At 70.5% G+C, this 113843-nt stretch carries 101 protein-coding genes, 2 tRNA genes and 2 pseudogenes (2 of these 105 only partly in view); 55 read left to right on the top strand and 50 right to left on the bottom strand.

Translation table 11 applies throughout. From position 1 onward, the window contains the following. Nucleotides 1-664, bottom strand: partial view of a glycosyl hydrolase gene (locus ACTOQ3_RS02040; protein ID WP_440081656.1) — the 5' end (the start) only. Its footprint begins 2165 nt before the window's first position; 664 of the gene's 2829 nt are visible here — the first part of the coding sequence; the start codon lies at nt 662-664; the stop codon falls past the left edge of the window. A 665-nt stretch (nt 665-1329) separates the two neighbouring features. Between ACTOQ3_RS02040 and ACTOQ3_RS02045 the strand changes: the two genes are divergently transcribed. The 4 genes from ACTOQ3_RS02045 to ACTOQ3_RS02060 all read left to right on the top strand — a co-directional run bounded on the left by ACTOQ3_RS02045 (nt 1330) and on the right by ACTOQ3_RS02060 (nt 4611). Continuing rightward, nucleotides 1330-1692, top strand: a complete 363-nt coding sequence (locus ACTOQ3_RS02045) for a hypothetical protein (protein ID WP_440081657.1) — start codon at nt 1330-1332, stop codon at nt 1690-1692. Nucleotides 1693-1978: 286 nt separating this feature from the next. Beyond that, the gene (locus ACTOQ3_RS02050; protein WP_440081658.1) at nt 1979-3103 is read left to right on the top strand and encodes an FAD-dependent oxidoreductase; all 1125 of its coding nucleotides are present in this window, start codon (nt 1979-1981) and stop codon (nt 3101-3103) included. Between the two features lie 100 nt (nt 3104-3203). Next, nucleotides 3204-3770: a dienelactone hydrolase family protein gene (locus ACTOQ3_RS02055; RefSeq protein WP_440081659.1), complete on the top strand. Its 567-nt coding sequence runs from the start codon at nt 3204-3206 to the stop codon at nt 3768-3770. 199 nt (nt 3771-3969) lie between these two features. Further along, the gene (locus ACTOQ3_RS02060) at nt 3970-4611 is read left to right on the top strand and encodes a tetratricopeptide repeat protein (protein ID WP_440081660.1); all 642 of its coding nucleotides are present in this window, start codon (nt 3970-3972) and stop codon (nt 4609-4611) included. Nucleotides 4612-4715: 104 nt separating this feature from the next. Here ACTOQ3_RS02060 and ACTOQ3_RS02065 read toward each other — a convergent pair whose 3' ends face one another. Continuing rightward, the gene (locus tag ACTOQ3_RS02065; protein WP_440081661.1) at nt 4716-5564 is read right to left on the bottom strand and encodes an alpha/beta fold hydrolase; all 849 of its coding nucleotides are present in this window, start codon (nt 5562-5564) and stop codon (nt 4716-4718) included. Nucleotides 5565-5935: 371 nt separating this feature from the next. After that, on the bottom strand, nt 5936-8836 hold the full coding sequence (locus ACTOQ3_RS02070; protein WP_440081662.1) for a BTAD domain-containing putative transcriptional regulator: 2901 nt from the start codon (nt 8834-8836) through the stop codon (nt 5936-5938). Nucleotides 8837-9399: 563 nt separating this feature from the next. Between ACTOQ3_RS02070 and ACTOQ3_RS02075 the strand changes: the two genes are divergently transcribed. The 3 genes from ACTOQ3_RS02075 to ACTOQ3_RS02085 all read left to right on the top strand — a co-directional run bounded on the left by ACTOQ3_RS02075 (nt 9400) and on the right by ACTOQ3_RS02085 (nt 15218). Further along, nucleotides 9400-13071, top strand: coding sequence for a choice-of-anchor D domain-containing protein (locus tag ACTOQ3_RS02075; protein ID WP_440081663.1), 3672 nt, complete (start codon nt 9400-9402; stop codon nt 13069-13071). A gap of 183 nt (nt 13072-13254) precedes the next feature. After that, on the top strand, nt 13255-14082 hold the full coding sequence (locus ACTOQ3_RS02080; protein WP_440081664.1) for a hypothetical protein: 828 nt from the start codon (nt 13255-13257) through the stop codon (nt 14080-14082). A gap of 656 nt (nt 14083-14738) precedes the next feature. Then, nucleotides 14739-15218, top strand: a complete 480-nt coding sequence (locus ACTOQ3_RS02085; protein WP_440081665.1) for a transposase — start codon at nt 14739-14741, stop codon at nt 15216-15218. Here the strand turns inward: ACTOQ3_RS02085 and ACTOQ3_RS02090 are convergent. Next, on the bottom strand, nt 15116-15739 hold the full coding sequence (locus ACTOQ3_RS02090) for an O-methyltransferase (protein WP_440081667.1): 624 nt from the start codon (nt 15737-15739) through the stop codon (nt 15116-15118). The two genes, ACTOQ3_RS02085 and ACTOQ3_RS02090, sit on opposite strands and share 103 nt — an antisense overlap. A gap of 241 nt (nt 15740-15980) precedes the next feature. On the opposite strand from ACTOQ3_RS02090, the pseudogene ACTOQ3_RS02095 reads away from it, so the two are divergent. Continuing rightward, a pseudogene (locus ACTOQ3_RS02095) lies at nt 15981-17390 on the top strand (nSTAND1 domain-containing NTPase); the annotation flags it as partial. 125 nt (nt 17391-17515) lie between these two features. Then, nucleotides 17516-17809 (top strand): WD40 repeat domain-containing protein, encoded by a 294-nt coding sequence (locus ACTOQ3_RS02100; RefSeq protein WP_440081668.1) that lies wholly within the window; start codon nt 17516-17518, stop codon nt 17807-17809. A 94-nt stretch (nt 17810-17903) separates the two neighbouring features. On the opposite strand, the gene ACTOQ3_RS02105 is transcribed toward ACTOQ3_RS02100, so the two are convergent. Then, nucleotides 17904-17980, bottom strand: a tRNA-Lys gene (locus tag ACTOQ3_RS02105). A 256-nt stretch (nt 17981-18236) separates the two neighbouring features. On the opposite strand from ACTOQ3_RS02105, the gene ACTOQ3_RS02110 reads away from it, so the two are divergent. Further along, a complete protein-coding gene (locus tag ACTOQ3_RS02110; protein WP_362841268.1) occupies nt 18237-18608 on the top strand; it encodes a PRC-barrel domain containing protein in 372 nt (123 codons plus the stop codon). 135 nt (nt 18609-18743) lie between these two features. Here the strand turns inward: ACTOQ3_RS02110 and ACTOQ3_RS02115 are convergent, their stop codons facing one another. Beyond that, on the bottom strand, nt 18744-19343 hold the full coding sequence (locus tag ACTOQ3_RS02115; RefSeq protein ID WP_440081669.1) for a nucleotidyltransferase family protein: 600 nt from the start codon (nt 19341-19343) through the stop codon (nt 18744-18746). Nucleotides 19344-19404: 61 nt separating this feature from the next. On the opposite strand from ACTOQ3_RS02115, the gene ACTOQ3_RS02120 reads away from it, so the two are divergent. Together ACTOQ3_RS02120 and ACTOQ3_RS02125 are read left to right on the top strand one after the other, a co-directional pair. Further along, nucleotides 19405-19920 carry a DUF6328 family protein gene (locus ACTOQ3_RS02120; RefSeq protein WP_440081671.1) on the top strand — a complete coding sequence of 172 codons (516 nt, stop codon included), beginning with the start codon at nt 19405-19407 and terminating at the stop codon, nt 19918-19920. 25 nt (nt 19921-19945) lie between these two features. Beyond that, the gene (locus ACTOQ3_RS02125; RefSeq protein WP_362697514.1) at nt 19946-20095 is read left to right on the top strand and encodes a GPGG-motif small membrane protein; all 150 of its coding nucleotides are present in this window, start codon (nt 19946-19948) and stop codon (nt 20093-20095) included. A gap of 430 nt (nt 20096-20525) precedes the next feature. Here ACTOQ3_RS02125 and ACTOQ3_RS02130 read toward each other — a convergent pair whose 3' ends face one another. Next, nucleotides 20526-21239, bottom strand: a complete 714-nt coding sequence (locus ACTOQ3_RS02130) for a metallophosphoesterase family protein (RefSeq protein WP_440081672.1) — start codon at nt 21237-21239, stop codon at nt 20526-20528. Next, nucleotides 21236-21481 carry a BON domain-containing protein gene (locus tag ACTOQ3_RS02135; protein WP_440081673.1) on the bottom strand — a complete coding sequence of 82 codons (246 nt, stop codon included), beginning with the start codon at nt 21479-21481 and terminating at the stop codon, nt 21236-21238. Before ACTOQ3_RS02135 ends, ACTOQ3_RS02130 begins: the two co-directional genes overlap by 4 nt. Before the next feature lie 145 nt (nt 21482-21626). On the opposite strand from ACTOQ3_RS02135, the gene ACTOQ3_RS02140 reads away from it, so the two are divergent. After that, complete coding sequence (locus ACTOQ3_RS02140) at nt 21627-22847, top strand: glycosyltransferase (RefSeq protein ID WP_440081674.1); 1221 nt, start codon at nt 21627-21629, stop codon at nt 22845-22847. Nucleotides 22848-22946: 99 nt separating this feature from the next. On the opposite strand, the gene ACTOQ3_RS02145 is transcribed toward ACTOQ3_RS02140, so the two are convergent. The 9 genes from ACTOQ3_RS02145 to ACTOQ3_RS02185 form a co-directional block, all read right to left on the bottom strand. Next, nucleotides 22947-23198: a DUF4235 domain-containing protein gene (locus ACTOQ3_RS02145; protein ID WP_329084950.1), complete on the bottom strand. Its 252-nt coding sequence runs from the start codon at nt 23196-23198 to the stop codon at nt 22947-22949. Between the two features lie 128 nt (nt 23199-23326). Continuing rightward, the gene (locus tag ACTOQ3_RS02150; protein ID WP_362697502.1) at nt 23327-23596 is read right to left on the bottom strand and encodes a DUF6458 family protein; all 270 of its coding nucleotides are present in this window, start codon (nt 23594-23596) and stop codon (nt 23327-23329) included. Between the two features lie 245 nt (nt 23597-23841). Further along, a complete protein-coding gene (locus tag ACTOQ3_RS02155) occupies nt 23842-24678 on the bottom strand; it encodes a MetQ/NlpA family ABC transporter substrate-binding protein (protein ID WP_440081675.1) in 837 nt (278 codons plus the stop codon). Between the two features lie 71 nt (nt 24679-24749). Further along, the gene (locus tag ACTOQ3_RS02160; protein WP_440081676.1) at nt 24750-25565 is read right to left on the bottom strand and encodes a DUF305 domain-containing protein; all 816 of its coding nucleotides are present in this window, start codon (nt 25563-25565) and stop codon (nt 24750-24752) included. An 89-nt stretch (nt 25566-25654) separates the two neighbouring features. Then, nucleotides 25655-26524, bottom strand: coding sequence for a lytic polysaccharide monooxygenase auxiliary activity family 9 protein (locus ACTOQ3_RS02165; protein WP_440081677.1), 870 nt, complete (start codon nt 26522-26524; stop codon nt 25655-25657). A 120-nt stretch (nt 26525-26644) separates the two neighbouring features. After that, nucleotides 26645-27556, bottom strand: coding sequence for an NADP-dependent oxidoreductase (locus tag ACTOQ3_RS02170; RefSeq protein ID WP_440081678.1), 912 nt, complete (start codon nt 27554-27556; stop codon nt 26645-26647). 224 nt (nt 27557-27780) lie between these two features. Continuing rightward, a complete protein-coding gene (locus ACTOQ3_RS02175) occupies nt 27781-28407 on the bottom strand; it encodes a dihydrofolate reductase family protein (protein ID WP_440081679.1) in 627 nt (208 codons plus the stop codon). After that, nucleotides 28404-28880, bottom strand: a complete 477-nt coding sequence (locus ACTOQ3_RS02180) for an SRPBCC domain-containing protein (protein WP_440081680.1) — start codon at nt 28878-28880, stop codon at nt 28404-28406. The genes ACTOQ3_RS02175 and ACTOQ3_RS02180 overlap by 4 nt, the downstream gene beginning before the upstream one ends. Further along, on the bottom strand, nt 28877-29215 hold the full coding sequence (locus tag ACTOQ3_RS02185; RefSeq protein WP_344746984.1) for an ArsR/SmtB family transcription factor: 339 nt from the start codon (nt 29213-29215) through the stop codon (nt 28877-28879). Before ACTOQ3_RS02185 ends, ACTOQ3_RS02180 begins: the two co-directional genes overlap by 4 nt. A gap of 284 nt (nt 29216-29499) precedes the next feature. On the opposite strand from ACTOQ3_RS02185, the gene ACTOQ3_RS02190 reads away from it, so the two are divergent. After that, nucleotides 29500-29769 (top strand): CYTH domain-containing protein, encoded by a 270-nt coding sequence (locus tag ACTOQ3_RS02190; protein ID WP_440081681.1) that lies wholly within the window; start codon nt 29500-29502, stop codon nt 29767-29769. Further along, nucleotides 29770-30078, top strand: a complete 309-nt coding sequence (locus tag ACTOQ3_RS02195) for a CYTH domain-containing protein (RefSeq protein WP_440081683.1) — start codon at nt 29770-29772, stop codon at nt 30076-30078. A gap of 97 nt (nt 30079-30175) precedes the next feature. On the opposite strand, the gene ACTOQ3_RS02200 is transcribed toward ACTOQ3_RS02195, so the two are convergent. Next, nucleotides 30176-30796, bottom strand: coding sequence for a hypothetical protein (locus tag ACTOQ3_RS02200; protein WP_440081684.1), 621 nt, complete (start codon nt 30794-30796; stop codon nt 30176-30178). Nucleotides 30797-31027: 231 nt separating this feature from the next. On the opposite strand from ACTOQ3_RS02200, the gene ACTOQ3_RS02205 reads away from it, so the two are divergent. Further along, nucleotides 31028-31564: a histidine phosphatase family protein gene (locus ACTOQ3_RS02205; protein WP_440081685.1), complete on the top strand. Its 537-nt coding sequence runs from the start codon at nt 31028-31030 to the stop codon at nt 31562-31564. 129 nt (nt 31565-31693) lie between these two features. Here ACTOQ3_RS02205 and ACTOQ3_RS02210 read toward each other — a convergent pair whose 3' ends face one another. From ACTOQ3_RS02210 to ACTOQ3_RS02225, 4 genes are all read right to left on the bottom strand, one after another. Further along, nucleotides 31694-34771, bottom strand: coding sequence for a M14 family zinc carboxypeptidase (locus ACTOQ3_RS02210; RefSeq protein ID WP_440081686.1), 3078 nt, complete (start codon nt 34769-34771; stop codon nt 31694-31696). A 496-nt stretch (nt 34772-35267) separates the two neighbouring features. Further along, a complete protein-coding gene (locus ACTOQ3_RS02215) occupies nt 35268-36461 on the bottom strand; it encodes a ThuA domain-containing protein (RefSeq protein ID WP_440081687.1) in 1194 nt (397 codons plus the stop codon). Beyond that, complete coding sequence (locus ACTOQ3_RS02220) at nt 36454-39210, bottom strand: PQQ-dependent sugar dehydrogenase (protein WP_440081688.1); 2757 nt, start codon at nt 39208-39210, stop codon at nt 36454-36456. The genes ACTOQ3_RS02215 and ACTOQ3_RS02220 overlap by 8 nt, the downstream gene beginning before the upstream one ends. 675 nt (nt 39211-39885) lie before the next feature. Then, nucleotides 39886-41007, bottom strand: coding sequence for a helix-turn-helix domain-containing protein (locus tag ACTOQ3_RS02225; RefSeq protein ID WP_440081689.1), 1122 nt, complete (start codon nt 41005-41007; stop codon nt 39886-39888). Between the two features lie 166 nt (nt 41008-41173). Between ACTOQ3_RS02225 and ACTOQ3_RS02230 the strand changes: the two genes are divergently transcribed. The 3 genes from ACTOQ3_RS02230 (at nt 41174) to ACTOQ3_RS02240 (ending at nt 44178) form a co-directional block, all read left to right on the top strand. Beyond that, a complete protein-coding gene (locus ACTOQ3_RS02230; protein ID WP_440081690.1) occupies nt 41174-42298 on the top strand; it encodes a hypothetical protein in 1125 nt (374 codons plus the stop codon). 158 nt (nt 42299-42456) lie between these two features. Next, on the top strand, nt 42457-43407 hold the full coding sequence (locus tag ACTOQ3_RS02235; RefSeq protein ID WP_440081691.1) for a hypothetical protein: 951 nt from the start codon (nt 42457-42459) through the stop codon (nt 43405-43407). Between the two features lie 222 nt (nt 43408-43629). Continuing rightward, nucleotides 43630-44178, top strand: a complete 549-nt coding sequence (locus tag ACTOQ3_RS02240) for a DUF4240 domain-containing protein (protein ID WP_440081692.1) — start codon at nt 43630-43632, stop codon at nt 44176-44178. A 97-nt stretch (nt 44179-44275) separates the two neighbouring features. On the opposite strand, the gene ACTOQ3_RS02245 is transcribed toward ACTOQ3_RS02240, so the two are convergent. Then, a complete protein-coding gene (locus tag ACTOQ3_RS02245; RefSeq protein ID WP_440081693.1) occupies nt 44276-44413 on the bottom strand; it encodes a hypothetical protein in 138 nt (45 codons plus the stop codon). A gap of 251 nt (nt 44414-44664) precedes the next feature. Between ACTOQ3_RS02245 and ACTOQ3_RS02250 the strand changes: the two genes are divergently transcribed. Next, on the top strand, nt 44665-46083 hold the full coding sequence (locus ACTOQ3_RS02250; protein WP_440081695.1) for a toll/interleukin-1 receptor domain-containing protein: 1419 nt from the start codon (nt 44665-44667) through the stop codon (nt 46081-46083). Further along, nucleotides 46083-47876 carry an SPFH domain-containing protein gene (locus tag ACTOQ3_RS02255; RefSeq protein ID WP_440081696.1) on the top strand — a complete coding sequence of 598 codons (1794 nt, stop codon included), beginning with the start codon at nt 46083-46085 and terminating at the stop codon, nt 47874-47876. The genes ACTOQ3_RS02250 and ACTOQ3_RS02255 overlap by 1 nt, the downstream gene beginning before the upstream one ends. A gap of 152 nt (nt 47877-48028) precedes the next feature. On the opposite strand, the gene ACTOQ3_RS02260 is transcribed toward ACTOQ3_RS02255, so the two are convergent. The 4 genes from ACTOQ3_RS02260 to ACTOQ3_RS02275 all read right to left on the bottom strand — a co-directional run bounded on the left by ACTOQ3_RS02260 (nt 48029) and on the right by ACTOQ3_RS02275 (nt 50335). Next, nucleotides 48029-48102: transfer RNA gene (locus ACTOQ3_RS02260), tRNA-Lys, on the bottom strand. A gap of 411 nt (nt 48103-48513) precedes the next feature. Continuing rightward, nucleotides 48514-48909, bottom strand: a complete 396-nt coding sequence (locus ACTOQ3_RS02265; protein ID WP_440081698.1) for an OsmC family protein — start codon at nt 48907-48909, stop codon at nt 48514-48516. Nucleotides 48910-48996: 87 nt separating this feature from the next. Then, a complete protein-coding gene (locus ACTOQ3_RS02270; RefSeq protein ID WP_440072370.1) occupies nt 48997-49281 on the bottom strand; it encodes a hypothetical protein in 285 nt (94 codons plus the stop codon). A 61-nt stretch (nt 49282-49342) separates the two neighbouring features. Beyond that, nucleotides 49343-50335: an NADP-dependent oxidoreductase gene (locus ACTOQ3_RS02275; protein ID WP_440081763.1), complete on the bottom strand. Its 993-nt coding sequence runs from the start codon at nt 50333-50335 to the stop codon at nt 49343-49345. A gap of 629 nt (nt 50336-50964) precedes the next feature. Between ACTOQ3_RS02275 and ACTOQ3_RS02280 the strand changes: the two genes are divergently transcribed. Both ACTOQ3_RS02280 and ACTOQ3_RS02285 read left to right on the top strand, forming a co-directional pair. After that, nucleotides 50965-51345 carry a phage holin family protein gene (locus ACTOQ3_RS02280; protein WP_440072369.1) on the top strand — a complete coding sequence of 127 codons (381 nt, stop codon included), beginning with the start codon at nt 50965-50967 and terminating at the stop codon, nt 51343-51345. 4 nt (nt 51346-51349) lie between these two features. After that, nucleotides 51350-52798, top strand: a complete 1449-nt coding sequence (locus ACTOQ3_RS02285; protein WP_440081700.1) for an aromatic amino acid lyase — start codon at nt 51350-51352, stop codon at nt 52796-52798. A 10-nt stretch (nt 52799-52808) separates the two neighbouring features. Here ACTOQ3_RS02285 and ACTOQ3_RS02290 read toward each other — a convergent pair whose 3' ends face one another. Beyond that, nucleotides 52809-53798, bottom strand: coding sequence for a LacI family DNA-binding transcriptional regulator (locus ACTOQ3_RS02290; protein WP_440081701.1), 990 nt, complete (start codon nt 53796-53798; stop codon nt 52809-52811). A gap of 213 nt (nt 53799-54011) precedes the next feature. Here ACTOQ3_RS02290 and ACTOQ3_RS02295 point away from each other — a divergent pair, with 213 nt between their 5' ends. From ACTOQ3_RS02295 to ACTOQ3_RS02325, 7 genes are all read left to right on the top strand, one after another. Then, entirely contained in the window at nt 54012-54968 is a 957-nt protein-coding gene (locus ACTOQ3_RS02295; protein WP_440081702.1) for an amidohydrolase, read from the top strand. A gap of 166 nt (nt 54969-55134) precedes the next feature. Next, a complete protein-coding gene (locus tag ACTOQ3_RS02300; protein WP_440081703.1) occupies nt 55135-55662 on the top strand; it encodes a cysteine dioxygenase in 528 nt (175 codons plus the stop codon). Nucleotides 55663-55763: 101 nt separating this feature from the next. Then, the gene (locus ACTOQ3_RS02305) at nt 55764-56804 is read left to right on the top strand and encodes an ABC transporter substrate-binding protein (protein WP_440081704.1); all 1041 of its coding nucleotides are present in this window, start codon (nt 55764-55766) and stop codon (nt 56802-56804) included. Between the two features lies 1 nt (nt 56805). Beyond that, the gene (locus tag ACTOQ3_RS02310; protein ID WP_440081705.1) at nt 56806-57672 is read left to right on the top strand and encodes an ABC transporter ATP-binding protein; all 867 of its coding nucleotides are present in this window, start codon (nt 56806-56808) and stop codon (nt 57670-57672) included. Further along, nucleotides 57669-58418 (top strand): ABC transporter permease, encoded by a 750-nt coding sequence (locus ACTOQ3_RS02315; protein ID WP_440081706.1) that lies wholly within the window; start codon nt 57669-57671, stop codon nt 58416-58418. The genes ACTOQ3_RS02310 and ACTOQ3_RS02315 overlap by 4 nt, the downstream gene beginning before the upstream one ends. A 57-nt stretch (nt 58419-58475) precedes the next feature. Continuing rightward, a complete protein-coding gene (locus tag ACTOQ3_RS02320; RefSeq protein ID WP_440081707.1) occupies nt 58476-58793 on the top strand; it encodes a hypothetical protein in 318 nt (105 codons plus the stop codon). After that, nucleotides 58786-60456: an FAD-dependent monooxygenase gene (locus ACTOQ3_RS02325; RefSeq protein WP_440081708.1), complete on the top strand. Its 1671-nt coding sequence runs from the start codon at nt 58786-58788 to the stop codon at nt 60454-60456. The genes ACTOQ3_RS02320 and ACTOQ3_RS02325 overlap by 8 nt, the downstream gene beginning before the upstream one ends. 83 nt (nt 60457-60539) lie before the next feature. Here ACTOQ3_RS02325 and ACTOQ3_RS02330 read toward each other — a convergent pair whose 3' ends face one another. The 4 genes from ACTOQ3_RS02330 to ACTOQ3_RS02345 form a co-directional block, all read right to left on the bottom strand. Further along, nucleotides 60540-61637 carry a glycerophosphodiester phosphodiesterase gene (locus ACTOQ3_RS02330; RefSeq protein WP_440081709.1) on the bottom strand — a complete coding sequence of 366 codons (1098 nt, stop codon included), beginning with the start codon at nt 61635-61637 and terminating at the stop codon, nt 60540-60542. A 269-nt stretch (nt 61638-61906) separates the two neighbouring features. Next, a complete protein-coding gene (alsS, locus tag ACTOQ3_RS02335) occupies nt 61907-63604 on the bottom strand; it encodes an acetolactate synthase AlsS (RefSeq protein ID WP_440081710.1) in 1698 nt (565 codons plus the stop codon). Nucleotides 63605-63851: 247 nt separating this feature from the next. Continuing rightward, nucleotides 63852-65069: a CynX/NimT family MFS transporter gene (locus tag ACTOQ3_RS02340; protein WP_440081711.1), complete on the bottom strand. Its 1218-nt coding sequence runs from the start codon at nt 65067-65069 to the stop codon at nt 63852-63854. An 88-nt stretch (nt 65070-65157) separates the two neighbouring features. Next, the gene (locus tag ACTOQ3_RS02345) at nt 65158-66618 is read right to left on the bottom strand and encodes a benzaldehyde dehydrogenase (RefSeq protein WP_440081712.1); all 1461 of its coding nucleotides are present in this window, start codon (nt 66616-66618) and stop codon (nt 65158-65160) included. Nucleotides 66619-66980: 362 nt separating this feature from the next. Here ACTOQ3_RS02345 and ACTOQ3_RS02350 point away from each other — a divergent pair, with 362 nt between their 5' ends. From ACTOQ3_RS02350 to ACTOQ3_RS02365, 4 genes are read left to right on the top strand one after another with little or no spacing between them, the layout of a single operon-like run. After that, nucleotides 66981-68162: a thiolase family protein gene (locus ACTOQ3_RS02350; protein ID WP_440081713.1), complete on the top strand. Its 1182-nt coding sequence runs from the start codon at nt 66981-66983 to the stop codon at nt 68160-68162. A 38-nt stretch (nt 68163-68200) separates the two neighbouring features. Beyond that, nucleotides 68201-69559, top strand: a complete 1359-nt coding sequence (pcaB, locus tag ACTOQ3_RS02355) for a 3-carboxy-cis,cis-muconate cycloisomerase (protein WP_440081714.1) — start codon at nt 68201-68203, stop codon at nt 69557-69559. 55 nt (nt 69560-69614) lie between these two features. After that, nucleotides 69615-70085 carry a 4-carboxymuconolactone decarboxylase gene (pcaC, locus tag ACTOQ3_RS02360; RefSeq protein WP_440081715.1) on the top strand — a complete coding sequence of 157 codons (471 nt, stop codon included), beginning with the start codon at nt 69615-69617 and terminating at the stop codon, nt 70083-70085. Next, complete coding sequence (locus ACTOQ3_RS02365; protein WP_440081716.1) at nt 70069-70875, top strand: IclR family transcriptional regulator; 807 nt, start codon at nt 70069-70071, stop codon at nt 70873-70875. Before pcaC ends, ACTOQ3_RS02365 begins: the two co-directional genes overlap by 17 nt. A gap of 324 nt (nt 70876-71199) precedes the next feature. Here ACTOQ3_RS02365 and ACTOQ3_RS02370 read toward each other — a convergent pair whose 3' ends face one another. Further along, complete coding sequence (locus ACTOQ3_RS02370) at nt 71200-71613, bottom strand: hypothetical protein (protein ID WP_440081718.1); 414 nt, start codon at nt 71611-71613, stop codon at nt 71200-71202. 117 nt (nt 71614-71730) lie between these two features. Here ACTOQ3_RS02370 and ACTOQ3_RS02375 point away from each other — a divergent pair, with 117 nt between their 5' ends. Next, complete coding sequence (locus tag ACTOQ3_RS02375) at nt 71731-72534, top strand: helix-turn-helix domain-containing protein (RefSeq protein ID WP_440081720.1); 804 nt, start codon at nt 71731-71733, stop codon at nt 72532-72534. Between the two features lie 5 nt (nt 72535-72539). Here the strand turns inward: ACTOQ3_RS02375 and ACTOQ3_RS02380 are convergent, their stop codons facing one another. Then, nucleotides 72540-72674: a hypothetical protein gene (locus ACTOQ3_RS02380; protein ID WP_440081721.1), complete on the bottom strand. Its 135-nt coding sequence runs from the start codon at nt 72672-72674 to the stop codon at nt 72540-72542. 167 nt (nt 72675-72841) lie between these two features. On the opposite strand from ACTOQ3_RS02380, the gene ACTOQ3_RS02385 reads away from it, so the two are divergent. The 5 genes from ACTOQ3_RS02385 (at nt 72842) to ACTOQ3_RS02405 (ending at nt 76704) form a co-directional block, all read left to right on the top strand. Continuing rightward, the gene (locus ACTOQ3_RS02385; RefSeq protein ID WP_440081722.1) at nt 72842-73483 is read left to right on the top strand and encodes an MBL fold metallo-hydrolase; all 642 of its coding nucleotides are present in this window, start codon (nt 72842-72844) and stop codon (nt 73481-73483) included. A gap of 151 nt (nt 73484-73634) precedes the next feature. Then, on the top strand, nt 73635-74183 hold the full coding sequence (locus tag ACTOQ3_RS02390) for an EXLDI protein (protein WP_362693387.1): 549 nt from the start codon (nt 73635-73637) through the stop codon (nt 74181-74183). Nucleotides 74184-74330: 147 nt separating this feature from the next. Beyond that, nucleotides 74331-75308, top strand: a complete 978-nt coding sequence (locus ACTOQ3_RS02395; protein WP_440081723.1) for an ATP-binding cassette domain-containing protein — start codon at nt 74331-74333, stop codon at nt 75306-75308. After that, complete coding sequence (locus ACTOQ3_RS02400; RefSeq protein ID WP_440081724.1) at nt 75305-76108, top strand: ABC transporter permease; 804 nt, start codon at nt 75305-75307, stop codon at nt 76106-76108. Before ACTOQ3_RS02395 ends, ACTOQ3_RS02400 begins: the two co-directional genes overlap by 4 nt. Before the next feature lie 35 nt (nt 76109-76143). Beyond that, nucleotides 76144-76704 (top strand): DUF1707 SHOCT-like domain-containing protein, encoded by a 561-nt coding sequence (locus tag ACTOQ3_RS02405; RefSeq protein WP_440081726.1) that lies wholly within the window; start codon nt 76144-76146, stop codon nt 76702-76704. A gap of 81 nt (nt 76705-76785) precedes the next feature. On the opposite strand, the gene ACTOQ3_RS02410 is transcribed toward ACTOQ3_RS02405, so the two are convergent. Then, on the bottom strand, nt 76786-77997 hold the full coding sequence (locus ACTOQ3_RS02410) for an MFS transporter (RefSeq protein ID WP_440081727.1): 1212 nt from the start codon (nt 77995-77997) through the stop codon (nt 76786-76788). A gap of 66 nt (nt 77998-78063) precedes the next feature. Between ACTOQ3_RS02410 and ACTOQ3_RS02415 the strand changes: the two genes are divergently transcribed. Beyond that, entirely contained in the window at nt 78064-79050 is a 987-nt protein-coding gene (locus tag ACTOQ3_RS02415; protein ID WP_440081728.1) for an ArsR family transcriptional regulator, read from the top strand. A 50-nt stretch (nt 79051-79100) separates the two neighbouring features. On the opposite strand, the gene ACTOQ3_RS02420 is transcribed toward ACTOQ3_RS02415, so the two are convergent. The 4 genes from ACTOQ3_RS02420 to ACTOQ3_RS02435 all read right to left on the bottom strand — a co-directional run bounded on the left by ACTOQ3_RS02420 (nt 79101) and on the right by ACTOQ3_RS02435 (nt 84758). After that, entirely contained in the window at nt 79101-79829 is a 729-nt protein-coding gene (locus tag ACTOQ3_RS02420; RefSeq protein WP_440081729.1) for a hypothetical protein, read from the bottom strand. A gap of 159 nt (nt 79830-79988) precedes the next feature. Beyond that, nucleotides 79989-80771 carry an SDR family NAD(P)-dependent oxidoreductase gene (locus tag ACTOQ3_RS02425; protein WP_440081730.1) on the bottom strand — a complete coding sequence of 261 codons (783 nt, stop codon included), beginning with the start codon at nt 80769-80771 and terminating at the stop codon, nt 79989-79991. A gap of 117 nt (nt 80772-80888) precedes the next feature. Further along, nucleotides 80889-81665, bottom strand: a complete 777-nt coding sequence (locus ACTOQ3_RS02430) for an AMP-binding protein (RefSeq protein WP_440081731.1) — start codon at nt 81663-81665, stop codon at nt 80889-80891. Nucleotides 81666-82280: 615 nt separating this feature from the next. Continuing rightward, entirely contained in the window at nt 82281-84758 is a 2478-nt protein-coding gene (locus tag ACTOQ3_RS02435) for a tetratricopeptide repeat protein (protein ID WP_440081732.1), read from the bottom strand. 166 nt (nt 84759-84924) lie between these two features. Here ACTOQ3_RS02435 and ACTOQ3_RS02440 point away from each other — a divergent pair, with 166 nt between their 5' ends. Continuing rightward, nucleotides 84925-86802 carry an ABC transporter ATP-binding protein gene (locus ACTOQ3_RS02440; RefSeq protein WP_440081733.1) on the top strand — a complete coding sequence of 626 codons (1878 nt, stop codon included), beginning with the start codon at nt 84925-84927 and terminating at the stop codon, nt 86800-86802. A gap of 46 nt (nt 86803-86848) precedes the next feature. Here ACTOQ3_RS02440 and ACTOQ3_RS02445 read toward each other — a convergent pair whose 3' ends face one another. Together ACTOQ3_RS02445 and ACTOQ3_RS02450 are read right to left on the bottom strand one after the other, a co-directional pair. Then, nucleotides 86849-88315, bottom strand: a complete 1467-nt coding sequence (locus tag ACTOQ3_RS02445) for a peptidoglycan D,D-transpeptidase FtsI family protein (protein WP_440081734.1) — start codon at nt 88313-88315, stop codon at nt 86849-86851. A gap of 141 nt (nt 88316-88456) precedes the next feature. Further along, the gene (locus ACTOQ3_RS02450; protein ID WP_440081735.1) at nt 88457-88831 is read right to left on the bottom strand and encodes a MerR family transcriptional regulator; all 375 of its coding nucleotides are present in this window, start codon (nt 88829-88831) and stop codon (nt 88457-88459) included. A gap of 89 nt (nt 88832-88920) precedes the next feature. Here ACTOQ3_RS02450 and ACTOQ3_RS02455 point away from each other — a divergent pair, with 89 nt between their 5' ends. After that, entirely contained in the window at nt 88921-89859 is a 939-nt protein-coding gene (locus ACTOQ3_RS02455) for an aldo/keto reductase (protein WP_440081736.1), read from the top strand. A gap of 112 nt (nt 89860-89971) precedes the next feature. Here the strand turns inward: ACTOQ3_RS02455 and ACTOQ3_RS02460 are convergent, their stop codons facing one another. Then, a complete protein-coding gene (locus ACTOQ3_RS02460) occupies nt 89972-90628 on the bottom strand; it encodes a TetR family transcriptional regulator (protein ID WP_440081737.1) in 657 nt (218 codons plus the stop codon). A 71-nt stretch (nt 90629-90699) separates the two neighbouring features. On the opposite strand from ACTOQ3_RS02460, the gene ACTOQ3_RS02465 reads away from it, so the two are divergent. The 3 genes from ACTOQ3_RS02465 to erm all read left to right on the top strand — a co-directional run bounded on the left by ACTOQ3_RS02465 (nt 90700) and on the right by erm (nt 94099). Continuing rightward, nucleotides 90700-92025 (top strand): GH1 family beta-glucosidase, encoded by a 1326-nt coding sequence (locus tag ACTOQ3_RS02465; protein ID WP_440081738.1) that lies wholly within the window; start codon nt 90700-90702, stop codon nt 92023-92025. Between the two features lie 196 nt (nt 92026-92221). Then, a complete protein-coding gene (locus ACTOQ3_RS02470) occupies nt 92222-92902 on the top strand; it encodes a GAP family protein (RefSeq protein ID WP_440081740.1) in 681 nt (226 codons plus the stop codon). Nucleotides 92903-93268: 366 nt separating this feature from the next. Beyond that, a complete protein-coding gene (gene erm / locus ACTOQ3_RS02475; protein WP_440081741.1) occupies nt 93269-94099 on the top strand; it encodes an ErmE/ErmH/ErmO/ErmR family 23S rRNA (adenine(2058)-N(6))-methyltransferase in 831 nt (276 codons plus the stop codon). Nucleotides 94100-94241: 142 nt separating this feature from the next. On the opposite strand, the gene ACTOQ3_RS02480 is transcribed toward erm, so the two are convergent. Both ACTOQ3_RS02480 and ACTOQ3_RS02485 read right to left on the bottom strand, forming a co-directional pair. Continuing rightward, nucleotides 94242-94730, bottom strand: a complete 489-nt coding sequence (locus ACTOQ3_RS02480; RefSeq protein ID WP_440081742.1) for a hypothetical protein — start codon at nt 94728-94730, stop codon at nt 94242-94244. A 148-nt stretch (nt 94731-94878) separates the two neighbouring features. Beyond that, the gene (locus ACTOQ3_RS02485) at nt 94879-95484 is read right to left on the bottom strand and encodes an NADPH-dependent FMN reductase (RefSeq protein ID WP_440081743.1); all 606 of its coding nucleotides are present in this window, start codon (nt 95482-95484) and stop codon (nt 94879-94881) included. Between the two features lie 152 nt (nt 95485-95636). On the opposite strand from ACTOQ3_RS02485, the gene ACTOQ3_RS02490 reads away from it, so the two are divergent. The 4 genes and pseudogenes from ACTOQ3_RS02490 to ACTOQ3_RS02505 all read left to right on the top strand — a co-directional run bounded on the left by ACTOQ3_RS02490 (nt 95637) and on the right by ACTOQ3_RS02505 (nt 98214). Next, nucleotides 95637-96491, top strand: coding sequence for a helix-turn-helix domain-containing protein (locus ACTOQ3_RS02490; protein ID WP_440081744.1), 855 nt, complete (start codon nt 95637-95639; stop codon nt 96489-96491). Between the two features lie 333 nt (nt 96492-96824). Continuing rightward, nucleotides 96825-97499, top strand: a complete 675-nt coding sequence (locus ACTOQ3_RS02495; protein ID WP_440081746.1) for a hypothetical protein — start codon at nt 96825-96827, stop codon at nt 97497-97499. A gap of 156 nt (nt 97500-97655) precedes the next feature. After that, nucleotides 97656-97802: pseudogene (locus tag ACTOQ3_RS02500) on the top strand (sigma factor-like helix-turn-helix DNA-binding protein); the annotation flags it as partial. Between the two features lie 13 nt (nt 97803-97815). Beyond that, complete coding sequence (locus ACTOQ3_RS02505) at nt 97816-98214, top strand: SDR family oxidoreductase (RefSeq protein WP_440081747.1); 399 nt, start codon at nt 97816-97818, stop codon at nt 98212-98214. A 9-nt stretch (nt 98215-98223) separates the two neighbouring features. Here ACTOQ3_RS02505 and ACTOQ3_RS02510 read toward each other — a convergent pair whose 3' ends face one another. Further along, nucleotides 98224-99063 carry a GNAT family N-acetyltransferase gene (locus tag ACTOQ3_RS02510; RefSeq protein WP_440081748.1) on the bottom strand — a complete coding sequence of 280 codons (840 nt, stop codon included), beginning with the start codon at nt 99061-99063 and terminating at the stop codon, nt 98224-98226. Between the two features lie 177 nt (nt 99064-99240). Next, the gene (locus ACTOQ3_RS02515; protein ID WP_440081749.1) at nt 99241-100194 is read right to left on the bottom strand and encodes an RNA polymerase sigma factor; all 954 of its coding nucleotides are present in this window, start codon (nt 100192-100194) and stop codon (nt 99241-99243) included. A gap of 170 nt (nt 100195-100364) precedes the next feature. On the opposite strand from ACTOQ3_RS02515, the gene ACTOQ3_RS02520 reads away from it, so the two are divergent. Together ACTOQ3_RS02520 and ACTOQ3_RS02525 are read left to right on the top strand one after the other, a co-directional pair. After that, nucleotides 100365-102605 (top strand): glycoside hydrolase domain-containing protein, encoded by a 2241-nt coding sequence (locus ACTOQ3_RS02520; protein WP_440081764.1) that lies wholly within the window; start codon nt 100365-100367, stop codon nt 102603-102605. Next, nucleotides 102602-103876 carry a glycosyltransferase gene (locus tag ACTOQ3_RS02525; RefSeq protein WP_440081750.1) on the top strand — a complete coding sequence of 425 codons (1275 nt, stop codon included), beginning with the start codon at nt 102602-102604 and terminating at the stop codon, nt 103874-103876. The genes ACTOQ3_RS02520 and ACTOQ3_RS02525 overlap by 4 nt, the downstream gene beginning before the upstream one ends. Before the next feature lie 154 nt (nt 103877-104030). On the opposite strand, the gene ACTOQ3_RS02530 is transcribed toward ACTOQ3_RS02525, so the two are convergent. Both ACTOQ3_RS02530 and ACTOQ3_RS02535 read right to left on the bottom strand, forming a co-directional pair. Next, a complete protein-coding gene (locus tag ACTOQ3_RS02530; protein WP_440081751.1) occupies nt 104031-104711 on the bottom strand; it encodes a hypothetical protein in 681 nt (226 codons plus the stop codon). 302 nt (nt 104712-105013) lie between these two features. Then, nucleotides 105014-105583 (bottom strand): DinB family protein, encoded by a 570-nt coding sequence (locus tag ACTOQ3_RS02535; RefSeq protein WP_440081752.1) that lies wholly within the window; start codon nt 105581-105583, stop codon nt 105014-105016. A 90-nt stretch (nt 105584-105673) separates the two neighbouring features. On the opposite strand from ACTOQ3_RS02535, the gene ACTOQ3_RS02540 reads away from it, so the two are divergent. Together ACTOQ3_RS02540 and ACTOQ3_RS02545 are read left to right on the top strand one after the other, a co-directional pair. Then, nucleotides 105674-107329: a hypothetical protein gene (locus ACTOQ3_RS02540; RefSeq protein ID WP_440081753.1), complete on the top strand. Its 1656-nt coding sequence runs from the start codon at nt 105674-105676 to the stop codon at nt 107327-107329. A gap of 428 nt (nt 107330-107757) precedes the next feature. Then, on the top strand, nt 107758-108186 hold the full coding sequence (locus ACTOQ3_RS02545; protein ID WP_440081754.1) for a hypothetical protein: 429 nt from the start codon (nt 107758-107760) through the stop codon (nt 108184-108186). A 1199-nt stretch (nt 108187-109385) separates the two neighbouring features. Here the strand turns inward: ACTOQ3_RS02545 and ACTOQ3_RS02550 are convergent. Next, complete coding sequence (locus tag ACTOQ3_RS02550) at nt 109386-111083, bottom strand: hypothetical protein (RefSeq protein WP_440081755.1); 1698 nt, start codon at nt 111081-111083, stop codon at nt 109386-109388. A 415-nt stretch (nt 111084-111498) separates the two neighbouring features. Continuing rightward, the gene (locus tag ACTOQ3_RS02555; protein WP_440081756.1) at nt 111499-112770 is read right to left on the bottom strand and encodes a DUF4041 domain-containing protein; all 1272 of its coding nucleotides are present in this window, start codon (nt 112768-112770) and stop codon (nt 111499-111501) included. A gap of 523 nt (nt 112771-113293) precedes the next feature. Between ACTOQ3_RS02555 and ACTOQ3_RS02560 the strand changes: the two genes are divergently transcribed. After that, nucleotides 113294-113843 carry the 5' portion of a serine/threonine protein kinase gene (locus ACTOQ3_RS02560; RefSeq protein WP_440081757.1) on the top strand. 1268 nt of this gene lie beyond the right edge of the window, so the window shows 550 of its 1818 coding nt (coding positions 1-550); the start codon lies at nt 113294-113296; the stop codon falls past the right edge of the window.

Consider the following 113843-nt stretch of genomic DNA (forward strand, 5'->3'; position numbering starts at 1 on the left):
CGGAGCTGATCGTCGTGCCGCTCACCGACCAGGTCGCGCCGGTCGGCGCGTAGGCGACGTAGTCACGGCCGCCGGCGGTGAAGCCGATGGTGGCGCCGCTGTTGGACCACACCGTGGGGGTGCCCGCGGTGGTGATCTGCGCGTCGCCTCCGGTGACCTGGAAGTACGCGAACGGCAGGCCGTGCCCGATGGTGGCCTTCATGGTCCGGCCCGCGCCGCTCCAGTACGGGGTGACGGTCCAGTCGCTCCAGCCGTCGACCTTGACGTCCGGCGAGCTCAGGCCCGCGACGCCGACGCGGATGTTCTCGACGTACGGGTAGTGGTACTCGCCGACGCCGGTCGCGGTGCCGCTGATGGCGGGGGTGGTGTTGTAGGAGAAGCCGAGACCGTTGCCGAAGGTGTCGTACGAGATCGGGTGCGCGTGGAGCGGCTCACCGTACGCGCAGTCGGTCTTCTTGTAGAGGATCGACGACCACCAGTCGTTGGTGGGCACGGCCCCGGCGGGGGCGTTGGCCGTCACCCACTGGCGGGGGTTGGTGGAGATGGAACCGCAGCCGGCCGGCAGCGAGCGTCCGGCCGGGAGGGTGTCGGCGTAGCTGCCGGCGCCGACCGTGGCGGCCTCGGCCGAGCGGGCGGCGCCGAGGCCGAGCAGTCCGGCCACCATCGCGACGACCACACCGGCGGCGAGGCGGCGACGGCGAGTCCTGAGGCGGGCCGCCGACCGGGCGAGTCGTCCTTCACGGGGGGGCGCACTGTCCGGACCCGTGGTCCGGATCGAGGGATCCATTGGGGGGTGCCTCCGGGGAGAGGAATCGGGCTCTGAAGCTGACCGATACGAGAGAGCGCTCTCTCACCGAAAAGTAACGGGCTGCGTCACGGCAGTCAATGTTTCACGTTGGTAACGAATAGGTAAAGTACAGACGTGCAGGCGAGAGGGCGTAAGCGCAGAAAATAGGGCGTTCCACCGGACGGCGATGCCCCCTCGGGCTCATACGCACCGCACCGCCCCCCTGGCCAACGATCAAGAAATGGACCTACCCTGATCTGAGAGCGCTCTCTCCGTTGATCGGCGTCAATCGCCGATCGACCACTTGGCGGTGCCCGCTCCCCCGCTCCCCGGCGCCCTCGGGGAGGGTCGCGAGCCGGCGGCCACAGAAGGCGCGGATCCTGCGCGCGAGCCCCCGCACCCGCACCCCTCCGGGCCGCACATGCCCGATCGCCGAGACGGGCGCAACTGGCGGGGCGGTGACAAAATCAAGGCTGGACACTCAGCGTGACAGTCAATTTACTTTGCGTGACCATCCAGGCACCCCTGCCCCAGGAGAGAACATGCGAAGCAGGAAGCTCACGACCGCCGCGCTGGGCGTCGCCGCCGTCGGTGTCGCGGGTCTGACCGCGATGACCGTCGCCGCTCCGGCCACGGCCTCCGTGCCCGCCGCCCCCGCCGACTTCACCGGTTACCAGCTCGTCAAGCTGCCGAACGCCAACGTGCCCAACTTCCAGCGCCGCGTGGTCCGCTGCCCCGCCGGGAAGAAGGCCGTCGGCGGCGGCGCCGAGGCGCAGGGCAACCAGGCCGTGCTGGTGGGCTCCTTCCCCACCGACGACGGCGGCGGCTGGATCGGGCTCGGCCGTCAGCCCGGCTACAACGACGTCGGCATCAGCGTCTACGCGATCTGCGCCAACGTCAGCTGATCGTCACCCCCGACGACACCGTCCCCCGGCCATCACTCCGGTGATCACCGTCCCCGTGGTCACCACCCGCTCGTCCGCGTTCCCGATCATCATCCCGGTGATCACCGTCCCCCGTGATCACCACCGCCTGGTCAACGTCCCCTGATCGGCGTCCCCCGAGAAAGCACCGGCTCCGGCCGGGCCCGGAAGGGTCCGGCCGGAGCCGTTTCGCGCGTTCACCTAGGATCGCCCCCGTGGAGAACCCGCCGTCGAGCACGACGACGCCGCTCGAAGGGAGAGGCCGCCGATGAACACCCCTGACCGGATCGAGACGGAGGTCGCGGTGATCGGCGCGGGGCTGACGGGCTCGGCCACGGCATGGGAGCTCGCCCGCCGCGGGCACGCCGTCACCCTCATCGAGGCGTACGACGTCGGTCACCGGCGCGGCAGCTCGCACGGCACCTCACGGATCTACCGCCGGGCCTACGCCGACCCGGAGTACGTGCGTCTCACCGGCCTGGCCGGGGAGCGCTGGCGCGAGCTGGAGAACGACACCGGGACGGCGCTGCTCCGCGTCACCGGCGGCGTCGACCTCGGCGCGGGGCGCGACCCCGAGGGGATCGCCCGCCTGCTGGCGGAGGCGGGCGTGCCGCACGAGCTGCTCTCTCCCGGCGCCGCGGCCGAGCGCTGGCCGTTCATGCGCTTCGAAGGGCCGGTGCTGCACCATCCCGAGGCCGGTACGGCCGACGCCGACGCGGCGGTGGCCGCCGCGGTGAACCGGGCGGCCGAACTGGGCGCCCAGGTGCTCACCGGCGTACGGTTCACCGACGCGGAGCCCCTGCCCTGCGGGCGCGTCCGGCTGCGCACCGAGGGCCCGGAGGTGACCGCCGCCACCGTCGTCGTCGCCGCGGGCCCCTGGCTGCCGGAACTCGCCGGACGGCTCGGCGTGCCGGTGGGATTGCCCCCGCTGCGGGTGACCCAGCAGCAGGTCTTCCACTTCCGCTCGCGCGACCCGGACGCCCGCTGGCCCGTCTTCGTCCACACGGACGGCCCGCAGATCTACGGGCTCCCCTCGGGCGGCGACGGCGGCTCCCGGCCCGCGGTCAAGGTCGCCCAGCACGACGCGGGCAGACCCGTCACCGCCACCGCCAGGGACGGCGTCGTCGACCCGGCCTCCCGTGCCGTGGTGACCGCCCACGTCCGGAGATGGCTGCCCGGCCTCGACCCCGCCCCGGTGTCCGAGGCGAGCTGCCTCTACACCATCACCCCCGACGAGGACTTCGTCCTCGACCGCGTCGGCCCCGTCGTCATCGCCTCCCCCTGCTCGGGCCACGGCGCCAAGTTCGCCCCCCTGATCGGCCAGATGACCGCCGACCTGGCCCTCGGCCACACCGAGCCCCACCCCCGCTTCGCTTTGCGCCGCTTCACCTGAAGAGCCGACCCGCGTCCCGCCGCCGTGACCGGGGGCCTTCGCCGGGTCGGGTGGCCTCGCCCGTTGGCGAGGACCGGTGTCCGTAGGAGAGGATGGCGATGTGGTGCACATCGCTCTGTTCCATTCCGTGTACGGCCTGCGGTCCGTCGAACGTGCCGCCGCCGATCGCTTTCGCGCCGCCGGGCACGAGGTCGTCACGCCTGACCTGTACGCAGGTGAGACCGCCACGACGATCGATCAGGGATTCGCCCTGATGAACCGGATCGGCTGGAAGGCCATGGTGGGACGAGCGCGCGATGCTGTCGGAAGGCTGCCCGCCGACACGGTCCTCTCCGGCATCTCGATGGGCGCCGGGGTCGTAGGGGCCCTACTGGCCGACCGGCGCGACACCGCAGGCGTGCTGCTCCTGCACGGAATAACGGAGATCCCCGCATCGGCGTGGGGCAGCCCACCGATGCAGCTGCACGTCGCCGACCCGGACACGTTCGCACCTCCTGCGGCCGTCGCCGCATGGGAGAAGGCCGCGACCGACGCGGGGGCCGCGGTGCAGGTCTTCACCTATCCGGGCGCCGGACACTTCTACACGGACGCGGATCTTTGCGATCATGACGAGGGTGCCGCCGACCTCACGTGGCAACGAAGCCTGAGCTTCCTCCGCCACCTCTGAGCCGCTCGATTCGGGGCACGTCGGTGCCGGGCGCGTGCCCGCGCCCGAACCGGTGAACGTTTCCGCGACCATTCCCACGACGGGCTCCCACAACCCGTCGGCCAAACTCTCACGGCAGCCGGAAGGCTGGTGTCACACCTCGTTCGCCGCGTACGGTGTTCGACGCGGCGGGCGGATCCGGGTGAACGGGGTTGAGCGGATGAGTGCCGAAGAAAAGCTCGAACGGGCCAGACTGCTCTACGAACGCGCGGTCTTCGACGGTGAGGCCGGGGTGCTGGAGGTGGCTGACCGGGAGCTGGACGCGGTCGAGGCCGGTCTGGCGCTGGCCCGTGGCCGGATCATGCACGCGCGCTTCTTCGAGGACGGAGAGGAGGACCCGCGCGAGCTGGCGCTGTTCGAGCGAGCGACGGAGCTCTACCGGGCGCTCGGCGACCTGCGTGGCGAGAGCGAGTCGCTGCTCTGGACCGGCCTCCTCCACCAGGTCGTCCGCGGGGACGACGACACCGCGGTCCCGTTTCTCGAACGGTCGCACGAGCTCGCGGTGCGGGCCGGTGACAAGCTGCTGACGTCGTACGCGCTCCGGCACCTGGGTACCGCGGAGCACGCCGCCGGACGGCTGGAGACGGCGCGGGAACGGCTGGAGGAGTCGGTGCGGCTCCGCCGGGAGCTCGGCTTCCTGCCGGGGGTCGCCGCGAACCTGGTGGGGCTGATCTACATCGCCGCCGCGGAGGGCCGCCGTGACGACGCGCTCGCGCTGGCCGAGGAGGCGAGCGCCCTCGCCGAGGCCGCCGGTGCGAGGAACATCGCGCGCCAGATCGAGGAGGCCCGTACGCGGGTGTAGGCGATCTCACCCCTGTCGAACCTCCGGAAGAACCGGGAGGCCGGCGCGGTCACGGCTGTCTCCTGGGCCGGGTCGCCAGGAGACTGCCGTCGGGCCGCGCTACCTCAGGAGCCGGAAAGCACCTCGTCGAGCTTGGCGGCGAAGGCCTCGTCCTGGGTGCCGAAGGCCCCGTGGTCGCCGGGGAACATCACGTGCCGCCCCTCGATCTGCTCGGCGACGACGAAGGAGGCCCGGTAGGGCGGCTGTCCCTCCGACTCCTCGCCGGCCACCATCACCACGCGCGCCGAGGAGGCCCGGAGCGCGTCGACGTCGGGGAGGTAGCTGACGAACGGCGGCACCTCGTAGCCGATGAAGAACTCCGTGTTCTTCTCCATCCGGGCCATCGCCTCCGCCATCTCGGGGGTGGGCTCTCCCTGCTCCCCGCGGGTGGCCGCCTCCTCGTGCTCGTGGCCGGTCCTGTCGAACCCGGTGGCGAAGGCCTTCATGGCGGCTTCGGTCCCCTCCTTGGCGAACGCCTCCTCCACGTCCCGGATGACGCCGCGCCAGCGGTCGCGGTCGGGCAGCAGCTCGAAGAGCGGCGGCTCGTGGGAGACCAGGACGCGCACCTGCTCGGGGTGGCGGGCGGCCAGCTCCAGGCCGATGATCGCCCCAGAGCTGTTGCCGAAGACGTACGCGGGATCGTCGGCGGTGACGCCCGCCTCCACCAGCACGCGGTGCGCGTCGTCGGCGTGCGTCTCGATGCTCTGCGGCTCCGGCGGCCCGTCCAGGGGGCTGCGCGAGTTGCCGCGCCGGTCGTAGGTCACCACCGTGTAGCGGTCGGCGAGCCGCCGGGCCAGGCCCGCGTATCCGGCGGCGTCGTAGACCCCGCCGCAGATCAGCAGCAGGGTCGGCCCCGAGCCGCGGATCTCGTAGTGAAGGGTCGCGCCGGGCACCTTCAGGGTGTTCGTCTTCATGGGCCGCATGGTCGTTCCTCCTCGAAAATCGTCGTCCGTCTCGTTCCGCCGATCGCAGAGAATCGGAGCCACGGATGCGTTCTCGACATCCCTGCCCGCAAGACCTCAGAAAAAGAGTGCCTCCTCCTGTGGCAGGCCACCCCGGGTTGGCGGCACATGGAGAACCGCACCGCCACCGTCCTCCTCGCTTCCCCTCGAGGAGGACACCACGGCCTCGCCGACCTGGCCGTCATGGCGGCCGGAGCGGGGAGGCGCGTCGTAGTAGTGCAGGTCCACACTCCTGATGATGCCAGCCGGCACCGACAGTTCCGGGCCCGAACACGATGTTCCCCGCGTTCCCCGCGTTCCCCGCGGACGCGGACGGTCCGCGCTCAGCCGGTCAGGACGGTCACCTTCGGCTCGGCGTTCCACCACGAGGCCCCGTGCCGGTCCAGCAGGGCCCGTACCTCGTCCGCCTCGGGCATGTTCCGACGTACGAAGATCTCAAGCGCCTCGGTCAGGCAGGCCCCGGCCCTGCCCGGCTGGCCGAGCCGGGAGAACGCCTGGCCGAGCGCGACGAGTGCCTTGCCCTGGATCCATTCGTTGCCCGCCTCCGCCATGAGGGCCAGCGAGTCCTCGGCGCAGTCCACGGCGCTGTCCGGCTGCCCCATGGCGAGGTGGGTCTCGGCCATCCGCAACAGGGTCGCCCCCTCCCGGACGCGCTGTTTGAGCCTCCGGTACGCCTTCCGCGACTTCACGAGCCGGGAGAGCGCCTCCTCCGGGCGCCCGGCGTCCCGCAGCACGACGGCCGACTGGTACATGATGTCGGCATCCGCCCCGCCGCCCAGCTCGCTGATGGTGCGGGTGGCCAGTTCCATGGCCTCCACCGCCTCTTCGGCCCTGCCGACCGACACGAGCGCGAGCGCCAGGTTGCCCAGTCCGGTGGTCTCGCTGCTCCGATCGCCCAGCTTGCGCCAGATCTTGATCGCCTCGGCGTACATCGCGATCGCCTCGTTCTTGGACCCGCGGTTGGCGCCGACCATGGCCAGCAGGTTGATGCTCTGCGCGTACTGCGCCAGATCGCCCTCGGCAAGGCTGAGATCCCGCGCGGCGAGGCCGTCCTCGATCGCCGCGTCGAGGTGCCAGCGGCCCGCCAGGAACTCTCCGCGCATGCACCGCGCGTGTGCCTCGGCGCGGCGATCCCCACGGGCCGCCGCCGCCTCGACGAGGGCTCCCGCCGCCCGCTCGTAGCGCTCGGGGGTCTCGTCGGTCTCCAGTACGTCGGACGCCATGTCGAGCAGCCGTATCGCGTCGAAGAGGACGCTGCCCGGAGTCCGGGCGATCTGGTGCACGCCGCTGATCACCCCTTGCTCCTCGTCCTCCGCCCAGATCACCCCGGCCTCCTCGTCCGAGAAGGACGGTCCGGGGAAAGACGGCCCGGAGAAGGGCGGTTCCGCGCCGACCGGCCGTTCCGGGCCTGACACCGGCATGCCCGGATAGGCCAGCCGGTAGGCCGCCGTCATGCCGGCGAGGTAGTAGCCGAGCAGCCTGGCCAGCGCGGCTCGCCGGACGTCCTCGTCGTCCAGCCGCGACCGGGCGAAGATCTTGAGGAGGTCGTGGTAGCGGTAGCGGCCCGGCGAGGGCGACTCCAGCATGCTCACGTCGACCAGCGCCTCGCACACCTCCTCCGCGTCCGGCTCGTCCAGGTCGAGCACGGCCGCCGCCGAGCCCAGCGAGAAGTCGGCCGCGTCGGGGATGGCCAGCAGCCGGAACGCCGAGGCGTGCGCGGCGTCGAGCTGGTCGTAGCCGAGGGCGAACGTCGCCTCGACGGCCAGGTCGTCCACGCGCAGCTCCGCCAGGCGCCGACGCTCGTCGGCCATCCGGTCGCGCATCCTGGCCACGCTCCAGGCGGGCCGCGCCGCCAGCCGCGAGCCCACGATCCTGATCGCCAGCGGCAGATGCCCGCACGCCCCGATCAGGTCCGCCGCCGCCTCGCGTTCGGTGGCCACGCGCGCCTCCCCCACCACCTTGCCCAGCAGCGCCATCGCCTCGTCGTGGGGCAGCACGCCCAGATCGACCTGGCGTACTCCGGACAGCCCGACCATCTTCGCGCGGCTCGTCACCAGTACCGCGCATTCGGCGGCCCCCGGCAGCAGCGGCCGTACCTGCGCGGCGTTCGCGGCGTTGTCCAGCACGACGAGCATCCGCCGGTCCGCCAGCATGGAGCGGTACAGGGCCGCCCGCTCGCCCAGCTCCTCGGAGTCGGCGGGGACCTCCGCCCCGAGGGAGCGCAGGAACCTGCCGAGCACGGTCTCCGGTGCGAGCGGCTGCGCCCCCGAACCCCTGAGGTTCACGAAGAGCTGGCCGTCGGGGTAGTCCGGCGCGAGCCGGTGCGCCACGTGGACGGCCAGGGTGGTCTTGCCCATGCCGCCCGCGCCCGACACGGCCGAGATCAGCAGCGCCGGGGCGTTCCCCGACCTCAGGGCGTCCACCATCTCGTCGACTTCGGATTCCCTGCCGGTGAAGTCCGCGGTGTCGGCGGGGAGCTGCCGGGGCACCTGCCTGGCGGCCGCGCTCGCCGCCTTCTTCCGGCCGAGGGCGGGGTCGGCCGTGATGATCCTCTGATAGAGCTCCGCCAGCTCGGGCGAGGGGTCGATGCCGAGATCCTCGGCGAGCAGTTTCCGGGTGTCGGTGAAGACGCCTATCGCCTCGGCCTGCCTGCCCGAGCGGTACAGCGCCAGCATCAGCAGGCCGGAGAGCCGTTCCCTGGCCGGGTGTTCCCCGCGGAGCGCGGTCAGTTCGGCGATGACCTCGGTGTGCCTGCCCTCCTCGACCTCCTGGGCGAGCCTGAGCTCCTGTACGGCGAGCCGCCGCTCCCCGAGCCGGACCCGCTGGCCCTCGGCGTAGCCCCCCTCCAGCCCGGCGAGCGGCTCTCCCCGCCAGAGCGCCAGAGCCTCGCCGTACCGTCCCTCGCGGGACAGCTCCTCCATCGTGACCAGGTCGCAGGTCCCGCCGGCGAGGGCGTACCCGCTGCCGATCGAGGTGATCACCTCGGCACCGAGGGCGGAGCGCAGGCGCGAGACGTACGTGCGCAACGTGCTCATGGCGGTGCGGGGACGGTCCTCGCCCCAGATGGCGTCGAGCAGGTGACCGTGGCCCACGGCCCTGCCCTCGGCCAGGAGGAGGACGGCGAGGACAAGCCGCTGCTGAGGCGAGCCGATCTCCACCTCGTCGCCGTCCCGCCAGACGCGCACCGGCCCCAGTATCGAGAACCGCAGTCCGGGATCACTCATTTGACAGCGCTGTCTTTCGCTCGTTCTCGAACAGTCCCACGGAAGCGCCGCCGTTCTCTCGCGCCGGGATGCTGTCCGACGAGATCCAGACCGTTTCGTCCCGTCGTACCGCTCCGCACCAGCTCACCACGAGGAAGCATCGTATGGCAGCACATCGACATTTGCCGAAAAACCGGCGAACCTCGTAATTTTCCACATTCGGGATGTTTCACCAGTGATCGCGGCGGCCGACCACAGGGCACCCACCGCGACGTCGGCGGCCACACCGACCCTCGGATCACTCACACCGGCGGACCGCCCGGACCGGCTGGAGAACCCGAACCGACGCCGGGCACCGCTTCCACCGGCACGCAAGCGGCTTCCAGCAATCCGTAAGCACTTACATGAAACTTTCCGTATAGGAACCAACGCAACATGGTCGTTACGTTTCATGTATTAGCTGAAATCTTGCAGCAATCTGTTCGTCATTTTAAGGTGTGGATACCCCCCGGGCACCACCGGCCGGCGTCTGCGACGTTCCGGCCGCGAAGCGTCCGGCTCTTCGTAAAGTGAAGGGTCAGCCGATGAAGAAGTCCGGCAGGCTAAAGGCCTGGACCATCGCCACGATCGCGGCGTTGACGGCGGGAGGGCTGGCCTCCTTACCGGTCGCCCCCGCCACGGCCGCCGCGAGGGCCGACTCCCCGTTCGACTTTCCCGGGCGCGGCGCCACCGTGCCCTTCTTCGAGATAGAGGCCGAGGACACCGCCCACTCGGGCCAGGTGATCGGCCCCGACCGGATCTACGGCCGCCTCCCCTCGGAGGCCTCCGGCCGCAGGGCGGTGACGCTCGACTCCTCGGGTGAGTACGTGGAGTTCACGCTCACCCGGCCGGCGAACGCGATGTCACTGCGCTACAGCGTGCCGGACAACGCCTCGGGAACCGGTCAGAACACCACCGCGAGCCTGCGGCTCAACGGCACGCACCTGAAGGACCTGACCCTCACCTCCAAGTACGGCTGGTACTACGGCGGCTACCCGTTCAACAACAACCCCGGCGACACCAACCCCCACCACTTCTACGACGAGACGCGGACCATGTTCGGGTCCACGCTCGCCGCGGGGGCAAAGGTCCGCGTCCAGTTCACCGGCGGCATCCCGGTCACCGTGGACCTGGCCGACTTCGAGGTCGTCGGCGCCCCGATCGGGCGCCCGGCCGGCTCGCTGTCGGTCGACGACTTCGGCGCCGTCAAGAACAACACGGGCGTCGACAACACGGCCGCCTTCCAGGCCGCGGTCAACGCCGGCAAGGCCCAGGGCAAGGAGGTCTACATCCCCGAGGGGACCTACAACCTCTACGACCACGTGGTCGTCGACGGGGTCACCCTGCGCGGGGCGGGCCCCTGGTACAGCGTGCTCGGCGGGCGCCATCCCACCCAGCGCAACCGGGCCGTCGGCGTCTACGGCAAGTACGTCCAGGGCGGCGGCTACGGCGGCGAGATCCGTCCCCACGAGGCGGGCGGCCCGAGCCGCAACGTCACGCTCAAGGACTTCGCCATCATCGGCGAGATCATGGAGCGCGAGGACAACGACCAGGTCAACGCCATGGGCGGCGCGATGACCGACTCGGTCGTGGACAACGTGTGGATGCAGCACACCAAGGTCGGTGCCTGGATGGACGGCCCGATGAACAACTTCACCATCAAGAACAGCCGCATCCTCGACCAGACCGCCGACGGCGTGAACTTCCACACCGGGGTCACCAACTCGACGGTGACCAACACGTTCCTGCGCAACACCGGTGACGACGCCCTGGCCATGTGGCCGGAGCGGATCCCGAACGTCGGCAACAAGTTCACGTTCAACACCGTGGGCGTCACGCTGCTGGCCAACAACATCGTCACGTACGGCGGCAGGGACATCCAGATCACCGACAACGTGGTGGCCGACACCGTCAGCAACGGCGGCGGCATCCACATCGCGAACCGCTACCCGGGCGTCAACTCCGGCCAGGGCACCGCGGTCGCCGGAACCCACACCGTCGCCCGCAACACCCTGCTCCGGGCGGGCAACAACGACTTCAACTGGCACTTCGGCGTCGGAGCCCTCTGGTTCAGCGGGCTCAACGAGCCGGTCAACGCCACCATCAACGTCACCGACACCGACATCCTGGACAGCTCGTACGCCGCGATCCACATGATCGAGGGCACCACGAGCACGGTGAACTTCAACAACGTCAACATCGACGGCACCGGCACGTACATGATCCAGGCGCAGTCGGGCGCGAACATGACGTTCAACAACGTCAGTGCCGACCACATCGGCGCGGGTGTCGCCATCCACAACTGCGTCGGCGCGGCCTTCACGCCCGTCTTCGGCACCGGCAACACCGGCTGGAGCCCCAGCAGCACGACCTGCACCGGCACCTGGCCCACGCCGAACTACATCTACCCCGGTGGCGGCGGCAACACCGGCGGCCTGTCCGGCTCCCCGGGCAGCCTCTCCTTCGCCGCGCGCCAGGTCAACACCACCAGCCCGGCGCAGGCCGTCACCATCACGAACGGAGCCACCACCGCGGCCCCGATCGGCTCGGTGACCGTCACCGGCGACTACGCCCAGACCAACAACTGCGGCAGCTCCCTCGCCGCGGGCGCGACGTGCACGGTCGGCGTCACCTTCAGGCCGACCGCGACGGGTACCCGCACCGGCACGCTCACCGTCGCCAGCAGCGCCCAGGGCGGCCCGGTGACCGTGAGCCTCTCCGGCAGCGGCACCAACGGCGTCGCCCTGACCGCCTCCCCGGGCAGCCTGTCCTTCGGGGTGCGCCAGGTCGGCGGCACGAGCCCGGCGCAGGCCGTCACGGTCACCAACACCGGCACCGCCACGGCGACGCTCGGCGCGGTCGCGACCACCGGCGACTACACCCAGACCAGGACCTGCGGCACCACCCTCGCCTCCGGCGCCTCCTGCACCGTCAACGTCACCTTCACCCCCACCGCCTCGGGCACCCGCACGGGCACCCTGACCGTCGCCAGCAACGACCCGAACAGCCCGCTGACGGTCGGCCTGAGCGGCAGCGGCACGAGCTCGACCACCAACCTCGCGCTCGGCGCGACGATGACGGCGAGCAGCTCCAACGGCGGCTTCCCGCCGGGCAACGCCAACGACGACAACACCTCCAGCTACTGGGAGTCGAACAGCAACGCCTTCCCGCAGTGGCTGCAGGCCGATCTCGGCACCGCGCAGAGCGTCGGCTCCGTCACCCTGAAGCTGCCCCCGCCGGCCGCGTGGGCGACCAGGACGCAGACCCTGTCGATCCAGGGCAGCACCAACGGCACCACCTGGACCACCCTGAAGGCCTCGGCCGGACACACCTTCGACCCGAGCACCGGCAACAGCGTCGCGATCCCGCTGACCAGCTCGAGCGTGCGCTACGTCCGGATCAATTTCACCGCCAACACCGGCTGGCCCGCGGCCCAGGTCTCGGAGTTCCAGATCTTCCCGGGTGGCGGCAACCCCACGCCGACCGTGGCGCTGGCGGCCTCCCCGGTCAGCCTGACGTTCGCCGCCAGGACGGTCGGCAGCACCAGCCCGGCGCAGGCCGTCACGGTCACCAACACCGGCACCGGGTCGGCGGCCCTGGGCGCGGTCGCGACCACCGGCGACTACGCCCAGACCAGGACCTGCGGCACCACCCTCGCCGCCGGCGCCTCCTGCACCGTCAACGTCACCTTCACCCCCACCGCGACGGGCACCCGTACGGGCACGCTGAGCGTGGCGAGCAACGACCCGAACGGGCCGCTGACCGTGGCGCTGACCGGGACCGGCGGTTCCGCGCCCGTCACCAACCTGGCGCAGGGCAGGCCGACCACGGAGACCAGCCACGCCCAGGTGTACGGCTCGGGCAACACCGTGGACGGCAACGCGAGCACCTACTGGGAGTCGAACAACAACGCCTTCCCGCAGTCGGTCACGGTCGACCTCGGCTCCACGCAGAGCGTCGGCCGGGTCGTCCTCAAGCTGCCCCCGGCCGCCGACTGGGCCACCCGTACCCAGGCGATCGCCGTCCTGGGCAGCACCGACGGGACGAACTTCACCGGCGTCGTCGGCTCGGCGACGTACACCTTCAACCCCGCCACCGGTAACACGGCCACCATCACCTTCCCGGCCACCAGCAGGCGCCACCTGCGCCTGACCTTCACCGCCAACAGCGGCTGGCCCGCCGGCCAGCTCTCCGAGTTCGAGGTCTACGCCTCGTAGGCTCGCAGCCTCGTGGCCGAACCGGGCACCGGATGGGGCGAAAGCGTCCCATCCGGTGCTTTTCTCGCCCCGGCTTTCATCCCGGCGCCCGCGTAGCTCCGATGGATCGGACCGTTGGTGTCAACCGAACACCCTTATCCCCCGTCTCCCCTTATGCCCCATCTGTCGTAAGCAGGAGGCGACGTGCGCGTCCGTTCGGTTCTCTCAGTCGCCGTCCTGACCGGAAGCCTGGTCCTCCTCTGGCACCCTCTTCCCTCTTCCGCGGGGCAGGGCTCGGTCGTCGCGGCCGACATCGTGGAGTACGAATGCACCACCGACGGCGCGGTGGAGAAGCAGACCATCCAGATCAACGTCGAGATGACGATGCCGGCGAGCGCGACCGCGGGACAGCAGTTCACGATCGGCTGGCGCGGCACCTACTCCGGCACCGGCCTGACGGCGCCCGCCGCGGGACTGCCCGCGGGCACCAAGCTGTACGCGTACGCCTCCATCAGCGATCTTCCCGGGCTGACCTCCGCCACCGGGGTGGGCACCCTCGACACGGTCGGCGCGGGTCAGACCATCCCGCTGCCCACGGCCCAGATCGCGCTCGCCACCACATCGAACAATCCGGGCACCGCGACGGTGAAACCCGCCGCCGTCAACTTCGGGACCCAGCCCAACCAGCCGTTGATCGAGTGCGAGTCGCAGAACAAGGACGCCCTGATGACCTATCCCCTCACTGTCGCCGGGGGCGGTCAGGCGACCGATCCCATCCCGACGGACACGGCCACGGAGCCCGTCGGCCCGCCCTCGACGGATGAGGACACCGAGGCCGCCGAGACCCCGCAGGACGCGAACGGCGAGGTCGACGAGACGCCGGCCGGAGCGGCCGACACCGGAGGCGGTGGCGAGAGCGGCCCCGACGGACGGGTGCTCGTGCTCACCGGCTCCTTGGTCACCCTCGGCGCCGTCTCCGGACTGCTGTGGCGCCGTCGCGGCGCCAGGATGGCCGTGGGCCGGCGTGCCTGACCGCGCTGGAGGATGATCCCGGCTCGGGACCACGGCCGGCCCCGACGCCTCCGCCCGTCCCGGGACCCGCCGACCGCGGTCGGCGCCGGCGGCCCGGACCAGGGACGGAGCCGTGACCTGGAACTTCCTGGAATCTCGGGCGAATCTCAACCGCCTCATGGCGCCCACTTCGTGAGACATCGTCCGTCAAGCGGGACGTGGCCTCACTGGACAACCCGGCGACCGCCATACCTGTCCTCGCGGCGAACGGGGGCGCATCTCATCACCCAGCGGTGTCCGGAGGAAGCCCTCCGGGCACCGAGTCCAAGGAGGCGGCCGGAGCCGGGTGACCCCCCCGATCGACGCACCGGCCAGCACCTCGCGCACTGCTCGATACCGGTACTCACACCAGCGCCTGTTAATCCACGATCGTCACCCGTGCGGAGTTCGATCCGACTACCGTTCCGGGCGCATATGATGCCGCGCAACCGTCAAGCGTGTTCTGAGAACGATCAGTTAAGCACGTCCCGAGACCTCACATCGACACGCAGAAATCAGAAGCAGTTTCCTTTGCTTTATTTCCCCATGCGGTGCCCGCCGAGGCCGAGGCGCCCACCAGGCCGGGGACGAATTCGGCAGGTTCGTTACCGGCTGGAAACAGGAGAACGGCCCGGTCGGTGACAACTCGCGCGAGGGAGGGGTTCCATGCGAAGGCACGGGATATTCCTGGCCGGCCTCGTCTGCGTCCCAGGCGGGTGCTGGCCGACAAGGCCTACTCCTCCCGCGCCGATCGCGCCCATCTGCGCCGGCACGGTGTCCAGGCGGTCATCCCCACCGAGAAGGACCAGCGGGCCAACCGCCTCAAGCAAGGTCGCCGGGGCGGTCGACCGCCAGGATTCGACCGTGAGCGACACAAGGAACGCAACACCGCCGAACGGTGCATCAACAAGTTGAAGGGCAACCGGGCGGTGGCCCTGCGCACCGACAAACGCGAACGGATCTACCGGGGCACCGTCGACGTTGCCTCGATCAGGATCTGGCTGCGTGACCCGGTTCATCGATCCGCCGCGCCGGCCGTCCCGGGAAAACGACGAGTGGCCACGAGCGCGGCCAGATCCGGTGCGAGCCGAAGCTCCGCCGCGTCCAGCCCGGGGTGATCGAGCCAGTGCATCCGCGCCTGGTCGACAGCGCCGTCGAATCGCGGCGGCCACTGCCGGGCCGGAGTCAGGTCGTCGATGACCAGTGTGCCTCCTGGCCTGAGCAGCCTGTACGGATCGGCCGGCTTCTCGCCGCTCTTGCCTTGGCCGCCTCCATCGAGCACGAGCAGGTCATACGGCTCGTCCCGATGGATCTCCCGCCAGTCAGCACAGATCACCGAGACCTGCGGATGATCGAGGAAGATCTGGGCGGCCAGGGCCGCTCGATGCGCGTCCCGTTCGACGCTGACCAGACGGGCCTGCGGCCGGGCGCCCGAGGCCAGCCATGCCAGGCCCACTCCGCACCCGGTTCCGGTCTCCCCGATCACGTCGGCGCCGGCCGCCAGAGCGTACAGCAGTCGCCCCTGCTCAGGACGGCAGGAAGGAGCAAAGCCCGCCTGCCGGGCCGTTTGGAGCGCACATTTGACCAGTGGAGGCAACCCCGCGAGATCGGCATACGCCGCCGTACCGCCGATTGACATCACTCCAGGTTAAGGCGATTGATGTCATGGATCCACAGGACAGTCCCTGACCGAGTTCGACATAACCCTGAACCATGCAGGATCACCCCTGAAGCATTGTCCGCAAATCCGCAATTTTATATGTTTGACGGGTCGTGGAGTGAGGTGTCAGCATGCTGGTCAAGCTTGTCTCACAGCACACGATTTTCTGATAGCGGTTCGTGACGAGATTGACCTTCACTGTCACCGGGGGATGAGAGCGATGGGCCGTCCCGAGCGTGTGCTGGATCCGGAGAACGACCCTCTTCATCGATTCGCAGCCGAGCTCAGGGGACTTAGAGAAAAGGCGGGTAAACCGAGTTACCGTCAGCTTTCCCGGCGCGCGCATTTCTCGGTGACGGCGCTGTCGGAGGCGGCCGGTGGAGTGGTCGTCCCGAGTCTCGCGGTCACGCTCGCGTACGCCGAGGCGTGCGGCGGCGATCGTGACGAGTGGGAGAGCCGATGGCATGCCCTGATGAGCGTGCTCGCTCCGGCCGGTTCCGCCCCCGAAGAGAGCGCGGCCCCCTATCTGGGGCTGGCGCCGTTCGGGCCGGAAAACGCGCCCCTGTTCTTCGGACGCGAACGGCTGGTACGACAGCTACGCGAACGGCTGGCCGGCTCCTCCTTCCTCGCGTTGTTCGGTCCCTCGGGAGCCGGGAAGTCGTCGGTCCTGCGGGCGGGCCTGTTGCCGGCTCTCACGGGGTCCGGGGCGGAGGGGAACGGCGGCGAATGGCTGGTTGTTCCGTTCACTCCCGGCGAGCAGCCGCTGCGGCATCTGTCCATTCGCCTCGCCAACGCGCAGGGCATCGTGGCCGGCCCGGTCCACGAGGCGCTCACCGCCTCGCCCGATGCCATCCGCACGCTGTGCGCGCAGACGTTGAGCGGCGGAGCGGACGAAACCCATCTGGTGATCGTCGTCGACCAGTTCGAGGAGACGTTCACCCTCTGCCGGGACGAGCATGAGCGCCGCGGCTTCGTGGCGGCGCTCCTGGCCGCCGCCCGTGAACCGCGGGTGCGTGTCGTGCTCGGCGTACGCGCCGACTTCTACGGGCACTGCGCCCATTACCCGGCCCTCGTGTCCGCGTTGCAGGACAACCAGGTGCTGATCGGGACGATGGACGACGACGACCTGCGTGCCGTCGTCACCGGCCCCGCCCGGCACGCGGGGGTGAAGGTCGACCCGGAGCTGGTCGATCTGGTCGTGGACGGGGCGAGCGGGCAGGTGGGCGCGCTGTCGCTGGTCTCGCACGCCCTTCTGGAGACCTGGCGCCGCCGTAGGGGCGAGTCGCTCACCGTGGCCGCGTTCCGGGCGACCGGTGACCTGCGCGGCGCGATCTCGCAGACCGCCGAGCGCGTCTACGGCGAGCTCGACCCGGACGAGCAGGACGTGGCCAAAGGCGTGTTCCTGCGGCTGACCATGCCCGGCGACGGAACCGAGGACACCCGCAGACGTGCGCCCCGCGCCGAGCTGGAGGCGAGCCACCACGGACGGCGAACGGCCAAGGTGCTCGACACGTTGATCGCGGCGCGGCTGGTCGTGGCCGAGGAGAACACCGTGACCATCGCACACGAGGCGTTGATCCGGGGCTGGCCCCGATTACGCACCTGGCCGGAGGAGGATCGCGAGCGGCTGCACGCCCACCGGCGGCTGGCCGAGGCCGCCGCCGAGTGGGACCGGCACGACCGGGACGAGGCGTTCCTGTATCGCGGGACGCGCCTTTCGAACGGGCATGAGCATCCGGCAAGGGCGCGCCTTTGGTGTTACGCGGTCACCAGGGCATGGTGTGGTCCGTTGCCTTCAGCCCCGACGGGCGATGGGTGGCGGGAACCGGCCACGACGGGACCGCCCGCATCTGGCGCACCGACGTGGCCGCACCCCCCATCACGGTGGGGGGTTTCGCCACCACCGCCGAGAGCATCGAGTTCTCCCGCGACGGAAAGCTGCTGGCCACCGCGCACGGAGACGGCACCGTGCGCCTGTGGCGCTGCACAGCCTGTGAGCCGATCGACGACCTGCTCACCCGCGTCGACCGGCGACTCGCCGGCGAATGACGTCGCAGCCCGCCGGCGAGCGACCAAGCAAGATCGACCGATGCGTCGAAGTTCTTCGGAAACCAGAAAACCGCAGATCAAAGATCTGCGGTCATGGTGCGCCGCCAGGGACTCGAACCCCGGACCCGCTGATTAAGAGTCAGCTGCTCTAACCAACTGAGCTAGCGGCGCTTGACTTCGACAAGCTTACCGGACCCGTCACCGTGGTCCGTACATGAGTAGATATATGCCGCCAAAGAGCACCGGACGGCGAGATTCACGTCCCGGGTGCGGCGGTCGAAGCTCGCGATGACCTGCGGATTCGAGTGGAAACAAAGGCGAGCGAACAGTGTTCCGCACCTGCTGACTTGGGGAAATGCCGTTTAGGGCTCCTCGCTCGGGTACGTGACCGGAGCCCGGAGTATCAAGTCAAGGGAGATGTTCAACCATGCAACCTGAGCTCTGGAACTATCGAACCGACGTGTACGACCAGGACAGGACGCTCGACGTCGCCGGGTACCACGTCGAAGCCACCGATGGGAAGATCGGCTCCATCGACGAGGCGACGTACGAGGTCGGCGAGAGCTACCTCGTCGTCGACACGGGACCGTGGATCTTCGGCAAGAAGGTCCTCCTGCCGGCGAGCACGGTGACGCAGATCGACCCGCAGGAGAAGAAGGTCTACATCGCGCGCACCAAGCAGGAGATCAAGGACGCCCCCGAGTTCGACGAGGCGAACTTCAAGGAGCCCGCGTACCGCGACCGTGTCGGCGAGTACTACGGCCGCTTCCCCTTCGGCGGGGGCCCCGGAACCTTCTGACCCGGACTTCCGGGCACGGGTCTTGTGATCCGGAACCTGCGGATCCGGGATTCCGAACCCGGCACACCGGACGAGACGACGAGAGGGGCCCCGCCGGACGGCGGGGCCCCTCCGCGTTCGCGGGACGGTCGTGTCTCACGGCCAGGTCGGGTCACCGGAGGAGTCGATGGGGCCGGGGATGACGTCAAGGCGCTGGAGAAGGGTGAGAAAGGTGGAGGCGTAGGGGGAGTCCTGGACGACGGCGGCGACGCGGTCCCAGTCGACCTGCTCGCGCAGGGCGCGGACCTGGGGCAGCAGGGAGCCGTAGTCGCAACTGTGCTCGGAGAGCGGCAGCAGCCAGGAGATGACCAGGTCGGTGGCCTCCAGGACGGGTAGGATCACCGCCGAAGCCTTCATCGGCTCCGCCCGCTTCAACAATTCGGGGGTGACCGGATGGTCGCAGATCGAGAAGATCAGATCCACCAGCCTGCCCTCGTCGAAGGCCTTGACCAGCCAGTCCTCCGGCGGCTGCCTGGACGTCTCGAATCCCAGCTTGCCCAGCGCCTCGAGCGCGAGCGGCACGTCCTCCTGGGGGAGGACGAAGTCGACGTCGTGGAGCGAGGGGGCGGCTCCACGCGCGTAGGCCGCACAGCCTCCGGCAAGAGCGAACCTGACGTCCGCGTCCTTCAACCCGCTGCTCGCTCGCTTCAGCGTTTCCAGGATCGCGTCGGTGACCTCGTGACTGTGGCTTCCCATAGCCATCGCCGTACCCCGTAACTTCCCAGGTAGGCATGCCAAACCTTTCCTTGGGTAAACGATGCGCATGATTCAACCTGAACATGCGCAAAGGGAACATCCCGAACCCGGAGAGACCCGCAAGGAACGCGTCGACCGCGAACTCGGCGAGTTGTTACAGGGCCTGCGCGTCGCGGTCACCGGCGTGCAGGTGCTGTTCGCCTTCCTGTTCAGCCTGCCGTTCGCGGCGGGCTTCAACAAAGTGGACGCCCTGGGGCGCTGGCTGTTCTTCATCGCCCTGCTGAGCGCGGCCGTCGCGTCCGTCTGTTTCATCACCCCCGCCGCCCAGCACCGCCTGCTCTTCAGGACCGGGCTGAAGGAGAAGATGCTGCACCGCGCCAACGCGCTCGGGATCGCGGGGGCCGCCGGGCTCGCGGTCGCGATGACGAGCTCGGTGGCGCTCGTCGCGGAAACGGTCCTCAACGCCTGGCCGGCGGCGGTGTTCGCCGGGGCCGTGGCCCTGCTGAGCGCCTGGCTGTGGTTCATCCAGCCGATAGTTGATCTGTACAGAACCGAGGATGATGAAGATGTTAAGTAGCGAATTGTGAGGGCAGAGGCGGGTTATGGCTACCTTGCTTTGGATCATCGCAGTCGTTCTCGTCATCTCCGGGATCTACGTCATCCTGGCCCGTCGCGATTTCCTCTGGGGAATCGTCCTCATCGTCCTCGGCTTCCTCGTCGGCCCCGGGGGTGTGAGCATCTTCAATGTGTGACGCGAGCCTCGCGCTCGCCGCACACAGACCGGTGCGAGCCCAGTGCTCGCACACCCTCCAGGTGCGGGCCACACGACCCGCACACGATCCCGTACGGCCTGATGTCCGTACGCCACCCGGTGCGGGCCCGAGGCCGGCACACTTCTCGACGTGGGCACCACGCTCGCGAAGAACATTCGTAAGAAGCATGTAAGCGCCCCGAACTCCCACAGAAGCCTCGCGGGCCGGGTGTCCCCCGGCCCGCTTCTTCATGCCCGAGGGCATGAAGAAGACATGGTCAAGGCCGTACGAGTCCGTCCGCTACCTCTCCTCGGGCGGGACTCCCCGTGCCGGACTCCCGCCGTCGGATTCGCCCGCCGAACGGGCGCGCCGGATCCGCGCGTCAGAGCGCGGCAGAGCGCGTCAGTCAGAGCGCGTCAGTCAGAGCGCGTCAGAGGAGATACACGCCGTACGCCCGGCCCAGCACCGGCAGCGCCACGTTGCGCACCCGGATACCGCCCGGCGTGACACCCTTCTCCGTGCCGGCGTGGGCGTGCCCATGGATGATCAGATCGGCGCCCTCGGCGTCGACCGCCTCGGCCAGCAGGTAGCTGCCGAGGAAGGGATAGATCTCCAGCGGCTCCCCGGCGAGGGTGTCCTTGACCGGCGAGTAGTGGGACAGCACGACCCTGCGGTCGGCCTGCAGCTCCTTCAGCGCCACCCGCCAGCGGTCGGCGATCCGCTTGGTGTGCCCGACGAACGCCTTGATCTCCGGCTCGCCGAAGTCGCTGGCGCACTTGCCCGCGTACCCCCCGCCGAAGCCCTTGCCGCCGACCACCCCGAGCCGCACCCCGTCGATGTCGAGCACCGTCGCGTCGTCGTGCAGGACCTCGATCCCGGTGTCGCGCAGCAGGGCGGCGATCTCGGCGGGCCGGTCGGAGTGGTGATCGTGGTTGCCGAGCACGGCCACCACCGGGATCGGCAGGTCGCGGAACTCGTCCGCCACCACCCGCCCCTCCTCCATCGTGCCGTGCCGGGTCAGGTCCCCGGCGAGCAGCAGGACGTCGGCCTTCTCACCGATGTCGTGGAGGTGCTCGCGATAGCTCCCCTTGCGACTCTCGTCCAGGTGTACGTCACCGACCGCCGCGATCCGCACGTCTCTCACAGCCTCTCCTCCCCCACCGGGTCCCGCACGTCCACGATGTCCATCTCGTTGTGGATGGCCAGCCCGGGGGCCGCCTCGCCGGCGACTTCGGCGATCAGCTTGCTGCGGTCGGTGCTGGCGACCTGGCCGCGCAGGTAGAGCTGATCACCCCGGATGTCCACCCGGATGCCGAGTTCCGTGGTTCTCTCGTCCTCGGCGAGCGCGCGTTGCACGCGCGCCGCGACGTACTGGGGAGCCTCCATCGTCGAACTCCTTTCCGTCCAAAACTGCTCGCCTTCCCGTGAATCCCAAGGTCAAACACGTTTAAAGTCCCCGGTCAGGGCAGGGGAGGCCGGTATGCCTAGGACGCAGGCACGCCCGCCCCGTACACCCGGTGGAGCCGTGTCGATGAAGATCGCGATGGTGTCAGAGCATGCCAGTCCCCTCGCAGCCGTCGGCGGAGCCGACGCCGGGGGCCAGAACGTCCACGTCGCCGCCCTGTCCCTCGCGCTCGCCGCGCGCGGGCACGAGGTGACCGTCTACACCCGCAGGGAGTGCCCCTCCCAGCCTGAGGAGACCTCCCTGGCCCCCGGGGTCACCGTGGTCCACGTCCCCGCCGGACCCGCCATGCCCCTGTCCAAGGACGACCTGCTCCCCTGGATCCCCGACTTCGGCCGGTGGCTCGCCAGGCGTTGGAGCGCCGCGCCACCCGACATGGTCCACAGCCACTTCTGGATGAGCGGCCTGGCCGCCCTGGCCGCCGCGAGGGACGCCGCCGTCCCCATCGTGCACACCTTCCACGCCCTCGGTACGGTCAAGCGCCGCCACCAGGGCACGGACGACTCCAGCCCGCGCGAGCGCCTCAAGATCGAGGCGATGGTCGCCTCCCAGGTGGACGCGATCGTCGCGACCTGTGCCGACGAGGTGGCGGAACTGCGCAGGATGCGGATTCCGCGGAGCCGGGCGAGGGTCGTGCCCTGCGGCGTCGACGTGCGCTCCTTCACCCCCGCCGGCCCGAGGAGGGACCTCGGCCCGGGGCCCGTCCTGCTCGCCATCGGCCGTCCCGTCCGCCGCAAGGGCGTGGACACCACGATTCACGCCCTCGCCCGCGTTCCCGGCGCCACCCTGGTCGTCGCCGGCGGCGACCTGGACGACCCGGAGGCGGACAGGCTCTCGCGCGTGGCCGCCCGGTGCGGCGTGGCGGACCGTGTCAGGTTCCTCGGCAGGGTGGACAGGGAGAGCGTCCCCACCCTGATGCGCTCCGCGGACGTCGTGGTCAGCATGCCCTGGTACGAACCGTTCGGCATCGTGCCGCTGGAGGCCATGGCCTGCGGCGTACCGGTGGTGGCGTCCGCGGTGGGCGGGCATCTGGACACCGTCGTCCCCGAGGTCACCGGCCTGCTGGTCCCGCCGCGAGAGCCGCACACGCTGGGCGGGGCGCTGCGCCGGTTGCTCGCCGCGCCGTCCCTGCTGGCGGCCTACGGGGCGGCGGCCGCCGCCCGGGCACGCTCACGCTACGACTGGAACCGGATCGCCGCCCAGACCTCCGCCGTGTACGCGGAGGTGCTCTCCTCCCGTGTCCCGGCGCGGCGGTCGGCCGGCGCCCGCCCGTGTCCCGGAGCCGCCTGACGGTTTCGGACGTGCGAAGGCCCCCGGTCCCGCAGACGGGATCGGGGGCCATCCGGCGCGAGGCCGGCCGCCGGTGGTGACGGCGGCTACCTCACGGGGTCACTTGCCGGTGGCTCTGTGGATGCTCCGGGACGCGGAACGGTCGATCGCGGCCTTGACCACACCGAAGATGGCGCCCTGGATGGCCGACGCCACGAGGATCTCGCCCCAGCCGTACTCGTCCGACGTCGCCTGGGGGGCGTCGTCCTTGCCCGACGCGAGCTTCCAGACCTGCTTGAAGATGACCCCGGCGATCGCGCCACCGAGCATTCCGCTCACGGCGCTCGCACCGCGGGATACGACTCTGCTCACGTCCTGTGCCCTCCGTTCGCGTTCATTGAAACGGCACGCCTACCCGTGGGGACCGCTTTCTAACGGACCCGGATCGGCCGGCGGTACCCGCCGATGTCGCGGCTCCCCCGCCGGAGAGGTCCGCGGGATCACACCGCCGGGGGGTCGTTGTAGTGGCGCTCCTGGTAGGTGCGGCGCTGGGTGACGGGGTCGTCGATCACCGTGGTGGTCGTCGAGTCCGGCACCACCGCCCGGCGGGCGAGGCTGAGCCGGTACACGGCGAACAGGAGCCACGCGAGGCCGCCGATCATCAGGATGACACCGACGATGTTGATGTCGAATCCGGCGATGTCGAATTCGACCGCCCACGTGAGAATGGCGCCGAGCATAATGAGAACGATGCCGCCTGCGATGGTCATGGGATCTCCTCCTTCGAGCCAACCCACCCCATCTATCCCCCACGCGGATCTCAAACGTCACCTCATGGAGGTAGATGCGGACCGCGGCCTCCCGTTCGTCGTCACAGGCCCGCCGGTCCTGGAAAAGCCGTCGGCCGCGCCCCCCGCGAGACTGGCGGGGAGGCGCGGCCGAGGCGTCGCGCGGGAGATGGTGACCGCCCCGGGGCGGATCACCGGAAACGGCACCGGACGGAGCACCGGGCGGGTCACTCGGCGGGCAGGACCGCGCCCTTGTACCTGTCCTCGATGAACTTCTTGACCTCGGGACCGGTGAGGAGCTCGGCGAGCTTCTTCACGCGGGGGTCGTCCACCTTGCCCGGGACGGTGACCAGGCCGTTGGCGTACGGGTTGCCCTCGCCCTTCTCCAGGATCAGGGAGTCGGTCGCGGGCTGCAGCCCGGCCTCCAGGGCGTAGTTGCCGTTCACGATCGCGGCGTCCACGTCCTCCAGGGAGCGGGGCAGCTGGGCCGCCTCGAGGGGCTTGAACTCCAGTCCCTTGGGGTTGCCCGCGACGTCGCGCTCGGTGGCCTTGACGCCCACGCCCTCCTTGAGGGTGATCACGCCGTTGTCGGCCAGGAGCTTGAGCGAGCGGCCGAGGTTGCTCGCGTCGTTGGGCAGTGCCACCTGGGCGCCCTGGGCGAGCTCGGAGACGTTCTTGATCTTCTTGGAGTACAGGCCGAGCGGCTCGATGTGCACCGGGGCGACCCAGCTGAGCTTGATGTCCTTGCCCTTGGAGAACTCCTCCAGGTACGGGATGTGCTGGAAGTAGTTCGCGTCCAGGTTGCCCTCGTCCAGCTGGGTGTTGGGCTGGACGTAGTCGGTGAACTCGACGATCTCCAGGTTCAGCCCGGCCTTGGCGGCGAGGTTGTCCTTGACGTACTTGAGCACCTCGCCGTGGGGCACGGGGTTGACCCCGACCCTGAGCGGGGCGTCGGCCTTCGGCGTGCCGCCGGCGGGCTGGGCCGTGTCGGTGGACGTCCCCCCGCACGCGGCCAGGGTCCCGGCCAGGACCAACCCGGCCACGACCCCAAAGATCTTGCGCATGACTCTCCCCTTAATTCCCCTTATATCAAGTAGGGAATATATCTCACATAAGGGAGTGTAAGGACAAATCCTTACTGGTCGCGCAAGGCCAGCATCTGCGCGATCTGTGCCGTACGCGAGACGTCGACGCGCCTGGCCATCTCGGTGACCTGGGAGTGCAGCCCGGTCGCGACCTCCACTTTGGCCATCTGGGCGGCGTCGTCCTGCTGGGCGATCAGCATGTCGAGGAACCTCCGCTCGAACTCGGCCGGTGGAGCGGCGATCAGCGCCGCCATCTCCTCCTCGCTCACCCCCGGCATCCCGCCGTGGGCGGCGTGCTCGTCGTCCTTCGCGGTCGCGGGCCGCCCCCAGGCGTTCAGCAGCCCGGACATCGAGGCGGACTCGCGTTCCTGGGTCACGCCGATCGCCTCGGCGAGCTCCTTGACCTCGGGGCGGACCGGCCGCTCGCGCACCAGCCGCACCAACCGTACCCCCTGGGTGTTGTGGGGCACCATCATCTGCAGGAACATCACGTCGGGGGCGTTGAAGGCGACTCCCGCGGCGGTCCCCGCCGGCGGGGCGGGCGAGGGGCTGGGCAGTCCCGCGCCCGCGCCGTGCGCCGAGTGGTCGGAACCATGATCGGCGCCTTGGCCCGAAGCCCGGCCGGGATCCTGGCCGGACCCCTGCCCGGAGCCGCCGTGCGCTTCGTGGCCGGAACCCTGGCCGGAGGCGCCGGACGTGCCCTGGGCGGGAACGGGGGGCGGCGGCTGGACGGGGACACCCGGGGTGCCGTGCGCCCCGTGACCGGCGGGGCCTCCGCGGAGTTCCTGGATGCTGCCGGCACCGCAGCCGGAGAGCAGGAGAACTCCCAGGACGACCGCCGGGACCACCGGAACCCCACGCTTCATGACGAACTCCTCGGTTCTCGGGAGGATTCTCGGGAGAGCGACGATCCCGGCCGGGGCGGCGGCGGCCACCCCGGCCGGATCTCACCGGGTCAGACGCGTCGCCACAGGGCCGCGACGTTCGGCGGCTCCCATCCGGTCAGCGCGGTGTGCGCCTGCAGGCACTGGTAGGTCACGCCGCCGTAGGTCACCGTGGCGCCCACCGCGTAGGCGGTGCCCGCCTTCCAGGTGCCGCCCGGCTGGCTCGTCGGGGTGGGCGTCGGGGTCGGGGTGGGGGTCCGCGTGGGAGTCACCGTCGGGGTCGGCGTGGGGTCGGGGCTGGGATTGGTGCCGCCGAAGTTCACGTCGGAACAGGTGTAGAAGGCCTCCGTGCTGCCCACGATGCGCTGCCAGATCGAGAAGATGAGCTGGCGGCCGCTCCGCTGCGGGAGGTTGATCGTCCAGTTGGTGAACTGGGTGGGGTTCTGGTTGTTGAAGGTCCTGATGTGCTCCAGATCCGACCAGCGCAGCGGCTGGGTGGGACTCCAGCTCTGCTTGGTGATGTAGAACTCGAAGTTGCTGTTCGCGTGCGGCGCGGTCGCGTGGTAGGTGACCGTGAGCGGCCCCGGGGAGACCGAGGTGGCGGGCCAGTCGGCCCTGGCGAGGTTGAGCCCGCGGTACTTGTCCCGCCCGGCGCCGCACAGCTGGCCGTCGGGGATGATCTGGCGGTGGTTGCCGCCCGCTTCGAGCCGGGACACCTCGTGCCAGTCGTAGAACGCCTGGGTGCCCCCGGCCGCGACGGCCGCCTTGCACGCTTCCGACTTGGGGGTCTCCGGACCTTCGTTCTTGCAGACGTAGGCCCGGCTGGGCGGGTTCGACATGGACCCGTGGGCCACCGCCGCGGTGGACGGCAGCAGGGCGAACAGGGACCCTACGCCGATCGCGGCGGCGGTACCGGTGGCCAGCTTGTGTCGCAGATGCACGTGGACTCCTCCTGGAGCGAGAAATGGGAGGCGGGACTGTCCAACGAGCCGACGGATAGCACGTTATTAACAAGAAACCTTACTAAGGGTTCTGGTCATAAGACCAGCGATACGGCCATATCAGTCCATGACCAGCACGACCTTGCCCCGCCCGTGCCCGGTGGCGACCTCGCGGTGGGCGTCCGCGGCCCGCTCCAGGGGGTAGGTACGGCGTACCGGGAAGACGAGCCTGCCCTCGGCGTACAGGGCGGCGAGCTCGGCCAGGCGGGACGCCAGCCGCACCCCCCTGGTCACCTGCACCCCCAGCTCCGCTGCCCTGCCGTGCTCGACGAGCGTGACGATGCGCTCACCCTTCACCAGTTGCAGGGAGACCTCCAGCGCCTCGCCGCCCGCGCCGTCCAGGACCATGTCCACCCCGCCGGGGGCGAGGGCGCGCACCCGCTCCAGCAGGCCCTCGCCGTACGTGACGGGGATCGCGCCGAGCTCGCGCAGGTAGTCGTGGTTCTCCTCGCGGGCCGTGCCGATCACCGTGGCCGCCCCCCAGAGCCGGGCGAGCTGGACCGCCGCGGTGCCGACCGCGCCCGCGGCGGCGTGGACCAGGACCGTGTCGCCCTCCCCCACCCCGAGCTGCCGCAGCGCGATGTGGGCGGTCTGGGTCCCGGCGGTGAAACCGCCCGCCACGTCCCAGGGCATGTTCGCGGGCTTGGGCGTGACGTTCTCCGCGGGCACGACCACGTACTCGGCGTAGGCGTTCAGCAGGTTGAAGCCCAGGACCTCGGCACCGGCAGAGACCTCGTCCACCCCCGCGCCCACCTGGTCGACCACCCCGGCGAACTCGTTGCCCGGCACGCGAGGCAGCCCACCGCCGACCCCCTCCGGGGTCCACCCCGACCTGATGGCCAGGTCGAACGGCTGCACGCCCGCGGCCCTGATCCGCACCCGCACCTGCCCCTCACCCGCCTCGGGCGTCGGAAGCTCCGTCGCCCGCAACACCTCGGGCCCGCCGAACTCGAAAAACGCGGCTGCCTTCACAGGATTCCCCTTCGCTCGTGTACGTCGCCGCCCAGCCTGCGACCTCAAGCGCTGTTGAGGTCAACTCACGCGCTCCGGGTCCCGGCTCAAGGACTTCCTCCGTTCCTCGCGTAGAGGTCCAGGCGCCCCCGGTGGATTCCCCACGTCACCACGGAGATCAGTCCGCCCCCACCGCGATTCGGTGTGATCCAAAACGGTGAACGTGTCCGCTCCTGGTCACCGCACTAGACAAAGGCCGTGACGCCCTCGTACTCCGCTACCGGGGCGGCGCCGGCGGTCTCGTACCGGAGCAGCAGCAGGCCGTTCGCCGTCACCTCGTGATGGACGAGCCGAAGGCCGACGGGGCCGCTCGGGTGGTCGAGCAGCCGCCGCCCGGAACCGGTCACGGCCGGGGCGACGACGAGCCGGAGCGTGTCGACGAGGCCCGCCGCCAGCAGGGCGTTGCCGAGTCGCGCGCTCCCGTGGACCTGAAGTTCCCGTCCTGGCCGCGCCTTGAGCTCCCCGACGGTCTGGATCGGGTCGCCGCGGAGCACGGTCGTCGGATGCCAGTTCCCTTCGGTGAGGGTGTTGGTCACCACGTACTTCGGCAGTGAGTTCATCCGCTCGGTGTACGGGTCGTCCGGGTCGGTGATCCGCGGCCAGTCCCGGGCGAACGCCTCGTAGGTTCGCCGCCCGAGCAGCAGACCGTCGGCGAGGTCCAGCCACTCGGAGGTACGCCGGACGAAGAGCTCGTCCAGGTAGGGCACGAGCCAGCCGCCTCGGGTGAAGCCGTCGCTCGTGTCCTCGGCCGGCGAGCCGGGCCCCTGGCTGACCCCGTCGAGGGTGACGAACTCCGTGAGAGTGATCTTCACCGCGCGGCCCGGCTCTCCGCGAGCACGGCGAGTTGCTCGGTGACCGAGCCCACGCCGTCGAGGAAGCCGAGTTCCTCGTGGCGGGCGCGGGCGGCCGGATCGCCGTGCCGGATGGTGATCCGGTAGTCCGTGCCGTCCGGATGGTCGCTCAGCGTGATCTCGGCCGTCATCGGCACCGGCGCGGGATTCGCGGGGCGCCAGGCGCTGTCGATCGCGTTCGTGTACACGATCCGCTCAAGCTCGTCGACGACGAGGAAACTCGCGTCCATGTGCGGGACGAAGTCCACCCCGTCGTCGCTCAGCCGCGTCACGATCGCCCCGCCGGGCCGGACGTCGAGGCGCTCGACGCGGCACACGGTCGGCGCCGGGACCCACCACCTCTCGAAGAGGGACGGGTCGGTCCACGCGCTCCACACGGCGGCGCGGGGCGCGCGGATGACCCGCCGCAGGGTCAGGTCGAGATCGGGGTTCACGGGTGTTTCTCCTTGGGATCGGTGACGAGGCGTTCGAGCCGGTCGGTGCGCTCTTCCCAGACCTGGCGCTGCTCTTCGAGCCAGCCGTCGACGAGAGCGAGACGGTCGCGGTTGAGCACGCAGGTGCGCACCCGGCCGAGCTTGACCGTGCGGATCAGGCCGTTCGCCTCCAGCGTCCGCACGTGCTTCATGAAGGAGGGAAGGGTCATCGGGAACTCGCGGGCGAGATCGCCCACGCTCGTCGGGCCGCGGCCGAGGCGCCGGATGACGCCGCGCCGCGTCGGGTCGGCGAGGGCGACGAACACGCCGTCGAGCTCAGCCGAATACTGTGCCATGCGGCTAAGTATTTCCCGCAGAAACACTTAGCGCAAGGGCTAAGTGTTCAGGGCGTCCGGGTGCCCGGCCCACTGCGTTCAGAACAGCCGCGGAACCCGTTCGGTGTCGTTGCAGAGCGCTGGGCCGGCCACTTTTCAGAGTCCGGTGGCCGTGCGGATGTTCTACCTCTCAACGTGTCGATAAGGAGCGGCCAGTTGCGATGTTCCTCGCGTGGGAGCTGTGACGCTCCCGGTAGGCTCCCCGAGTTGCGGTAGAGACCGGGGAGGCCATTGTCACGCACGGGGTGCAGGAGATCGAGGTCAAGTACCGGGTGGATGACCTGGCGGCGCTGGAGGACGCTCTCACTCAGAGAGGAGCTCTGCTGTCGGCCCCTTCGCACCAGGACGATCAGGCGTACGCCGAGGACGGGTGGACCTACGCCGACAGCAAGATCGGCAGGTCGTTCGCCAGGCTGCGCACCCAGCAGGGTCGGCACCTGTTCACCGTGAAGCGGCCCGTTGACAACGCGATGGCGTGCCTGGAGCACGAGACGACCGTCGCCGACCGGGAGTAGATGCACCACGCCATCACACTCATGGGCTTTCATCCCACGGTTCGCATTGTGAAGACCCGGCGCACCGCAGCGTTGGGGGAGATGACGATCTGCGTCGACGAGGTGGAGCACGCCGGAGCGTTCGTTGAGATCGAACGCACCGTACACGGGCAGGAGTCCGGCATCGCCGTTCAGGAGGAGCTCGACTGCTTCGCACGGTCGCTCGGCGTCCCGTTGGAGCGTACGAACGACACCTACGACTCGCTGGTGCGCACCGCACCGGCCCCGGCCACGTCCCTCTCGCCAGCCGGCGCGTCTGAGCGCGTTTGAGTCCCCCTCCACCCCGGATCAGGTACCCGGCGGTCTCTCTGGGTCGCGGGGGCAGACCAGCACGACGGTGGTCTGGACTACCCCCGGCGGCGAGAGATTACTTCTGCAGGGACTTCTTGTAGGCGGCGGCGGCAGCCTTGATATCACTGGTGGCGGTGCTGGGGTCAAACATGCTGTGGACGGTGATATGCGCGTCGGGGCGATTGCTGTACGGCCATTCCCCACCTTTGTCGCGGTCCCACAGACGCAGGCTCTGCTGGTCTTCGCAGTGGTCGAGGAGGCGCTCACAGCCACCCGCGACGACTTTCCAATTGTGGAACTTGGCGCCACAGGCGGGCCGCTCGGTGAAGACCCAGTCGATGACGTAGTAGCGGGGCCAGATTTCCGCTTCCCGCAGCGCCACGAATTCCTGGTTGTTCTGGTAGAGCTGATACTCCGAATGGCTGGTGTTGAGGGTGATGGTCTTCCCGCGGATACCGACGTCCTGCTTGAACGCCATGCCCAGGCTGGGCACGGTGATGATCCGGTCCGGGTATTCGGCGGGAGACAACCAGTCCGTGACGGTGCCCTCGTCGTCCATGTCGCGCCGCCGGGTCAGGTGGAACGTCGCGATGTTCTGGCCCGGCGTGATGCGCGGATTCTCGATGCGGTACTTGGCGGTGGAAACCGAGTACGGATTGGTACCGTACTGCTCCGGGCCGATGACAGCTTTAATCATTGAGGCCGCTCCCATGATTTTCCGACACGGACCCTGAACGGTACGACTTGGTATCGGCGCTGTCGAGGTTGGATCCTGGCCCTCGCCTGGTATCGGGACGGTGGGACGACTCGCAAAACCGAACACAGCCCGGACTTCTATCGTCGCCTCTTCTGCGCTCCGCCAGATGATGACCGTCCGCTTCGGGAGAAGAGCCGGGAGGCGCGTCGGGGGCGGCGTTAGCGTGACGTCATGCCGATAGAGATCGTGTTCGAGACACATTCGTGGAGCCAGGACAACGATCGGGGGGTCGCCACCGGATGGCTGCCCGGCCGCCTGTCCGAGCGGGGACGGCACCTGGCCGGGGAACTGGGCGAGCGACGGCGCGAGGACGGCCTGGCGGCCGTCTTCACCTCCGACCTCGCCCGGGCGGTCGAGACCGCCTCCCTGGCGTTCGCCGACACCGATATCCCGATCCTGCATGACTGGCGGCTGCGGGAGTGCGACTACGGCGCCGGCAACGGCATGCCCGCGATCCGGCTGCACCGGAACCGGTCCGAGCACCTCGACACGCCATATCCGGGAGGAGAGAGCTGGCGGCAGGCGGTGCGTCGCGTGGGCCGCTTCCTCGGTGACCTGTCCCTACGCTGGTCCGACACGCGAGTCCTGGTGATCGGCCACGTCGCGACACGGTGGGCGTTCGATCACCTCATCGACGATGTCCCCTTGGAGAAGCTGGTGGACGCCGACTTCGGCTGGCGCGAGGGATGGGAGTACCGGCTGGCCTGACGGGCAGCCGAAAACCGGCCCGCACGATCACCGCGGCGGGACGGGGACCCCGCACGCGTGAAGGCCGGGCGCCACCTGCGTGGCGCCCGGCCTCACGATCGGGTCAGGGTTACCGGTGGGACGACCCGGTTACCCGATCAGGTGCTTCATGATCTTCTTGATGGTCGCGGCGCGCTCGGCGGGGCTGGCCACCTGCTCCAGGCCGAAGCCGAGGAACACGGAGTCCTTCGTCGAGACGGCCGCCGTCTTGTCGGCCTGGGCCCTGGTGAAGTCACCGGCGTTCGCCGGGCTGCCCGGGGGCGGTCCGGGGATCGCCCAGGCGCCGAGACCGGACTCGAAGCCCTCGGCGGCGAGCTGGCCGCCGGTGGTGGTGATCCTGGTGTCGTCCACGAACGCGCCGACGCCGCCGGTGCCGGGGTCGGTCACGTAGCTGATCGACACCTCGACCTGCTGGCCCGCGTACGCGGACAGGTCGAAGGCCACCTGCTGCCAGCCGCCGGAGTCGCCGGTGAAGGCGTTCCAGGAACCGCTCGTCCCGGTCGGCGTGCAGGGGTTGCCCGGGGTCAGGTAGCGCAGCAGCCACGGGTGCTCGTCCAGCAGGAAGCCGGCCTCGCACTCGGTCGGGACGTCGGTGGCGGTGCCGCCGTTGAGGTCGGGCAGGGTCGTCCAGTTGTCCTGGCCGACCGTGTGCGCCTCGACGATGACGTTGTCGTAGCCCTGCTCGGTGTTGTACGAGAGCTGGAACTGGAGCTTGGGCTGCTGCGCGGCGGGGACCGCCGCCAGGTCGATCGTGCGCGTCAGCCTCTTGTACGCGTCGTCGGTGTGCGGGCCCGCCACGTACCAGTCGCCCTCGACCGGGTCGAACGGACCGGTCGCCCCGATGTAGTCGGCCGCGGCCGAGCTCTTGAACTGCGGGAACTGCGCGGGTGGCAGCGTGTCGCTGGTCACCTGCAGGGTGCCGGCCTCGTCCAGCGGGTTGTCGGCGACCGCCGGGCCGCCGAAGGTGCCGCTCGTGCCGTTCAACCCGGGACCGGTGCCGGTGAAGCCGGTCGGCCCGACGCGCGGGTTGCGGCCGTAGACACCGAGGTAGTACTGGGCGAAGTCGTCGGCGAGGATGAGGCACTCCTCGAAGAAGCCGTCCTGGCTGGTGATGACGCAGTCGGAGTCCGGCGCGCCGTCCAGGCCGTAGTAGATGCCGCCGAGGCTGGTGCCGAAGAAGCCGAAGTACGCGGCGGTCTCCCCGGTGTAGAGCAGCTTGCCTCCCTCGTTGAGGTAGTCGCGGACCGAGACGGTCAGGTCCTGCTGCTGCCGCTTGACGTCCATGTCGGGAAGCGGGCCGAACGGGGTCTCGGTCTCCACGTCCTGGGCGTCCATCGCGAGCCGGTCGTCACCGAGGTACCAGGCCACCGCCTTGAAGTGGCCGAGCACCCCGAGGTGGTGCGGCACGCCCTGGGCGTCGACGTCCCACGTCTCCGAGGAGTATCCGGCGGTCTGCAGCGCCTGCCGGTACTGCGCCGCGTACTTCGGCGCGGTCACCGACGCCGGGTAGTCCGGGTTGAAGCCGGTGTAGTCCTCGTTCGCCACGACGAGCACCTTGGCCTTGGACTTCTTCTCCAGCTTGTACGTGAAGTGCTCGCTCTCCACGGTCCCGGTGCCGGGTTTGTAGCCGGTGAACCAGACCTCGACCTTGTCGCCCGGTTTGGCGCCCTCCACCTTGGAGCGGTACTCGGCGAAGTACAGGTCGTTCTCGTCGCCGTACCGCTCGCCGCCGTTCCACTCGCTGAGGCCGCGCAGGCGCACGGGGCCGCCGTTGATCCGGAAGCGCAGCTGCTTGGTCAGCAGGGAGCGTCGCATGGTCACGGCCACCGGCTGCGGGTCGCCGTACGAGACGGTGAAGCTGTCGGGCCGGAAGTCGGGGACCGTGCGGTTCACCGGGGAGACCGGGTTGTCGGGGTTCTTCACGGACTTGGCGAGGTCGACCGCGAGCGGGACGTTCTTGGCGAACTCCGCCTGGATCAGGGCCTCACTGTCGGGGAAGGTGAAACCCGAGCCGCCCGCGCAGTCGGCGAGCGTCCACTCGTCGTCCGGGACGCTCTCGACCGCCACCTCACAGGTGGTCATCTCCGGCGTGATCGTCAGCGCGTCGTGCTTGTTGGTCATGTGACCGTCGGTCTCGCCGTTGGTCGTGTAGAGCTCGGCGCCGATGTCGGGGTCGTAACCGGGTACGGCGGGCGTCGCGTCGTCGCCGAGCAGCGCCTCGAAGATGAGGTCGTCGGGAGAGGGGGTGGCCTGCTGCCAGCCGATGCCGTACAGCAGCAGCTGCGCGGCCGAGTGGTAGTTGAGGATGTAGGTGAAGTCGACCCGCCCGGCGAGGTTGTCGACGGCCTTGGTCTCGGGCTCCGACTGCGCGCTCGGGCCCCGGTAGGTCTGGCTGGCCGGGTTGTCGGAGGAGCCCTCGTTGTCGTAGCCCCACTTGTAGGCGAAGTTACGGTTCAGGTCGACGCCGTCGGCGCTGGTGAGCTGGCCGTCGCCGTTGTTGTCGCGAAGGTTCTTGCGCCAGAGGCGGTTGTCTCCGGTGAAGCTGTGGTCGTAACCGTCGGGGTTGGCGACCGGGATGAACCAGAGCTCGACGGTGTCGACCAGCTTGGTGATCTCGGGGTTGGTGCCGTAGCCGTTCAGATAGTGGAGCAGGAGCCTGCGGGTCATCTCCGGGGTGATCCACTCACGGGCGTGCTGGGCGGACATGTAGAGCACGGCCTTGCGCGCCCCGTCCTTGAGCTGCCGCGCGTTCTTGGTCACCTTGATCGCGGTGAGCGGCTGCCCCTTGACGGTGGTGCCGAAGTCGACGACCTTGGCGATGTTCGGCTTGGCGTTCGCCGCGTCGACGATCTGCTCGCGGATGCCTCCGGCGCCGCTGTACGGCTTGAAGACGCCGTCCCCCTTGGCCGCCTGCCTGCTCGCCGCCGCGGACTGCTGGATCTTCAGGCCGAGGCCCGCCTTGCGGAGCTGCTCCGCCTGTGCCGCGCCGAGGATCGCCTCGACGTTGACCTTCTTGCCGTCCGCGGACTTGGTGATGCGAAGTTCCTCGCGCTCGACACCCGACTTCAGCAGCGCGTCCAGCTGCTGCGCGGTGAGCTCGCCGACGTAGACGTGTACTCCGTCGTCGCCGGCGGGTGGATCGGGTATCGCCGCCGCGGGTGTGCTCACGACCAAGCCGAGGAGCAGGACCGCGATTGCGAGAATGGCTAATCTCGCACGTTTCATTGCAACCTCCGTACATCCCCCGAAAAACAGGAATGCCCGAAATCTGGGTGATAGCCGGACCTGAGTCAACGTCAATCCTCGCCAGCTTTTCGCTGTGACCTGATGTGGTCAGAGCGAGCCCGGGTCTTCCGAAATCACGAGAGACGTGCAAGGCCTGAAGACAGATCGCCCGCACGGTCTGTCGTCCGTACAGCAGGTCACCGACGTACCGGCCTGGTCGAGTGCCATAACGGGCTTGTCGTCCGGTCGCGGGTCGGCGATGTGCCGCGCCCCACGCCGCGCTCCCGTCCTCCCGGGGACGGCATGAGGAATCCCCGGGGCCGCGCCCCGGTGGCGACCGCCCGGAAACGACGAGAATCCCAGGCCGGTGGACCGGCCTGGGATTCTCGTCCAGGAAAGAGCGGGAGACCTCGGGGCCCGCCTTCGCGGCCCCGGCGGCCTATCTGCCGTAGACCTCCAGCTCCCACAGGGAATAGCCGTACGGGGTCGCGCGCTGGGTGCCGTACACCCGCACGTAGCGGGCGCTCGTCGCGGTGAAGCTCACGTCGTCCACGCCGCCGTCACCGGCGGTCGTGGCGTGCGCCTGCGTCCAGGTCGTGCCGTTGGCCGAGGTCTCGATCCGGTACGCCCTGCCGTACGCGGCCTCCCACTGCAGCCTCACCCGGCTGACCTGCCTGGCCGTGCCCAGGTCCACCGAGATCCACTGCGGGTCCGAGAACGCCGACGACCAGCGGGTGCCGCCGTTGCCGTCCACCGCGTTGCTCCCGACGAACGCCCCGTTCTCCGTGGAGGAGGTCGTGACCGGACGCCCGGACGACAGCAGCACGACACCCGGGCTCGGCGTGGGGGTGGGCGTCGGGGTGGGCGTCGGGTTCGGGGTGGTCCCGCAGTCGCCCGAGACGACCCCGGCCGCGTAGCGGAGCCCGCCGTACAGGTGCGCCCGGAAGTTCGGCTCGGTGTAGGACGCGATGGTGTGGCCCAGGCCGGTGTACCAGGACCGGCCGCCCTGGTAGGCCTTGCACCAGGAGATCGGGTGGTCGGCCCCCATCGACCCGCCGGAGTAGGTCGACTCGTCCAGCGTGGCGAGCACGTGGGCGGTGGAGCGGGGGTTGGTGCGGTAGTTGTACAGCTCGTCGGTGCGCACCCAGTTCGCCGGGAGATGGGCCGTCGAGGGGTGCGTGCGGTCCTCCACCCGTACGGTCACCTGCTGGATGGCGGGGTGGGAGGCGAAGTAGGCGCCCACGAGGTTGCCGTACCAGGGCCAGTCGTACTCGGTGTCGGCCGCGGCGTGGACGCCCACGTATCCGCCGCCGCCGCCGATGTAGGACTCGAACGCCGTCTGCTGCGTGGCGTTGAGCACGTCGCCGGTGGTCAGCAGGAAGACGACCGCCCGGTACTGGGCCAGGTTGGCCGTGGTGAAGGCGCCGGCGTCCTCGGTGGCGTCGACGGTGAAGCCGTTCTCGGTCGCCAGCCCGCGCAGCGCGGTGATGCCCGCGGGGATGGCGTCGTGCCGGAACCCGGCCGTCTTGGAGAAGACCAGAACCTTGTATGCCGGATCGGCTGCCAGGGCCGGAGCACCCAGACCGATCATGACGACGAACAACGCGGTGACAACCGCGATGACATTACGCACCGTAGACCTCCATTTCCCAGAGGGAGTAGCCGTACGCGGTCGCGCGCTGGGTGCCGTACACCCGCACGTATCGAGCACTGGTCGCGGTGAGGCTCACGTCGTCCACGCCGCCGTCACCGGCGGTCGTGGCGTGCGCCTGCGTCCAGGTCGTGCCATTGGTCGAGGTATCGATCCGGTACGCCGTGCCGTACGCGGCCTCCCACTGCAGCCTCACCCGGTTCACCTGCCTGGCCGTGCCCAGGTCCACCGAGATCCACTGCGGATCGGAGAACGCCGACGACCAGCGGGTGCCGAGGTTGCCGTCCACCGCGTTGGACCCCGCCGAGGCGGCGTTCTCCGTCGAGGACGCGGTGACCGGGCGCCCCGCCGACAGCAGCGTGCCGGTGGGCGGGCCCGTCCCGGTGGTCAGGGTGAAGTCGTCCACGTCGAACAGCGGGCCCGTCCCCCCGGCGAAGACCAGGAAGAGCCTGGTGGTTCCCGCCGGGGCGTTCGTCAGGGTGGCGGAGACGTCGACGAACGTCTCCCACCCGCCGGTCGGTGCCACGGTGGCGGTGCCCAGCAGGGTCCCGGTCGCCGACCCCGCCCTGACCTGGATCGTCCCGCCGACCCCGCCGGAGGAGACCCGGGCGGTGAGCCTGGTGGCGCCGCTCAGGACGTAGGGGTCGAAGGAGATCCAGTCGCCGTTCTCGATGCTGCCCACGGTCTTCGCCCCGTGCGCGGTCGGCTTGTCGTACTGGACCACCCCCTGGGAGGTGGTGTAGTGCTCGGCCTGCCGGTTCCTCGGCTGGGTGACGTGCTGGGTGTGGGTGGTGAGCCCGCCCGCGTCGGTGTACTCGGCGTCCCAGACCCCGAACAGGTTGGCGGCCCCGTCGTGCTCGCCGTTGCCGGGCGTCTGGATCGTGCCCGAGCAGCCGTTGGCGGTGGCCATCGGGTGCCCGTGGGTGTCGTGACCGAGGATGTAGGTCATCTTCACCTTCGCGCAGTCGATCGTCGTGTCCTCCGCGTCGGTCACCGTGATCCGGTACGGCACGGCGTCGCTGAAGCCGAACACCTGCCCGTTGAGCGGGAGGTCGATCCTCACGACGGGCGCGGTGTTGCCGACGTTGATCTCGACGTTGGCCGTCGCGGTGTTGCCGGTGCCGTCCCGCACGGTCAGCGTGACGATCCGCCTGCCGTCGGTGGTGTAGGTGTGGGTGGGGTTGGCCGCGGTGGAGGTGCCGCCGTCGCCGAACGCCCAGGAGTAGGTGAGCGCGTCGCCGTCCGGGTCGGAACTGCCCGCCGAGGAGAACGCCACGGTCAGCGGCGCCTTCCCGGAGACCTTGTCGGAGGTCGCCTTGGCGATGGGCGCCCGCCCACCGGCGCCGATGTGCTCGATGCGGTACAGCGCCGAGTCCTGGTTGCCGTTGAACCAGCCGGTGCCGTAGTCGAGCACGTAGAGGGCGCCGTCGGGGCCGAACGCCATGTCCATCACCAGCTTGCCCGACCAGGGGAAGGGCTGGATGGTGCCCCGGGTGCCGTTCGCGTTGACCTCGATGTCCTTGATCCACTGACGCTGGAGCTCACCGGCGAGGAAGTGCCCGTCGAGCGACTGCGGGAACTTGACCGGCGAGTTCAGCGCGGCGGAGTAGCGGTAGACGACGCCGCCCATCGGCGACTCGGCGCCGCAGCCGAACTCCGGAACCAGGGTGCAGCCGTCGTAGGTGATCCAGGCGGGCTTGGCCGCGGGCAGCTTGACCAGGCCGGTGTTCTTGCGCGAGGTGTTCTCGGGACCGCCCGCGCAGTCGTACTTCGCGCCGATCGTCGAGGTGTCGTAGTCGTAGCGGGCGTAGGTCTCGGCCGGGGTGTTGTTGCCGGTGCAGTACGGCCAGCCGAAGAAGCCGGGCCCGGTGATCCGGTTGAACTCGACCTGGCCGCCGGGCCCGCGGGGACCGGCGGTGCCGGCGTCGGGGCCGTAGTCGCCGAGGTAGACGACGCCGGTCGCCTTGTCGACGCTCATCCGGAACGGGTTGCGGAAGCCCATCGCGTAGATCTCCGGGCGGGTGTTCGCGGTCCCCGGGGCGAACATGTTGCCGGCCGGGATCGAGTACGACCCGTCGGCGTTGACCTTGATCCGGAGCACCTTGCCGCGCAGGTCGTTGGTGTTGGCCGCGCCGCGCTGCGCGTCGAGCGCGGGGTTGCGGTTCGGCCTGTCGTCCAGGGGGGCGTAACCGTCGTTGAACCCGGGCTCGCTGTCGTCACCGGTGGTCAGGTAGAGGTTGCCCGCGGCGTCGAAGTCGATGTCGCCGCCGACGTGGCAGCAGGCGCCGCGGCTCGCCCTCACCTCCAGGACGCTCTTCTCGCTCGCGAGGTCGAGGGTGCCGTCGGTGTTCAGCCTGAAGCGCGAGAGCCGGTTGACGCCGTCGAAACGCGCGAACTCCGCCGGGGTGCCGTCGGGCGGGGAGCCGTTCGGCGGCGTCGACAGCGGCGGCGCGTAGTAGAGGTAGACGAACCGGTTCGTGGCGAAGCCGGGGTCGACGCCGATGCCCTGCATGCCCTCCTCGTCGTTGAAGTAGACGGAGAGCTTGCCCGACACCTTGGTGTTCCCGGCGGCGTCGGTGATCCGGACCGTGCCGTCACGGGCGGTGTGCAGGACGGAGCGGTCGGGCAGCACCGCCATCGTCATGGGCTCTCCCACCTCGGCGACCCCCTTGGCCAGCGTGACCTGCTGGAACTTGGTGGGGTCGACGGGCGGGGCGGCCGCGCTCGCCACGGCCGAAGCCGAGGTGGCCGCCGGGGCCGCGGCGGTGGCCGGGAGCGGGTGCAGGAGGGCTGTGAGGGTGAGGAGAGCGGTCAGGGGTGGTAACCATCGGCGGAGCGAGGCCATGGGCGAGACTCCAGGTCTCTGTGGGGGGTGAAACCGGTGGTCAGGGTCTCGGGACGGTGGTTCGGAATCCCTGGCGGGGACACCGAGAAAAAAGCTGAGGGAGCGCTCTCCCAACCCGAGATTGCTCTTGCTCGACAATCGTTGTCAAGGGGCTGTTTAACCTGAAGGAAACAGCTCGCACACCGCGGACGAACACCGGCACATTTCAGGGAACGTTCCCTGATGGCATGTTGTACCGTGCCAGGCGCCGCTGACCTGGTCGAATCGGAATCTCTTCGAGGAAACGTTTTCCCGGTTTCGTGCCGTCCGCCGGCGGACCGGGCGGGACCTGCCGTTGACAGGAAACGTGAACGCAATCATCCTTTGCCAGGGAGCGCTCTCTTCATGATCGTGAAATCGCCGGTGGCCGGCACGCCTGTTCGCTCCGCTCCGGACCACGGGCTCGCAGCAGGACCCCGGAGCAGAACCCGGACCGTGACTTCGGATCACGACTTCGGATCACGACGAGGAAGGGCCCGGCGAAGCGGCGCGCTCCGGGCCGGGGACGACGCGCCGACCGGGTCAGTCCGGCGCGGAGGCCTCAAGGGCGGGAACGTCGTTCCCGAGGTTGACCGGCCGGTGGGCCCGGAACTGATCGCCCGGCTTCAGCCCGTGTTCGACGACGCGGTGGTCGGTGCCGTAGCCGGAGCGCTGCTGGTAGGCCCAGTAGGAGGTGCGTTCGGCGTCGGCCCACCGGTCGAAGATGACGACCGCGCGGGCGGTGTTGCCGCCCACCGGGTCGATGACGAGATCCCCCTGGAGCAGCTCGGTCATCTTGATACGCCGGCTGAAGTTCGATGAGGCCAGGCTGATCGTGTTGGGGCCCGGCTTCGGGAGCCCGAGCGTCATGGAAACGTAGCCGGAGCCGTCGGTCCGGTAGCCGCCGTACGTCTTGAACTGGCTGTAGGGCACGCGCCGCGCGGTGGCCGGATGCCAGCTCCTGGCACGGCCGATCATCCCGGCCCGGTCGACGGCCGGTTTCGCCGCTCCGGTGACACCGCCCGCGACACCGCCGGAGACCGGCCTCGCCGGCCCTGCGCCATCGCCCGCCCGGCTTTCGAGAGCCGATCCGCCGAGCACCACACCGGCGGCCACGCCGACGGACAGGCCCAGCGCGGTCCCGATCAGGAATCGCCGCCGCGGGCGGCTCGCCCACCGGCGCGGCGCGGGCGTGCCGGGCTCTCCCTCCTCCCCGTCCTCGGCCCCCTCCCCTGGCGGGGGTTCCGCGTCCCCTCCTCCGGAGAGCTCGGCGTTCCGCTCTCCTTCGGAGACCTCGATGTTTCCCTCGTCTTCCGAGACCTTCGCGGTCGCCTCCCGGATCCGCTCGCCCGCCTCCGGGACGCCCGCCATCCGCCGTGCCTGTTCGGCCGCCTCCCACAGTTCACGGAACCGGCTCTCGTCCTCCCGGCACAGCCGGGCGAGCCCTTCCACGGCGTCGAGGGGAATCCACGTGTCCCCGGCGAGCCACCGCCCCCAGGACGATCGGCTCGCGTGGGTGGCCTGCTCCAGCGCCCGCAGATCGAGCCCCGCCCGTTCCTTGAGAGCCCTCAGCTCCCGCAGGAGAACGCGGGTCGGCTCGGGCAGATCGTCGGGCAGCGGGCGCTGTCGCCGGCTCCGGCTCGTGTTCTCGATCCCATTCACCACGGTGATTCGTCCCAACCTTGTCCCAGCGGCCTGAGTCATCGCAGGTCATATCGTCACACTGGGAACTATTGTCCCAACTTCCCCAATTTCACGATGTGTTTCAGGAATTTCCTGCCAGCGTGTGTCCCGCCAACCGAACGATCAATGGCAGGGACAAGGAGAGCACATGCCCTCGAACCGAAGCTCCTGGATCACGGCGGGAAACCTGGCGCTCATCACGGTGCTCGCCTGCGGAGGCGGCCTGGCTCCGGCGGCGTCCGCGCAGGCGGCGAGCACTCTCACCGACCCGCTGGCGAAGGCGACCACGACGCCGGCACCCACCCCCACCCCTACTCCCACTCCCACGACGACGCCGCCGCCGGCCGCGCCGGAGGACGAGACCGAGACGTCCGCGGAGCCGGATGAGGAGGAGGCGCAGACGCTGGCCGCCGCGGCCCCGGTCACCCGCTCGCAGATGATCGCCCGGGCCAAGACCTGGAAGCCCGGCACCGCGCAGCGCGTCCCCTACAGCCAGACCAAGAAGCACGGCGGCTACCGGACCGACTGCTCCGGCTACGCCTCCATGGCACTCGGCCTCGGCAAGCCCGGACAGATCACCGTCGGGCTGGCCAAGAGCGCCTACACCCGTCCCATCAAGATGTCCCAGCTGCTCAGGGGCGATCTGGTCATCGACGCCATCGGCAGCAACACCACCCGGCACGTCGTCATCTTCGACCGGTGGGCCAACTCCGGACGCACCTCGTACTGGGCCTACGAGCAGCGCGGCGGTTACGGGACGGACTACCGGACGCGCAACTACGGGCTGGCGGCGAAGAGCGAGTACAAGGCGTACCGGGCGCTGAACATCCGCGAGGACGCGCCACCGGCGCCCACCACGGTCACCCGCGCCCAGGTGATCGCCCGGGCCAAGACCTGGAAGCCCGCCACCGCGCAACGCGTCCCCTACAGCCAGACCAAGAAGCACGGCGGCTACCGGACCGACGGCTCCGGCTACGTCTCCATGACCCTCGGCCTGGCCAAACCCGGACCGATCACCACCGCCCTGGCCACCAGCGCCCACACCCGCCCCATCAAGATGACCGACCTGCTCCAGGGCGACCTCGTCATCGACCCCATCGGCGGCAACACCGCACGACAGGTCGTCATCTTCGACCGGTGGGCCGACGCCGGACGCACCTCCTACTGGGCCTACCAGCAGCGCTCCGGCTACGGCACCGACCACCGCGTCGTCAAACACGGCCTCACCACCGGCACCCAGTTCCGCGCCTACCGCCCGGTGAGGATTCGCTAGTGCACCGGTCACGGCCCTGTGCCGGACCGGCCGGTCCGGCCCATCCGGGCACATCGGCAGGCCCGGGTGGACCGGCAGGTCTGAACGAATCAGCAGGTCTGGACGGATCGGCACGTCTGGACGGATCCGCAGGGATCGCGGGAGCGCTCCTCCTCGCGATGGCCATGGGAGTGAGCGTCCTCGGCGCACCCGCGGCAGCGGCCGCCCCCCTGCCGACCGCGCCCTGCGACAGCGGCGGGGTGACGGCGGGCGACACGGAACTGGCCGCCACGCTCAACGGCCGGCTCGCGATGAAGATGCGCGGTCACCTGGACGGCTACCGCGTCTCCTGCGCCCGGGCGGTGGTCGCGGCGGTCCGCGCCCGCGGGCTCCCCCGGGAGGCGGCGGTGATCGCGATCACCACGGCCATCGTCGAGACGGGCGTGCGGAACATCAACCGGGAGGTGGACCACGACAGCCTGGGCGTGTTCCAGCAGCGGGCCACCTGGGGCAGCGCCGCCCAGCGGCTGGACGTGCCCTGGGCGACCGGCGCGTTCCTCGACAAGATGCTCCGCAAGTATCCCGACGGGTCCTGGCGGACGGCGGTGGTGGGTGACGTCTGCCAGCGCGTGCAGGTGTCGAAGTATCCGGAGCGGTACCAGCCCCAGGCGGCGGACGGACAGCTGATCGTCTCGTCGCTGTGGTCCGAACCCGGCGTGCCCCGCGCCCAGGTGATCGCCCGGGCCAAGACCTGGAAGCCCGCCACCGCGCAACGCGTCCCCTACAGCCAGACCAAGAAGCACGGCGGCTACCGGACCGACGGCTCCGGCTACGTCTCCATGACCCTCGGCCTGGCCAAACCCGGACCGATCACCACCGCCCTGGCCACCAGCGCCCACACCCGCCCCATCAAGATGACCGACCTGCTCCAGGGCGACCTCGTCATCGACCCCATCGGCGGCAACACCGCACGACAGGTCGTCATCTTCGACCGGTGGGCCGACGCCGGACGCACCTCCTACTGGGCCTACCAGCAGCGCTCCGGCTACGGCACCGACCACCGCGTCGTCAAACACGGCCTCACCACCGGCACCCAGTTCCGCGCCTACCGCCCGGTGAGGATCCAATGATCCGGACCATCCGCTGATCTGGAACAGGAGCCCGGTCGCGCCCGTGACCGGGCTCCTCGACGGCTCACGGCATGACCGCGGTACAGGTGGCCAGCCGATCCGACCATCGCCACGCGTCCATGAGAGCGATACCGGCTCAGGCTCGCCATCGCCCAGGCTGAGCCGATTGTCGGTGTCGTCTGGTTGTGTGAGCGGCACAGATCACCGGGTCGGTCATGAGAGGTGGCGACGGACGTGAATGGTCAGCGGCTCCCCGTGGGGGACGAGAAACGTTTCTGGGACCTGGTGGAGGCGGCCTGGGCGCCGTTGGGGGTGGAGGTCGATCAGGCACGACGTGCGCTGGCGCATAGGACGCCCGTACCCGGCGAGGACCTCCACGGCAAGCCACCGCTCGCCGTGGTCGAAGCCGCTCTGGAGAGGTTCCTGGGTAACCTCACCGCCGTCAGCGAGGGGTTGCCTGCGGACGAGTTGGCAGATCTTGATCGGGTGGTCGAGAGGAGGCTCCACGACATCGACCGCGCGGACATCCACGCGGTCACCGACGGTTCCGATGACGGTTTCCTCTACGCACGCGGCTTCATCGTCGCGCTGGGCCACGACTTCTACACCGCGGTGGCAGAAGACCCGAAGAAGGCGGTGCTGGACGCCGAGTGCGAGGAGATGTGTTACTTCTTCGCCCACCTGCACCGCGAGCGCCACGGAGCCTTTCCGAAGACCGGGTCGGGCATCTCCCGCGAGTCGTTCTCGAACCCGGCCGGCTGGTCCGGCTGATCCGGTACGCGCCCTTTTGGGCTCATTCGACCAGATCTACCTCCGGGTCTTCCGAAGGCCGGCGACTCTTCCCCGGCATCGAACATGCGAGGTGATCTCACTCGGCGAATTTCACGAGAATCACCAATAGCGTGGCGCCAGCCCGTTTCCGACCGAACAATTCATCGGCCGGGGTGATGATTCCGGCCTGCTCCGGCACGCGGGACGCCCCGGACGCGGGCGGTGCCCAGATCATGCTCCTCGCCTGGCAGAGGGCAAGGAGTCCAGAGGCCCAGAGGATCATCCTTCCCGGGCCGAAATAAGCCGCTTATATGGTCAAATGCGACGAAAGCGAAAATTTTCACGATAACCGGAAAGGTGGCAAAGCCCCACTACCTGGATCGATGGTTTACCTCCTGGAAAACAGTATCCGACCGCTACCTTTCACCAGTAATCTTCGTAAGGCGGTCCGTGGTCGCAGATTTCCTCGCAGAGGAGGGTCGTCAATTGATCGACGTTTTCATCTCCTACGCCCGCGAGGACGCCGAATGGGCCGGAAAGCTGGCCGAACGGCTCGCCCGCCACGGGGTGAAGATCTTCTTCGACGAGTGGAGCCTCCTTCCCGGAGACGTGGTCGTGCACAAGGTCGACGCGGCCATTCGCGAGTCGCGCAACGGGATCGCGATCGTCAGTCCCGCGTCCGCCGCCTCGCCCAGGGCGCTCGAGGAGTACGCGGCGCTGGCGCGGGCGTCGGCCACGCGCGGCCTGCGCTTCATCCCGGTCCTGATCGGCGAGCTGCCCCTCGCGCCGTCCACCGAGAACCGGGTCTGGCGGGACTTCCGCGACGTGAGCGGGCGCCGCTACGAGGAAAAGGTCGCCGAGCTCGCCGCCGCCGTCCTGGGACTGGAACCGGAGGTCGGCGGCCCCGTGCCGTGGGAGAACCTGTGGGCGGGGCTCCCGTCGCGTCCACGGCCCGTCACCGAACCCGACCGGCACCGGATCGTGATCTGCTACGTGGCGGCCGACGCGGAGTACGGGCGGCGGCTCGCGGCCCAGCTCCATGCGGCGGGGCTCCCGGTCTGGTCACTGAGCGATCTCCGGCCGGGCGACGAGGAGTTCTGGGTGATCCGGCGGCAGCTGCGGCACGCCATCGCGGTGATCGTGCTGATGTCCCCGCAGTCCCAGGAGTCCGACGACATCACCCGCATGATCCTGGAGGCCCGGGCGTACGGGCGGACGTTCTTTCCGATCCTTCTGCTGGGCGGCCGCAACTACCACCTGGCCGCCACGTGGTACGTCGACGCCCGCGACGGCCGGCTCCTCGGCGGGGAAGAGCTGGCCATGCTGGCCAGGCTGCACGAGGCCGACGCGGCGGGCAGCCCCCTGAACCCGGTGGAGGTGTTTCCCACCCCGCCGGCCCGGCCCACCGCGCGGGCCGTACGGGTCCCCGGCGCGGTCTCGCTCCACCGACTCGACGCCTACCTCGCCGAGGGTGAGCTCGGGTACGCGGACCTGCTCACCACCGACCTCCTGCTGGAGGCGGCGGGCCGCTCGGCCGAGGGCTGGATGCGTGAGAAGGACGGCGGCGGGCTGTCGTCGGAACTGCTGGCGGGGGTCGACGCGGTGTGGGCGGAACGCTGCCACGGGCGGCAGGGGTTCGCGGTGCAGTCGAGCCTGGCGCGGGTGCGCCGCGGGACCTACTCGGAGTTCCTGGAGCTGGCGACCGAGTGCGGCTGGTGCGACCCCGAGGACGGCGCCGCACCGGGCGACTACCGCGGCTTCGCGGAGCGGGGCGGCGGGCGGATCGGCTTCTTCCCGACCCTGCGCAACCCGCAGAACGAACGATACGTGGACTGGTACGACCAGTGGGCCGAGACCGTGCTGGCGGTCCACCTGAGGTCTCGCGCCTGGGAGGGCACACGGTGATGGCGATACTCCTCGTTCTCCTGGTGTTATCGGTGATCGGCGCTTACATCTGGTGGGCGGGCCGCGTGGTGGTGGAACCCGACCACGTCGGCCTCGTGCGCCGCAGGATCGGGCGCCGGGACCGGAAACACCCCAAGATCACGCCGTACGACATGCGCGGCCCGCAGGCCCGCACGCTGCCTCCCGACTCACCGAGCTGGCTGCTGCCGTGGGTCTACACGGTGGAGTCCGTGCCCTGGACGCACGTCCCCGCGGGGATGATCGGCCTGGTCGAGGCGCATGCGGGCGCGAAACGACCGCGGGAGCGGCGGCTGGGCCGCCGGGTCGACTGCGACGACTTCCAGGACGGTCAGGCGTTCCTGTGCGGCGACGGCGAGCAGGGCCCTCAGGTGGACGTGCTGACCGGGGGTCAGTCCTACTACATCAACACCGACCTGTTCACGGTCACCCTGGCGCCGTGCACCTACGTACCGCCGGGCACGGTGGGGTTGGTGATCGCGAACGCGGGCCGGGTCCGCCCGCCGGACCAGTCGTTCGGGCGGCACGTCGACTGCGACAACTTCCAGGACGGCCAGGCGTTCCTGGACGGGCACGGAGAGCAGGGCAGGCAGCTCGCCATCCTGCCCGGCGGCACCTACTACGACATCAATCCCGCGCTGTTCCAGGTGATCACCGTGGACAACCACGAGAGTTCCCGGGACGGCCTGACCCCCGCGCACCTCCACGAGATCGCCATCCCCGTCGGCTACACGGGCGTGGTCGTGACCCTCGAAGGCGCCGCACCCGCCCGGCGGGGAGAGGACACGGTGGGGCCGCGCGTGATGGGCCACCACGGCTTCCGGCGTCCGTGGGTGTTCCTCGAGCGGGGAGGAACCTTCGGCGTACAGGAGGAGACCCTCGGCGAGGGCATGCGCTGCGCGCTCAACCCGTGGTTCGTGCGGGTGGTGCTGATCCCGACGAGGGAGCTGATCCTGGAATGGAAGGTCAAGGGCGACTCCGAGGCCAGAAACTACGACGCCGAGCTGGAACAGATCACGGTCACCATCCAGGGGCACAGGGTACGGGTGAAACTGAGCCAGACGTTGAAGATCCCGGAGGAGGCGGCGCCTCGGCTGGTCAGCGCTTCCGGCGGCACCGACCACTCCGGGCTGGGCGGCCTGGTGCACGACCCGCTCCCGGTGCAGCGTTTCGTCGAGAAGGTGCTGGGCTCCGCCGTCGTCTCCTACTTCAGCGGGATGGCGGCGGCGAGCAATGTCGGGGAGTTCATGCAGAAATGGGCCAAGGCCCGCGTTGAGCTCGCCTCTCAGGTCCGCAAGGCCCTGGAGGCCAGGGGTGTCATCGCGATAGCCACCAACCTGGAATCGTTCGAGGCCGACGACCCGGTGCTCAACGAGGAACTCCAGCGGCAGGCCGCCCTGGACCTGCGTGTGGAGAGGCTCGACGCGGAACGCATGATCGTGCAGGCCGAGGACGAGATGGACGGGGTCCGGATCAACGCCGACCGCAGGCGCGTGGTGCTCGAGCTCGAAGCCGAGATCGCCATCCTCGGCCGGGAGAACGTCGCCATGATCCGCATGATCCGCGAGATCGCCAAGATGCCGGTCCCCGACTACATCGGCGGAGACGTCGGCAGCTACGTGGAGGCCCTGCCGATCCACACGGTGCAGAATCTCATCGGCCGCCTGCGGACACTGCGCAGCGATTACGAGGTGACCGCGGAGCCGCCCCAGGAACTGGTCTCCGAGGACGGCGCGGAGGCCCGGAGGGTGAGATCCGACCACCACATCGACTGACCGGGCCGAAACCGGTGCTCGGGGCGCGCTCGACACCGGTCATCGGCCGATCGGCCCGGTACGGACCGGGGTGAAAACCGGTACGGACCGGGGTGAAAAACAGACCAGCGCGTCCCGCGATGTGATCGGGAACGCGCTGGTCTGGATTGTTGTGCGCCGCCAGGGACTCGAACCCCGGACCCGCTGATTAAGAGTCAGCTGCTCTAACCAACTGAGCTAGCGGCGCTTGCAACGGAGGTAACTCTAGCAGCAGCTTCAGCGCGCTCGCACCCCGGTTGATCCCGGCAGGCCCCGGTCCGTTTCCTGGAGAAACCGGACCGGCCGGACGCCGTCCGGCCCTCCACAGGCTCGGGGCCGGACAGTCCCCCAACTGTCCGGCCCCGGCCTCTTCGCGGGCTTTGCCGTCGTCTCCCCCAAGACTTCGGCGGCTCCGCTCAGGAACGCGATCCCCCTCGCGTTCTTATCCGGTGAAAAGTCTCTGCAACGCTCCCCCCGGGCTTCGCAGACCCCTCGACCTGCAACAACACTACCTAGCCAAATGTAACGGGCGCGTCATCCAAAGGTTGATTTTGCGCCTACACCCAACCTTGACCCGGTATCACCGAAGCGCCGTCAGCGGGCCGCCCGGTGGGGACCGTCAGGGAAGTTCGAGGTTGATCTCCATGTTGTCCCTCAGAGCCCGGCTCACCGTGCAGTACTTCTCCTCGACGCGGTGGGCCACGGCACGGAGGACCTCGGCGGCCTTCTCGTCCCCCTCGGGCAGCTCCACGTCGTAGGTGATGGTGATCGTCCCCAGTTTGGACGACTCGACCTTCTCCGCCTGGACGGTCATCGCCAGGCGGGTCATCCGATGGCCGCGCTGGGCCGTCAGCGGCTCCACGGTGACGATGTTGCAGCCGCCGAGCGCCGCGAGCAGCAGCTCGACCGGGGTGAACACCCCCTGCTCGTCACCGCCGCCCATGGCGACCTCGGCTCCGCGATCGTTGCGCGCCACGAACCCGTCGTCGGTCCGTTCCACTCTCACCTGTGCCATGGCGTTCCTCCCCCTGAATCTGCGGATCACCCTACAGAGGCCCGCGAAGGGAGGAACGCCCGGGTGAGGCCGAGAACGAGGCCGGCCTCAGGCCTCTGGATGTTTGGACAGGTAATCGATGTAGAACGGCCGCAGTGCCTCGCCCAGTTCCCCGTGGCCCGAGGCCATCGCGTCGCTGAGCAGGGCCGAGACCCGGCTGAGGTCGTTGGTCGTCTGGTCCTCGTTCCCCGCGGACGCCTCCGCCGCGGGAATCAACGTGAGCAGCTCCCACAGGAAGCCGAGATCTCCGTGGTGCACGGCGTAGTGGACCGCGCGATCATGCAGTTCCTGGGCCGACAGCGACTCAAGCTCGTCCGTTTCCAACAGACCCACCCCCTCACGCCCCTTCTGCCCCGAGAATATGGCCATCATGCGCAATTGACGGTATGCACCGTCAGGGCACCAGCCGGACCAGCATCTTTCCGGTGTTGGCCCCGCGGAGCATGTCGATGAACGCCCGCGGGGCGTTCTCCAGGCCGTCGACCACGGTCTCGGTAAAAGTGATCTTGCCCTCGCGGAGCCAGGTGCCCACCTCGGCGATCATGTCGGGCAGGCGCGCCTGGTGGTCGAACACGATGAATCCGCGCAGGGTGAGCCGCTTTCCCACGGTCAGGCCCATGTTTCTCGGGCCGGGGACCGGCTCGGTGGCGTTGTAGGAGGAGATCGACCCGCACATCGCGGCCCTGCCGTACGTCCTCAGCTCGTCGATGGCCGCCTCCAGGTGCTCGCCGCCGACGTTGTCGAAGTAGACGTCGATCCCTCCGGGGGCGGCCCTGGCGAGTTGCTCGCGGATCTCGCCGTCGCGGTAGTTGAAGGCGGCGTCGAAGCCGAGGTCGCTGATCAGGTGGGTCACCTTCTCCCGTGACCCGGCGCTGCCCACCACGCGCGAGGCGCCCTTCAACCGGGCGATCTGCCCGGCCATGCTGCCCACCGCGCCCGCCGCGCCGGACACGAACACCGCCTCACCCTCCTCGAAGCGGGCGATGTCGAGCAGGCCCACGTACGCGGTGAGGCCGGTCATGCCCAGCGCGCCCAGGTAGGCGGAGAGCGGTACTCCGGGGATCTCCTCGACCTTGCGGGCCTCCTTCGCGTCGAGGACGGCGTACTCGCGCCAGCCGTATCTGTGGGTGACGGTGTCTCCGGGCGCCAGGCCGGGCGCGCGTGACACGACGACCTCACCCAGCGCGCCGCCGTCGAGGGGCTCGCCGACCTGGAAGGGCGGGATGTAGGACTTGCCCTCGTTCATACGCCCCCGCATGTACGGGTCGACGCTCATGAAGAGGTTGCGGACGAGGATCTCCCCTTCGGCGGGGGCGGGCGGCTCGACCTCCGCCGTTTCGAAGTTCTCCGGAGCCGGCCACCCCGAGGGCCGCGACGCGAGCCGGATCTCCCTGGAGACCGTACGTCCCTCCCCGCTCGGCGTACGACCGGTGGTCCCCGTTCCCGGCTCGGGTCCTGTTCCCGGCTCGGGTCCTGTTCCCGGCTCGGGTCCTGTTCCCGGCTCGGGTCCTGTTCCCGGGGCGGGGCCGGGCCGGGGAGGGGGACCGGGCTTGGGCGGGCCGGGCTTGGGCGGGGGGCCGGGTTTGGGGGGCGGGCCGGGCTTGGGGACGGAATGGGCCTCGGTTCCGGTTCCGGGCGCTGTCCTGACTCCGGCGGACGGCTTCTCCGGTCGGCCGGTGAATGATCGGGCGTTGGACATGATGAGGTCCCCTCGGCGATTCGTGCTCCTCACCTGGGACTTTCCCATCCGGCGGCGTTTCTCCACGGCGGGGAGCGGCGCACCTGACATGATCTCGCCACTTTCATGACCGCATACGGTCACGGATGCGAAACTTTCCGTGGCGGCCGGGCCGGCTCACCGTCCCGGCGATCGTGGCGGCCGCCGCGTCCTCACCGCCCGGGGTGACGGGAGCGGTGGACACGCGGCCGACCGGAAAACACCTGTTATGCGTATATATCCACATCCGGGGTGCGAACCTACCGTCCATCCAGCTATCCATGCGAGGATCCCGAAACGTGAAAGTAATCATCAAAATATTGGTCGTAGCAGCCGCTCTGTGGGCGGCGACCCGGTTCGTGGACGGCATCACGGTGTCCGCACAGACCCCGGTCAAGGAGATCGGCACGCTCATCGCCGTCGCTCTCGTCTTCGGGATCGTCAACGCGGTCCTGAAGCCGATCATCGCGACGCTCGGCTGCGCCTTCTACATCCTCACGCTCGGCCTGTTCGCCCTGGTGGTCAACGCCGGGCTGCTCCTGCTGACCAGCTGGATCGCCGGCGAGCTCTCGCTGCCCTTCCACGTCGACGGCTTCTGGGCCGCGTTCTGGGGCGCGATCGTCGTCGGCCTGGTCAGCTGGCTACTCGACCTGATCCTCGACGCGATCGTCGGCGACTGAGCCGATGACCGTCGTCCTTGACGGCGTCCACCTGACCTGCGAGCAGGTCGACCGGGCGGCCCACGGCTCCGGGATCGCGCTGGGCTCCACCGGCCGTGCGGAGACGGCATGGCGGATGGCCGGCCTGCTCAACGGGCCCGTCTACGGCCGGACCACCGGCGTGGGCGCCAACAAGGAGGTGGCGGCCGAGGACACCGGCCTGGACCTGCTCCGCAGCCACGCGGGCGGCGCCGGACCGGCGATCGAGACGTTCCGCGCCCGCGCCACCCTCGTGGTCCGCCTCAACCAGCTGCTCGCCGGCGGCTCGGGGGTCGATCCCGCGCTCCTGCCGGTGCTCGCCGCCGCCGTCAACCGCGGCCTCACCCCGCCGATCCGCACCTACGGCGCCATCGGTACCGGCGACCTGACCGCCCTGGCCACGACCGCGCTCTGCCTCCTGGGCGAGCTTCCCTGGACCTCGCCCTCCGAGGACGTACGGACCGGGGCGCGGGGCGAAGACACCGGGACCGAAGCCGGGAACGGAGGGGGGAAGAACGTGGAGGGCGGCCCGCCCGGGACGCGGGCGGGAGATCCGGTGCCCAGGTTCGCGCTCGCCTCCGGTGACGCGCTGCCGTTCATCAGCTCGGGCGCGGCGACCCTGGCGGACGCCGCGCTGGCCTGTCACCGCCTGGGCGTCCTGCTGTCCGCCGCCACGGCGGTCGCGGCCCGCTCCTTCCGGGCGATCGAGGCCTCGCTCGAACCGCTCTCCCCCGTCGTGCAACGCGGCCCCGAGCAGACCGAGGTCGCGACCGCGCTGCGGGCGCTGGTCGGCTCCACCAGCCCGCGCCGCGTCCAGGACCCGTACGGCTACCGCGCCTTCCCGCAGGTCCACGGAGCCGTCCTCGACGCTCTGGGCCGGGCGGAGCGGACGATCGTCGAGGAGATGAACGCGGCTCCGGAGAACCCGCTGATCGCCGACGGCCGGGCCTGGCACAACGGCAACTTCCACTCGGCACGGGTCGCGCTCGCCCTCGACGCCCTGCGGGCCGCGCTCGTGCAGACCGCGACGCTGAGCGCCGCCAGGCTCGCCACCCTGAACGATCCGGCCCATACAGGCCTGCTCCCCTTCCTGGCCGAACGTCCAGGGCTGTCCGGGGTCATGATCCTCGAATACGTCGCGCACTCCGCGCTGGCCGAGCTGCGCCACCTGGCCGCGCCGGTCACCCTGGGCGGCGCCGTGCTCTCCCTGGGCACCGAGGACCACGCGAGCTTCACCCCGCAGGCGGCCCGCTCCGCGCTCGCCGCCGCCGAGCCGCTGGAGATCGTCCTGGCGTGCGAGCTGGTGGCCTCCGTACGGGCCCTGCGGCGGCGCGGCCTGCCCTGCGACCTGCCGCTCGATCCCGCGATGGAGGACCGTCCCCTGGACGCCGACCTCGACGCGGCACGCGGGCTCCTGCCCGGCCTCGTTCCCTGAGACCTGCGAGTCAGCCGACCGAGCCGCGCTCGCGGAGCTGGGGTGCCTGGACGATGCGGCGGCGACGCGTGTTGCCGTCGGCGGCCGCCACCACGATGCGGACGGCGGCCCGGACGATGCCGTCGATGTCCCAGTCGACCGTGGTCAGGCCGGGGGTGAGCAGGCCCGACATGGGGTGGTCGTCGTAGCCCATCACGGACACCTCGAACGGGATGCCCAGCTTCCGCTCGGTCGAGGCCGCGTAGACGCCGTAGGCGATCGAGTCGGCGAAACAGAAGAACGCCCGGTGGCCGGCGTCGAGCATCTCGCCCGCGACCTGGGTGGCGGTGCCCAGCGACTGCGAGGCGGTGACCATCTCGATGTCCAGGCCCAGCCGCCCGGCCTCGGCCAGGACGTGCACGTCGGCGGGCCGGTCGGGGGTGCTGGCCCGCGTCGAGGTGAGGACGGCCAGGCGCCGGTGGCCCCGCCGGCGCAGATGCTCCAGGGCGAGGGTCACCCCGGCACGATTGTCGAAGACGACCTCACCCGCCGTACGCGCCCCGGCGAGGGCGTCGCCGATCGACACCACCGGCAGTCCCTCGCACAGGTCGGCCCAGAGCGGCGCCGCGGGGTCGACCGGTTGCACGATCAGCGCGTCCACCCGCTGGTCACGGAGCTGCCTGGCGAGCGTGTTCTCCCTGGCCGGATCTCCCGCGGCGTCCAGGATCAGGGCGTAGCGGTCGTTGTCCTTGAGCGCCCGGCCGATGCCGACGGCCAGCGCCTGCTGCCAGAGGTCCTCCAGGGAGCCGCAGAGCAGGCCGATCATCCCGGTCCGGCCGCTGGCCAGGGCGCGGGCGATGGGGTCGGCCTCGTAGCCGAGCTCGGCCGCGGCCTGCCGCACCCGCTCGATGGTCTCCTCCGACACCTGCATGCCGCGCAGGGCGTACGAGACGGCGGCGGGCGACAGACCGGTGGCCTTCGCCACCTCACGTATGGTCGCTCGTTTCCGGGGCTGGGGCATCCGACCAGCCTATTCCCCGGGGCCTTCGAAGGCGCGTTCCCCGCGCGATCGGCGGCGTCGCGGGACATCGGGAGGTATTGACACGAAGCCAGGTGAAGCGGTTCACTGAAACGGTTCACTGAACCGTGTCACTGTTGGATGTGGCGAGGTGAAGGCGTTTACCCCTATTCTAGGTAGGTAATACCCCGAAGGTGCGAAAGGAGGGGACCCGTCGTGACCGTCGACGTTCACCAGCATCTGTGGACGCCCGCGTTCGTGGACGCGCTCAGACGTCGCACGACCGCGCCCCGGCTCGACGGCTGGACCCTCCACCTGGACGGCGAACCCGCCTACGAGGTCGACCCCGCCGACCACGACCTCACCGGTCGCCTCGCGCTGAACTTGGGGCTCGACCTGGCTCTCGTGTCACTGTCCAGCCCGCTCGGCATCGAGTCGCTGCCCCCCGACGACGCCTGGCCGATCATCGACGCCTACCACGAGGACGCCCTCGCGCTGCCCGCGCCCTTCGGCGCCTGGGCGGCGACCTGCCTCAGCGAGATCGATCCCGCCAGGCTCGCCAAGACCCTCGACGCGCGAGACGGCGTACAGAACGACGCGAAGGACGCGAAGGACGACGGCGGCGCGCGGGGCGTGGGGCCGGGGTTCGCCGGGCTCCAGCTGCCCGCGACCGCCGTGCGCGACGCCGTCGGCCTGGCCGGGGTCGCCCCGCTGCTCGACGTGCTCACCGAGCGCGACCTGCCGCTCTTCGTGCACCCCGGCCCCGCCACCGAGCCGGAGGGGCCCGGCTGGTGGCCCGCCGTCGTGCCGTACGTGCAGCAGATGCACGCCGCGTGGTACGCCTTCGCCGCCTTCGGCCGGGCCCGCCACCCGCGCCTTCGGGTCTGCTTCTCGCTGCTCGCCGGGCTGGCCCCGCTCCACTCCGAGCGCCTGGCCAACCGGGGCGGCGAGGGCCGGGGACAGGTCGATCCCGGCCTGTTCCTGGAGACCTCCTCCTACGGCCCGCGCGCCATCGACGCCATCGTCCGCGAGCTCGGCGTCGACATCGTGGTCAGCGGCTCCGACCGGCCCTACGCCACCGCACCCGACCCCGCGCTCGGCGACGCCGCCTGGCACGCCATCGCGGTCACCAACCCGAACCGCCTGCTGAACGGAAAGGAGTCGCGCAAGTGAACCAGTACCAGGGCCGCGAGAGCTGTGCGCTCCCGGCGAAGAGAGCCGTGAGCGAGCGGCGCACCCGAGCCGCCGGGCCCGCCGGCCGCGCCGGTCACGCCGGTCATGTCGGTCGCGCCGGGCGAGTGGCCACCGCGGGCTTCGGGCCGTCCGGCGGTGAGACCTCATGAGCTACATGAGCTACGAGGCCCTGCCCGCCCGCGCCCTCGACCGGCGCGAGCTCCTCGACCTGGTCAACGATCTGGCCGCCGACCCGTCCACCTGGCAGGACCAGGTGGAGTTCCCCGAGGAGGGCGGGCGCCACTTCGCCTCCCTCTACCGCGACTCCCACGTGGACGTCTGGCTGCTGTGCTGGCGTCCCGAGGACGACACCGGCTGGCACGACCACGACACCTCCTCCGGGGCGGTCCGCGTCGTGGCCGGGACGCTCCTGGAGTGCAACCCCCGCATCGGCGGCGAGCACCTGGAGACCGTGATCTCGGAGGGCGAGTCCTTCTCCTTCGGTCCCGACCACATCCACCGGCTGACCGGCGCGGTGCACGGCAGCGTCTCGATCCACGCCTACTCGCCGCCGCTGTGGCGCCTGGGCCAGTACTCCATCAGCGACAGCGGCGTGATGCGCCGCGTCTCGGTGAGCTACGCCGACGAGCTGCGCCCCATGGACGACGCCGAGCGGATGGTCGAGGTCGCCTGAGGGACGCGGTTTCCGTTGAAAATTTGACAGAAAGTCATCCCGGACCGTTGCCGGATTTGATCAAAAACGCTTTGATCAAATCTGGTAACGGAAGGGGACCTGTGAACATCCCGACGATCGTCCGCGGCTCGCTGGCAGCCTTATGCCTCCTGGTTGCGAGCGCGTGTGCGAACGCCGACACCGGCAGCACCTCCGCGACGGGCTCCGGCGCGCCGTCCGCGCCCGCGGCGGCCACGAAGATCACCTATCTGACCTCGTTCAACGTCTTCGGGCGCGACGCCTACGCCTATGTCGCCCTGGAGAAGGGATATTTCAGGGACGCCGGGTTCGATGTCACCATCAGACCCGGCAGCGGCACGGCCGACTCCCTCAAACTGATCGCGAGCGGCCAGGCCGACTTCGGGATCACCGACCTGACCGGCTCCATCGTCACTCTGGCGGGGCAGAAGCTGCCGGTCACCGGCGTGGCGGCGATCCAGCAGCGGTCGCTCACCGCCGTCATCGCCCTCGAGGGCTCGGGCATCGCCGCGCCCAAGGACCTGGAGGGCAAGAAGATCGCCGACCCGCCCGGCTCGGCCGTGAAGCTCGTCTTCCCCGCGTACGCCAAGGCCGCCGGGATCGACCCGGCCAAGGTCACCTTCGTCCCCGCGCCGCCGCCGTCGCTCCCGCAGCTGCTGTCCTCGGGCAAGGTCGACGCCATCGGCCAGTTCGTGGTGGGCAGGCCGACCATCGAGCAGGCGGCCCAGGGACGCAAGGCCGTGGTCCTGCCGTACAGCGACCACGTCAAGGAGATGTACGGCAACATCCTCACGACCACCGCGAAGATGGCGGCCGAGAAGCCCGAGGTGGTGACGAGGTTCCGGGACGCCCTGCTCAAGGGGCTGGAGTATGCCGTCGACAACCCCGACGAGTCAGGAAAAATCCTGAACAAGTATCACCCGACCCAGAACCCGGTCACCGCGGCCGCGGAACTGAAGGAGATGGCCGCCTTCGTACGGCCGTCGGAGGCCGGGGTACCCGTGGGTGCGCTGGACGAGAGCCGTGTGGCCGCCGTCATCACCATCCTCGAAGACGCGAAGGTGATCCAGTCCGGTTTCAAGCCCTCCGACATCGTCACCTTCGGTCTGGCCCCCGGATCCTGACATGATCGAAATATCGGATCTGTCCTGCGTGTTCCCCGGCAGGGCCGGACCGGTGACCGCGCTGGAGGGAATCGGCCTGCGGGTGCGCGAGCACGAGTTCGTGGCGGTGATCGGGCGCTCGGGTTGCGGGAAGTCGACGCTCCTGCGGCTGATCGCCGGTCTCATCCCGGCGACCGGCGGGGAGGTGCGGGTCGCGGGAGAGCCGGTGACCGGGCCCCGTCCCGATGTCAGCCTCATGTTCCAGCGGCCCGCCCTGCTCCCGTGGCGGACGGTCCTCGGCAACGTGCTGCTGCCCGTGGAGTTCCTCGGCAGGTCGAAGGCCGCCCATCTCGGCCGCGCGCGCGAGCTGCTGCGCGTGGCCGGGCTGGAGGGGTTCGAGAAGCGGCTCCCGCACGAGCTGTCGGGTGGCATGCAGCAGCGGGTGGCCCTGTGCCGGTCGCTGATCTGCGAGCCGAAGGTGATGCTCATGGACGAGCCGTTCTCCGCGCTGGACGCGCTCACCCGCGAGGAGCTCTCCGCCGAGCTCCAGCGGATCCGGGCGGAGAGCGCCGCCACGGTCGTCCTCGTCACCCACTCCATCGAGGAGGCGGTACTGCTCGCGGACCGGGTCGTGGTGCTCAGCCCGCGGCCCGGCCGGGTCCGGGAGATCGTGGAGATCGATGTGCCCCGGCCGCGCTCCCTCGGCCGCGACGCCCACGCGGAGCGGCTGGCCGGGTACGGCGCGGAGCTGCGCTCGCTGCTCGCCGAACCGCTCGGCGAGCAAACCGGCGAACAAGACGGCGAGCGGACCGGCGAACAGAGCGGTGAACGGGCCGGTGAGCCGGCTCCGGGCTCGTCCGGGGAACCGACGGGGAGAACCGCCGGATGAGGGTCTGGGTGCTTCCCGTGGTCGGCGCGGCACTGACCGTGGCGGCCTGGTGGCTGGCCACGGTCGCCTTCGACATCGCGCCGTACGTCCTGCCCGCGCCTCCCGACGTGCTCGCCGTCTTCGGTGAGCACGGCGGCTACCTGATCGACCAGACCTGGGTGACGCTGGTGGAGACGCTGCAGGGGTACGCGCTCGCCGTGGTGGCGGGCGCGCTGATCGCGGTCCTGATCGCCACGTTCCGGATCGTCGAGGAGAGCGTCTACCCGCTGCTGATCGCCGTGAACGCGGTGCCCAAGGTGGCCGTCGCGCCGATCCTGGTCGTGTGGATGGGGTTCGGCCAGCTCCCCAAGGTGGTGATGGTCTTCCTCGTCTGCTTCTTCCCCATCGTGATCTCCACGGCCACCGGCCTGAGGTCCACCCCGGCGGAGTTCGTCGAGCTGAGCAGGTCGCTCCGGGCGAGCTGGTGGCGCCTGTTCCTCCAGGTGCGCTTCCCGCACGCCCTGCCGCAGATCTTCGTCGGGCTGAAGGTCGCGATCTCGCTGGCCGTCATCGGCGCGGTGATCGGTGAGTTCGTCGGCGCCCAGGCGGGGCTCGGCTACGTCATCGTCCAGTCCGGCGCGAGCGCGGACACCGCGCTCGCGTTCGCCGCGATGGTCCTGCTCGGCGCGATGAGCATCGCGCTGTTCTACGTCCTGGTCGCGATCGAGCACCTCCTGTTGCCGTGGGCGCGCGAGACCACCGCCTGAACCCGGCTCTCCCGGCAGGCACCCGCCACATCATCCGAGTCGACACGGAGGTATCCGATGAGTGATCCAGAAGCGGACGAGACCGGGCTGGGCCCGGTGGGCCAGCACGTCGTCTTCGAGAACGAGCTGGTCAGGGTATGGCAGATCGAGCTGGAACCGGGCCAGACCCAGCCCCTGCACCGGCACGACCACCCGTACCTCGTCATCGCGGTCGAGGGGGCCCTCAACGTCATCGAGACCGCCGACGGGCAGCTGATCGACGCGCCGGAACCGCGCGGCTCGGTGATTTTCAGAGATCCGGGCGCGGTGCACAAGCTGACGAACGTGGGAGAGACGAGATACGTCTCGCGCCTGGTGGAGCTGAAGAATGGCTGACCGCCCGACCGCCGGCGAGCGGCCTGTCCCGGCCTCCGGCGAGCGGTCCCCGTCGGCCGGCGGTGAGCGGCCCGCTCCGATCGTCGTGGCCGGCGCGGGTCCCGTGGGGCTCGTCACCGCGCTCGGGCTCGCCCACCACGGCCTCCCGGTCGTGGTGCTCGAGGAGGACGAACGGCTGTCCCCGGACACCAAGGCCGGCTCGCTGCTCACCCGCAGCCTGGAGATCCTGCACCGGTACGGGGCGCTGCCCCCGGTGCTCCGCGCCGCGCTGCGCGTCGACGAGATCGGCGAGTTCGAGCGTGCCACGGGCCTGCCCAGGTTCCGGGTGCGTACGGACGCGCTGGCCGGGGACACCCGGTTCCCGTTCCTCGCCAACATCCCGCAGCACCACCTGGAGCCGGTGCTCCGCGACGAGCTGGAGCGCAGGGTGCCGGGCGCGCTGCGCATGGGACACCGCGTGACCGGTTTCCGGCAGGACCCGGACGGGGTGGAGGTGACCACCGAGACGGCCTCGGGGCCGCGGGTGATCCGCGGGTCGTTCCTGCTGGGCTGCGACGGCGGGCGGTCGTCCATCCGGGGGGCGCTCGGGGTGACCGTCGAGGGCCGGACGCTGGAGGAGCGGTACGTGCTCGTCGACCTGGAGGTCGACCTCGACATCGACACCCCGCGCGACTATCCCTACCTGGGCTACTTCTCCGACCCGGAGGAGTGGGTGGTCGTGGTGCGCCTGCCGCACTGCTGGCGCTTCGTCTACCCGCTCAAACCGGGCACGCCGGAACCGGACGAGGCGGAGCTGCGGGACAGGGCGCTGCGCTTCCTCGGGGAGGTGGGCCCCTCGCGGCTGGTGGGCTGCAACGTCTACCGCGTCCATCACCGGATCGCGAGCCGCTGGCGTGACCACCGGGTCTTCCTGCTCGGGGACGCCGCCCACCTGATCACGCCGATGTGGGCCCTCGGCCTCAACACCGGGGCGCTGGACACCTCCAACCTGGCGTGGCGCCTGGCGTGGGTGCTGCGGGGGTGGGCGGACGACCGGCTGCTCGACGGGTACGAGAGCGAGCAGCTGCCGGTGGCCTCCCTGGGCTCGGGCAAGATGGCCGAGGCGGCCCGCGCCGTCATGGCCCATCGCGGTGCGGACGCCGCGGCCATGACGGAGGGCGGCTGGGGAACCGCCCAGACGCGCACGCTGCTGGGCGTGCGGCTCGACGTGGACGGCACCGGCGACTGGGGCATGGTCAAGACCGGTGACACCCCCGCGCCGGTGCGGCGCGGTGACCGCGCCCCGGACCTGCCGCTGTTCGGCCCCGCCGGGGAGGTCCACGTGCACGACCTGTGCGCGGACTCCTTCGTGGCGCTGTACTTCACCGACGCCCGGCGGGCTCCCCTGGTTCCGCCCCCCGACTCGCCCGCGCTACGGCAGTACGTGGTCAGCAGGTGGGACGTGCCACCGGGCTCGGAGCTGCGTGACCGGCTCCTGCTCGACCCCGGCGAGCGGGTCCGCCTGCGGTTCGGCGTCCCCGACGACACGCTGGTGCTGGTGCGGCCCGACGGGCACATCACCGCGATCAGGCCGTTCGCCCCCCGGGGAGGCGAGGGCCTGGCCGAGGACCTCTACACGGCCGTCACGGACAGGCCGCCGCCGGCCCCCTCCCCCGTCCGCTAGCCGCGTTCCCGGCCCGCACGGGGTCCCGCGTCGCGAGACCCCCGTGCGGATCGCCGTACCCGGGTGATCGGGGCCGAGGGGTGCTAGAAGACGCGCTCCCTGACGGCGTTGGCCATGCCCGGGTCGTCGGCGAAGACGCCGTCGACGCCGAGGGAGTAGAGCCTCTCCAGCCAGCCCATCACGTTGCCGGTGGCGCGCGGGTAGGCCGGGCTCGCCGGGTTGCCGAACCGGAAGTCCACCGGGAGCTGCGAGTTCTCGTTCCTGACGGTCCAGGTGTGGACCTTCAGACCGGCCCGGTGGGCGTCCCGGACGAGCGGGGTGGGCGGCAGGAGGCGTCCGTCGGGGCCGGCGGGCACGATCCGCCTGGTGTCGACGCCGACGCCGTCCGCGTAGCTCGCCACGTCGCGGAGCCCGGCGGGGGCGACCATGGTGTCGTAGGTGCGCGGGTCTCCGGCGGCGACCCAGTCGTACGGGGCGCCGGTGGCGGTGATGAGCTGGATCAGCGGCAGCTTGGTCCGCTTGCTCAGCTCGCGCAGGTTGGCGGTCTCGAAGGACTGGATGAAGACCGGGTCCCGGCTCCCGCGCCAGCCGTGCCGGCCGAGCACGTCGAGCAGCGGCTCCTCCAGGGAGAGGCCGATGGAGTCGAAGTAGGTCGGGTGCTTGGTCTCGGGGTAGACGCCGACCCCGCTGCGCTTGGCGAGCGCGACGACCTCGTCGAAGGTCGGGATCTCCGCGAGGCCGTTGAAGGCGGTGTTGTCCGGACGCAGGTCGGGAACGCGCTCCTCGGCCCTGAGCGTCTTCAGCTCCGCGAGCGTGAAGTCCTCGGTGAACCAGCCGGTGATCGGGGTGCCGTCGATGGTCTTGGTCGTCCGGCGCGCCGCGAACTCGGGGTGGTTCTCGACGTCCGTGGTGCCGCCGATCTCGTTCTCGTGCCTGGCCACCAGCACGTGGTCCTTCGTCGAGACCAGGTCGGGCTCGATGTAGTCGGCGCCGAGCGCGATCGCGGTCTCGTACGAGAGCAGGGTGTGCTCGGGCCGGTGCGCGCTGGCGCCCCGGTGGGCGATGACGAGGGGTTCGCGGCCGCGCGGCTCGGCGGTGGCGGGTTCGGGTTGTTGCAGCACAACGGCGACGGTACCGGTCGCGAGGACCGTCAGCGCCGCGGCCAGAAGCCTACGGATCATGTTCAGGAACGTAGGCCGCTTGGATGACCATTGGAACAACGACTCGCGAAGGGAACGGGACGTGCGGGCGGCCGATGGTCCGCGCCGCCCCGGAGGGCGGGTCCGGACCTCCCGGGCGCCTCCGGCCTCCGGCGGGCGGCGGGGCCACCACCACCGTCGCGGTGCGCGAGGAAGGCGCGCACCGGCCCGTCCAGGAAGCCGTGGTGTCCACGGTGTCCATGATGTCGGTGGGCTCCGTCCATCGCGCCGTCACCTCTCCCGGGAGGATGTCACTCGAACGACTCCAGGTGCAGAACCGCCCCGAGGCTCTCGTTGTCGCCGTAGTCGACCGGCACGTCGACGACGACGGGACCCGGCGTGTCGAGGGCCCGGCGGAGCACCGCGGGAAGCTCGTCCGCGCAGGTCGCCCGCATCCCGGCCGCGCCGAAGCTCTCGGCGAAACGCACCGTGTCGATCGGGCCGAAGTCGACCCCCGACGTCCGCCCGTACTTCAGCCGCTCCTGGAAGGCGACCATGTCGTAGGTGCCGTCGCGCCACACCAGATGCGTGAGGTCGGCGCCGACGCGCACGGCGGTCTCCAGTTCCATGGCGGAGAAGAGGAAGCCCCCGTCGCCGGAGACGGACACCACCTTGTGGCCCGGCCGCACCAGCGCCGTGGCGACGGCCCGGGGCAGTGCCACACCGAGCGTCTGCTGGCCGTCGGAGAACAGCAGGCCGCGTGGCCGGTAGGTCCGGAAGTGACGGGCCATCCAGATGTAGTGGGAACCGACGTCGCAGACCACGGTGGTGTCGTCGTCGACCGCCTCGCGCAGGGCGCGGACGATCCGCAGGGGATGGATTCGGCCAGGACGGGATTCGGCGGGCGCGGTGTCCAGCTCGGCGAGCCTGGCGCGCAGCCTCGCGACACGGGCCGCGGCGCCGGGTGCGAGGGCCAGCCCGTCCAGCCGGTCGGCCAGTGCCGTCACGGTGGCCGCCACGTCGCCGCGCAGCTCGACCGACGGTCGGTAGTGATTGTCGATCTCCGCCGGGCAGTCGTCCAGGTGGACGATCTCCGGTCCCACCCCGGGGCCCGGGTTCCACAGCCCGGGGTCGTACTCGACATGGTCGTACCCGACGGCGAGGACGAGGTCCGCCTGGCCCAGCGCCTCGTCTCCCGGCTGGTTGCGGAACAGGCCGACCCTGCCGAGGAAGCGTTCCTCCAGCTCCCCTCGCGGCACCACCCCGGCGGCCCGGAAGGTCTCCACCACCGGCAGCCCGGTGCGCGCCATCAGGCCGCGCACCGCCTCGGCCGTGACCCGGTCGCCGGTCCGGGCCCCGAGCAGCACGACCGGCGTCCGGGCCCGCCTGACGGCGTCCGCGGCCCGGTCGACCGCCTCCGGAGAGGCGGGCCCGAGCCGTGGCACGTCCGGAGTCCCGGCGGGGGACTCCGTGGTGGCGTCACCGAGGAGGTCCTGCGGGAGGATGACGGCCACGGCCCCGCGGGGCGAGGTGGAGGCCGCCCGGTAGGCGTTCGACACGACCTCGGGCAGGGCCGCCACGTCGTCCACCTCCCAGGTGGACTTGCAGACCGCCCGGAGCAGGCCGGCCGAGTCCATCGACCGGTGTGTCCGCTTCAGGCGGCCGGCGCGGGGCGCCGCCCCGGCGAACGCGACGACCGGGTCGCCCTCCGTGGTCGCCGTCGCCAGGCCCGTGGCCAGGTTGGAGGTGCCGGGCCCCGAGGTCACCAGCACCACGCCGGGCCGCCCGGTGAGCCGGCCGGCCGCCGCCGCCATGAAGGCGGCGTTCTGCTCGTGCCGGCACACCACCAGCCGTGGCCCGGCGTCGACCAGGGCGTCGAACACCGCGTCGATCTTGGCGCCCGGGATCCCGAAGACGTACTCGACCCCCGACCTCTCCAGGCAGTCGACCAGCAGATCCGCGCCGGTGGCGGGGACCCGCCTCACGAGCCGTCGCGCCGTCGCGACCATGTCCGCCTCCCCGTCCACATCGCGGGGAGCCCCGATGACACGGGGTTGTCGTCGCGAAGAGAGTCGCAAAGAGAATGGAATGACGGCCACCCCGGATCCGGGTGAACGCGATGCCGTACGGCGTGCCGCCGATCGCGGCTCCGCCCTTCGGTCATCCGGTGGCGGCCCCGTCCCACGCTACGCGCCCGCCCGGAAAGCCACAAGAGGCCGATTCACCCCGCTGACCAGGGCTTTCACGGCACACAGGTCAGGCCAGGGAGGGCGAGCCCTCGGCCGGACGAGGCTCTCCCGCCCCGGACGGCGCGACCGGGCGCCCGGCCAGGAACCCGGCCGCCAGCTGCAGGCCGCACGCGCCGAGCCCGGCCAGCAGCGGCAGCGTCCAGCCGCCCGAGAGCTGGTGGAGCGCGCCGATCAGGAGCGGTCCGAGCGCGGCCAGCGTGTAGCCGACGGACTGGGCGACGGCCGACAGGGCGGTGACCGAGACCGGGTCGGGCGCGCGGAGCGTGATGATGAGCAGGGCCAGCGCGATCGAGGCGCCCTGCCCCACCCCGAGGACGATCATCCAGAGCCACGGCAGGGCGGCGGGGGCGATCAGCACTCCGAGGTATCCGGCGATCGTGAGAACGGTCGCGGCGGTGACGTACGGCACCTGCGACCGGGCCCGGCCCGCGAGCACCGGGACGGTCAGCGTGGCCGCCACCTGGGCCAGGTTGGTGAGGCTGAGCATGTATCCGGCCTGGTCGGCGGGGAGTCCCGCGTCCTTGAAGATCGTCGGTATCCAGGCCAGCATGATGTAGAAGGTCAGCGACTGCAGGCCCATGTAGACGGTGACGTACCAGGTCACCCGGCTGCGGAGCAGCAGGGCGAACGGCCTGGGCGCGACCTCCGGGCGGGCGGGGCGGCGCAGCGCCTGGGGCAGCCAGAGCGCCGCCGCCGCCAGTGCCGGGATCGCGGTCATCGCCGTCACCTCGCGCCAGCCGAGCCCGGTGGCCCGCTCGATCGGGACCACCGAACCGGACGCCACCGCGGCGCCCAGCACCAGGCCGGAGACGTAGATCGCGGTGAACGGCCCGACCCGCGTGGGGAAGTGCTGCTTGACCACGCCGGGCATCGCGACGTTCATCACGGCGATGGCCGTACCGGCGACGGCCGCGCCCGCGTAGAGCGCGGGGACGCTTCCCGTGCCGCGCAGCGCCACTCCGGCCGCCAGGATCAGCAGCCCGGCCATGAGCGTGCGGTCCAGGCCGAAGCGGCGGGCGAGCAGGGGGGCGAGCGGGCCGAGGACGCCCAGGCAGACCACCATGACGGTGGTGATCGCCCCGCCCCCGGCGGCGCTCAGCCCGAGATCGTCCATGATCTCGTCCAGTACCGGGGAGATGCCCGCCAGCGCGGGCCGCAGGTTGAGCGCCGCGAGCACGAACCCCGCGACGAGCAACACCCGCGACATCCACGACACCCGCGACATACCGACTCCCCGCTCGAACATTGCCCAACTCTCCCATAAGCCTCACGGCGCACTATCAGGGGAGGTTATGCAGCCCGCCAGCAGGGAGTCAGAAGGGATATGTCGCGATATCTCCTTGCATCGTCACCCAGCGGGTCTCGGTGAAGGCCTCGATGTTGGCCCGTCCCCCGCCGAAGCGTGAGCCGGTACCCGACGCGCCGACCCCGCCGAACGGGGCCACCGCCTCGTCGTCCACCGTCTGGTCGTTGACGTGCACGATCCCGGTGGGAACGAGGTCGGCCAGCGCCAGGCCGCGCATCGCGTCGCGCGTCAGGATGCCCAGCGACAGGCCGTACTCGCTGTCGGAGGCCAGCGCGGCGGCCTCCTCGATCGTGGAGAACGGCACGACGGGCGCGACCGGGCCGAACACCTCCTGGACGTACGCGGGAGCGTGCGCGGGCAGGTCGGCCAGGACCGTGGGCCGGTAGAAGAGTCCCTCGTAGGTGCCGCCCGCGGCCAGCCGCGCCCCGGCGTCGACGCTCGCGGAGACCAGGCCGTGGACCTTGTCCCGCTGGCCGGCGTCGATCAGCGGGCCGAGCGCGACCTGCCCGCCCGCCGGATCGCCGACCGGCAGGTGGTCGGCCTTCTCCGCGAGCCGCGCCACGTACTCCTCCGCGATCGAGGAGTGCACCAGGTGGCGTCCGGTGGTCATGCAGATCTGCCCCTGGTGCAGGAAGGAGCCCCAGGCGCCCGCCGAGACGGCGAGGTCCAGGTCCGCGTCGTCCAGGACGATCAGCGCGCTGTTGCCGCCGAGCTCCAGGTGCACCCGCTTGAGCAGCCGTCCGCACGCCTCGCCGACCGCGCGCCCCGCCGCGGTCGAGCCGGTGAAGGAGATCACCCGTACCAGCGGATCGCCGACCAGCGCCTGACCGGCCGTCACCCCTCCCGGCAGCACGTGGAGCAGCCCGGGCGGCAGGCCCGCCTCCTCGAAGACGCGGGCGACGGCGACACCTCCGGAGACGGCGGTACGCGGGTCGGGCTTGAGGATCACCGCGTTCCCCAGGGCGAGCGCGGGGGCGACCGAGCGGATGGCGAGGACCAGCGGAAAGTTGAACGGGGCGATCACCCCGACCACCCCGGCGGGTACGCGGCGGGCCAGGCTGAGCCGCCGCTTGACGGTCGGCAGGATCTCCCCCAGCGGCTGGGACGCCAGCGCGGCGGCCTCGTGGCACTCCTGGGCGGCGACGTGCGTCTCCACGCCCGCCTTGGGGCGGATCGACCCGGCCTCACGGACCAGCCAGTCCTGGATCTCCTCGGCGTGCTCCTCGAACAGCCTCCCGGCCCGCCGCAGCACGGCCGCCCGCTCCTCGAACGAGGTCGCCGCCCACTCCCGCTGTGCCCGTACGGCGCGCACGGCCGCCGCCGCCACGTCCTCGGGCCCGGCCACGCCGACCCGGCCGAGCTCCGCGCCGGTGGCGGGCTCGACCACGGCCGCGTCGCCCGCGCGCGAGGTGCTCCAGCCGTCCCCGAAAACCTGCCCGGTCCACGTCTTGGCGTCCATCAGCGGCATGGCGTCTCCTTTGTCATGTTGAGTCATGGTGAGTCACGGCTGGTCATGGCCGGCCAGGGCGGCTGGGGAACGACGCACGGAACCTTCCGGAGGGAAGAGGTCGGGGATGGGTGTGCGTTATGCGAACAACCATTCCCTGAACGCACGATGCGTATCGCGGAAGCTACGCCCCGGCATCCGGCGTGTCAAGGAATGTCGGGCCGTGAAGTTGACCGTCCGAACGACACCTCAGTATGTTCATTCAGAGAACATTCGTACGCATGACGAACGTCCACCGATCCGGGTAACGAGGACGCGCGGGAAGGAACGATGGCCACGGTGGCCCCGCTCGCCGAGCCCCCGGCCGACAGGAGCCTCCGAACGTGAACGACGTCTACATCCTCGACGCGGTCCGCACGCCCATCGGCCGGTACGGCGGGGCGCTGTCGGGCGTCCGCCCCGACGACCTGGCCGCGCACGTCGTCCGCGCGCTGGCCGACCGCGCCCCCGCGCTCGACCCCGCCGCCATCGAGGACGTGTTCTTCGGCGCGGCCAACGGGGCGGGCGAGGACAACCGGGACGTCGCGCGGATGGCCGTGCTCCTGGCCGGGCTGCCGGTGACGGTGCCCGGCACGACCCTCAACCGGCTGTGCGGCTCCGGCCTGGAGGCGGCGATCGCCGCCTCCCGCGCGGTGGCCGTGGGCGACGCCTCCCTGGTGGTCGCCGGAGGTTCCGAGTCGATGAGCCGGGCGCCGTGGGTGATGCCCAAGCCCGCGCGGGGCTTCGACCGGGGAGAGCGGACCCTGCACGACACCGCCCTCGGCTGGCGCATGGTCAACCCCCGGATGCCCGCCGAGTGGACGGTCGCCCTGGGTGAGGGCGCCGAGATCCTCGCCGACCGCTACGACATCGGCCGCGAGGCCCAGGACCGGTTCGCGCTGCGCAGCCACCGGCGCGCGGCGGCGGCCTGGGAGCGCGGCGTCTTCGACCGCGAGGTGGTCCCGCTCGACGCCCTCGACCACGACGAGTCCGTCAGGGCCGACTCCACCGAGGAGTCCCTGTCCGGCCTGAAACCGGTCTTCCGCCCCGGCGGCACCGTCACCGCGGGAAACGCCTCCCCGCTCAACGACGGCGCGGCCGCGCTGCTCGTCGGCGACGAGGCGGGGGCCGCCCGGTCCGGACGGGCCCCGCTGGCCAGGATCGTGTCCCGTGCGGTGATCGGCGTCGAGCCGCACCTGTTCGGCATCGGACCGGTCGACGCGGCCCGTACGGCCCTCAAGCGGGCGGGCGTCGGCTGGTCCGACCTGAGCGTGGTCGAACTCAACGAGGCGTTCGCCGCCCAGTCGCTGGCGTGCCTCGCCGAGTGGCCCGACCTCGACCCCGAGATCGTCAACGTCAACGGCGGCGCCATCGCGCTCGGCCACCCCCTCGGCTCCTCGGGGGCGCGTATCCTCGGCACCCTCGCTCACGAGCTGCACCGCCGGGGCGGCGGGTACGGCCTGGCCGCCATCTGCATCGGCGTCGGCCAGGGACTCGCCGTCGTCCTCGAGGGAATCGGTTCCTGAGCGGCCATGACCGGCGTCCGAACCACCCGGAGGTGGACATGACCTCTCCCTCTCCCGCGAGCGGCGGCCCGGTCTCCGGCCTGTTCTCCGGGACTTTCGCCAGGGGCGAGGCCTCGGCGGAGGTGTCGGACGTCGCGTGGCTGGCCGCCATGCTGGACGTCGAGGCCGCGCTGGCCGGCGCGCAGGCCGGGATCGGCCTGGTCCCCGCCGAGGTGCCCGCCGCGCTGGCGCGGGCCTGCCGCCCCGAGCTCTACGACGTCGCCGAGCTGGGCGGCAGGGCCGCGCGGACCGGCAACCCCGTCATCCCCCTGGTCGCCGCCCTGCGGGAGCGGATCGAGCCCGGCCTGCGGGGGTTCGTCCACTACGGCGCCACCAGCCAGGACATCAACGACACCGCCGCCATGCTGGTCGCCCGCCGCGCGCTGACACCGATCCTGGCCGACCTGTCCGCCTGCGCGGACGCCTGCGCGCGACTGGCGTCCGGCCATCGCGGCACCGTCATGGCCGGCCGCACCGTCCTGCAGCACGCCGTGCCCGTCACGTTCGGGCTGAAGGCGGCGGGCTGGCTGAGCGCGCTGGACCGCTCGCGGTCCTGGCTGGCGGAGGTGCCGCTGCCGGTCCAGTACGGCGGGGCGGCCGGCACCCTGTCGGTCCTCGGCGAGCGGGGCCACGAGGTGCCGCCGCTCCTGGCGGCCGGGCTGGGACTGGCCGAGCCGCTCGTCCCCTGGCACACCGACCGGACCCCGGTGGCCCGGCTGGCCTGCGCGCTCGGCACCGCGGCGGGAACGCTCGGCAAGGTGGCGAACGACGTGAAGCTGCTGGCCCAGACCGAGGTGGCGGAGGTCGCCGAGCCCACCGGGCCCGGCCGGGGCACCTCGAGCGCGATGCCGCACAAGCGCAATCCGGTGGGCTCGATGTCCGTGCTCGCCTGCGTCCAGCGCGTCCCCGGGCTGGTCGCCTCGATCCTGGACGGCATGGTCCAGGAGCACGAGCGCGCCGCGGGCCCCTGGCAGGCCGAGTGGGAGACGCTGGGCGAGCTGCTCCGGCTCACCGGCAGCGCCGCCTCCTGGCTCCGCGAAGTGCTGGAGGGCCTGACCGTCGACCCCGCCCGGATGCGCGCCAACCTCGGGGCGACCCGCGGGCTGCTGATGGCCGAGCAGGTCGTCGTACGGCTCGGGGGCACCCCGCAGGCCCGGCGGCTGGTGGACGCCGCCTGCGCCCGCGCCGCCGAGGAGGGCGCGGAGCTGCGGGAGGTCCTGCTCGCCGATCCCGGCGTCTCCCTGACCGCCGGGGAGATCGACGCGGCCCTCGACCCGGCGGGCGCCCTCGGCTCCGCCACCGCCTTCGTCGACCGGGCACTCGCCGCCCACGAGAACCTCACGGGAGCCGGCGGATGAGCGAACGGGACACCGGTGAGAGACGAACGGCACGAACGGACGGGAGAGCGGGCGGATGAGCGGGGAGACCGCGGGAACGAGCGGTACGAACGGGCAGATCAGCGGGGAGACCGCGGAGACGAACGGCATGAACGGGTGGGCGGCCGGGGACGCGACACGCCGGGCCGTACTCGGCGACGAGCACGTGAACCGCGCCGTCGCGGGCACCACCCCGTTCACCGCGGACTTCCAGGAGTTCATCACCACGTACGCGTGGGGTGAGATCTGGACCCGTCCCGGCCTGGACCGGCGCACCCGCAGTTGCATCACGCTGGCCATGCTCGCCGCGCTCGGGCACGAGCACGAGCTGGCCATGCACGTGCGGGCGGCGCTCCGCGTCGGCCTGACCGAGGAGGAGATCAAGGAAGTGCTGCTGCAGACCGCGATCTACGCGGGCGTGCCCGCCGCCAACCGGGCGTTCGCGGTGGCACGGGCGGCACTAGAGTTCGACCGGAACGAGGAGGGCGGGGATGGTCGAACCGGTTGACCGTGGCTCGGACCACGTGCAGTCGCTGGCGCGCGGGCTCTCGGTGATCAAGGCGTTCAGCGCGACGAGCCCCGAGCTGACGCTCAGCGAGGTGGCCCGCGCGACCGGCCTGACCCGGGCCGCGGCCCGGCGGTTCCTGCTGACGCTCGTCGACCTCGGCTACGTGAGGACCGACGGGCGGCTGTTCGCGCTCTCCCCCCGCGTCCTGGACCTCGGGTACGCCTACCTGTCCAGCCTCTCGCTGCCCGAGGTGGCCGAGCCGCACCTCGAACGCCTCGTCGCCGAGGTGCACGAGTCGGCGTCGGTGGCGGTGCTCGACGGCGAGGACGTCGTCTACGTGGCCCGGGTGGCGACCAGCAGGATCATGCGGGTGACCATCAACATCGGCACCCGTTTTCCGGCGCACTGCACCTCGATGGGCCGGGTGCTGCTGGCCTGGCTGCCGCCCGACGACCTCGACGCCTACCTCGGACGGGTCGAGCTCCACAGTTTCACCCCCAAGACGATCACCTCTCCCGCCGCCCTCGGAACCGAGCTCGACAGGGTGCGCGCCCAGGGCTGGGCCATGGTCGACCAGGAGCTGGAGGAGGGCCTGCGCTCGATCGCCGTCCCCGTCAGGGAACGCTCGGGACGGGTGACCGCCGCGATCAACATCTCCTCCCACGCGAGCCGTACGACCTCGGAGTCCGCCCGCCGCCACCTGCTCCCGCCGCTGCTCGCCACCGCCGCGCGGGTGGAGGCCGACCTGCACGCCTCGGGCGTCGGGGGCAGCGCCCTGTCCCCCCGCTGACCCCGGCCACCGCCCCCGGCACATCGCCTCAGCCTTGATCCGCCGGACAGAACCCAGCCGCCCGGCCTGATGACGGCGGCATTACCTGTCAGTCGGTTCGGATGACCACCTTTCCGAAGGGCCTGCCGTTGAGGCGGCAGGGGTGGCGCTCGTGCAGAATGAGCGCGTCGCGTCGGTCGAGCGAGACCGCGTGGACAAGGATGCCGGCCGGCGTCGGCACCGGTTCTTCACCTGGCACGATCCCGTCAAGGCGGCCAGGGCTCTCCAGACGGCAAGAACGCATGGCCGCCCCACGGTTGTTCGATTCGCCTACCGTCCACACGCTCATCCCTCGATGAACTGGTAGTCGGTCCGAATCCGGCCGTCCTCGCCGAGGACGAGAATCTCAAGACCGGCGCCTACCGGCTCACCACCGCCCGCGGGCACCATCTCCCAGTTGAACTTGACGACATCGGCGAGACGATCGGCGTTGTCCCGCCTCCTGAAGAAGAACTTTCCGGGCGCGATGAACTCCTCGTACGAGCGGGCCACCCTGACCTCGAGTGCCTCGTGTCCGCGAGCCTCGAGGACGGGGGTGAGGCCCAGTGCCGCGGCGGTCTCCCGGATCTCCTGAGGTGGCTGGAGTATCTGGACACCGTCCTCAGTCCACAGCTCGGCGACGGCCTTACGGCGCAGCTCGGCGTCCGGCTCGTTCCAGACCGCCACGTAACGGCCGACCAGATCCTCGATATCGATCACAGCTTTTCCTCCGTCGTGATGCGTTCGTGACGTTGCCGATCCTGACCGCGACGTCGTGGCCCGACAATTCCCTCGAAGGAATGGCTGTACGCCGTTCACTGCGTTAGACAAGGTCAGGTGACCGGCACTTCGGAACGCGGCGGGTTCGCCGGTGTCCTGCGCGCGTGGCGCGGACGCCGCGGCGTCAGCCAACTGGACCTCGCCCTGCGCGCTGGGACCACGCAGCGGCACGTCAGCTTCATCGAGAGCGGCCGATCGACCCCCGGCAGGTCCATGGTCGTACGGCTCTCCGAGTCGCTGGAGATACCGCTTCGGGAACGAAACGCGCTGTTGCTGGCTGCGGGCTACGCCCCCGCCTACCCGGAAACCCCGTTCGACGACCCCGAACTCGGACCGGTCCGCGTCGCGCTGGAAGGCGTCCTGCGAGGGCACCACCCGTACCCCGCGGTGATCGTCGATCGGCACGGCGATCTCGTCTCGGCCAACGACCCGTTCTGGGCGCTGACCGAGGGGGTGGCGTCCCATCTCCTCGCGTCGCCTGTCAATGTCCCCCGCTTGTTGCTGGATCCTCGAGGAATGGCGCCGCGGATCATCAATCTGGACGTATGGGCCTGGCACGTGATCGACCACATCCGGCTGGAAGCGGCTCGCAATCCCGACGACCGGCTTGAGGCGCTGGTCACCGAGCTCACGAAACTGGTACCCGATTGCCTCCGGAAACCGGGGCCGGATCATCTCGGCTTCGCGGTCCCGCTGCGACTTCGCTTCGGCGACGGCGAGCTTCGACTCCTGACCACTCTGACCCACTTCGGGACCGCGGTCGACGTCACCGTCGCCGAGCTGCGGATGGAGGCCTTCCTGCCGGCCGACGCGGCGACGGCCTCCGCCCTCGCCGAACTCGGACAGGCCCTGACCAGGTGAACACCTCAGCTTCCACCGCCGGTGGCCGTCCTGGAACCGTCGGCGATGGCGATGGCGATGACCGCGAGCGTCGTCCCGCTCACCGCGCTGCGCCCGACCGACCCGCACGAGTGGAGCGCGTCGTCACGAGTGTCCGACATCGTCCCACACCTCCCCCACGGCCTGATGGCCACGACCGCGTACGACCGCCCGACCCGGCCCACCGCGCGCACGGCCGTCGGCGCCACTCCGGGGAGGGCGCCCACCGATCGTTCGCCCGTGGCGGATCCGATCAGGGCGACGCGGCGGGGCGAGCAGCATGTGACGCATGACGATAAGACTCACTAAATTCGGACATGCGTGTGTGCGGCTGGAGAAGAACGGGCGGAGCCTCACCATCGATCCCGGCGCGATGACCCCGGAGGCCGATGCCGTCACCGGCGCCGAGGCCGTACTCGTCACGCATGAGCACTTCGACCACTTCGAACCCGAACGTCTGCGCGCGGCCGCCGCCGGGGACCCGCGTCTCGTCGTCTACACCTGCCCCGGCGTGGCCCGGCACCTGACCGGACTCGGCGACCGCGTACAGGTCGTGCGGGAGGGGGACGTGCTGTCGATCGCGGGTTTCGAGGTGACCGTCGTCGGGGAGAAGCACCACTTCAGCCACCCCGACGTGCCGCCGGTGGACAACGTGGGATTCGTCGTCGACGGGGAGGTCCTCCACCCGGGCGACGCGCTGACCGTCGTCGACGTGCCGACACTGCTGGTGCCCGGCCAGGCTCCCTGGATGACGGTTCCCGACATGATCGCCTACCTGCGGGCGATGACGCCCCGGCGCGCGTACGCGATCCACGACGGCTTGATCAACGAGTGGGGCGTCAAGGTGCTGGAGGACGTGCTCGCCGGCGAGGCCGAAAGACTCGGGGCCGACATCCGGCGGCTCAGGCCCGGCGAGAGCGTCGAGCTCTGACCCCCCGACCCGGCGGCCGAGACCTCGCCGGCGTGCCGCCTGGCGGCACCCATCACCGTTAAATCACGACATAACTCGAAAACAGGAAGGGCCTTGCCGCCTGCCCTGTTCTATACGTAGGCTTATACGTATACGGGATGAGGATGGAACGATGCCCAATAAAACGATCTACGTCTCGGACGACGACCTGCCCCTGTTCCAGCGGGCGCAGGAGCTCGCCGGGGGCAAACTGTCGACGGCGATCAGCGTGGCGCTGCGGCGCTACGTCGAGATGGAGGACGGCCGCCAGGAGGGCTACGACGAGATCATCGTGCAGGTCGGCCAGGGCGGCACGGGCCGCAAGCAGCGCTTCTCCGGGGTGCTGCTCGGCGAGTGGGGACGCACGACGGGCAGCCGGGTGGAGATGTTCCGGGTGTACCGCTCGCGTAAGGACAAATACGTCCTGCACGTCGACCGCTCGCCCGACTGGACGGACAGCCTGACGTCGGGAGCCGACAACTGGCTGGAGGGTCTCCTCTCGCGCGGCGCGTGGCGGAGCTATCTCGGCCTGGCCGACTCCAGCTGGGGCTTCGTCCAGGGCGAGTCCACGCTTGAGGTCGTGAACACCTTCCAGGAGCTGCGCGGCAGGATCCCGGACGAGTTCTACGACCTGATCGCCGACATGGCCGAGCGTCCCGCCGTGGAGGACCTCGACATCTAACTCCATCCGACGAACGCAACCGGACGGTCGACAGGCGACCGCCCGCTACCCCGTCACGCCCTCATCCCGCTCATCCCGCTCATTCCGCTGTCCCCCCGTGCCCTCATCCCGCCGTCCCCGACACGAACGAACGAAGGAGAAACCCGCATGCCCCCCGCGATAACGGCCGAAGGGCTGGTCAAGAAGTACGGCGACGTCGTCGCCCTGGACGGGATGGACCTGTCCGTCCCCGAAGGCACCGTGTTCGGCCTGCTCGGCCCCAACGGCGCAGGAAAGACCACGGCCGTACGGATCCTGACCACCCTGTTGAAACCGGACGCCGGCCGCGCCACGGTCGCCGGGTTCGACGTCGTCGCCGACGCGTACCGGCTGCGCGCCCACATCGGCGCCTCCGGCCAGTACGCCGCCGTCGACGACCACCTCACCGGTGCCGAGAACCTGGAGATGGTCGGCCGCCTCTACCACCTGGGCGTCAAACGCAGCAGGCAGCGGGCCCGCGAGCTGCTGGAACGCTTCGACCTGAGCGAGGCGGCCGACCGCCCCGTGCAGGGTTACTCCGGCGGCATGCGACGCCGCCTCGACCTCGCCGGAGCGCTGGTCGCCGCCCCGCCGGTGCTGTTCCTCGACGAGCCCACCACCGGCCTCGACCCCCGGGCCCGCACGAGCCTGTGGGACGTCATCTCCGAACTCGTCGCCGACGGCACCACCGTGCTGCTCACCACGCAGTACCTGGAGGAGGCCGACCGGCTGGCCAGGACGATCGCGGTGGTCGACCACGGCCGGGTGATCGCGCTCGGCACCGCCGACGAGCTCAAGGACCAGGTCGGCGGTGACCGCGTCGAGCTGACCATGACCAGCACGGCCGACCTGCACACCGCGCGGCGCGTGCTCGCTCCCCTGGCCGTGGGGAACACGCGGACCGACGACGCCACGCTCCGGCTCACGATCCCGGTCGGCGACGGCACGGCCTCGCTCACCACGGCCCTGGGCCACCTGGCCGCCGAACGCGTCGCCGTACGCGACGCCGGACTGCGGCGGCCGACGCTCGACGAGGTGTTCCTCACCCTCACCGGACACCCGACCGCCGACCCCACCACGACGAAGACGAAGGAGCACACCCGATGAACGCCCTCCAGCTGGCGGTCTCCGACGGCATCACGATCACCAAACGCAACGTCCTCAAGATCAAGCGAGCGCCCGACCTGCTGGGCGGCGTGATCATCCTCCCGATCGTGTTCGTGCTGCTGTTCGCGTACGTCTTCGGCAGCATGATGAGCCTGCCGGGCATGTCGTACCAGGAGTACATGATTCCCGGGATCTTCGTCCAGACGATCGTGACGAGCGCGCAGATCACCGGCTACACGCTCACCCTGGACCTGCAGAAGGGCATCTTCGACCGGTTCCGCACGCTGCCCATGGCCCCGTCGGCGGTGCTGACCGGCCAGACCTCCAGCGACGTCCTCATGAACGCGAGCAGCGTCGTCGCGATGGCCCTCGTCGGGCTGGCCGTCGGCTGGCGCATCCACTCGGAGCCGCATCAGGCCGTGCTGGGCTTCCTGTTGCTCCTGCTGTTCTCGTACGCGTTCTCGTGGGTGACCGCGACGGTCGCGCTGGCCCTGCGCAAGCCCGAGGTCTTCAACAACATCGCCACCATCGTGTCGATGCCGCTGGTCTTCCTGTCCAACGCCTTCGTCGACAGCACCCGCCTGCCCGGGCCGCTGCGGGTCGTCGCCGAGTGGAACCCCGTCTCCGCGGTCGTCCAGGCCGCTCGCGAGCTCTTCGGCAACACCAACGCGGCCATGCCGGTGCCCGGCGCCTGGCCGCTCCAGCACGCGGTGCCGGCGACGCTACTGTGGTCGGTACTGCTCCTGGTCGTCTTCGTGCCCCTCTCCATCCGGCTGTACAAGAGGGCGGTCAGCCAGTGATCCGGCTCGACGAGACAGGGCAGGTGACGGAGCGGATGGAACCACGGATACGCGTCTCCGACGGAGAACGCGACAGGGTCGTGCGCCAGCTCCAGCAGGCGTTCGCCGACGGTCGCCTCGGCCCCGACGAGATGGAGGAACGGCTCGAACGCGCGCTCACGGCGAGGTCCCACGGCGACCTGCTGCCGTTGGTCGCCGACCTGCCGGACGCCCCGGACGGCCCGAACGCACCGGACGACGTACTCCGACTGACGTCCACGGGCGGACGAATCAAGCGGTCGGGCGACTGGCAGGTCCCGCGTCTGCTGCGCGTCGAGTCCGAGTACGGCGGGGTGCGGCTCGACCTGTCCCAGGCCCTCGTACGGTATCCGGAGATCGACATCGAGCTCCGGCTCCCCTACGGCTCCGCCACGATCGTCCTGCCGTCCGGCGCGACCGCGAACGTCGACGGGGTACGCACCGGGTGGGGCAGCGTGGCCTGCGCGCTGCCCGGCCGCGCACGTCCGGGCGCGCTGCACGTCCGGATCACCGGAGAGCTCGAATACGGCCGCCTGCGCGTCCGCACCTCGCGCGAGTGGTCCGGCCCCCGCCGATAAGGCCGCCGGGCAGGGCGTCGAGAGCGCGAGCCGCCCGCGCCGGGTTCGCCGATCCGGCTTCCCCGGGGGTGCGGGCGGCTGTCACGCGGGCCGCCGCCCGCCGGCTCTCAGCGACCGGTGCAGGGCGAGCGAGGAGAGGACGGTCGCGGCTCCCACGAGGACGATCGCCGTGTGCGGGGCGGTCAGCTCGGCGGCGACGCCGACCAGGGCGCCGCCCAGGGCCTGGCCGGTCATCATTCCCGCCGAGGCCAGGCCGAAGGCCTGCCCCCTGACCGCTTCGGGGACCGCGTCCACGAACCACCGCTGCAACCCCAGCTGGCAGACGGCCGACGCCGCCGTGGCGAGCAGCACGATCAGCGCGGCTCCCGCGAGTCCCGGCCGGGCGGCGAAGGCGAGCAGGGGAACGCCGGACACGATCGCGAAGGGAAACGCCAGCCGTTCCCGGCCGGCGGGCGAGACGAACCGGCCGACGACGAAGTTGCCGGCCGCCAGGCCGACGGAGGCGGCGGCGAGCGCGAACCCGGCGGCGTTTCCCAGGTAGGGGACCATCATCGCCTCGGCACCCACCACGAGCGAGACCGGCAGCCACTGTGCGAGCAGCAGGCCGCGCACCCGGGGGTCCGTCAGCAGGGCCCGGTTGACCCGCAGCGTCTCCCGTACGGGACCGTCCCCCTGCGGGTTCGCGGCGCTCGCGTTCCTGGCGGGGAAGTCGGGCAGGCCGTAGCGCAGCACCACGGCCGACAGGGCGGACAGCGCGGCGGTGGCGGCCAGCGCCCCCGTGGGTCCCGCGAGGGCGAGGACGGCGCCGCCCGCCGCCAGGCCGCCGATCTGGGCACCGGCGGACGTCACGTTCAGCACGGACCTGGCCAGGACGAACGCGTCACCCGGCAGCAGGTCGGGCAGGAGGGCGCTGCGCGCCGCCCCGAAGACGGGCGAGAACAGCCCGGTGGTCAGGACCAGGACGAGCATCGCCCAGACGGGCAGGCCCGTGAAGGCCAGGAGCAGGCAGGTCACCACCCGCACCAGCTCACCGGCGACCATCAGCGCACGCGGGCGGATCCGGTCGGCCAGCGAGAGCAGGAAGGTCCCGCCGACGATGTAGGGCAGGAACCCCACCATGTACGCCGCCGCCGACAGTCCCGGCGAGCCGGTCCGCGCGTAGACCAGCGCCGACAGGGCCAGCATCTTGACCTGGTCCCCGGCCACCAGGAGGGTGAAGCTGCCGAACAGGACACGGAACTCCCGGTTCGCGAAGACCTCCGTGTAGGTCGCGCCGTGCTCTTGTGTGGTCATGAACACGATGGTGGGAGATGTCCGGACAGCTGACTAACCTTTCGGATATATCCGAAAGGTCATTCCATGATCATCCGCATCGAGGTCACCCCGCAGGACATCATGGCCAGCAGGTTCGCCATCTCCCCCCTCATCGTGACCAAGCACGCGCTCTGGATCCTCTCCGGCAGGAGGGAGGCCGGGGAGTGGCGGTCGTGGGCCGGCAGGATGCGGGAGCCGTACGAGAGACTGCTGCTCGCGTACCCCGGGCTGAGGCCCATGGTGGCGCTGTTCCGCGAGCGGCACTACAACGCCGACTTCCCCGCGCCGCCGCCGACCGGGGTGAACACCCCGGTCGAGGCGGAACTCGCGGTGGTGCGCGCCACCCCGGTGGCGCGGGCGCACGCCGAGATCGCCAGGAACCTGGAGGGGATGCCGCGCCTGCCGGGGCCCGTCAGGGACGTGCTGTTCTCACCGGACGTCGTGCGGCTGTTCGCCGAGGCGCTGGGGGCGATCTGGGAGGAGATCGTGTCCCCCGCGTGGCCGCGCTTCCACGCGATCCTGGAGCGGGACGTGGTCCAGCGGGCGGGCCGCCTGGCGACCTACGGCTGGGCGGCGGCACTGGACGACCTCACCCCCCGGGTCCGCTGGCGTCCCGACGGTGTCATCGAGGTGCTCTCCAGGGACACGGACGAGACCTGCCGGCTCGACGGGCGCGGGCTGCTCTTCGTGCCGACCGTGTTCCCCACCGGGATCGGCTTCTACCTGGAGACCGACTGGCCGTACGCCATCAGCTATCCGGCCAGGGGCACCGGCATCCCGCCCGAGGCGCCGGACGGCCTGGCCGGGCTGATCGGCAGGACCAGGAGCCGCCTCCTGCTGGAGCTGGCGACCCCGGCGACCACCACCCAGCTCGTGACCCTGCTGGAGCTGAGCCTGGGCACCGTGGGCGGCCACGTCTCCGCCCTGCGCAGGGCGGGCCTGGTCACCGGGAGCCGCACCGGCCGAGGCGTCCTGTACCACCGCACCGCGCTGGGCGACTCCCTGGTCAGCCCCTCGGGACTCCGGCCCTGAGGAACCACCCGGAAACGGACTTGCCGGCGACACGGAACACCGAGACCGGTTCAGGGGGCGCCGCGATATCCGGCGGCGCGCAACCGCGTGGCGATGCCGTCCAGGCCACAGGGATCGGCCCAGCGGGAGGCCGGATTGATCTCTTCCATGCCGCCGATCACCCGCAGGCCGCTGCCGAGGAGCGCTCCCTGCGGATGGGTCGTGTAGATCGGCGTCCCGGCCGGGAGAGCTGCCCGGTCCTTGACCACGGGCCACTCCTTCCGGGTGTCCGGGTAGACGAACAGCAGGACCCTGGTGCCCTCGGGCACCCCCCTGCGGAAGTCGGCCACCGAGTGGACCGGGGTCTGGTTCCGCCATATCCCGCCCTGGAAGAACCTCACATGGACCAGACCGGCGGACCGCCCCTTGAACCGCTCGCTCACCCGCACCGGCATCAGCACGTAGTGCGTACGGTCGCCGGGGATCCCCTCCTCGAGGATCGGTCCCGGTACGAAGCCCTCGACGGTTCCCCCGACGACCAGCGGCGTCTTCGCCGCGAGCTCCTCCGGGGAGTTGAGGGGGTCGTAGTCGAAGGCGATCTGCCGAAGCAGTTTGACGTCCAACCTCTTGGAGGAGGCTGGAGCACACGTGGATCCGGCTCCCGCCCCCGCCTCGGTCTCGGTCAACGCCGGAGCCGGAGCCGGGGCCGCCGGTGCGCCCGTGCTCCGATCCACGGTCGTGGGCGCGCCGCAGGCGGTCAACGCGACGAGAAGCGTGAGGACGGTCAATCGCATGATCATGAGACGTCCGCGGGCCTCGTCCGGTTCAACCTCCCGGAGGCCGCCAGGTCGTGGAGCCGGGCGAGAACCGGCCGAGGAGAGCGTGGACGGCCGTCGTGGGGACGGATGCGGGCGGGCCGGAGCACCGGGGCGCCGGCGGTTCCGTCCGCGACGACGCGTTCACGTCGCGTGCGACGGGAGCGGGACGCCGGTCAGCTTGGCACACGCGTCGAGGAGGCCGTCCTGCACCTCGGGCGACCGCGCGGCGGGGTGGGCGAAGCGCGTCTCCTGGTGGTGGAAGTAGCTACCGGTCACGGTGGCCTCGGGGTCCTGACTCGTGGCCAGCCACACCTGCGTCACGGGGCCCAGGGAGAGGTCGTCGGGCGCACCCGGACCTCCCATCTTCGTGGCGACCCAGCCGGGTTCGAGCGCGTTGGACAGCACGTCCGGCCATCGGCGGGCGACCGCGAACGCCAGGACGACGTCCAGCAGCTTGCTGTCGGCGTACGCCCGCGAACCGTCCCAGTTGCGGGTGCTCCACTGGAGGTCGTCCAGTTTGGGGTCCCCGCCGCGATGCATGCCGGAGCTGAGATAGACCAGCCGGTCGGGTGGGGTGATGAGCGCCGTGAGCAGGTACGGGGCGAGCACGTTGACCGCGAACACGTGGGACAGGCCGTCGGCGGTCACGATCCTGCGCGGTTCCCGGTATCCGACGGCGGCGTTGTGGATGATCGCATCGTAGCGGCCCAGCTCGTTGGCCTGAGCCGCCACGGACCGCATCCCCTCGATGGTGATCAGGTCTCCGACGACGACGGCCTCCGCCTCCGGCAGCGCGTCGCGCGCGTCGTCGGCGCGGGTGTCGTTGCGGGCGTGCAGCGTGACGTCGTGACCGTCGTGAACCAGCAGCCGGGCGGCCATGAGCCCGAGGCCGTCAGTGGAGCCAGTGATCAGAATGCGCGCCATGAGAACGATCCCCTTTGCGAGAACATGCTGGTCGTTAACTACCCAGGGGAGGGGAGCGCACGCCGTCGAACGCACATCAAGCCAGGTCAGGACCCGGTCAGCCGCCTCCTGATCGCCTCAGACGCGCTGGACGGCCCCGTCGGACAGCGCCACGACGGTGACGCCGAAGTCGTGGATGGTCGCCGACAGCTCGTCGGGCGAGAGGCCGGGGGCCACGACGACGAGGGAGCCGCGCATCAGCGCCAGCCCGATCAGGGTCGTCATGGCCAGGCTGCACCGCAGGGGCCAGGTCACCAGGAGGACGTCGGACTTCCCCAGCTCGGCGCCCTCGTCGAGGACGTTCATCCGTACGATCAGGTCGTGGTGGGTGAGCACGCCCCCGTCGTCGATCAGGAGGGCGGGCTGCACCGCCGGGTCGAGGAAGGGCAGCGGGACGGGCTCCAGGAGCAGCAGGTCGGCGAAGTCGACGGTGTCACGGGCCTGACCGAACGCGATCACCTGCCGGACCCGCGAGTCCTCCACGGCCCGCAACGACGCGTCGGCCAGGCGCGGGGTGGTGATGAGCAGCCGCGCGTCCCACTCGGCGAGCAGGTCGGCCATCTCCTCGCACCCGGAGGTGATCGGCGCCGCCACCCCGCCCGCCGCGATGACCGTGTGCACCGCCAGCGTCTGGGCCACCGCGCTGTCGACGTGGATCCCGGCCACCTGGCGCCGCCGGGCACCCCGCCTCACCAGGCCGGAAGCTCCCCGCGTCACCTCCGCGGCCAGCCGGCGGTAGCCGTACACCACTCCGGCGCCGAGGTCGATCAGGGCGGGCCGGTCACCTCGACCGTGCGCGTAGCCGAACACCGCTTCGGTGAGGGTGCAGCTGGTGGACGGAGAGGTGGGTCTCATTCCGCCGACGGTAGGGCCGCTCGATCCACGCGGGCATCCGCAGATGTATGTAGATGACTGTGTATTCGGCCCCCGCCTCCGCCCGGTGCCCGGTCCCACCCCTTCGGACAGTGCCCGCTTCCCCTGGACGGCGCCCGGTTCCCGCTCGGGTAACGCCCGGTTTCCCCTCGGACGGAGCGCGCTCCGCGGGTCCCGACGCCGGGCGAAAAGGAGAAACCAGGAGAAGAGCCAGGAAAAGCTATGGGCGGGCCCGAGCCCTGCGCGACTCGAGCCCGCTGTCACGTGACCCATGGCCAGGGCCCCCACCCCTCCGAGGAGACCTCGGCCATCAACGGGGACACGCGACGTCCGTAGCGTGCTCGACCGAGACGCCCGGGATGGTGTGGACCTGCCGTCCCGGACCGGAACGGTGGCCGGCACGGTGCGGAAGGCTGGACGTCATCGGTCGAACACCAGGAAAACGTACGGTGTGCGGCGGGCACGACACATGCTCCGGACTGCGTATCCCGGGATGTATCTTCACTCCCGCGAAACCCTCGCGGATGTGTAGTCCGGAGTATGTAAAACTCACGGCCGCCGGGCGAGGCCTGTGAACGGGCGAGCCGGTCGCGCCGGTCAGGATCGGTTCTGCTCGATGACCCAGGTGGCGACCTGCGTCCGGGAGGAGAACCCGAGCTTGGCCAGGATGTTGGCGACGTGCCGGGCCGCGGTGGCGGGACTGATCACCAGTTCGTCGGCGATGGCCTTGTTGCTCATCCCCCTGGCGATCAGCTCGGCGATCTCCCATTCCCGGCAGGTGAGCGTGGTCATGGGGGCGACGACCGGATGCTTGCCGAGCAGCAGGGGCGTCTCGTAGGGCTCGTCGAACTGCAGCGCGTAGCGGACCGCCTGCTCCTGGGACATCTCCTGGCCGTGCGCCCACAGCTGCGCGACCAGCGCGTCACCGAGGCGCACCCGGGCGGGCTGGAGCAGCTCCTCCATCCGCGCCCCGAACCCGGGCGGCAGCACGGCGCCGCCCATCGCGCTCCTGATCGCGGCGGAGGCCCCGGCCAGGCGCACCGCCCGGCGGTCGTCCTCCTCGGCGAGCGCGAGCTGCGCGAGCGTCTCGATGCGGCGGGCCACGCCGAGCCGCTGGCCGGTGCCGATGCAGAGCCTCAGGCTCTCGATCAGCCTGCCCCGCGCGGTGGGGAGGTCTCCCTGGGCCAGCGCGATCCGGCCCAGCCCGGACAGGCAGGTGATGGCCTGCCAGTGGGCGGTGATGTCCTGGAGCATGTCGAGGGCGCGCTCGTAGTGGGCGCGGGCCTCCGCCAGGTCGCCGCGGAGCCAGGCGACCTGGGCCAGGCCGATGAGGGCGACCGGCGCGGCCCAGTGGTTGTCGAGCTCGTGGGCGATGGCGAGCGCGGCCTCGAAGGACCGCTGCGACTCCTTCGCCCTGCCCTCGGACAGCGCGAACGTGCCCTCCATGGACCGGATGACCGTCTCGTGCCAGGGGTCGTCGACCGTGCGTACGGCCTCCAGCGCGTCGTCCAGCAGGGACCTGGCCCTTTCGGGACGCCGCTGGTAGATGGCCACCCAGGCGAGGATGGCGAGCGCGCCGCTGAGCGGTCCGTACAGGCCGGCCTCGCGGCACAGGCCGACCGCGGCGGCGCAGGCGATCTGCGCGGTGTCGGGGTCGCCCTGCCCGAAGGCCACCTGCCCGCGCAGCGCGAGCGCGTCGCCGCGTACGGACGGCGTCAGATCCTCGGGGGCGGCGTCGAGCAGGCGGTCGAGCCACTTGTCGGCCGGGGTGAACCTCCCCCCGGCGATGATCGGCCAGCGCAGCAGGACGAGGAGGCGCAGCGCGCTCTCGGGGTCGCCCGCCGACTCCGCCGACCAGCGCACCGCCGCCCACACGTTGGTCTGGAGCTCGTCCAGCATGACGAGCATCGGGCAGATCTCGGTCCAGGCCGGGCGGGGGCGCCGGACGATCGTCCCGTGGATCCGGGCGGCGATCTCGATCATGTGGTCGCGGTGCAGCCGCCGGAACTCGGGCTCCTCGCCCGAGGCGTCGAGCTGCTCGGTGGCGTACTCGCGGATCGTCTCCAGCATGCGGTAGCGCGTCTCGCCCGCCACCTCTGCGTCGGCCAGGACCAGCGACTTGTCGACCAGGTCGCAGAGCACCCCCAGGACGTCCTCGGCCCACAGCGCGTTGCCCGCGCAGACCTGTTCGGCCATGTCGAGCGTCCACCCGCCGGTGAAGACCGCGAGCCGGCGCAGGAGGATCCGCTCGGGCTCGTTGAGCTGCTGGTAGCTCCAGTCGACGGTCGCCCTGAGCGTCTGCTGCCTGGCCGGGGCCGTCCTGTCGCCCGCCGACAGCAGCCGGAACCTGTCCCTGATCCTGGCGTTGATCTGCTCCACGGTCAGCACCCTGCACAGGGCGGCGGCGAGCTCGATGGCGAGCGGCATCCCGTCGAGCGCCTCGCAGAGCCCGGCGATGTCGGCCGCGTTCTGCTCAGTGACGGAGAAGGCCCGCGAGGCGGCGGTGGCGCGGTCGACGAAGAGGCGCACCGCCTCGCTGGTGCCGAGGTCGTGGCCGTCGCTCCTGGGCAGGGTGAGCGGCGGCACCCGCCACACGGTCTCCCCCGCCACCCGGAGCGGCTCGCGGCTGGTCGTGAGCACGCGTACGTCGGGACAGACGGTGAGCACGGCGCGGCAGAACCTCGCGGACTCCTCGATGAGCGACTCGCAGTTGTCCATGACCAGCAGCAGCCGCCGGTCGCCGAGCGCGTCGATCAGGGTGTCGGCCAGCGCGCGGGACGGCTCGGCCTTGACCCCGAGCACGGCGGCCACCCGGGGCTCGATCTGGTCGCCGCGCACCGCGTCGGCCAGCTCGACCAGCCAGACCCCGCCGGGGAACTCCCCCGCCACCTGGCCGGCGACCCGGACCGCCAGCCTGCTCTTGCCGATGCCGCCCGCCCCGCAGAGCGTCACCACCCTGGCGACGCCCAGCAGGTCGGTGAGCTCTTCCACGTCGGCTTCACGCCCCACGAAGCCGTTGGGTTCGAGGGGGAGGTTGCCTCCGGTGAAGGAGGAGTGTGCGGTGTCCTGGGTCATCGGCTCTTAGAGAGGTCGCGGATAGAACCGTCACAGAAAGTGTGACATCAATTACCGAACCATGCCCAGTCTTAGACCTTTTCCGACCTATGGATTATCCTGCCCCGCCGTGGCCGCCCACGGCCATCCAATGGCCATCGCCGGTGCGGCGACTCACACTGCTCCCATGACGAACTCCCCCGCCGACCCGGTCCCCGAGATCGGCGAGATCAGCGTCTCCGGCTGGTACGCCCACACCGACAAGATGACGAAGGTCGGCTTCCTGACCATCGCCCGCAGGCTTCCGGCGCTGGTGTCGCAGGCCGTCAGGCTGGCGTGGCTGGCCAGCCCCCGCGACACCGTCATCGCGATCGCCCTGAGCCTGCTGAGCGGGGTGTTCACCGCGTTCGGGCTGCTCGCCACGACCGGGGTGCTGTCGGCGCTGTTCGAGGCGGGGCCGACTCCCGACCGGGTGCGGGCCGCCCTGCCCAGCCTGATCCTGGTGGGGGTGGCCGCGACCCTGCGCACCCTCACGCAGGCGGGCGCGGGCTGGGCCCAGTCACGTCTGGAGCCCCAGGTAGGCCGGATCGCCGAGGAACGCCTGTACGGGCTGACCAGCCGGGTCGGCCTCGCGGCCTTCGACGACCCCGACTTCCACGACGCGCTCCAGCGGGCCAGGGCGCGCGGGGTCGGCGTCGCGGACGAGGTGGTGGGCACGGCCATCAACACGCTGACCGCGGTCATCGGCATCGTCGCCGCGGCGGGCGTGCTGGGGGTGCTCCACCCGGTCCTGCTGCCGCTGCTGGTGCTGGCGGTGCTGCCCGACGCGTGGGCGGCGGTCCGCTCGGCGCGCATGCGCTACACGACGATGTACGCCCTGATCCCGGCCAGGCGCCGTAAGTGGATCATCGCGGAGCTGCTCGCGGACCGCGATCCGGCCGCGGAGGTGCGCTCGTTCACCATGCGCGGCTTCCTGATGCGGATGTACGACGCGGTGGCGACGGCCGAGCAGGCGGTCATGCTCGGCCTGGCCCGGCGGCAGGTCCTCGCGCGGGTCGTCGGCGAGGCGCTGGGCGGCGTCGGCACGGCCGTCGTCTACGTCGCCCTGGGCGTGCTGCTGGCGGTGGGGGCGGTCCCCCTGGCGGTCGCGGGCACCGCCGTACTGGCGATCCGTTCGGGCCAGACCTATCTGGCCAACCTGATGTACGCCACGAACCGGCTCTACGAGGAGGGCCTGTACTTCACCGACTTCCTCGACTTCTGCGCCGAGGCCGAGGGCAGGCTGCCCGCCGGACGCCCGGCGAGGGCACCGGAGGGCTTCGAGCGGATCACCGCCGAGGACGTCGTCTTCACCTATCCGGGCTCCGCCGGCCCGGCGCTCCAGGGGCTCACGGTGACCATCGGCAGGGGCGAGGTGATCGCCCTCGTCGGGGAGAACGGCTCGGGCAAGACCACGCTGGCCAAGATCCTGTCCGGGCTGTACGAACCGGACGGCGGCCGGGTCCGCTGGGACGACACGGACCTGGCGGACGTCGATCCCGACGAGCTGCGCGACCGCATCGCGGTCATCGCCCAGGACCACACGCGCTGGCCGCTGACCGCCCGCTACAACATCAGCATGGGCACCGACAAGGGGGAGCCCGCGCTCGTCGCGGCGGCCGAGGTCGCGGGCGCCGACCAGGTGGTGGCCGAGCTGCCGCACGGCTACAGCACCCTGCTCGACCGGCGTTTCAAGGACGGCCAGGAGTTGTCCGGCGGCCAGTGGCAGCGGATCGCGGTGGCCCGCGGCTTCCACCGGGACGCCCCGCTGCTGATCTGCGACGAGCCCACCGCGGCCCTGGACGCCCGCGCCGAGCACGCCCTGTTCGAACGCATCCGGCAGCACGCCGACGGGCGTACCGTGCTGCTGATCACCCACCGGCTGGCGAGCGTCCGCTACGCCGACCGGATCTACGTCCTCGACCACGGCAAGGTCGTCGAGCACGGCACCCACGACGAACTCATGACTCTCGACGGCCTCTACGCCGACCTCTACAGCCTCCAGGCCAGGGCCTACTCGGCCTGACCTCCCGGGACGGCCTCGACGGCCTCCGTCGCCTCAGGGCCGGGCCCTACTCGGTCTGGCCGCCCAGGAACGCCTCGATGACGGCCCTGGCGATGGGGGCCGCCACCCGCCCGCCCCGCCCGCCGCCCTCGACCAGGACCCCGACGGCGATCCGGGGAGAGACGGCCGGGGCGAAGCCGGTGAAGATCGCGTGGTCCTCACCCGAGACGGCGTTCTCCGCCGTGCCGGTCTTCCCCGCGACCTTCACACCCCGGACGGCCGCGGCGACGCCGGTCCCTCCCTTCCCGGTGACGGCGACCATCATCTCCGTGAGCCGTTCGGCCTCCTCGGCGCCGAGCGCGCGGCGGTACGCCGAGGGTTCGGTCACGTCGATCACCGTGCCGTCGGCGAGGCGGACCTCGTCCACCAGGTGGGGACGCATCAGCGAGCCGTCGTTGGCCACCGCCGCCGCGAGCATCGCGATCATGAGCGGGGTGGCCCGGACGTCGAACTGGCCCAGCGCCGACATCGCGGTCTGCGCGTCGTCCAGCGCGGAGGGATAGACGCTCCTGGCCACCGGCATGGGCACCCGCAGGTCGTCGGTGTCGAACCCGAAGGCCTCGGCCTGCTCGCGCAGCGCGTCCTGGCCGAGGTCGATCCCCATCTTCGCGAAGGGGGTGTTGCACGAGAGCCTGAACGCCTGGAACAGCGGAAGGGTGCCGCCGCCGCAGGCGGCGCCACCGGCGTTGCGCAGGTAGGTACCGGTGCCGGGGAGGCGGAAGGACTTCGGGGCGCTGACGCGGGTGCCGGGGTCGTAGCGCCCCGAGCCGAGCGCAGCCGCGCCGGTGATGATTTTGAAGGTGGATCCCGGCGGGTAGTTCCGATGGATCGCCCGGTTCAGCAGCGGGTCCTCGGGGTCGCCCTGCAGCCGCTTGTCCACCCGGTCGAGCTTGGCCGCGTCGAAGCTCGTGTAGAGGTTCGGGTCGTACGAGGGCAGGGAGACCATGGCCAGGATCGCGCCGGTGCGAGGATCGATCGCGACGACGGCGCCGGGCTTCCCGGTGGCGCGCAGCCCGTCGTAGGCGGCCCGCTGGGCGCCGCGGTCGACGGTGAGCCTGAGCGTGGCGCCGCCGCGGGTGCCGTCGACCAGCCCGCGCATCTTCACCCGGGGGTCGCTCCCGGACAGCAGGGCCTCCTCGGCCTGCTCTACGCCACCGGTGCCGTAGAGCGAGAAGTGCCCGGTGATCGCCGCGTAGAGCGGCCCACCGGGATAGACCCTGCGGTACCGGTACGTGGCGCTCCTGGCCTTGCGGCTGGTCGCGACGACCGTGCCGTCGCGGAGCAGGATCCTGCCCCGGGGACTCTCGAAGCGCGCGATCATCGTCCGCTTGTTGCGCGGGTCCTCGTTGAGCCGCTCGGAGTCCAGCGCCTGGAGGTAGGTCACGTTGGCGAGAAGGGCGAACAGCATCCCCCCGCACATCAGCGCGACGTGGCGCAGCGGAATGTTGATCCGGCGCGCGCGCGGTGCGACCATGGCCCCTCCCCGGACACCCGACCTCGATACCGGTTTAACAGCCGGACCGAAAAGGGCACCTCGACCAGGGGCAAAGCCGTCGTACGGCTTCTGAACGGCCATAAGCCCCAGAGCTTGTGGCCGGCACGAACCGCGCGGCCTCTAGTCGACCACCGAGTGGTAATACGAGATCTTGTTACGGATCGCCACCTGCTTCTCGCGCAGGTTCTCGACCTGCTCCTGCACCCGCCGGTCGTGGGCCTCGAGCAGCGCGATGCGGTCGCGGACCGTGTGGTCGCCCGCCCTGGTCATCTCGGCGAAGCGGAGCATCTCCGCGATCGGCATGCCGGTGTCGCGCAGGCAGCGGATCATGCCGAGCCAGCCGACGTCCTCCTGGGTGAACCGGCGCTGCCCGGCCGCGTTGCGGCCGATCGGCTCGAGCAACCCGATCCGCTCGTAGTAACGAAGCGTGTCGAGGCTGAAGCCGGTCTCCTCCACCACTTGTCCTGGTGTGTACACACTCACATCGGGCAGCATTTCACCTGGAGCCCACTCAAGGTCAAGTTCCGAGGTTTCCCGGCGACCCACTTGCCCTGGAGTCCACTCCAGCATTCAGGGTGGCGTTCATGACACACATCCCCCTCGCCCTGGGCGCCATCCCCTTCGGCACCGTCCTCGACGACCGGGCCGGCTTCGCGATCCTCGACCGGTTCGCCGACGCCGGAGGCGCCCTGCTGGACACCGCGAACAACTACCCGTTCTGGAACGAGGGCGCCACCGGCGACGAGAGCGAGCTGGCCATCGGCCGCTGGCTGGCCGCCCGGGGCAACCGCGACCGGATGGTGCTGAGCACCAAGTGCGGCGCGCGCCCGACCGTCCCCGGTGACCGGACGCTGGACTCCGCCGAGGGCCTGTCCGCCGCGGCGATCGCCGCCGCCGCCGAGGGCAGCCTGCGGCGGCTGGGCACCGACCACGTCGACGTGTACTGGGCGCACATCGAGGACCGCTCCGTTCCCCTGGAGGAGACCCTGGGCGCCTTCGCCGAGCTGGCCCAGGCGGGCAAGGTCCGCGAGATCGGCGCGAGCAACGTCCCGGCCTGGCGCCTGGAGCGCGCCCGCGCCACCTCGCGGGCGAACGGCTGGCCGCTCTACACCAACGTCCAGCTCCGCCACACCTACCTGCGGCCCCGGCCCGGGGTGCGGCTGCCGGAGGCGGGTCACGTCCTGGTGCAGGACGACATGCTCGACTACCTGCGCTCGGAGCCCGGCCTGACCCTGTGGGCGTACAACACGCTGATGTTCGGCGCCTACACGCGCGAGGACCGGCCGATCCAGGACATCTATCACCACCCGGGCACCGCGCGCGGGCTGGCCGTGCTGCGGGAGATCGCGGGCGAGCTGGGCGCGACCGTCAACCAGGTGGTGCTGGCCTGGCTGATCGGCGGTGACGTGACGACGGTCCCGATCGTCGGTGTGAGCTCCCTGGCGCAGCTGGAGGAGGCGCTGGGCGCGCTGGACCTCAAGCTCGACGGCGAGCACCGCGCCCGCCTGGACGCCGCCCGCTGACGGGACCCGCCGATGACGGCGTCCACCGACCGCGTCCGCCGACCGCGTCCACCGACGGTGGCGGGTACCGCCGGTCGGCCCCGCTGACGGCGGGCACCGGCGGCGGGCGCCGTCACTCCTGCGGCAGGTGCGCCGACAGGTAGCGGCGGACCAGGTGCTTGCACTCGGCGATCAGCTCGGGGTCCCCGTCCGGCAGGGAACGGAAGGCGAGTTTGAGCACCGCGTCGGCGGCCTCGACCGCGACGAAGAGGACCCGGTCCAGCTCGGGGCCGAGCGGGGCGCCGAGCAGCTCGACGGTGATCGTGCGGAGCCGGTCGGCCACGATGGCGTTGTTCTCCAGGGCCGTGTCGAGCATGCGACGGGTCCCCATGAGGATGGGACCGCCGGGCGAGGCGAGCACCCCCCCGAAGTCGACGACCGCGAACCCCGGGGTGGACCGTTTCATCGCGACGAACTCGTCGATCGCGAGGTCGACCATCTCCGTCCACTCGGACAGCTGCACCTCGGAGAGCCTGACCGTGACCCGGCCGAGGAACGCCTCCAGATTGCGCAGCGCCAGCGCGCGTACAAGCCCCTGCTTGTCGGGAAAGAACTGGTAGAAAGTGCCGATTGGTACCTCTGCGCGGCGCGCGACCTCCTTGGTGGTCAGTGCCTCGTAGCCGACCTCGTCCAGTAACCGCGCACACTCGTCCAGCATGCGCTCCACCCGTTCCAGGCTGCGGCGCTGAGCGGGTCGGCGGCGAAGCGTTCCCCCGGAGACGTTCGTCATCTCCCCATCATCCCCTACGACAAGCCCCAGGGGATTAACATGAGCCAGACTCACGCTAATTGGAGGCCGGGATGTTCCTCTGGGGTACGGCGACCGCGTCCTACCAGATCGAAGGCGCCGTCGCCGAAGACGGACGGGGCATCTCGATCTGGGACACCTTCACCCGCGAGCCCGGCCGCGTCCGCGGCGGTGACACCGGCGACGTGGCCTGCGACCACTACCACCGCTGGCCGGAGGACGTCGCGCTGATGTCCGGCCTCGGGGTGAACTCCTACCGCTTCTCCATCGCCTGGCCGCGCGTCCAGCCCGAGGGGAAGGGCGCGATCAACCGGGCGGGCCTCGACTTCTACGACCGGCTGGCCGACGCGCTCCGCGAGAAGGACATCGTCCCCGCCGCCACGCTCTTCCACTGGGACCTGCCCCAGCCCCTGGAGGACGAGGGCGGCTGGCTGAACCGCGACACCGCGTACCGTTTCGCCGAGTACGCCGCGGCCGTGGCCGACAGGCTCGCCGACCGGATCCCCCTGTGGATCACCCTGAACGAGCCCTTCATCCACATGGTCTTCGGCTACGCCCTGGGCACCCACGCCCCCGGCAGGACCCTGGTCCTGGACGCGCTCCCGGCCGCCCACCACCAGCTGCTCGGGCACGGCCTGGCCGTACGGGAGCTCAGGGCGCGCGGCGCGGAGAAGGTCCTGATCACCAACAACTGCACCCCGGTCCGGCCCGCCTCCTCCGACCCCGCCGACCTGGCCGCCGCCGACGCCTACGACGTCCTGCACAACCGCCTGTTCAACGACCCCGTGCTCCTCGGCGCCTACCCCGACCTGTCCGCGTACGGGGTGAGCCTCGACTGCGTCCGCGACGGCGACCTGGACCTGATCGGCACCCCCCTCGACGGCCTCGGCGTCAACTACTACAACCCCACCCGGATCGCCGCGCCCACCGGCGAGGGCCTCCCCTTCGAGGACACGGGCATCACCGGCTACCCCACCACCGCCTTCGGCTGGCCCGTCGTCCCCGACGGCCTGCGCGAGCTGCTCTCCGGACTCAGGGCCCGGTACGGCGACGCCCTCCCGCCGGTCTACGTCACCGAGAACGGCTGCTCCCAGCCCGACGAGCCCGGCCCCGGCGGCACGGTCGACGACCAGGACAGGATCGCCTTCCTCGACGGCCACATCGGGGCCGTCGAGCGGGCGCGGGCCGAGGGGGTGGACGTGCGCGGCTACTACGTCTGGTCCCTGCTGGACAACTTCGAGTGGGCCGAGGGCTTCAGCCAGCGCTTCGGGCTCGTGCACGTCGACTTCCCCACCGGGACGCGCACCCCGAAGGCCTCCTACCACTGGCTGCGCGATCGCATCTCGCGGGGCCTGCCCGGCACGCCCTCCCGGCCGTAGTCCGAAAGATGTACGGCGGCTTCGGTGTCACGCAGGAGGTCACCCGGGTTCCGGCATCGCATGATCGGAGGTGAGGAGAACCGGAACCCGACCGATCACCCCCGTACCCGCTCCCACGGTCATGGCCGGAAGCACCCGCGGATACGCGGGGCCCGCGGGGCCACCGCGCCCCCGGCGTCACCGACGGAGAGCGAAGTTGACCATCGAACTGGTACTGACCCTGGGAGCCCTGGCGCTCGTCGACAGCACGAGCTTCGGGACCCTCGGCGTTCCCGCCTACCTGCTGCTCGCCTCGGACCGGTCACCGGCCGGCCGCCTGCTGGTCTACCTCGCCACGGTCGCCATCTTCTACTTCGGCGTCGGCGTCGCGCTGATGCTCGGGCTGGCCGCGGCCCTCGCCGCCTTCGAGGAGGCGCTGTACAGCCGCACCGCCTACTGGATCCAGCTGGTGATCGGCGTGGGGCTGTTCCTGCTCAGCTTCCGTTTCGACTCCAAGCGGCGCAAGGAGAAGGAGGGGCCGAGCCGCTGGGAGCCCCGCCTCGGCGGGCCGGGGGCGATGGTCCTCCTGGGGCTGACCGCCGCCCTGCTGGAGGTCGCGACGATGCTTCCCTATCTCGGCGCGATCGGTTTCATGACCGGCGCGAACCTGCCCGCCGCCCAGTGGGTACCGCTGCTCGCCGGCTACGTGCTCGTGATGATCCTGCCGCCGCTCGTGCTGCTCGGCGTCAAGACCGTCGCCGCGAGCCGGCTGGACCCGAAGCTGGAACGGCTGCGCGACTGGATGCGCAGGAACTCGGCCTCCGCGCTCGGCTGGACCCTGGGCATCGTCGGTTTCCTCGTCGCCCGCGACGCGGCGTCGCGCCTGTTCGGGGGCTGATCCCGGCACCTTCCGATCCGCCCCGGCCCCCCGGCCCCCCGGCCCCCCGGTCGGCCTCCCGGTCCCCGGCCGGCGCGACGGCCGGGGGCCGGACACGTCCTCTCCCCGGGCCGGCTCCCACCGGCCACCCCGCCCGATGGGAGCCGGCGGAAAACCCGTTGCGAGGTAACGAGACGGGCCGTACCGTCTAGAGCCATGTGCATGTACTTCGCCTGCCACATGGCCGGCTACGTGATCCGTCCCCGCGGCAGCCGGGCTCTGGCCCGCTAGGGACGCGTCACCCCTCCTCCGTTCCCCACGCGTCCCCGATGCGCGCCCAGGGCCTCCGAGACCTTTCCTCACCTCGGACCCGAAAGGGCGAAAGCTGTGACGCACTCCTTCGCGCACGGAAACCATTCACACACCCAGAGAAAGGTAAGGAACGGCGGTGGCCGCGGTGAACGCGACCGGACCAGGCGCGCCCTGTCGCAGAACTTCCTCGTCGACCCGCACGCCGTCCGGCAGATGGCCGGGGCGGCCGGATCGCACGAGCTGCTCCTGGAGCCGGGCGCGGGAGAGGGTGCTCTCACCCTCGCCCTCGCGGAAAGCTGCGCCAGGGTCGTGGCGTACGAGATCGACCCGCTGTACGCGGGCAGGCTCGCCGCCCGCACCCGCGACGACGACCGGATCGAGGTGGTCAGGGGTGACTTCCTGACCGCGCGGGTCCCGCGCGAGCCGTTCGCGGTCGCCGGGAACATCCCCTACTCGATCACTTCCAGGATCGTCGACTGGTGCCTGCGCGCGCCCGCGCTCACCTCGGCGACCCTGCTCACCCAGCTGGAGTACGCGCGCAAGCGTTCCGGCGACTTCGGCCGCTGGAGCAAGCTGACCGTGCTGACGTGGCCCGGCCATTCCTGGGAGCTGGCCGGACATGTCGGCCGCGGGAGCTTCCGGCCGGTGCCCGCCGTCGACTCGGCGATCCTGCGGATCGTGTCGCGCCCCGTCCCGCTGCTGGCCGGCGGCCGGGACGCGGCCTGGCGGGAGTTCGTCGAGTACGGCTTCACCGGGCTGGGCGGTTCGCTGCACGCCTCGCTGCGGATGCGGTACGCGGCCCGGCGGGTGGACGCCGCGTTCTCGGAGGCGCGGGTGGACCGTGACACCGTGGTGGCGTTCGTCCATCCCGGCCGGTGGCTGACGCTCTTCGAACTGCTCCACTGAGACACCCGCCCGATCGAACGCCCGGGTCCGGCCCGCCCCATCGGCCGGACCCGGGCTCCCACCTTCACGACGAACGGGAACCCCCGGAAACGACGGCTTCCGTCCGCTGATCCTCGTCCGTCCGCTCAGGGCTCACGGAGCCTCAGGCCCCCATGGCCGCCCGGCGGATTCTGGCCGCGCCGTACTCGCCGGGCGCGAGGCAGCAGGGACACGGACGTCTGCCGTGGGCTTTGGGCATGTATCTCCAGCCGGTCACCTGGTTCACGGCGCGGACGCGGTGGATCTCCTTCGCGGTGATCGCCCGGGGGATGAAGACCTCGTACCCCCGGGCGTCGTCGCACCCGGCGATCAGGGCGGCGGCCTCGGCGCTGGGGAGCCGCTCGTGCTCCCACCCGTAATGGCCCACGAACACCGGCTCGTCGTCGGGCACCCGGAAGTCGACGGCCGTCAGCGTACGGCGCCCACCGCGCTTCAGCTCGCGGACCCACTGGTGGGTGAGCTGGTAGGAGGGCAGGACCGGCAGGCAGAACAGCCCCGGCAGGCCGTCGCGACCGCGGCTTCGCGCGCCGATTCCGGCCCGCCGCACCGATCGGATGTTCTTCGCCGCCGTGAGATGGACGAACATTGTCATGCGGTCACCCCTCCGGGATATGACGTCCGGTCTTCCAGAAGCGCCCCACCTCCTCCGTCAAGGCCCCTGAGATCCGTGAAGATCGGCCGGAGCGTGACGGCAGCCTAACCCGGCGTACGGCTGCGGCAAACGGCTTTTCCGGCGGGCCCTACCCCGCGACGGCGCGCGGGCGGTCGCGGCGGGCGTCGTGCAGGACCGAGCCCCACCAGAGAAGCTGGTCGAGCAGCGCCTTCGCGGCGCGCTCAGGGCCCTCGGGATCCTTGAGGGCGCCGTCGGGGCCGAACAGCTCGTAGTACCGGGGGAAGGTGACGTAGTCGCGGACCGTGTGGGCGTGCAACTCTCCGAAGACCTGGCGCAGCTGCTCCACCGCCAGGAGGCCGCCGCTCCCCCCGCTGTAGCCGACGAAGCCGATCGCCTTCGCCTCCCACTCGGTGTAGTGCCAGTCGATGGCGGCCTTCAGCGAGGCCGGGAAGCTTCGGTTGTACTCCGGCGTCACCACGACGATCGCGTCGGCCGCCCCGATCCGCCGGGTGAGGTCCGCCATCTCCGCCGGACGGGCCATGTCGGGTTGGAGCGCCGGCGGCAGGGGCGGCAGTTCGAGCGGCAGCGGCGTGTCCGCCAGGTCGATGAGATCCACCGTGAACCGGCCGTCGCGCTCGGCCCGCTCGGTGAACCAGTTCGCGACCACCGGGCCGAACCTGCCCTCCCTGACGCTGCCGATGATCACTGCGAGGTTGAGGGTCTCACTGGGCATGGTTGTGCTCCCTGTCGGGGATTCGAGGTCCGAGGTGACCGTGAAGGTCACGTTCCCCAACCTGCCGGGCGGCGCGGAGACCAGGAAGACCGGGCCAAGACTGGTAGTGGCAGGGCCACGACCCCGGCGGCCACGGCTGTTACGTTCGAAACGTGAGCGACAACGAGCTGGGCATGTTCCTGCGCATCCGCCGCGAAGCCGTCACCCCCGCCGAGGTGGGACTGCCCACCGGCCCCCGCCGCCGCACACCGGGCCTGCGCAGGGCAGAGCTGGCCACGCTCGCCGGAGTCAGCGTCGAGTACCTGACCCGGCTCGAACAGGGACGCGACCGCCACCCGTCCGCGCCCGTGCTCTCCGCGCTGGCCACCGCGCTACGGCTCACCACGAGCGAACGCGTCCACCTGCACCGGCTCGCCAAGTCGGCCGACGGCGGCTTCACCTGCATGGGCGCCACGACGCCGGCCCGCGCGGTCCGCCCCACCGTGCGGGCACTGCTCGACCGGCTGGAGCCCGCCCCCGCCCTGCTGCTCAACCGGCTGAGCGAGATCCTCGCCTGGACGGCGGGCTACGAACGGCTGGCGGGACCGATCGGCCTGCTGGACGGCAGCCCGCCGAACCTCGCCCGTTTCGTGTTCACCGACAGCCGGGCGCGGACCGCCTATCCCGACTGGGACCATGTCGCCGACGAGCAGGTCGCCGCTCTCAAGCAGGGGCCGTTCCGGGCGGACTGGCACGTCGCCACGTTGGCCGACGAGCTGGCCGTCACCGCCGGGGCGGCTTTCGCCGGGCGGGTGGACACCCTGCCCGGCCTCCCGAAGTCCAGCGGCGTCACGCGGCTGGTCCACCCCGACGCGGGTGAGCTGCGCCTGGCGTACGAAACCCTCGAACTGCCCGCCGACGACGACCAGCGCCTCGTCGTCCATCTCCCCGCCGACAGCGCCACCTCCACCGCGCTCGACCGCCTCACCGGCCGCCACCCGGGCGCCCTGCGCGCGGTCTCCGGCTGACACGGAGCACGCCGCCACCGGTACGGGCCGGGTGAGCACGCGAGGACGCCGCCGGACGGCCTCCTCCGGGGCGCGGCGGAACAGCCTCGACGGCCTCTCGTGTGAACGACGGCCCCGCGGGCCTTTCCGGCCACGCCGCCCGGGTCGGGGGCCCTACCAGCGTGGCTCCCTCCGTTGTGCGCCCCAACCGACATAATCGAGACGATCAGCCTGGTCAGGCCCCACATGTGACGTCCTCATCCGGGGCGTCCCCGGGCAGGCCCCCTCCACCGGCACCCATGTCACACCGCGTGACGACCGTACAGCGACCCGGGCGTCCGGCAGGAGGAACGCATGCGTCTCGCCATACGAATCGCAGTCGCGGCCGTTCTCACGGCGGGCCCGAGCAGCCCGGCCGGACCGGCCGCCCCGTCCCCTCCCCCGCCCGGTCCCGCCCCCGCGCGTGCGCCCGCCGCCACGGGCGACGTCGACGTCGCCCCCACGCCTGCCGTCGCGCCCGGCGCCACCCCCACGCCCATGGCCACCCCGACCCCGGTGGCCAGTGCCAGTTCCAGTTCCGGTGCCACCGCGACCGCGACCCTCACCACCAGGACCGACCACAGCGTCTCGCTGCCCGGCCTGGGCGGCAGGAACACCATCCCCTCGTGGCTGAGGAGGGTCCCCTCGCTCCGTGTCCTGCCCCTGTGGCCCCGCCAGGCCAGCCACGTCCGGATATTCGTGCACTGCCCGCCGAAGTCGAACCACGCGCTCATCGGCTCCACCGCGTTCAACCTGAAGGGGTCGAGACGCCTATACCGGGAGGTGGGGCTTGGTCTCTCCGACCGGGGGCTGGGGCACCGCGCCGCGTCCATCTCCTACTTCGCCCTGCCGGGGTTCCACGAGGCGTGCCTGAAGTGCGTGAAGGTCACGATGAACCAGCAGACCCGCATCCGGCGGATCCGGGTGCTCGGCCGCGACTCCACCCCCCTCTACGTGCGAAGGTTCAGCATCTGGCAATTCTTCGACTAGCGCGCACTCCCTCCCCGCCCGTGGGGGCTCGCCGGGAACTGCCCACCGATTTCAGCCCGGGAGCCGCGCCGCTCGCCGAGACCTGGTGGGTCGAGCCGTACCCCGACGAGAGACCGGGCCCCGAGGCTCGCTACGTGGCGCGCGAGGGGATGGAACCTGGCCTTCGTCGCCGCGCTCCAGCACCTGTCGGCCCGCCAGCGGGCCGTCCTGGTCCTGCGTGAGATGCTCGGATTCTCGGCGCGCGAGGTCGCGGACCTGCTGGACACCACGGTCGCGTCGGTCAACAGCGCGCTGCAACGCGCCCGCAAGACCCTCGGTGCCCGGCGTCCCGGCACCGGCCCGCGCTCCCCGGGCGGCGAAGGGCTCCGGGAGCCGGCGGACCGGTACGCGACCGCGTGGGAGGCCGGGGACGTCGAGGCCGTCGTGGCGATGCCGACCGACGACGCCAGGTACGCGATGCCGCCAGCTGGCCGCCGAGCTCGGACCGTACGGGATCCGCGTCGTCACCCTGCGGACCGGTGGCCTGCCCGAGACGATCCCGGCGAACCTCGACCAGCGCGAGGTCATCGAGCGGGACATCGTCGGGCAGACCCTGACCGGGCGGGCCGCGTCACTGGAGGACGTCGGCAACGCGGCCGTCTTCGCCGCCTCCGACCTGGCCCGCGCCGTGACGAGCGCGGCGATCAACATCACCTGCGGCGCGGTCCCGGACTGACGGGCCGGGTCACGATCCGGCGGCCGGACCGGTGTCCGGCCGCCAGATCCAGTTCCGCCGGTTGTACAGCGGCCGCAGCCCGGCCGCGAGCATGTTGTTCAGCGACGGATTGGCCGAGCCCTCCGCCGGCAGCCCGGCCTCGGCGACGAGCCGGCGGCAGCCCGCGTTCTCGGCCTCCTCGGCGCGGGCCGCCAGCAGGGCCGACTGCGCGCCGCGGTTGCGGTGGCCGGGCAGCGTCGAGGCGGCGTTCAGGGAGCCGATCTCCCCGTGGACGAAGAGATTGGCTCCGGCGACCATCTCGTCGCCGTCCCAGACCGCGAACGGCCGGAAGGCCGGGTGCTCGACGCTCGCCGCCAGCATCTCGGCGAGTCCCTCCTCGGGCATGCCGAACCCCCGCAGGACGACAGAAGCCCACTCCGCGGCGGCGGCGGGACCGACCGGCCCGACGCGCATCTCGGTCCGGCCCGGCCGGAAGGCGTCGATCGGGCACGCCAGCTTCACCCAGGACGAGCCCGGAATGATGCCGTGGCCGGCGCGAATGTCGTCCCAGTCCGGCGGCAGCGCGTCCGGAGCGATCTGGATGACCGCCCCCTTGCTGTCCTCCGCGCGGTAGAAGTCCACCACGCGGTCGACGAGGTCGCGAGTGATCGGCTCCTCGAAGCCGAACCCGAGCGCCTTGCTCCAGTAGCCCGTCACGTCGTGTCGCATCGACAGGGCGACACCACCGCCGATCCGCGCGGTGGTGATCCCGAGCAGGGACGCGGCGGGGGGCGGTGCGGACGATTCGTACTGGTACATGAACTCCGCCTCGACGCCTTCGGCGAGAGCGGTCAACCGGTCCTGCGACATACTGTTTCCCCTCGGATGCATCGGATCCCTCGATATCCCCCATGGCCGCGTCTCGCGTTCGCGCGACTCGCGCCCCGGGGCCTCACGCCTGCAAGATGCACCGGCCACCCCGGAAGTTCGATCCGTCCGCGAATTCACGGGAACCGGCCACACACCGCCGTACCTCGCCGTGACGGATCAGCGCGACGCACCCGGGACACCGGCGTCGCGCGGGAGATGGAACAGCCGGAACCGCCGTACCCGGCCCGCCTCCAGGAACTGCACCCACACGGCCGCCGGCGGGCAGTGGAAAGGGTCGTCGGGCGGGTTTATCAGGTCGGTCTCCCAGATGACCACCTCACGACCGGCCACGACATTGGTCAGGCGCTGGTGCACGCCATCGTCGAGATCGCGGTCCATCGCCCGTACGAGGTAGTCGAAGCCCTTCGTGCGCCGGCCCCGGGACCAGGTGATGTCCACCTCCGGGGACCAGTGCGCCGCCAGGGCCTCGGCGAACGAGCCGCGGCGCGCGGCCCGCAGCGTCTCCTCGGCCTCCCTGCGGCGCGCCTCGGTCAGCACCGCCACGTCGTCGTGTGCCAGGCTCGCGGTCGCCAGCAGGGCCTCGGACAGTTTGGCGCGCGCCTGGTTGAGTCGGCTGCGCACCGTGCCGACCGGCACCGCGCACAGTTCCGCGATGTGCTCGTAGGCCGTCACGTCGGTGAAGTAGCGCAGCATCGTCACCAGCCGCAGGTTCGGGGACAGCTCCTCCATCGCGCTCCAGACCCAGTCCCGCGTGGCGTACCGGTCCAGGAGCTCCCCGGGATCGGGCTCACCACGCGGCAGCACCAGCGACTCGAGATCGTCGACCGGCACCGCCTTCCTGCTCCGAAGGTGCATCCGGCAGACATTGCGGACGATCGCCCGCAGCCACGGCGCCACCGCACGCGGATCCCGGACGTCCCCGATACGGCGCAACGCGACCAGGACGGCCTCCTGGACGGCGTCCTCGGCCTCGGGGACATGGCCCAGGACGCCCAGCGCCACCGCGCGCATGTCCGCCTGGTGTCGAGCCAGCAGCAGCCCGAGAGAGCCGACGTCACCGGCCTGCGCCTCGCGGACTAGATCAACCTCTGCCGGCGCCGCGTCTCCCATGCCCGCGAGGCTACCCAGGGCCTTCCCACCAGCGGTAAAGGGTGCCGTCGGCGCGCCCGGCGAGAGATCGAAACCGGCGTGGATCACCCCATGAGGCTTTTCGCACCTCCGGACACAGGATTTCACCTCGCCGAAACCTAACAGGACATCACGCTGGGTAGATTTCCGCCATCCTCGACAACGTTGACCCCTTCATCGGCGTAGCGGCCACCGACCTGCCTCGGGCACACGGTCTGGCCGCCACCTGGTGGTGGCCGAAACCCCAGGTGGGCAACACCCACCCGGGTGCCACCTCGCCGCTGGGCATGGTGTCGGCCTGCGCCTACTCCGGCGCGTACCCGACCGGCTACGGGCGGTACACCAAGAACACCGAGGGCGTACCCGAGGAGATGTTCGGGCGACTGCAGGCGTCCGGGTTCAGTCATTTCCAGCAGTCCGGCACCGGCGCGATCCGCAAGTACTACAACTACGTCCGGGTCACCCCGATGGTGCAGCCGCTGGACGCGCTGGGGGAGGCCTGGCCGCTGCGCGACGAGGTGGCGGAGGCGGGCTACTACGCGGCCACCCTGGACACCGGGGTCCGCTGCGAGCTCACCGTGGGCACCAAGGTCGCCGTTCATCGATACACGTTTCCCGAGCACGGCAGCGCCCGCGTAGTGATCGACCTGTCCTGCGGTGGCCTGGCCATCGAGCACGGCCGTACCGTGCCGTTGCGGGCGCAGGTGGAGAGCATGGGCCACGGCCGGGCCCAGGGCACGGTGGTGATGGAGGGCGTCCCGCTGTCGGTGTACCTGGACGTCGACAGCCCGGGCTGGCGGCAGATGCTCTGGTACGACCGCCGGCTCATCGACGGCGGTACCCGCCTGGACTTCGACAGCATCCGGCACACCACGCTGCGGCCTTTCGGCATGCTCTTCATGGGCCCGGCCGAGGCGGGGCAGACGATCGAGGTGCGGCTCGGGTTCTCGCTGCGCGGATGCGACCAGGCGCGGCAGAACCTGGAGAGCGAGTGCGGGCACTCGCGGCCGGCGTTCGACGCGGTACGTTCCCGGACCAGGGCGCGCTGGGGCGACCACCTCGGCCGCGTCCAGGTCGAGGGTGGCACGCCGGCCCGGCGCACCGTGTTCGCGACGGCGCTCTACCATTCGCTGATCAAGCCGTGCTTCGCCGACGACGAGAGCCCGTTCTGGCCGACCCCCGGACCGTTCGCGTTCGACGTGTGCACCATGTGGGACATCTACAAGACGCAGTTGCCGCTGCTCGCGGCCATCGTCCCGGACCGGGCCGCGGACCTGCTGGAGTCGCTGATCCGGGTCTGCGAGGAGGAGGGCAACTTCCCCGTCGGCTACCGGATGGCCCGCGGCGCCGACCGGTTCTACCGCCAGGCCAGCGCGCTCGCGCACACCGCGCTGGCGGACGCCCACGCCCTCGGCCGGGCGGGCCTGGACTGGAACTGGGCGCTCGTGCACATGGTCGACGACCTTCGCCGCCTGTACGGCGAGGACTTCTTCGAGCACGGGGTGGTGCACCCGATCACCCACACCCTCGACCTCGCCTACGGCCACCACTGCACGGCACAGGTCGCCCGGGCGATGAACGACCGGCGCCTGGCCGACGACCTCGAAGACCGCGGCCGCCAGTGGTCCAACGCCTTCGACCCGGGCACGGGACTGCTGCGCGACTCGGAGTTCTACGAGGGCGGCAAGTGGAACTACTCGTTCCGGCTGCTGCACGACATGGCCGCGCGGATCGCCCTGGCCGGCGGCGACCGGGCCTTCGTCGGCATGCTGGACAGGTTCTTCGGCTTCGGTGCCGCACCGGTGACACAGCCCGGCCTGCGCCCCCAGGCCGCGGAGATGGCGGCCGGATACGCCCTGAACCGGTTCGAGGGGTTGAACAACGAGCCCGACATGGAAGCCCCCTGGGCCTACCACTACGCGGGGCGGCCCGACCGTACGGCCCGGGTGGTCCACGCGGCGCTGACCTGGCAGTTCGGCACCGGGCCCGGCGGGCTGCCCGGCAACGACGACTCCGGCGGCCTGAGCTCCTGGTACGTCTGGGCCTCGCTGGGGCTGTTCCCGATCGCCGGGCAGAACCTGTTCCTGGTCAACGCGCCCGCGTTCGCCAGGTCCGTGCTCCGGACCGGCGGCGGCGAGTTCGTCGTCGAGACCAGCGGGCACCGCGAGACGCCGATCGGTGTCGACGGCGTCGATCGCGACCTGCCGGCGCAGTACGTCCAGTCGGCGACCCTCGACGGCAGGCCTCTGCACGCGACGCACCTGAGCGCCGCCACCGTACACCGGGGCGGCGTGCTGCACCTGCGGCTGGGCCCGGAGCCGTCGGGGTGGGGGCGGGAGGCCCGCCCGCCGTCCCTTTCCGATCCTCCCGCCGAACCGAAGGAAGCACGATGACCAACCCTCGCCGCCGTCTCGTCATCGTTGTCAGAGCCGACCCGGTCATCTGCGGCCACTCCGGCGAGGCTCGTAACCTCGCCGAGGTGGCGCTGACCCGCGGTTTCGACGACGTACGGCTGTTGACCTGGACGATTCCGACGCTGCGGGCGGCCGGGCTGCCTCTCAAGCCGCTCGACCGGCTGCTGCCGTACAGCGCCGGGATCACCGTGGAGCGTCCGGAGGCGGTCGGGGACTACCGGGTGCCGGACGGGCGCCACCAGGCCGGCCTCACCGGCCGCCTCGTCGAGCTGCTCGCCGAACCGGTGCCCACGACCTGCCTGTCCATGTACACCGTCCCGCACGCCTCGGTGGTCGTGGACGCGGTCGCGGCCGCGCGCGCGGCCGGGTTCGCGCCCGACGTGCACACCGTCGCGAAGGCGGTCGGCTCCGACGTGACCAACGTGATCCGGTCGTGCCTGCGGGAAGGCCGGTTCGGCGCGGCGACCGTGCTGTTCACCACGTTCCTGGCCAACGACGAGGTCGTCGCGGTCTCCGAGTACACCCGGGAGGAGATCGTCGCCTCGGCCGAGCAGGTGGACGCCCACTGCGGCACCACGTTCGCCGAGCAGTGCCGGCGCCGCGTGACCGTCAGCTACCCGCCGATCGACTCCGCCGCCTTTCTCGACCTGGACCCGGCGCACGTGGACGCCGCCCTCGCGGAACGCGGGCTGGAGCGTGACGGGTACATCCTGTTCCTGTCCCGGGTGACCCCGGCCAAGGGCATCGACGACCTGCTGACCGCCTTCGGCCGGATGCGCTGCCGGTCACGCGTGAAACTGGTCGTCGCCGGCACCGGGCCCGCCCTGGAGGAGGTGCGGGCGATGGCCAAGGAGGACGACCGGGTGGTGATCCTCACCGATGTCGACGACCACGAGAAGCCGATGCTCATGCGCGGCTGCGCGGCCTACGTGCTGCCGACCAGGCCCGAGCCCGACTTCGTGGAGACGTTCGGCATCGCCCTGGCCGAGAAGATGCTCGCCGGCGGTGGACCGATCGTCACCACCATGACGGGCGGGACCCTGGAGGCGGTCGGCGACACCGCCGTCATCGTCGAGCCCAGGGACATCGGCGGCCTGGCCGCGGCCGTGGACCGGGTGGTCCTGGACATGCCCGCCGCCGAGCGGCGGGACCTGGAACTCCGCGCTCGCACCCGCGCGATGGCCTTCGACCGGACCGCGGTGTTCGACGACCTGTTCCCCCAGGAGGTGCTCGCCGCCGGGGCCCGCTGACCTCGACACGGCCCCGCCGGCCCGTGGTCCCCCGGCCGCGCCTCGGGCGCCCGTCTCGCCGGTTCGGTTCCGGCCGGGGTGCGATTCCGGTTGCGGTGCGGTTCCGGCCGGGCGGAGTGACGAGGTGGCCGTGAGCCCCCGCCATCGGCCCTCGCTACTCGTCAGGCAGAAGGTACCGCCAGGAGAGCACGAAGAGCGCCCCCGAACCGGTCTTGAAGAGTGACCGGCCGTGCTCCGGCCCGGCGGGCACCGCCTTGGTGATCGCGCTCACCGTCGCCCCCTCGACGTCCTTGCGCCAGACCGGGTCCACCGTGCCCGAAGGCTCCGGGACCCCCGCGGGCCACGGCGCCGGCGTGCCCTCCGCCGACGCGGCCCCCTCGGCGACCATCCGGACGCGGGTGGCGGCGTAGTCGGTGCCCGAGGCGGCGGCACGGGCCGCCAGGCCGTCCATCAGCTTCTTCGCGTCCGAGAGCTCCTTCGGGTAGAAGCCCGCGACCTGGTCCAGGGCCGGGACCCGGACCTCCAGCATCTTCCCGTCCTTCCCCCGTACCCCGAGGACGGTGGCCGGCACGTCCGTCACCATCGGCGCGCCCGGCCTGGGCGTCGCGGTCGGCGGCTGCCCGGTCAGGTACCTCTCCATCGACGCGACCGTCTCGTCCACCTCCGCACCGGTGAGTCTCAGCTGCCTGCGCGCGTCAACGATCACCAGGCCGTCGCCGTACAGCACCACCCTCGGCGGACGCAGCACGTTCGTGGTCGCGGTCACGAACCCGCCTTCGGAACCCCACAGGGCGACCGGCTTCGCCGGCCCGTCGTCGGCCGGGGTCGCCGACATATCCGCTTCCGCTCCTCCACAGGCCGCGGCCAGCGACAACAGTGCGACAAGTAGGGTCATTCGTAGTCTCATGCCCCATAAACGTACTTTTTCCCCAGGTGGTTCAGCCTGCGTCGTCCGAGGTCAGGCGCTTCCACCGGCAGGCGGACGTCGCGCGCCGGCCTCGCCGCGCCGGCCGGTCCCGTGCCCGCGGCCGGTCGAGCCCGGCGGGGGCGGAAAGGCAGGGGCGGCGGAACGGCGGGGGCGGCACAGCCCGGCGAACCGGCTCGCCCCCGCCTTCCCAGGACGTCCGATCCGAGATGTCAGCCCATGCTCTTGGCGCCGTCAAGGGATTCGCGGAGGATGTCGGCGTGGCCGGCGTGCTGGGCGGTCTCGGCGATGACGTGCATCAGCACCCTGCGGGCCGACCACCACGCGCCGGGCTCGAACCACGGGGCCTTCGGCAGCGGCTGGGCGGCGTCCAGCCCGGGCAGGGTGGCGACCAGCTCGTCGGTCCGGCGGGCCACCTCGGCGTAGTCGGCCAGCACACCGGCCAGCGTCTCGCCGGGCAACAGCCGGAACTCGTCGGCCCTTCGGGCCCAGTCGGCCTCGGTCATGGTGGCGAAGTCGCCCATCGCCGACGGGCCGTCCAGGATGAAGTCCACCCAGCTCCGTTCGACCGCCGCGACGTGCTTGATCAGTCCGCCCAGGCACAGCTCGCTGGCGGTGGTCCGCAGCCCGGCCTGCTCGTCGGTGAGGTCACGGGTGGTGAAGCGCAGGAAGTGCCGGTGCTTGGCCAGTATCGCCAGCAGGTCGGCGCGCTCACCGGTGACGACGGGCGCGGCCGTGATGTCGCGGGTGGTCAGCTCGTCAACGTTCGTGGTCTCGCTCACGGTCTTCGCCTTCCGTTGTTCCGTCGGTCAGGACCCACGTTAGGCCGGATAGAGGTCACTTTCTGACCTGAATGGCGGAAGAATCAAAACATGGCGAACATCGGCACCCGGATGCTGCGGCTGCTCTCCCCGGACGTGCGGAGTGTCGCGCGGGCGGAGCTACGGGCCGCGGGGCTCGACGTGATCGGACCGCCGGCCGTGACCGCGCCGGCCGACGGGCTCAGCGGGTGGTTGCGGTCCGCCGCCACGGTGCTCGACGGTGACGCCGTCCTCTCCACGATGACGCGGCCGGACTGGACGGTGCTGGCCGCCGAGCATCGGCGGGAGCCCTTCGGCCGCGTGCAGCGCCGTGCCCTGATCGCGCGGTCCGACTGCCCTGACGCGCTGACCGGCGCCCTGCTCACACCGTGGGACTCCCTAGTCGCCGGTCGGCTGGTGGCCCGGCGGCAACCCGTTCCGCGGTGGACGTGGCAGGCCGCCCTGACCCGCATCGGTGAGGTGCGCCCCTCCTTCCTGCGCCATGTGCTCTCGGACGGGACGGTGGAGGAAATGATCCTCACCACGCCGCGTCTGGACCTGCTGGTCCGGGCCGTCGACGGCTATGACCACAACCACCACAAGGCGGCACGGACCTTCTGGGAGTGCGTGGGAGGGCTGCTGCGAGATCGGCTCGGCACCGACCGGTCCGCCTGGCCGGCAGCCGCCGCGGCGTTGCCGTCCCACCCGGGAACGCTCTCGAACCTGCTCCGCCGGGTCGGGAAGACGCCGAGCCCGGTGCCGGCGGAGCAGGCGGATCTGCGGATCCTGGCTCATGCGCCCGACGCGGTGCTGGCCGATGTGATCGCAGGCCTCCCCGACCCGCTGCTGGCCCACATGGAAAGACGCGACCTCCACCCGCGGCGAACCGGGGGGCACCTCACCTCCATGGTTCTGGACCGGTTCGTCTCGGCCGGAATACCCCCTCGCGCGCTCTTCGCCCGCTGGGCCTGCAACACGCCGGCGTGCACGCCTGCGACACGGGCGTGGGCACACGGGCTGAATCCCCTGCTGGACCGGGCCAACAAGCGTTCAGCCGCGTACGACGTGACACTGCGCCGGCTGCTCGCGGCCGGCTCGTCGCCTCCGGTGGCGGCGTCAGACCTGGTCGGCGCGCTTCGGGCATGCGCCGACCCGATCGAGAGCGAAGCGTTGCTGACATCCGCGCTCGGTGAGAACGGTTCGCCCCCCTGGCGCGAACTCCTCGACGCTCACCGCGATTCGGCGTTGCCGCCGCATCTCCTGTGCGCCCTGGCCGCCCGCGAGGGCTTCCCGGAAACACTCGCCCAGGCGCTGCCCGCCGGCCTGCTCCCCATACTGGCCGGCCAGAGCCCGGCGGCTGCACGCACCGCCGTGACCGCACTGCACCACATCCACAACCCCTGGGGACTCCTCCACCGAATCCGCGCCGCGCGAGTCCTCAGCGGCGAAGAGCTGCTGGCGAGGAGTCGCCCCGCCAGGCACATCCTCCAGTACGCCTCCACGTTGTCCACCCTCGCTCTCTCGTCCGAGGACAAGCACGGCGACGACCTCCTCGATCACTGCGCTCGGCTGTTCGACACGGCCGCGCGGTCGGCACCGGCGGGGTTCTGGCCGGCGCTGCTGGAACTGCTACCGGCGTTCGGGGGTACGCTCCCGGAACTGCTCGACGCCGCTGCCGCACACCCCCGCCCCTCCCGCGCGCGACGGCCGGGCGACGCCGGCAGCTGACGTACGCTGCGTGACTGGGTCGATGACGACGAACGAGCGGGCGCCGCCGCGTGCAGGGCCTACGCGTCCGCCCTCCGCGCCATCGACCACCTGCCCGCCGACGATCCGGCCACGGCGATCGCGGCCCGGCCGATCCTTCAGCCCCAATCGGCGGTTCCGCCCCGCGTCGGACGGGCCACCCGACGGCGTCTATCGCGATGACCCTCCACCGCCGCCGTTCGGCCCGTTCCGGCTCGACCGGGGGGTGTTCCTCCACGCGCCGGCACGACTGCCGAAGATTCGCCGGCCATGGCTGCCTGCGATTTACGACGACGTGGAAGCCCGCCGATCCAACCTTCCGTTCAGTTGGTAGGAAGACATCGCTGCCGGCACTGCCGGCAGCGCTCGAGACCCGCCGAGGTCGTTCCGGTCTGTAGGACCATGTCCTCATGTCAGTAACCGAGTTCGCCGGCGTGACGAAGGACGAGGATCGTGGCATCACATCTAAGGGAGGACTGTACGAGTTCTGGACCGAGGAGGGTGCTCACGTCTACCTTCACGACACCGACTTCAGTCGCCTGACCTATGAGCCCGGCAGGTCGCCGACGTTGGAGCTGGAGTTCGTCCACGACCTGCGGTGGACTCCACCTGAACTGTCGAAGACGCCCGTCGTGGTCTTCCGGTTCGAGGCCGTCCGCCTCGTCGAGTGGCACGAGGACCAAGAGGGTCAAGACCGCGTGAACGCTGATCCCGATGCTCCGCCGGGACAGGTCGGGCAGTTCGACTGGGACGGCACCGACATGTTCACACTGGACACCTTCACACTGCGCCTGGTCTTCCACGCGCCGCGAGCAGCGGTGACCGTACGCGCGAAGTAGAGCAGGGAACCCATCACGGCCTGCTTGTTCGGATCTCGAACCTCTTCGTTACGGGGTAGAACACGATCATCCATAGCTGTCTTCCGGACCCGGTGGGGCGGGTCCTCGGGATCCCTCAGTGCATGGTCGTCCAGGTCCTTCCAGCCCTGTTGCCAGCATCCCGATCTCTAGAACATCGAGATCTGATCCGTGATGATAACTGACCTGCGATGATCTCTTAGAAGGTGCTCTGAGCCGGGCTTTTGGCGTTCGCTGGTTCTCGTCGTTTCGTGCTGCTTCTCGTGCCCATGTGCCCTGGGTGTGCCCTGCGCCCTCCGGTCTGGAGGGCCGCCACCGTCGGATCCGGCTGTGCGAAAACCGCTCGATCATGAGACTGAGCGATGGCTACGCTGGCGAGTATCTCGCATCACCTGTCGCTGTCTTCGGTGCTCTTACGGAGCAGGGACGAAACAAGGCAGGAGACCGGTTCTGTGACGATCCCCAAGAAGGGCTCCAGGCTGATCAGCGTCGACGGCATCGCCTATCGCTGGCGAATTCGTCACAAGCCCACGTATTGCCAGGCAAACAGCTGGGGTCCACTGACCTACGCGGTGGAGCCGGCTGAGGGACGGGGGCGGGTTCTCCTGGTGGAGCTCCCCTGTTCTCGACCGGACGCCTGGTACGGGGAGCGAACGATGACCGTACGGCCGGCTCTCGTGGCGGCGACCATACGGAGAGCTCTTGACCGCGGCTGGGATCCATCGCAGGCGGGCAGCGCCTTCACCATCAACCTCACTGAGGGTGATCTGATCGACGCGATGAACGCTCATTCACCCTCCCCCGGGATCCTCTTTAGGCTCATATAGCCGATTCGAAAGACACCCCCTTCAGAAGAGCGATCGCCTCACGCCCCGCATGGCTATCGTGACCTGCCCAAACGATGCAGTTGCCGATCATCTTGTTCTTGATCGTTCCGTACATGCTCCGTGGCGGACGGAGTTATTCAGCGCGGTTCTCCTCATTGCAAGGACACGGCCCTTGTGGACGGCTCTTCGTCCTGATCGGACAACGGATGCAGTCCGACGGAGTGTGATCATGTAAGGCGGTGTCGCTGTACACCACTCCACTGGACATGACCCCGGCAACCTACGGACGGGGCCTTCGGAACGAGCCGGAAGCCCCGCCAGTGGTCACGAAATCGCGGCGATCATGTAATCCGATCAGTCAGCGCATTTGACGCTGTAGGGAACCGCTGGCGTTTCGTAGGTCTCATCGCCGTACTTCATCGCCAGTTTCCAGTGACCGGTCTCGGTCTGCGACGCGTGCCAAGTGTGATCTGCGGGACGTCGCTCAAATTGGGCACCGGTGAATCCGATCGCGGTCGGCGTACCCGACGGGACCCACTGACCGCCCGCCGGCCGCCTGAACCACTGGTATTCGATGTTCCCGGTGAAGCCGTGTCCTCCGATCGTGGCGCGGTTCCTGATCGGTTCACTGGCGCATTCGCCGGAGAAGTCCGACACCATCTCGATCATGGTGAAGTCATGATCGGCGTCGACACAGGCTGAGCTGTAGTTCACCGGCGGGGAGATGCTGTCGTCGTTGTGAATCTTGAGGGCCACGGAACCAAACGTTCCGTCGGTACCGTGTTGGAGCGAGAGCCTGATGACATCCCAACTCCACGGACCGGTGCTGCTGGAGCCCGCCGAGTCGGTGATGCCGACGGGGTTACCGTTGAGCACCCATTCGTAGGTGATGTCGGCAGGGCCGCGCGGGGCGCTGATGGTTCCCGACGCGAGGAGCGGCATCGGCTCGCGGCACGGCTGGTCTCGGTTCCCCGCGAAATGGAGGTCGGTCACCGTGCCGTAAGCTCCCGCGGGGTTGCCATCCCGGCAGTTCACCGTGAACCAGGTCGTGGCCGCGTCGACCGTAGGGCTCAGGATTCTGAGGGTGACCGAGCCGCTGCGCTCCACCTGGTGGTCGTAGGGGATGACGTTCCGCGAACCGGGCTTTCCGGTGAACGTCAGTGTTCCCGAGGGGCCTTTGCCTCCGCGATCATTGATCCACTCGTAGGTCACCGTGGCGGGAATCTTGTTGACTGTCACCTTCCCGACGAAGCGCAACGTCGTCGGGCATGTGCCGCTGTGGGTGATCGTGTCCGGGCTGACGCTCGGCGTCGCCACCAGTGGCCCGGTGTCACAGGTGACGGCATAAGTAGTCCGGCTTGAGACGGAGGCATCGGGGCCGAGGACACGGACGGCTTTCCACCCCCTGCCGCTCCCGGTGACGTTCAGCGTGGTCGAGAGGGTACGGCTGCGTGGCCCACCCGCACCAAAGTCCGCGTACTGGATCGTTCCTTCACCGGTGGCGCTGTCGATCCACCGATAGGCGACGCGCGCCGGTACCCGAGAGACCTGCAACGTCGTGGCGAAACCGACCACCGTCGGACACGGGCCCGAATAGCTGGAGGGTGTGGCACTCACCGAAACGGCAGCCCGGATCGACTCCGACGGTGGATTCATCGGAAGCAGACGCAGGCTGTTGTAGATGGGTTCACGGCCTGTGCATGTCACGGTGAACGGCGCTTTGCTGGAAACTCGCGGATGCGTACCAAGAAGCTGGACTGCCTGCCAACCCTTGGCGTTCCCGTCGAATACCTGCCGGTCTCGCACGGTGGCTGTTTTACCGCCCTGGACTTTGATCGTCTTGACAGCTCCCTTGGTACCGTCGGCACGTACCCAGCGGTAGCGCACCACGCCGGTCCCACGAACGCTGATGCGGGCTGAGAATCCTACGGTGGCGGGGCATTCGGCCTTCTGACGTGCAGGCGACGCCTTCACCCGGGTAACCGATGCCTTCACACCCGCCGATGCCTCCGCCGGCAGCGACACCAGCCCTGAGAACAAGACCAGAACCATGCTCAATAACCACCATGATGACCGCACGTCACATCCCTTTCTCAGGAAATTCTCACGATCATCTACTACATGGCTATACATGCGTCAGGAACAGACATCCAGTCGCACTCTTCGTTATCGGGCTGATGCGAAATTGTCTGGCCATGTTGATAGTTAACCTGGGTGATTTAGGAATCAGTTGGGTCGACCGTTTTCTTCCTCGAAGCTTCTGGGCAGCAGTAGATGCCACGCGGGGGCGGATGAGTCGACCTGTAGGCCGGGTTCTAATTCGGCCTGCCCGTGACCTGCACGCCAGCCAGCGTCCTGCCGTCTGACCTGCGGGAACACTGCTGTTCTTTGACATTGTTCTCCGCCTTCCAACGCCATGTGCCCTCGATGTGCTCTCGGAGCGTGCCGGTCAGGTGCGCGATCCGGCTCAGCCTGCTGCCACCTTCGCGTGAACCGACTGGTGCCACTCCAGAGCCTCGGGAGTATCCCGGTATTCCAGAAGGTGCTGGCCTGCGATCTTCTGCAGCAGGTCCCTGACGTCGGCGGGTGTGGCGTGGAAGAACTCCCGGCGGAGGTTGACCTTGTTGACGCGCCGGTCGCCCAACGCGGCGTGCAACCGCCCCTCAAGCCCGACCGCGTCATCACTGAAGATCAGCGCGTGGGTGTCGAACTTGAACGGCACCGAGGCATCGCCCAGCTCCCGAACGCGATCCTCGGGCTCCAGGCGGCGGGTCATGCCGATCTTGACGACGTCCTCGCCGAACGCGCCGATGTTGGAGATCACATACACGTAGCCGGCCCGGACGTTGGCCTCGCGCGCCTCGACGTCACTGACCGCCGCGCCGATCTCCTCCAGCTTCGCCCTGAGCTCTTCCGCTCCGGCCTCATCCCCCTTGGCCAGCAGCTTCGACAGCGCGGAGCGGTAGTGGGACTCTTCCTTGCGGAGCCTGGCCTTCTCCCGCTCGAACTCTCGCCGCGCGGCCTCCTCCTCGCGCTGCTGCTCCCGCTGGGCACGGGTGCGCTCCTTCTCCTCCTCCTGCTTGGCCAGGTAGTCGGCGGTCAGCTCCAATTCGTAGACCCGCAGCCGGTGGTAATCGCCGCTAACGTGGATGCTCATCGTCTTGCCGAGCTTGACGATCATCTCCACCGCCTTCTCCAGACGATCGACAGCCGACTGCAGTTTGTACGGGCGCATCGTGCGCACGCAGTTGTCGGCCTCGGCGTTGTAGGCACGCAGCATCAGCTTGGAGAAGTCACGCACCATCCGGCGCCCCTCGGCCGCCGACCCGTTGACCTGCCAGCTGGTGGAGCCCAGCACCGCCTTGCCGTCCTTGGACAACTCCTTGATACGCGCCTTGACCTGCGCTAACCGTTCCTTGTAGGCCACCGCGTCACTCAGCGGATGCCGGTACTCATAGACACCGGCCTCCTGCAACAACACGGTCTCCTCGGTCTGCACGATCAGCCGCTCGACCTCACGCAGACGTCGTGTGGCATCCGAGATGGCCGTCTGCAATCCCTGGTGCTCGGCGTGCAGTGCCTCGGTCATCGCGGAGATGCGTATGGCGTCCATGCCGCCCAGCCGCTCGACCCACGCACGCAACTCGGCGTTCTCCGCCTCCAGCTTCTTCTTGCCGCCGAACAGCCCTCCACTGCTGCGCTCCGGCATCGCGGGGATGGGAACGGGCTGCGGCTGCACTGGAGGCGCAGAAGGCGGAGGCGACGGCTGGACAGGAACCCAGAACTCCCAGCCGGGCGGCGCCGGAGGCCACGCCGGATTCGGCTGCCATGCCTCCGGAGGCCGCCAGCCCACAGGAGGAACCGGCCATCCAGGAGGCGAATTGAACCGGTACTCCATCGTCACGCCCTCCTCGACCACGTGCCCCGTCACGACACATGCCACAAGAAGACAGCCACCTTGGCTCATTGGTTTACAACAACTCAATAATTCGCAGAGATGCCCGCCAACGGCAGACACCAGACACAGGGGGCAAATAAGGATCTCTCCCACTCCTAACCGGTGGGTTGCAGAGAGTCATGAAGGTGCACAGGAAATAGGCTAATTTAGGACTTATAGTACGAATTCATCAAAGGGCGCAGTAAATTCTCATACATGGCACGATTCCCGCTCGACACGACAGAGTCGGATGGGATAAAACACCTCTGAACTTTTCCCGCGATTGGCCGGCACTCGCCGCGCTTTCCCTCCTGAACGGAGCCCGGTGAACCAGCACATGCCGGCAACCGTTGCTCTCCGACCGCTCACCGTTGAAGATCCGCCACAGATTGGTCCGTACCGCCTGGTGGGGCGTCTCGGAGCAGGCGGCATGGGAGTCGTCTTCGCGGGCATCGACACCCTCGGGGTTCGCGTAGCCGTCAAACTCATCCATGCCTCATACGCGAGCGACTCGGAGTTCCGCGCACGATTCGCTCGGGAGATCTCCGTCCTCGACCGCGTCAACGGCGCCTGCACCGCGCGAATCCTGGATTCTGACGGGAACGCGGCTCGGCCATGGCTGGCTGCCGAATACGTGCCCGGGCCAACGCTTGAGAGTCATGTCAGAACTCATGGGATGCTCCAGGGCGACGCGTTGTTTGGGCTCGCGGCCGGACTCGCCGAAGCATTGGTGGCCGTGCACGCGGCAGGCGTGGTTCATCGTGACATCAAGCCGTCGAACGTCATCCTCTCGCCGAGCGGCCCTAAGCTCGTCGACTTCGGCATCGCCCGCGCGCTTGACGCGAGTGTTATGACCCGCACCGGTACTCTCGTCG

The organism is Streptosporangium sp. LJ11 (assembly GCF_051918945.1).
Classification (GTDB): Bacteria; Actinomycetota; Actinomycetes; order Streptosporangiales; family Streptosporangiaceae; genus Streptosporangium.

Excerpts from the sequence above, each read along its gene's own strand:
- ACTOQ3_RS02110 (WP_362841268.1), top strand. The coding sequence starts at position 18,237 with ATGCAACCTGAGCTCTGGAACTATCGAACCGACGTGTACGACCAGGAC.
- ACTOQ3_RS02340 (WP_440081711.1), bottom strand. The coding sequence starts at position 65,069 with ATGTCGCGGGTGTCGTGGATGTCGCGGGTGTTGCTCGTCGCGGGGTTC.
- pcaB (WP_440081714.1), top strand. The coding sequence starts at position 68,201 with ATGACCTCTCCCTCTCCCGCGAGCGGCGGCCCGGTCTCCGGCCTGTTC.
- ACTOQ3_RS02540 (WP_440081753.1), top strand. The coding sequence starts at position 105,674 with ATGGCGAACATCGGCACCCGGATGCTGCGGCTGCTCTCCCCGGACGTG.
- ACTOQ3_RS02380 (WP_440081721.1), bottom strand. The coding sequence starts at position 72,674 with ATGTCGGACACTCGTGACGACGCGCTCCACTCGTGCGGGTCGGTCGGG.
- ACTOQ3_RS02545 (WP_440081754.1), top strand. The coding sequence starts at position 107,758 with ATGTCAGTAACCGAGTTCGCCGGCGTGACGAAGGACGAGGATCGTGGC.
- ACTOQ3_RS02060 (WP_440081660.1), top strand. The coding sequence starts at position 3,970 with ATGAGTGCCGAAGAAAAGCTCGAACGGGCCAGACTGCTCTACGAACGC.
- ACTOQ3_RS02395 (WP_440081723.1), top strand. The coding sequence starts at position 74,331 with ATGCCCCCCGCGATAACGGCCGAAGGGCTGGTCAAGAAGTACGGCGAC.
- ACTOQ3_RS02365 (WP_440081716.1), top strand. The coding sequence starts at position 70,069 with ATGGTCGAACCGGTTGACCGTGGCTCGGACCACGTGCAGTCGCTGGCG.
- ACTOQ3_RS02445 (WP_440081734.1), bottom strand. The coding sequence starts at position 88,315 with ATGGTCGCACCGCGCGCGCGCCGGATCAACATTCCGCTGCGCCACGTC.
- ACTOQ3_RS02485 (WP_440081743.1), bottom strand. The coding sequence starts at position 95,484 with ATGCCCAGTGAGACCCTCAACCTCGCAGTGATCATCGGCAGCGTCAGG.
- ACTOQ3_RS02390 (WP_362693387.1), top strand. The coding sequence starts at position 73,635 with ATGCCCAATAAAACGATCTACGTCTCGGACGACGACCTGCCCCTGTTC.
- ACTOQ3_RS02530 (WP_440081751.1), bottom strand. The coding sequence starts at position 104,711 with ATGTCGGCGACCCCGGCCGACGACGGGCCGGCGAAGCCGGTCGCCCTG.
- ACTOQ3_RS02510 (WP_440081748.1), bottom strand. The coding sequence starts at position 99,063 with ATGTCGCAGGACCGGTTGACCGCTCTCGCCGAAGGCGTCGAGGCGGAG.
- ACTOQ3_RS02185 (WP_344746984.1), bottom strand. The coding sequence starts at position 29,215 with ATGGCACAGTATTCGGCTGAGCTCGACGGCGTGTTCGTCGCCCTCGCC.
- ACTOQ3_RS02410 (WP_440081727.1), bottom strand. The coding sequence starts at position 77,997 with ATGACCACACAAGAGCACGGCGCGACCTACACGGAGGTCTTCGCGAAC.
- ACTOQ3_RS02290 (WP_440081701.1), bottom strand. The coding sequence starts at position 53,798 with ATGCCCCAGCCCCGGAAACGAGCGACCATACGTGAGGTGGCGAAGGCC.
- ACTOQ3_RS02330 (WP_440081709.1), bottom strand. The coding sequence starts at position 61,637 with ATGATCCGTAGGCTTCTGGCCGCGGCGCTGACGGTCCTCGCGACCGGT.
- ACTOQ3_RS02310 (WP_440081705.1), top strand. The coding sequence starts at position 56,806 with ATGATCGAAATATCGGATCTGTCCTGCGTGTTCCCCGGCAGGGCCGGA.
- ACTOQ3_RS02205 (WP_440081685.1), top strand. The coding sequence starts at position 31,028 with ATGCCGATAGAGATCGTGTTCGAGACACATTCGTGGAGCCAGGACAAC.
- ACTOQ3_RS02285 (WP_440081700.1), top strand. The coding sequence starts at position 51,350 with ATGACCGTCGTCCTTGACGGCGTCCACCTGACCTGCGAGCAGGTCGAC.
- ACTOQ3_RS02245 (WP_440081693.1), bottom strand. The coding sequence starts at position 44,413 with ATGATCTGGGCACCGCCCGCGTCCGGGGCGTCCCGCGTGCCGGAGCAG.
- ACTOQ3_RS02135 (WP_440081673.1), bottom strand. The coding sequence starts at position 21,481 with ATGGAGGCTCCCCAGTACGTCGCGGCGCGCGTGCAACGCGCGCTCGCC.
- ACTOQ3_RS02320 (WP_440081707.1), top strand. The coding sequence starts at position 58,476 with ATGAGTGATCCAGAAGCGGACGAGACCGGGCTGGGCCCGGTGGGCCAG.
- ACTOQ3_RS02415 (WP_440081728.1), top strand. The coding sequence starts at position 78,064 with ATGATCATCCGCATCGAGGTCACCCCGCAGGACATCATGGCCAGCAGG.
- ACTOQ3_RS02045 (WP_440081657.1), top strand. The coding sequence starts at position 1,330 with ATGCGAAGCAGGAAGCTCACGACCGCCGCGCTGGGCGTCGCCGCCGTC.
- ACTOQ3_RS02070 (WP_440081662.1), bottom strand. The coding sequence starts at position 8,836 with ATGAGTGATCCCGGACTGCGGTTCTCGATACTGGGGCCGGTGCGCGTC.
- ACTOQ3_RS02465 (WP_440081738.1), top strand. The coding sequence starts at position 90,700 with ATGTTCCTCTGGGGTACGGCGACCGCGTCCTACCAGATCGAAGGCGCC.
- ACTOQ3_RS02140 (WP_440081674.1), top strand. The coding sequence starts at position 21,627 with ATGAAGATCGCGATGGTGTCAGAGCATGCCAGTCCCCTCGCAGCCGTC.
- ACTOQ3_RS02550 (WP_440081755.1), bottom strand. The coding sequence starts at position 111,083 with ATGGTTCTGGTCTTGTTCTCAGGGCTGGTGTCGCTGCCGGCGGAGGCA.
- ACTOQ3_RS02460 (WP_440081737.1), bottom strand. The coding sequence starts at position 90,628 with ATGACGAACGTCTCCGGGGGAACGCTTCGCCGCCGACCCGCTCAGCGC.
- ACTOQ3_RS02200 (WP_440081684.1), bottom strand. The coding sequence starts at position 30,796 with ATGATTAAAGCTGTCATCGGCCCGGAGCAGTACGGTACCAATCCGTAC.
- ACTOQ3_RS02450 (WP_440081735.1), bottom strand. The coding sequence starts at position 88,831 with ATGCTGCCCGATGTGAGTGTGTACACACCAGGACAAGTGGTGGAGGAG.
- ACTOQ3_RS02480 (WP_440081742.1), bottom strand. The coding sequence starts at position 94,730 with ATGACAATGTTCGTCCATCTCACGGCGGCGAAGAACATCCGATCGGTG.
- ACTOQ3_RS02420 (WP_440081729.1), bottom strand. The coding sequence starts at position 79,829 with ATGATCATGCGATTGACCGTCCTCACGCTTCTCGTCGCGTTGACCGCC.
- ACTOQ3_RS02195 (WP_440081683.1), top strand. The coding sequence starts at position 29,770 with ATGCACCACGCCATCACACTCATGGGCTTTCATCCCACGGTTCGCATT.
- ACTOQ3_RS02300 (WP_440081703.1), top strand. The coding sequence starts at position 55,135 with ATGAGCTACATGAGCTACGAGGCCCTGCCCGCCCGCGCCCTCGACCGG.
- ACTOQ3_RS02050 (WP_440081658.1), top strand. The coding sequence starts at position 1,979 with ATGAACACCCCTGACCGGATCGAGACGGAGGTCGCGGTGATCGGCGCG.
- ACTOQ3_RS02160 (WP_440081676.1), bottom strand. The coding sequence starts at position 25,565 with ATGAAGCGTGGGGTTCCGGTGGTCCCGGCGGTCGTCCTGGGAGTTCTC.
- ACTOQ3_RS02495 (WP_440081746.1), top strand. The coding sequence starts at position 96,825 with ATGCGTCTCGCCATACGAATCGCAGTCGCGGCCGTTCTCACGGCGGGC.
- ACTOQ3_RS02150 (WP_362697502.1), bottom strand. The coding sequence starts at position 23,596 with ATGACCATCGCAGGCGGCATCGTTCTCATTATGCTCGGCGCCATTCTC.
- ACTOQ3_RS02405 (WP_440081726.1), top strand. The coding sequence starts at position 76,144 with ATGGAACCACGGATACGCGTCTCCGACGGAGAACGCGACAGGGTCGTG.
- ACTOQ3_RS02515 (WP_440081749.1), bottom strand. The coding sequence starts at position 100,194 with ATGGGAGACGCGGCGCCGGCAGAGGTTGATCTAGTCCGCGAGGCGCAG.
- ACTOQ3_RS02430 (WP_440081731.1), bottom strand. The coding sequence starts at position 81,665 with ATGAGACCCACCTCTCCGTCCACCAGCTGCACCCTCACCGAAGCGGTG.
- ACTOQ3_RS02065 (WP_440081661.1), bottom strand. The coding sequence starts at position 5,564 with ATGAAGACGAACACCCTGAAGGTGCCCGGCGCGACCCTTCACTACGAG.
- ACTOQ3_RS02325 (WP_440081708.1), top strand. The coding sequence starts at position 58,786 with ATGGCTGACCGCCCGACCGCCGGCGAGCGGCCTGTCCCGGCCTCCGGC.
- ACTOQ3_RS02115 (WP_440081669.1), bottom strand. The coding sequence starts at position 19,343 with ATGGGAAGCCACAGTCACGAGGTCACCGACGCGATCCTGGAAACGCTG.
- ACTOQ3_RS02155 (WP_440081675.1), bottom strand. The coding sequence starts at position 24,678 with ATGCGCAAGATCTTTGGGGTCGTGGCCGGGTTGGTCCTGGCCGGGACC.
- ACTOQ3_RS02435 (WP_440081732.1), bottom strand. The coding sequence starts at position 84,758 with ATGACCCAGGACACCGCACACTCCTCCTTCACCGGAGGCAACCTCCCC.
- ACTOQ3_RS02525 (WP_440081750.1), top strand. The coding sequence starts at position 102,602 with ATGACCAACCCTCGCCGCCGTCTCGTCATCGTTGTCAGAGCCGACCCG.
- ACTOQ3_RS02125 (WP_362697514.1), top strand. The coding sequence starts at position 19,946 with ATGGCTACCTTGCTTTGGATCATCGCAGTCGTTCTCGTCATCTCCGGG.
- ACTOQ3_RS02120 (WP_440081671.1), top strand. The coding sequence starts at position 19,405 with ATGCGCATGATTCAACCTGAACATGCGCAAAGGGAACATCCCGAACCC.
- ACTOQ3_RS02235 (WP_440081691.1), top strand. The coding sequence starts at position 42,457 with ATGGCCATGGGAGTGAGCGTCCTCGGCGCACCCGCGGCAGCGGCCGCC.
- ACTOQ3_RS02455 (WP_440081736.1), top strand. The coding sequence starts at position 88,921 with ATGACACACATCCCCCTCGCCCTGGGCGCCATCCCCTTCGGCACCGTC.
- ACTOQ3_RS02265 (WP_440081698.1), bottom strand. The coding sequence starts at position 48,909 with ATGGCACAGGTGAGAGTGGAACGGACCGACGACGGGTTCGTGGCGCGC.
- ACTOQ3_RS02315 (WP_440081706.1), top strand. The coding sequence starts at position 57,669 with ATGAGGGTCTGGGTGCTTCCCGTGGTCGGCGCGGCACTGACCGTGGCG.
- ACTOQ3_RS02255 (WP_440081696.1), top strand. The coding sequence starts at position 46,083 with ATGGCGATACTCCTCGTTCTCCTGGTGTTATCGGTGATCGGCGCTTAC.
- ACTOQ3_RS02400 (WP_440081724.1), top strand. The coding sequence starts at position 75,305 with ATGAACGCCCTCCAGCTGGCGGTCTCCGACGGCATCACGATCACCAAA.
- ACTOQ3_RS02440 (WP_440081733.1), top strand. The coding sequence starts at position 84,925 with ATGACGAACTCCCCCGCCGACCCGGTCCCCGAGATCGGCGAGATCAGC.
- ACTOQ3_RS02230 (WP_440081690.1), top strand. The coding sequence starts at position 41,174 with ATGCCCTCGAACCGAAGCTCCTGGATCACGGCGGGAAACCTGGCGCTC.
- ACTOQ3_RS02385 (WP_440081722.1), top strand. The coding sequence starts at position 72,842 with ATGACGATAAGACTCACTAAATTCGGACATGCGTGTGTGCGGCTGGAG.
- alsS (WP_440081710.1), bottom strand. The coding sequence starts at position 63,604 with ATGGTCGCGACGGCGCGACGGCTCGTGAGGCGGGTCCCCGCCACCGGC.
- pcaC (WP_440081715.1), top strand. The coding sequence starts at position 69,615 with ATGAGCGGGGAGACCGCGGGAACGAGCGGTACGAACGGGCAGATCAGC.
- ACTOQ3_RS02425 (WP_440081730.1), bottom strand. The coding sequence starts at position 80,771 with ATGGCGCGCATTCTGATCACTGGCTCCACTGACGGCCTCGGGCTCATG.
- ACTOQ3_RS02090 (WP_440081667.1), bottom strand. The coding sequence starts at position 15,739 with ATGTCAATCGGCGGTACGGCGGCGTATGCCGATCTCGCGGGGTTGCCT.
- ACTOQ3_RS02345 (WP_440081712.1), bottom strand. The coding sequence starts at position 66,618 with ATGCCGCTGATGGACGCCAAGACGTGGACCGGGCAGGTTTTCGGGGAC.
- ACTOQ3_RS02075 (WP_440081663.1), top strand. The coding sequence starts at position 9,400 with ATGAAGAAGTCCGGCAGGCTAAAGGCCTGGACCATCGCCACGATCGCG.